Source organism: Streptomyces sp. NPDC020299, from assembly GCF_044387825.1.
GTDB lineage: Bacteria > Actinomycetota > Actinomycetes > Streptomycetales > Streptomycetaceae > Streptomyces.
The window spans coordinates 1-105,326 of sequence record NZ_JBIRWL010000025.1; the positions used below are offsets into that span (position 1 = coordinate 1).

Here is a 105,326-nt window from a genome sequence, read left to right on the forward strand (position 1 = left end):
CCGTGAGACCGCCCCCGCACGGCCGAAGTCCCGCTACACTCCCGCCACCCGGCGAAAGACCAGGTCAGACAGCGAAATCCTGCTGGAGTACTAGTAATCCAGCAGTACTTCGTGGCTTGACCTGGGGAAACGCGGAGCGGTGGGAGTGTAGCGGGCAGAGGGCTGTCACGGACGGCTTCTGCCCGCCCGCCCCTCGAACGAGTGGCCCCGACGGCGATAGTGGCAGTGACGGGCAACGGCCTGGCGTCGTCGGCGCCAGCGCGACCAGTTCAACGCGTGGGTGTGGGCACGTGGGTGTCGGGGTGTGCAAGCTGCCAGGAGTCGCCGCACTTCCGCCACGGTGAGCTCGATGACCTCAGCCTCCTCACCAGCGCAGCCCCCTTTTCGCCCTCCCGCGCGGTCATCGCGGCCAGGAAGGCGTGCGCGAGCATCGCGAGGGTGATGTGCCGGTACCAGCCGACATAGCGGCGCACCTCGTACTGGTCCAGGCCGCACTCGTTCTTCGCCGTCTGGAAGCACTCCTCGATCGCCCACCGGAACCCCGCCACCCGCACCAGCACATCCACGCCGACATCCAGCGGTGCGTAGGCGAGGTAGTAGGAGATCTCGTCCGGCCGGTTCACGCTGCGCCGTGCCAGCGCCCACCGTCGACGGATCAGCACGCCGTCCTGGTGGTCGTACTCGGCCACCGGTCGCAACTGCACGGCCGCCCAGTCGTACTCGCGCTGTCCCTTCGCTCCCGCGCCGCAGGAACGGCGCTCCCATGCCTGGTCGGGGGCCTGCTCGAACACCATGTCGATGCGTGGTCCGGCCAGCGAGAACTGGGACTTCGGAACGGCGAGGACGTAGCCGACGCCGGATGTTTCCAGCATCCGGCGGAAGCGGTTGTCCTGTCCGTAGGCGGCGTCCGCCGTCACCCAGGCGATCGGCAGCGGTGAGGACAGCGCCCTGCGGACGATCGTCGCCGCGAGGGTGTTCTTGGTGGCGAACTCCCGCTCGTCGGGGACCTTCGCCGCGCGACAGCGCTCACGGTCGTCGGTCCAGGACTTGGGCAGGTACAGCTCCCGGTCCACCAGGGCGCGGCCGGCTGCGCTGGCATAGGCGGCGAAGACGCCGATCTGGCAGTTCTCGGTGCGTCCGGCGGTGCCGGAGTACTGCCGCTGGACCCCGGCGGAGGTGGTGCCCTTCTTCAGGAATCCGGTGTCATCGACGATCAGCACCCCGTCGGGGCGGCCGAGTTGTTCGGCGATGTAGGTCTGCAGGTCATCGCGGATGCCGTCGGGGTCCCAACGTGCGCGGGAGAGCAGGTGCTGCAGGCCGTCGGGCGTTAAGTGGCCGGCGTGCTCGGCCAGTTGCCAGCTGTTCTTGCGGCCCACCGGCGCGAGCAGTCCGCGCACGTAGTCCCGCATCCGACGGCGGGGTTCGACACGGCCGAAGCGGTGGCCGATGGTGGTGAAGAGGTCATCCAGGTCGCGGTCCCAGGTCTCTGCCTGTGCGGTCATCACGATCGGGGGCTTCCCCGCACAAATGTGCCCCCGCTGTCGGGGCCACTCGTTCGAGGGGCGGGCGGGCAGAAGCCGTCCGTGACAGCCCTCTGCCCGCTAAACTCCCACCGCTCCGCGTTTCCCCAGGTCAAGCCACGAAGTACTGCTGGAGTACTAGTACGACCTCAGTACGACCTCAGACCCAGAACACAACGGCAAGCGCGACAAGCGTCCCGACCGCGATCACCCCGCCGAACACCCCGAACCCGATGGCGATCTTCACGCTCGCGGGCCTGATCTCCCGCCAGCCCAGTTCCCGGGCCACGCCCCGGATCAGGCGGTGCCCCTCGGCGGAGGAGAAGCTGTACTCCTGGCTGCCGTCCAGGCTCCAGGACTTGCTGACGTACACGCTCCGGCCGGTGGACACCGTCTTGCCCAGGCGTACTCCGCCCAGGCCGGCCTCGTACTCGACGGTGCGGACGACGTCCGTGATCGTGAAGGTCTTCTCCTGCGGGCGCAGCGCGACGCGGTAGGTGTGGATCTGGTCGAGCCGGTGCCGGGTCAACAGCTCCTGCCACTGCGGAACGTTGACGTCCACCGTCAGTTCGAGGCCCCACTCCGTCCGGCGCGGGCGGTACGGCGTCCCGGTGGCGGCGGCCTCGATGCGGTTGTGGAACTCCTCGACCGTGTCCTCGGCCGCGCCCGTACTGTCGGCTCCTGTCATGGGCACGCACGGTAGCAGTGCCCACTGTCACACCTCACCGGTAACGTCGGATCATGGCTCAACAGGCGGGGAATCCCACGAACCCCACGGCCGCCACGGCCGCCACGGCCGCCACGGCCCCGACGACCCCCACAGGCGAACGCCGGCTCGCCGTGCTCGAAGGTGTGCTGGAGAGAATCACGTACGCCAACGAGGAGAACGGCTACACGGTCGCCCGTGTGGACACCGGCCGGGGTGCTGGCGATCTCCTCACGGTGGTCGGCGCGCTGCTCGGTGCCCAGGTGGGGGAGTCCCTGCGGATGGAGGGGCGCTGGGGGTCCCATCCCCAGTACGGCAAGCAGTTCACCGTCGAGAACTACACGACCCTGCTGCCCGCCACGGTCCAGGGCATCCGCCGCTACCTCGGGTCGGGGCTGGTCAAGGGCATCGGGCCGGTCTTCGCCGATCGGATCACGCAGCACTTCGGGCTGGACACCCTGACGATCATCGAGGAGGAGCCGAAACGGCTCATCGAGGTGCCCGGGCTCGGGCCGAAACGGACCAAGAAGATCGCCGACGCCTGGGAGGAGCAGAAGGCGATCAAGGAGGTCATGCTCTTCCTCCAGACCGTCGAGGTGTCCACGTCCATCGCGGTGCGGATCTACAAGAAGTACGGAGACGCCTCGATCTCCGTCGTCAAGAACCAGCCGTACCGGCTCGCCGCCGATGTCTGGGGCATCGGCTTCCTCACCGCGGACAAGATCGCCCAGTCGGTCGGCATCCCGCACGACAGCCCGGAGCGGGTGAAGGCGGGCCTTCAGTACGCGCTGTCGCAGTCCGCTGATCAGGGGCATTGTTTCCTGCCGGAGGAGCGGCTGATCGCCGACGCGGTGAAGCTGCTCCAGGTCGACACCGGGCTCGTCATCGAGTGTCTCGCGGAGCTGGCGGAGCCTGGGGAGGAGGGGGAGGAGCCCGGGGTCGTACGGGAGAAGGTTCCGGGCCCCGGCGGCGACTCGGAGCCGGTCACGGCCGTCTACCTCGTGCCCTTCCACCGGGCCGAACTCTCCCTCGCCGGCCAGCTGTTGCGCCTGCTGCGGACGGAGGAGGACCGGATGCCCGGCTTCCGGGGCGTGGACTGGGGGAAGGCGCTGGGCTGGCTGGGAGACCGTACCGGCGTCGACCTCGCCCCCGAGCAGGAGGCCGCCGTGAAGCTGGCGCTCACCGAGAAGGTGGCCGTCCTGACCGGGGGGCCCGGCTGCGGCAAGTCGTTCACCGTTCGCTCGGTCGTGGAGCTGGCCCGCGCGAAGAAGGCGAAGGTGCTGCTCGCGGCGCCCACCGGCCGGGCCGCCAAGCGGCTGGCGGAGCTGACCGGGGCCGAGGCGTCCACGGTGCACCGGCTGCTGGAGCTCAAGCCGGGCGGTGACGCGGCCTATGACAAGGACCGTCCGCTCGACGCCGATCTGGTGGTCGTGGACGAGGCCTCCATGCTGGACCTGCTGCTCGCCAACAAGCTGGTGAAGGCGGTGCCGCCCGGTGCCCACATCCTCTTCGTCGGGGACGTGGACCAGCTGCCCAGCGTCGGGGCGGGCGAGGTGCTGCGGGATCTGCTCGCCGAAGGGAGCCCGATCCCGGCCGTGCGGCTCACCCGGGTGTTCCGCCAGGCCCAGCAGTCGGGGGTGGTGACGAACGCGCACCGGATCAACTCCGGGCAGCACCCGGTCACGGACGGCATGAAGGACTTCTTCCTGTTCGTGGAGGACGACACGGAGGAGGCGGGGCGGCTCACGGTGGATGTCGCCGCCCGGCGCATTCCGGCCAGGTTCGGCCTCGATCCGCGTCGGGACGTACAGGTCCTCGCGCCCATGCACCGCGGCCCGGCGGGCGCCGGCACCCTCAACGGTCTGCTCCAGCAGGCCATCACACCGGGCCGCCCCGACTTGCCCGAGAAGCGGTTCGGCGGCCGGGTCTTCCGTGTCGGCGACAAGGTCACCCAGATCCGCAACAATTATGAGAAGGGCAAGAACGGAGTCTTCAACGGCACCGTGGGCGTGGTCACCTCGCTCGACCCGGTCGACCAGCGCCTGATGGTGCTGACGGACGAGGACGAGGAGGTTCCGTATGAGTTCGATGAACTGGACGAGCTGGCCCATGCGTACGCGGTGACCATCCACCGCTCGCAGGGCAGTGAGTATCCGGCGGTGGTGATCCCGGTCACCACCGGTGCGTGGATGATGCTCCAGCGCAATCTGCTCTACACGGCGGTCACTCGCGCCAAGAAGCTGGTCGTCCTCGTCGGTTCGCGCAAGGCGATCGGCCAGGCAGTGCGCACGGTGTCGGCGGGGCGACGCTGCACGGCGCTGGACTTCAGGCTCCATGCACGGCACTCGGCCTCAGGCCTCATGTAGGGCACCCGGCCTCGGGCTCCGTGCAAGGTACCCGGCCTCGGACGCCATGTAGGGCACTCGGCCTCAGGCCCCGTGCAGGGCACTCGACTTCAGGTGCCAGAGGCCGGACGGACCTGACATCCCGAAAAATGATCGATCAAATGAGTCGTGAAGGTCACAGAGCACTTCCAGATGCCGGATCGAGGGGGCAGGATGAGCAGGTTGGCGGCACTGAGTGCCGTCAATGGGCCCAATGGTCGACCCCGAGTGCACTCTCCTGAGCCAAATGGGGGATGGTAGAGACAGTCAGGGCACCTCGAAGAAGAGGCACTACGTCGGTGAGGGAAGACGTGAGCGACAACTCTGTAGTACTGCGGTACGGCGACGGCGAGTACACCTACCCGGTGATCGACAGCACCGTCGGCGACAAGGGCTTCGACATCGGCAAGCTCCGCGCCCAGACCGGTCTGGTGACCCTGGACAGCGGTTATGGCAACACGGCCGCCTATAAATCCGCCGTCACCTATCTCGACGGCGAGGCGGGCATCCTGCGGTACCGCGGCTACCCGATCGAGCAGCTGGCCGAGCGCTCCACCTTCCTGGAGGTGGCCTACCTGCTGATCAACGGTGAGCTGCCGACCGTCGACGAGCTCACCACGTTCAAGGACGACATCACGCGGCACACCCTGCTGCACGAGGACGTCAAGAACTTCTACAAGGGCTTCCCGCGCGACGCCCACCCGATGGCCATGCTGTCCTCGGTCGTCTCGGCGCTGTCCACGTTCTACCAGGACAGCCACAACCCGTTCGACGAGAAGCAGCGCAATCTCTCCACCATCCGCCTGCTCGCCAAGCTCCCGACGATCGCGGCGTACGCGTACAAGAAGTCGATCGGTCACCCGTTCGTCTACCCGCGCAACGACCTGAGCTACGTCGAGAACTTCCTCCGCATGACCTTCTCGGTCCCGGCGCAGGACTACGAGCTCGACCCGGTCGTCGTCTCCGCTCTCGACAAGCTGCTGATCCTGCACGCGGACCACGAGCAGAACTGTTCGACGTCGACGGTGCGTCTGGTCGGCTCCTCGCAGGCGAACATGTTCGCGTCGATCTCCGCCGGCATCAGCGCCCTGTGGGGCCCGCTGCACGGCGGCGCCAACCAGTCCGTGCTGGAGATGCTGGAGGGCATCCAGGCGACCGGCGGCGACGTCGACTCCTTCATCCGCAAGGTGAAGAACAAGGAGGACGGCGTCCGCCTGATGGGCTTCGGCCACCGGGTCTACAAGAACTTCGACCCGCGCGCCAAGATCATCAAGGCCGCCGCGCACGATGTGCTGTCCGCCCTCGGCAAGTCCGACGAGCTGCTGGACATCGCGCTGAAGCTGGAGGAGCACGCGCTCTCCGACGACTACTTCGTCTCGCGCAGCCTCTACCCGAACGTGGACTTCTACACCGGCCTGATCTACCGGGCCATGGGCTTCCCGACCGAGATGTTCACGGTCCTGTTCGCCCTCGGCCGGCTGCCGGGCTGGATCGCCCAGTGGCAGGAAATGATCAAGGAGCCGGGCTCCCGCATCGGCCGTCCGCGCCAGATCTACACCGGCGTGGTGGAGCGGGACTTCGTTCCGGTCGAGGAGCGCTGACACCTGCCGGTACGGGGCGCCGGGTTTCCGGTGTCCCGCCGCAATGGCGTGGTGGTGGCCGGGGGCCCGGGGGTGGTCCCCCGGGTCGGCACGGTCACCGGCGTGGTGGAGCGGGACTTCGTTCCGGTCGAGGAGCGCTGAGCCTCTTCCCCGGCGTCCGGGAGCGTGCGTGCCTCTCGGACGCCTGAGGCGTACAGCAGCACAGGCGTCCGATGGTGCACGGCAGCTCGGACGCCTGATGACGCACAGCAGAAGGCGCCCTGAGTCGCCGGTCCCCCCACGGGCCGACGACCAGGGCGCCTTCCCATGTCCCGGTGCGGATTCCCCCCACGGGATCCGGCCGGGCGCTCGGAGAGGACAGCGCCTGAATCGCTGTCTGAGCACAACGGGCAAAACCCGTCGTGCTCCAGTGATGCGGTGCGATCTGCCGGGACAACGCACGCAGGGAGGGCCGCTCAAAGCTTCCCGGTGTACGTGCCCCGGCAACGCATCTCTGAGGAAGTCCCCCAAGACATCCCCAGATGCCAGTCAGCGCCCCCCAAGACGCTGGTCTGACATCGCCAACTTAGACCTTCGAACCCCTTCGATGGTTACGTTCGCATCACTGTGATCTGCGTCTCTTGCATATGTCCGAAAGATACGCAAGAGCCCCGATACGACGATCGGGACTCAAGCGTAAGGATGATGCACGAGCCTTGTGAAGAGCTTATGTGAGGTATGCGTCTGACTCTAGGGGGACTCTTACTTCGACTGCCCGAACCCAGAAGTAACTTCGCGGGGCCTCAGTGGAACGTCCGCAGCCGCAGGCTGTTGGTCACCACGAACACCGAGGAGAAGGCCATCGCGGCGCCCGCGATCATCGGGTTCAGCAGCCCCGCCGCGGCCAGCGGCAGCGCGGCCACGTTGTAGCCGAAGGCCCACACCAGGTTGCCCTTGATCGTAGCCAGGGTACGCCGGGCCAGCCGGATCGCGTCCGCCGCCACCCGAAGGTCCCCGCGCACCAGCGTCAGGTCGCCCGCCTCGATCGCCGCGTCCGTGCCCGTGCCCATGGCCAGGCCCAGGTCGGCGGCGGCGAGCGCGGCCGCGTCGTTGACCCCGTCGCCGACCATGGCGACGGTCCGCCCCTCGCCCTGCAGCCGCCGTACGACCTCCACCTTGTCCTCGGGCAGTACCTCGGCGACGACCTCCTCGATGCCCACGGCCCGCGCCACCGCCTCGGCCACCGTCCGGTTGTCGCCGGTCAGCAGCACCGGTGTCAGGCCCAGCGCGCGCAGCTCGCGCACCGCCTCGGCGCTGGTCTCCTTGACCGCGTCGGCGACGGCGAGGACACCACGTGCCACCCCGTCCCAGCCGACCACGACGGCCGTACGACCCTCCTGCTCGGCCCGGGAGCGGGCGGCGGCCAGTTCGTCCGGTACGGCGGTGAAGAGCCGTCCCACGGCCACCTCGCGGCCCGCCACCCGCCCGCGCACGCCCCGCCCGGGGACGTTCTCGAAGTGCTCGGCCGCCGGCAGCGGCCCGACCCGCTCCTCGGCGCCCTCGGCGACCGCCCGGGCGACCGGGTGCTCGGAGGCGTGCTCCAGGGCTCCGGCGAGCCGCAGCACCTCGTCCTTGTCGGCGCCCTCGGCCACGTACACCTCCTGGAGCGTCATGCGGCCGGTGGTGACGGTGCCGGTCTTGTCCAGGACGAGCGTGTCGACGCGGCGCGTGGACTCCAGTACCTCCGGGCCCTTGATGAGGATGCCGAGCTGCGCGCCGCGCCCGGTGCCGACCATCAGCGCGGTCGGGGTCGCGAGCCCGAGCGCGCAGGGGCAGGCGATGATCAGTACGGCGACGGCGGCGGTGAAGGCGGCGACGGTGTCACCGGTGACGCCCAGCCACACCGCGAAGGTGCCGAGCGCGATGAGGATGACGGCGGGTACGAAGACCGCCGAGATCCGGTCCGCCAGCCGCTGCACCTCGGCCTTGCCGTTCTGCGCGTCCTCCACCAGCCGCGCCATCCGGGCGAGCTGGGTGTCGGCGCCGACCCGGGTGGCCGTGACGACCAGCCGGCCGCCCGCGTTCACCGTCGCTCCGGTCACGGCTGATCCGGGGCCGACGTCCACCGGCACCGACTCGCCGGTCAGCATGGCGGCGTCGACCGCGGAGACGCCCTCGACCACCGTGCCGTCCGTGGCGATCTTCTCGCCGGGGCGGACCACGAACCGGTCGCCGACGGCCAGGGAGGCCACCGGGACGCACACCTCACGGCCGTTCCGGAGTACGGCCACCTCCTTGGCGCCGAGCTCCATCAGTGCCCGCAGGGCGGCCCCGGCGCGGCGCTTGGAGCGGGCCTCCAGGTAGCGGCCGAGGAGGATCAGGGCGACGACTCCGGAGGCCACCTCGAGGTAGATCGTGGACGCGCCGTCCATACGGGAGACGATGAAGCGGAACTCGTCGTGCATGCCGGGCATGCCCGCGTCGCCGAAGAACAGCGCCCACAGCGACCAGCCGTACGCGGCGAGCGTGCCGACCGAGACGAGCGTGTCCATGGTGGCGGCGCCGTGCCGGGCGTTGGTCCAGGCGGCCCGGTGGAACGGCCATCCGCCCCAGACGACTACCGGAGAGGCGAGCGTGAGCGAGAGCCACTGCCAGTTGTCGAACTGGAGTGCGGGGATCATGGCGAGCAGGACCACGGGAAGGGCGAGCGCGGTGGAGACCGCGAACCGCTGGCGCAGGGCCGCCAGTTCGGGGTCCTGCTCGGTCCCGGCGGGTGTGTCGTCCTCGGCGGGCTCCGGCGGCGGGGGCTCCTCGGCCGTGTACCCGGTCTTCACCACGGTGGCGATCAGGTCGGCGACCTGGACCCCCGGGGGGTAGGCGACCTTGGCCTTCTCGGTGGCGTAGTTCACCGTGGCGCTCACGCCGTCCATGCGGTTGAGCTTCTTCTCGACGCGGGCGGCGCAGGAGGCGCAGGTCATCCCGCCGATGAGCAGTTCGACCTCGAAGGCGCCGGCTGTCGTGTCCGACGGAGCTTCCGACGGCGCTTGTGAGGGCGTGCCTATGGCTGTCTCTGCGGTGGTGGTGCTGGTCATGTCCGGACTCCAGACGACGGACCGAGCCGCACGGAGCCAGTATCAGCTGGTCGGTACGGCCCGGTCGGAGAGTGAACGGAGATCAGGCGCGGCCCGCCAGTTCGAAGCCGGCCTCGTCGACGGCGGCGCGGACGGCCTCCTCGTCGAGCGGGGCGGTGGAGACGACGGTGACCTCGCCGGTCGACGCGACGGCCTTCACCGAGGTGACGCCGGGAATCTCTGAGATCTCCCCGGAGACGGAGCCCTCGCAGTGGCCACAGCTCATCCCGCTCACCTTGTAGACGGTGGTAACGGATCCCGGGGTGTCGGTCGGGGCGGTCATGTCATTACTCCTCGTCGTGACTGGTGGGGCCGACGAGGCCCACAGTGGGGCCTGCACTCTTGAGATTATACCCCTAGGGGGTATTTCTCCAAGAGGCTCCGCGGCGCGCCAGCGAGCGCACCCGGGCGATGCCCAGGAGGGAGACGAGTACCAGTCCGCCGACCGAGAACACCGCCAGGAGGTGGTCCTGTGCGGTTGTCGGCCGTGGGACGTACCCCTGCGCGAACAGCTGCCGGGCCGGGTACGGCCCGGCCAGCCGGGTCACCAGCCAGAGGGCGACGCCGTGGGTGGAGTCCGACAGCGTGTGCAGCAGGCCGGCGCCGAGCCAGGCGGCGAGGGCCGGTGCGCCCAGGCGGAAACGGCCGTTCGGGCGGCGGTGCGCGAGCAGGGCCCCGCCCGCGATCGCGGTCCACAGGCCGTGTCCGAGCGGTGCGAGGATCCCGTGCAGGAGCTCGGTCTCCAGCAGGGTTCGCAGATCGAGGCCGTCCGCGGACAGGGCTGTCTCGAAGGCGTGGCCGGAGCCCTCGAAGGCCGCGAAGCCGCAGCCGACGGCCGCGCCCAGGACGAGGCCGGCCCGCATGCCGTGGATCCCGGGCAGCCGGCGCAGTACGAACATCAGCGCGCCGAGCTTGGCCGCCTCGGTCAGTCCGACGCCCGCGAACATCCGCAGCGACGGGTGGAGCAGGTGGTGCCCCGGCACCGACGCGCCCAGCACGCCGAGCGCGCCGCCGGCCAGGAAGCAGCCGAGGACGGCGCTGACGCCCAGGTCGCGGCCGTGCCGCTCGTACGCCCACAGGACGAAGGCGACGGGGAGGAGGAAGCCGCCGAGCAGGATGACGGTGGGCAGGAGCGTGGTGTCCGCCGTCGCGTACGTCACGAGCCCGGCCGCCGCCCACACGGCCAGCCCGGCGCCCAGGCAGAGTCTCCACAGGCCCGCGCGGATCCGCGGGTACGGGGGAGGGGGCTGTTGCGGGCCGGGGATGCGGGCGCGGGGGGTGCCGGGCGGTGGGTGGGTCACGGCGGTCCCCCTCGGGCTCCTGCTGGGCGATTTACCCGAACCCTATGCAGGTGACCTTTATGTCGCAGTCCGGGGGCGGCCGGTGGTGTCCGCGTGGCCGGGCCGGTCGTCGACGAGGGGGTCGAGGTAGCGGACCAGTACGTGCTTCAGCTCGCGGACGTACGCGTCGCGCTCGGCGCCCTCGTGGGCGAGGACCAGCTCCAGGCCGGCCTTGTAGATGCCTAGGCAGACGTGGGCCGTGCGCGTGAGTTCGGCGGGGGAGGCGTCGGCCAGGAGGACGGCCAGCAGGCCCTCGATGCGGCCGACCAGTGTGGCGTGCAGGGCGTCGTGCTCCTCGGCGATCCGGCCCGGAATGTCGGGGCCGTGCATCAGTGCGAAGAACACCGGGTGCTCGCTGTTGAAGGCGATGAACCGGTCGACGGCGGCACCCACGGCCTCCTCCAGCGAGGTGGCCGGATCGACCGGGGCGAGCGCCTCGCCGTAGGTCGCCCGCATCTCGTGCACGAGGCGGTCGCCCAGCTCGATCGCGATCGCTTCCTTGTTCGGGAAGAACTGGTAGAGGGTGCCCGGGGAGACGCCCGCCTCGCGGGCGATGGCGTTGGTGCTGGCGGCCGTGTAGCCGGTGCTGCAGAAGACGTCGGCGGCGGCTTGCAGCAGCTGGGCGATGCGGCGCTCGCCGCGTGCCTGGCGGCGGCGCGGCTGCTCCTTCCCCTGACTGTCGGCGGTGTCGTCGGGCACCCGTTTATCCCCAGCTCTCCGAACGTGATTGACAAACACGAGTGGTCGCTCGCATTCTTGAGAAACGCGAGCGATGTCTCGTGTTTGCCAGTCTATGGCTATGGCGACCCATGCCGCCTGTCTGCGTACGGCACGGGTCATGGTGAAGGGGACACCGCACGATGACCGAAGTCAACCGCCCACCCCAGCCCGGTGGCTGGACCCGCTTCGCCACAGCCCGCCCGCGGTTGTCACTGCTCGCGGCCCTGGTGCTCACCGTGCTCGCGGTGCTCGCCGGCAGCGGTGTCGCCGACCGCCTCGGCAGCGGCGGCTGGGAGGACCCGGCCGCCGAGTCGACGTACGCGACCAAGGCGCTGGAGCGCGAGTTCCCCGACTCCCAGCCCAACCTGCTCCTCCTCGTGGACTCCGGCCGCTCCTCGGTCGACGACCCGGCGGTCGCCGCCGAGGCCCGAAGTCTCGCCACCCGCCTGGCCGGTGAGAAGGGCGTCACGGGCGTCGGCTCCTACTGGCAGGCCGAGCCCTCGGTGGCGGCCGCCCTGCGCGCCGAGGACGGCCACGAGGCGCTGATCGCCGCCCGTATCACCGGCGACGAGAAGGAGATGGGCCGGACCCTGGACCGCATAGCCCCGTCCTACCGGGGGACGCACGGCCCGGTGAAGGTGCGGGTCGGCGGGGTCGTCGCCGTGCGGCACGAGATGCAGACGATCATCCAGGAGGACCTGGCCCGCGCCGAGATGATCGCGCTGCCGGTGACGCTGGTGCTGCTGGTGATGGTCTTCGGCAGCGCCGTCGCGGCCCTGCTCCCGCTGGGCATCGGCATCGTGGCCATCCTCGGCACCAACGCGGTACTGCGCGGCCTGACGGAGTTCACCGACGTCTCCGTCTTCGCTCTGAACCTCACCACCGCGCTGGGCCTCGGCCTCGCCATCGACTACGCCCTGTTCATCGTGCGCCGCTTCCGCGAGGAACTCGCCGCCGGAGCCGAGCCGCTCACGGCCGTCGCCACCACCCTGCGCACGGCGGGGCGCACGGTGCTCTTCTCCTCCCTCACGGTCGCGGTCTCCCTGGCGGCGATGCTGCTGTTCCCGCAGTACTTCCTGCGCTCCTTCGCCTACGCCGGCATGGCCGTGGTGCTGCTCGCGGCGGCGGCCGCACTGATCCTGCTGCCGGCGGCCCTGGTACTGCTGGGCCATCGGGTGAACTCCCTGGATCTGCGGCGGGCGTTCCGGCGGGGCCGCCCGGCGAAGGCATCCGGCGAGGAGGGCACGGCCTGGGGCCGCGCGGCGACCCTGGTCATGCGCCGGGCCCCGCTCTTCGCCGTGGCGACCACCGTCGGGCTGGTCGTCCTCGGACTGCCCTTCCTGGGCGTGAAGTTCGGCACCGCCGACGACCGTCAGCTGCCTTCGAGCGCCGAGTCCCACGTCGTGCAGCAGCACATCCGGGACGGCTTCCCGGGGAGCCCCGGCGGCGGACTCGAAGTGCTCGCGGAGGGCAGGGCGAGCCAGGCGCAGTACGCCGCCTACAAGCAGAAGGTGGCGGCCCTGCCCGAAGTGGCGCGGGTCGACGGCCCGCTGGTGAAGGGGGACGCGGCCTACTTCACGGTGCTGCCCAAGGGTGAGGCCGTCGACGACGCGGCACAGCGCCTGGTGGGGGACCTGCGCGCGGTGGACGCGCCGTTCAGCACTGATGTGACCGGCACGGCGGCCGTCCTGGTCGACTCCAAGCACGCGATAGCCGAACACCTGCCGTGGGCGGCCGCGTTCATCGCGACCGTCACTCTGCTCCTGGTCTTCCTGCTCACCGGCAGTGTGCTGATACCCGTGCAGGCGGTGGTGCTCAACGCGCTCAGCCTGACCGCCATGTTCGGCGCGGTGGTCTGGGTGTTCCAGGACGGCCACCTCGCCGGCCCGCTGGGCTTCACCAGCTCCGGCTCCATCGAGACGACCCTGCCCGTCCTGATGTTCTGCGTGGCCTTCGGCCTCTCCATGGACTACGGCGTGTTCCTGCTCTCCCGCATCAAGGAGGAGTACGACCGCACCGGCGACCACAACGAGGCGGTGCGCCACGGGCTGCAGCGCACAGGTGGGCTGATCACCGCGGCGGCGGTCATCCTCGCGGTGGTGATGGTCGCGATAGGTACCTCCCGGGTGACCAACACCAAGATGCTCGGCCTCGGTATCGCGCTGGCGGTGCTGATGGACGCCATGGTCGTCCGCAGCCTGCTGGTCCCGGCGATCATGCGGCTCACCGGGCGCGCGACCTGGTGGGCGCCGGCTCCCCTGCGCCGGCTCCACGAGCGGTTCGGTCTCAGCGAGGGCGAGGCGTCCCCACCTGCCGCAGAGTCGGAGGAGGAACGGGACAAGATCGGCGCGCGGGGCTAGGGCCTGTCGTCACATTCCCGTCTGCCCCGCGACGCCTGGCACGCTCCCCCACTGCCTCAAGGGCGTGGGAGGTGCCCCCACTCGCCGCACCGGGCGAAAGCCCACGTACGTCCGGTCCGTCGACGGGGCCTTCCGCCCGGCACGGCGAGAGCACGCGCCAGACGCCGCGGGGCCGCCCTTCGGGCGACGACGGGAATGTGACGACAGGCCCTAGCGTTCGCGGTGACCTGCGGACGGAAGGCGAGGGCGAAGAGGCATGCGCGCTGTGGTGTTCGAGCGGTACGGGGAACCGGCCGAGGTGCGGGAGGTGCCGGATCCGGAGCCCGCCGAGCACGGCGTCGTGGTGCGTGTCGAGGCCACCGGCCTGTGCCGCAGCGACTGGCACGGCTGGATGGGCCACGACCCGGACATCACGCTGCCGCATGTGCCCGGTCACGAACTCGCCGGGACCGTGGAGGCGGTCGGCGACCGGGTGACCCGCTGGCGCCCCGGTGACCGGGTCACCGTGCCCTTCGTCTGCGCCTGCGGCAGCTGTCCCGCCTGCGCGGCCGGCGACCAGCAGGTGTGCGAGCGGCAGACCCAGCCCGGCTTCCACCACCGGGGCTCGTTCGCGCAGTACGTGGCGCTCGACCACGCCGATGTGAACCTGGTCGCCGTACCGGACGACCTGTCCTTCGCGACGGCGGCCGGGCTCGGCTGCCGGTTCGCGACGGCCTTCCGGGCGGTGGTGCAGCAGGGGCGCGTGGCCGCGGGGGAGTGGGTCGCGGTGCACGGCTGCGGGGGCGTGGGCCTGTCGGCGGTGATGATCGCGGCGGCGTCGGGGGCGAGGGTCGTCGCCGTCGACGTGTCACCGGCGGCACTGGAGCTGGCGCGGACGTTCGGGGCGGCTCAGTGCGTGGACGCCACGCGGACGCGGGACACGGCCGCCGCGATCCGTGAACTGACCGGCGGCGGTGCCCACCTCTCCCTGGACGCGCTCGGTTCCCCTGCCACCTGCGCGGCGTCCGTCGACTCGCTGCGCCGCCGCGGCCGGCACATCCAGGTCGGCCTGCTCCCCTCACCTGACGGCACGACCTCCGTGCCCATGGCCCGCGCCATCGCCCTGGAACTCGAACTCCTCGGCAGCCACGGCATGGCCGCCCACGCCTACCCGGGCATGCTGGAGCTGGTCCGCGCGGGAGTGCTGCGCCCCGACCTGCTGGTGACCTCGACGATCCCGCTGGACGCGGCCCCGGCCGCGCTCGCCGCGATGGACACGGCACGCGGCGCGGGAGTCACCGTCGTCGAACCATGGAGTTGACGCCTGTCGGGGTACTAGGTCTGGTCCCGGCCGCGGTTGCGGGGTCTGGAGGCGACCCAGGCGCGGACGGTGTCGGCGTACCAGTAGGGCTTGCCGCCCTCCACGCGGTCGGGCGGGGGCAGCAGTCCGTGCTTGCGGTAGGACCGTACGGTGTCCGGCTGCACCCGGATGTGCGCCGCGATCTCCTTGTACGACCAGAGTCTTCGGTCGGTCATGAGTTGCACCTCCCCGCGCGCGCCACGGTCGGCGGCCGGGGGCGGCCGTCGGTGGAGCCGGGCGCTGCACTGGTGATCATCAGCCTGTGCCCGGTGAACGACACACGGTGACTGTCAGGGAGGGGCTGTCGAAGGGATGTGACGGGGGGTCCGCGTACACGGGACATGTGTGACAGGGGGCGCATGTTTGTGACAGAGGTGACGCAAACGGCCCACAGGTCACGGGACACGGCCCACGGTAGGACGGCCTACGCCCCGCAGGACCTCAGGAACGCCCGGGTCCGCCGGGCGATCGGGAGGGGCTTGTCCGGGTCGCACGGGTACATGTCCTGCTCGACGATCGCGAACAGGTCGACGTCCAGTTTCTGGGCCGCATCGAGGACCGGGCCGAGCGCGGGTACTCCGGCCGGGGGCTCGCACATCACGCCCTGGGCGACCGCCGGGCCGAACGGGGTGCCCTTCGCCCGTACGTCCGCGAGGATCTCCGGGTCGACCTGCTTGAGGTGGAGGTAGCCGATCCGTTCGCCGTAGGTCTCGATCAGCTTGACGCTGTCGCCGCCGCAGTAGGCGTAGTGCCCGGTGTCCAGGCACAGCGAGACCAGGGAGGAGTCGGTGCCGTCGAGGAAGCGGGTGACGTTGTCCTCGCTGTCGATGTGGGTGTCGGCGTGCGGGTGGACGACGATCGACAGGCCGTAGCGTTCCCGCACCTCGTGCCCGAGCCGCTCGGTCAGCGAGGTCAGGTTGCGCCACTGCTCGGGGGTGAGCGTGTCCGGCTCCAGTACCTCGCCGGTCTTGTCGTCGCGCCAGAAGGACGGGATCACGACCAGGTGCCGGGCGCCCATCGCCTGGGCGAGCGCGGCGTTGTCCGCGACGTGCGCCCACGTCTTCTCCCACACGGCCTCGCCGTGGTGCAGGCCCGTGAAGACCGTGCCGGCCGACACCTTCAGACCGCGCCGGGCCGTCTCCTCGGCGAGCACGGCCGGGTCGGTCGGCAGATAGCCGTAGGGGCCCAGCTCGATCCACTCGTAGCCGGAGTCGGCGACCTCGTCGAGGAAGCGCTGCCAGGGCACCTGTGCGGGGTCGTCCGGAAACCAGACGCCCCAGGAGTCGGGGGCCGATCCGATGCGGATGCGGGACAGTGGGGCTTGAGGCGGCAACGACGTCATGGCCGTCAGCCTGCGGTCGGCAGAAAGCGCGTGTCAAGCTCTGGTCCGAATGTCTGGACAAAACATTGACAGGCTCCCGGGTGCGGGGCTACAAACCGGGGGGAGAGCCGTGACGAAGGGAAGCCGGATGGCGTACGACCTGATCACCATGGGGCGGATAGGGGTGGACCTCTACCCGCTTCAGACCGGTGTACCGCTCGCGCAGGTGTCGTCCTTCGGCAAGTTCCTCGGCGGGTCGGCGACGAACGTGGCGGTCGCCGCGGCCCGCCTCGGCCGGAACACCGCCGTGATCACCCGGACCGGTGACGACGCCTTCGGCACCTATCTGCACGAGGCCCTGCGCGGCTTCGGCGTGGACGACCGCTGGGTGACCCCGGTCGCCGGGCTGCCCACGCCGGTCACCTTCTGCGAGGTCTTCCCGCCGGACGACTTCCCGCTGTACTTCTACCGGCAGCCCAAGGCGCCCGACCTGGAGATCGACGCCCATGAACTGGACCTCGACGCCATCCGCGCCGCGAGCGTCTTCTGGGTCACCGGCACGGGTCTGAGCGAGGAGCCGAGCCGTACGGCGACGCTCGCGGCCCTCGCGCACCGGGCCAAGGCCGGCACGACGGTCTTCGACCTCGACTGGCGGCCCATGTTCTGGACGGACCCCGACGCGGCCCGCCCCTTCTACGCCGAGGCCCTGCGGCACACCACGGTCGCCGTCGGCAACCTCGACGAGGTGGAGGTCGCCACCGGGGTGCGCGAGCCGCACGCCGCCGCCCGCGCCCTCCTCGACGCCGGCGTGGAGCTCGCGGTGGTGAAGCAGGGACCCAAGGGCGTCCTCGCGGTCAACAGTGCGGGCGACACCGCCGAGGTCCCGCCGCTCCCGGTGAACGTCCTCAACGGACTCGGCGCCGGCGACGCCTTCGGCGGCTCCCTCTGCCACGGCCTGCTGGCCGGCTGGGACCTGGAGACGATCATGCGGCACGCCAACGCGGCCGGCGCCATCGTCGCCTCCCGCCTGGAGTGCTCCTCCGCGATGCCCACCCCGGACGAGGTGGCCGCCGCGCTCGAGGCGGGAGCGGTTCTGTGAGCACCCAGCACGTCGTGAGCGCCGGGGACGGCGCCGGGCTGCCGAAGGTGGACGTCTCCGCGCTGGTCCACACCCGCACCCACCACCCCGAGGCGATCGCCGAAGCCGCCACCCGCCGCGCCCGCCGGCCGCTGCTGAACGACCACGGCCGGCTGATGATCGTCGCCGCCGACCACCCGGCCCGCGGCGCGCTCGGCGTCGGCGACCGCAAGCTGGCCATGGCCAACCGCGTGGACCTTCTCGAACGCCTCTGCCTGGCGCTCTCCCGGCCGGGCGTGGACGGCGTCCTGGCCACCGCCGACATCCTGGACGACCTGCTGCTGCTCGGCGCCCTCGACCACAAGGTGGTCCTGGGTTCGATGAACCGCGGCGGCCTCCAGGGCGCCTCCTTCGAACTCGACGACCGTTTCACCGGCCACCGCCCCGAGGACATCCAGCGCCTGGGCTTCGACGCGGGCAAGCTGCTGCTGCGCATCGACTACGACGACCCGGGCTCGCTGACCACCCTGGAGTCCACGGCCCGCGCCATCGACGAGATGGCCGCCCGCCGGCTCCCGGTCTTCGTCGAGCCGTTCATCAGCCGCCGTAACGAGGACGGGCGGCTGCGCAACGACCTGAGCGCGGAAGCGGTCACCAAGTCGATCGCCATCGCCTCGGGACTGGGCGGCAGTTCGGCCTACACCTGGCTGAAGGTCCCGGTCACCGACAATCCCGACGACATGGCGCGGGTCATGGAGACCTCCACGCTGCCCGCCGTACTGCTCGGCGGCGACATCGGCGACTCGCCCGAGGACCAGGACGCCGCCTACGAGAAGTGGCGGGGCGCGCTCCAACTCCCCACCGTGCGCGGCCTGGTGGTCGGCCGCTCGCTGCTGTACCCGGCGGACGGCGATGTGGCCGCCGCCGTGGACACCGCCGTCGGACTGCTGTGAGGGCCGTATGACCAGCAACGACCTGCACCTCCGCCAGGGCACGACCGCGGGCGCCCAGTATGTGCTCGACGTCGACCCCAAGCGGGCCGGCTGGACGTACAGCGGCCTGCGCGTGGTCGAGCTGGCGCCGGGCGGGACGCACACCTTCACCACCGGCGACAGCGAATGGATCGTGCTTCCGCTCAGCGGCGGTTGTACGGTGCGGGTGGAGGACGAAGAGTTCCAAATCCTGGGCAGGGACAGCGTGTTCGACGGGGTCTCCGACTTCGTGTACGCGCCCCGTGACGCCCGGGTCCAGATCGCCTCCGGCGCGGGAGGCCGCTTCGCCCTGGCAGGAGCGAAGTGCGAGCGACGACTCCCCGCCCGCTACGGCCCCGCGCCGGAGGTCCCCGTCGAAGACCGCGGCAGCGGCACCAGCGCCCGCCAGGTGCGCAACTTCGCCTCCGCGGACTCGTTCGACTGCGACCGGCTGATCGCCGTCGAGGTGATCACCCCGGGCGGGAACTGGTCCTCGTACCCGCCGCACAAGCACGACGAGCACCGGCCCGGCGAGGAAGCGGAGCTGGAGGAGATCTACTACTTCGAGATCGAGGGTCCGAACGGTTTCGGCTATCAGCGCGTATTCCCCTCCCGTGAGGGCGGATCGGACGTCCTCGCGGAGGTCCGCACCGGCGACGCCGTCCTCGTCCCCGACGGATGGCACGGCCCGTCCATCGCCCAGCCCGGCCACGCCATGTACTACCTGAACGTCATGGCCGGTCCGGGCGAGACGCGGGAATGGCGGATCTGCTTCCACCCGGACCACACGGAGGGTTACCGATGACTCCGACGACCTCAACGACGAGGCTCACGGTCGCGCAGGCGCTCGTCCGCTTCCTGTCCGCGCAAGTCACGGAGCGGGACGGCGCACGGCAGCGGCTGATCGGCGCCACCTGGGGCATCTTCGGCCACGGCAATGTGGCGGGCATCGGGCAGGCGCTCATCGAGTACACGGGCGACATGCCGTACCACCAGGGCCGCAACGAGCAGTCCATGGTGCACGCGGCGGTCGGCTACGCCCGTCAGTCGAACCGCCTGTCCACGCACGCGGTGACGACCTCCATCGGCCCCGGCGCGACCAACCTGGTCACCGGCGCCGCCCTCGCCACCATCAACCACCTCCCGGTCCTGCTGCTGCCCGGCGACGTCTTCGCGACCCGCCCGGCGGACCCGGTGCTCCAGCAGCTGGAGGTGCCGTACGCGGGGGACGTGTCGGTCAACGACTGCCTGCGCCCGGTGTCCAGGTACTTCGACCGGATCACCCGGCCGGAGGCCCTGATCCCGGCCGCCCTGCAGGCGATGCGCGTGCTCACCGACCCGGTGGAGACGGGCGCGGTCACCCTCGCGCTGCCGCAGGACGTGCAGGCCGAGGCGTACGACTGGCCCGAGGAGTTCTTCGCCGAGCGGGTGTGGAACGTACGGCGGCCGGGCGCTGACCCGGCCGAACTCGCCGAGGCGGTACGGGTCGTTCGGGCCGCGAAGCGGCCGCTCGTCATCGCGGGCGGCGGAGTCCACCACAGCCGTGCCGAGGACGCCCTCGCCGAGTTCGCGGCGGCTACCCGTATACCCGTCGCCTCCACCCAGGCCGGCAAGGGCTCCCTGCGCCACGACCACCCGCAGGACGTCGGCGGCGTCGGCCACACCGGCACCGCCACCGCCGACGAACTAGCCCGCACCGCCGACCTGGTGATAGGCGTGGGCACCCGGTACACCGACTTCACCACCGCCTCCGGAACCCTCTTCGAGAACCCGGACGTCCGCTTCCTCAACCTCAACATCGCGCCCTTCGACGGTCACAAGCTCGCCGGAACCCCGCTGGTCGCGGACGCCCGCAGCGGACTCCAGGAGCTGACCGAGGCGCTGGCGATGCACGGCCACCGGATCGCCGACTCGTACGCCACCGAGTACACCGAGGACAAGGAGCGCTGGGAGCAGCGCGTCGACGCCTGCTACGAGGCCGACGAGCCGGACGTACGGCCGACGCAGCCGCAGGTCCTGGGCGCGCTGGACGCGATCGTCGACGAGACGGACGTGCTCGTCAACGCGGCCGGCTCCCTCCCCGGCGACCTGCACAAGCTGTGGCGCACCCGGTCGCGTGACCAGTACCACCTGGAGTACGGCTACTCCTGCATGGGCTACGAGATCCCGGCCGCGATCGGTGTGAAGATGGCCGCCCCGGACCGGCCGGTCTGGGCGCTGGTCGGTGACGGGACGTATCTGATGATGCCGACGGAGATCGTCACGGCGGTGCAGGAGGGGATCGCGATCAAGATCCTGCTCGTGCAGAACCACGGGTACGCGTCGATCGGCGGTCTGTCGGAGTCGGTCGGCGGCGAACGCTTCGGCACCGCCTACCGCTACGCGTCGGAGGACGGCACGTTCACCGGCGCCCCGCTGCCCGTCGACCTCGCCGCCAACGCGGCCAGCCTCGGTATGCGCGTGCTGCGCGCGAAGACCGTACGGGACCTGCGCGCGGCGCTCGCCGAGGCGCGGGCCGCCGACACTCCCACATGTGTCTACGTGGAGACCGAAACCGCAGACACAGTGTCGGGCGCGCCCCCGGCGCAGGCCTGGTGGGATGTTCCTGTGGCCGAGACCGCGACCCGATCGTCCGCGGTCAAGGCACGTGAGCTGTACGAACGGCACGTCTCTACCCGACGCCGCCATCTGTGAAGGAGTACTCGGTCATGACGAAGATCGTCAACCACTGGATCGGCGGCAAGACCGTCGAGGGCGCCTCGGGTACGTACGGGCCGGTCACGGACCCGGCGACCGGCGCGGTCACCACGAAGGTCGCGTTCGCCTCGGTGGACGAGGTGGACGCCGCGGTCGCCGCCGCGAAGGACGCGTACCTGACGTGGGGCCAGTCCTCGCTGGCCCAGCGGACCTCGATCCTGTTCAAGTTCCGGGCGCTGCTGGACGCCAACCGGGACGCCATCGCCGAGCTGATCACCGCCGAGCACGGCAAGGTGCACTCCGACGCCCTCGGCGAGGTGGCGCGCGGCCTGGAGATCGTGGACCTGGCCTGCGGCATCAACGTGCAGCTGAAGGGCGAGCTGTCGACGCAGGTCGCGAGCCGGGTGGACGTGTCCTCGATCCGGCAGCCGCTGGGTGTCGTCGCGGGCATCACGCCGTTCAACTTCCCGGCGATGGTCCCGATGTGGATGTTCCCGATCGCCATCGCGTGCGGCAACACGTTCGTGCTGAAGCCGAGCGAGAAGGACCCGTCGGCGGCGGTCAAGATCGCCGAACTGCTGGCGGAAGCCGGTCTCCCGGACGGTGTGTTCAACGTCGTGCACGGTGACAAGGTGGCGGTGGACCGCCTCCTGGAGCACCCGGACGTCAAGGCCGTCTCCTTCGTCGGCTCGACCCCGATCGCCCGCTACATCCACACCACGGCCTCCGCCAACGGCAAGCGCGTACAGGCGCTCGGCGGTGCGAAGAACCACATGCTGGTGCTGCCGGACGCCGACCTGGACGCGGCGGCCGACGCGGCGGTGAGCGCGGCCTACGGCTCCGCGGGCGAGCGCTGCATGGCGATCTCGGCGGTCGTCGCCGTCGGCGCGATCGGTGACACGCTGGTGGAGAAGATCCGCGAGCGCGCCGAGAAGATCAAGATCGGCCCGGGCAACGACCCGACGTCCGAGATGGGCCCGCTGATCACCAAGGTCCACCGCGACAAGGTGGCCTCGTACGTCGAGGGCGCGGCGGCCGAGGGCTGCGAGGTCGTGCTCGACGGCACGGGCTTCACGGTGGACGGCTTCGAGGACGGCCACTGGATCGGCATCTCGCTGCTCGACAGGGTGCCGACCACCGCGAAGGCGTACCAGGACGAGATCTTCGGCCCGGTGCTGACCGTGCTGCGCGTCGACACGTACGAGGAGGGCATCTCCCTCATCAACGCCTCGCCGTTCGGCAACGGCACCGCGATCTTCACCCGGGACGGTGGCGCGGCCCGCCGCTTCCAGCTGGAGGTCGAGGCCGGCATGGTCGGCGTGAACGTGCCGATCCCGGTCCCCGTCGGCTACCACAGCTTCGGCGGCTGGAAGGACTCGCTCTTCGGCGACCACCACATCTACGGCAACGACGGCACGCACTTCTACACCCGCGGCAAGGTCGTCACCACCCGCTGGCCGGACCCGGCCGACGCCCCGGCGGGCGTGGACCTGGGCTTCCCGCGCAACCACTGACGCCGTACGGTGCCCTGCCTCTCCGAGAGGAGGCGGGGCACCGGTGTGTTCAGCCCTGCGTGCGCCGCTGTTGCTGCCGCTTCACCACGTCGGTGAGGTCGGCGGTCTTCGAGGCGGGCGGGGCCTTCACGGTGGCCGTCTTGCCGAACTTGTCGAAGTCCAGGGTCACCGTCATGGTGCCCATCTGCTGCTTCATCCGCACCGGAAGGTCATCGGAGCCGACCCAGACGTCCATGGTGATCGACTTGACGCCGAGCGCCGAGCCCATCGGGGAGTCCTTGCCGTAGGCCTCCTTGAACTTGCCCATGTGCGCCTGGTCGACCACGGCCCGGTAGTGGGTCGCGCGCCGCCCGTCCACGGTCTGCGTACCGAGGTTGTCGGCGTCGTTCGCGTACTTCAGCCCCTTCAGGGAGGCCGAAGGGCTGCCGCCGCTTCCCGCGAGGGCCTGTGCGCCCTTCTCCCCGAAGATGGCCGAGCCGTCGATCTTGATCCAGGTCTTGCCCTTGTACGGGCCGGAGGCCAGCGGGTCGACGTTGTAGTAGTAGGAACCGCCGACGAACAGGCAGCGGATCTTGGGGGAGTGCTGAAGGGCCTGCATCTTCGCGGCCTTGGTGTCCATCTCGACGTCCATGGCGTTTCCGTCGCCCCACGAGTACGTGCCGTCCATGGCTATCGGGGTGCCGTTGCCGAGGTCCGTCGTCGTCCGTACCTCGGCGGACCCCAGGGCCTCGGTCCGGTCCGTCGCCCGGGCCAGCGCCGCCATCGCCTTGCCGGCGCTGTCGACCGTCTTGGCGGCCGTCTTCGCCCCCTCCGTGCCGCACGCGGAGGTCGCCAGCAGCGCCGCCGCCGTACACGCCACCCAGGCAGCGCTCTTCCCCAGCCTCATGTATCCCCACCCCTTGCTGTGTTCCGGCTGTGACCGGTGAACCCTAGCGGGACACACTGACAGGTCCGGATGCCGGACGTCCTGACAATTTTTCGCCGTTCCCCTGCGGTTACCGCACGCCCCAATGGGGCGGAAGGGACTGCGTCGAATTGCTGTTTACGAGATGAACGGGGTGCTCGATCTACGAATTCCGTAGGTAAACACCCATTGACGCCTCGGTTTTCGTCGGGGTTCGATGCACCGCATGACCGACACGCTCCGCCCTGTCGAGCCGACCGCCCCAGAGGCGGGCGACAGCCCCCAGAAACTCAAGCGTTCCATCGGGGTGGTCGGCGGCACCCTCCTCACACTGTCCTGCGTGACGCCCGCTTCCACGCTCTTCGTGGTCGTCCCGGACCTGTTCGGCTCGCTCGGCACCGCCACCGCGCTGACGATCGCCATCGGCTCCCTCCTCTGTATCGCCGTGGCGTTCTGCTACTCGGAGCTGGGCACCCTCATCCCCAGCGCGGGCGGCGAGTACGCCATGGTGTCGACGCTGGCCGGACGGCTGGCGGGCTGGCTGGTCTTCGTGCTGTCCCTGCTGGTCGTCATGATCGTGCCGCCGGTGATCGCCATGGGCACCGCCGACTACCTCGCCCCGATCGTCCACCTCGACCCGGCCCTGACCGGCGCCGGCGTGATGCTCCTCGCCACCCTCGCGGGCCTGCTCGACCTGCGCGCCAACGCCTGGATCACCGGCGTCTTCCTGGTCCTGGAGGTCGTCGCCGCCGGGGTCGTCGCCGTCCTGGGCTTCACGCACGCCCACCGCGGCCTCGGCAGCCTCACCTCGATGCGGGTCGCCGGCGCCGCCGGGCACACCGACACCGTGACGGCCATGCTGGTCGTCTCCGGCCTGGCGATCGCCCTCTTCGTCACCCAGGGCTTCTCGACCGCCGTCTACCTCTCCGAGGAACTGGAGCACCCGCGCCGCAACGTCGCCCGCACGGTGCTGGCCACCCTCGCCATCTCCACCGTGGTCATCCTCGTCCCGGTCGCCGCCATCACCCTGGGCGCCTCCGACATCGAGGAGCTGACCGGCGGCGACATCAGCTCCATGGTCACCGCCTGGTCCGACTCCGCCGTCGGCACCTTCGTCAGCCTCTGCGTGGCCCTCGCGATCATCAACGCGGGCATCGTCATGGTCATCCAGAACTCCCGCGTCCTGTTCGCCTCCGCCCGCGACAAGGCCTGGCCCGAGCCGGTCAACAACGTCTTCTCCAAGCTCGGCCGCTTCGGCTCCCCCTGGGTCGCCACGCTCGCCGTCGGCGTCCCCGGCGCGCTGCTCTGCTTCGTCAACCTGGACACGCTGTACGGCGTCACGGGCGTCTCCGTGACCGGCATGTACCTGCTCGTCGCCATCGCCGCCCTGCTCGCCCGCCGCGGCCACCACCAGCACACCCCCGCCTGGCGCATGCCGCTGTGGCCCGCGATGCCGGTGCTGCTGATCGCGGTCCTGACGTACATCCTCAGCCGGCAGGAGACGAGCTACCTCCTGTGGACCGGCGGCATCACCGCCGTCGCCACCCTCTACTGGGCCCTCTACCTCCGCCCGCGCCGCGAGACCCGCTGGCTGGTGTCGATCCCGGAGGACGCCCAGGCCTGACGCTCACGTGAAGTCCCACGTCACCACCGAGCACGTACCGTCGCCCTTGCCGCCCGCACTGCGATACGCGGCAAGGGCGCCGTCGTTCCCGGTGTCGACCAGGACCCACATCCCGTAGCAGCCCAGCTCCCGGCCCACCGCCGCGAGCCGGCCGACCAGCGCCCGCCCGATGCCCCGCCGCCGGTACCGCTCCGCGACCGCGAGCTCGTACAGGAACATCTCCATGCCCTTGTCGGGATGGATCGTCCCGACGCCGCTGACGAAGCCGACGGGGACGTCCTCGCCGTCCCGTACCTCGTAGGCCAGGAGCAGATGGTGTCCGGCGGCCGTCAGGAAACGCTCGGCCCACTCGGGGCGGACGGCTTGGTCGAACAGGTGTTCGGCGGCGGTGACCTCGGCGACGGAGTGTGCGCGGCGAATCTCCATGGGCCTTCGTACCACGGCTGGTGTAGGCGGTGGCAGGCTCGTACTCCCAGGGGAGGGGCGGGGGTTCAACCCGGTGGTTGCATCGGTTGCCGGCGGTGGCCCGTACCGTGGACGCATGGATCTTCGATTGCCCGGCGTGCGCGGGTTGCTGCGGGGGCCGCGGCGGATGATGGCCGCCGCGGCCGCCGTCGTCGTGCTCGCCGGTGCCGGTACGTGGACGGCCGTCGCCTCCGACGACACGCCCCCGGTCCGCCGGACCGACCGGGTGATGAGCATGGGCGACGGGGTGCGCGTCGACACCTCGTACTTCACCACCGGCGGCTCCGGCCGCCGCCCCGCCGTCCTGCTGGCGCACGGCTTCGGCGGCAGCAAGGACGACGTACGGCAGCAGGCCCAGGACCTCGCGAGAGACGGGTACGCGGTGCTGACCTGGTCGGCACGCGGCTTCGGGCACTCGACGGGGAAGATCGGCATCAACGACCCCAAGGGCGAGGTCGCCGACGTCTCCCGGCTCATCGACTGGCTGGCGAAGCAGCCGCAGGTCCGGCTCGACAAGGCGGGCGACCCGCGCGTGGGCATGGCCGGCGCCTCGTACGGCGGGGCGATCTCCCTGCTCACCGCCGGATACGACCACCGGGTGGACGCCATCGCCCCCTCGATCACCTACTGGAACCTCGCGGACGCCCTGTTCCCCGACGGTGTCTACAAGAAGCTGTGGGCCGGGATCTTCTTCAACGAGGGCGGCGGCTGCGCCCGGTTCGAGCCCGCGCTGTGCCGGATGTACGACCGGGTCGCCGAGTCGGGCAAGCCGGACGCGGCGGCGCGGAAACTGCTCGAGGAGCGCTCGCCGTCCGCCGTCGCCGACCGCATCAAGGTGCCGACGCTGCTGACCCAGGGCCAGACCGACTCCCTGTTCACGCTCGCCCAGTCCGACGCGGCCGAGAAGGCCATCCGCGCGAACGGCGCCCCGGTCGACGTCGACTGGATCGCCGGCGGGCACGACGGCGGCGACATGGAGGCCGGCCGCGTGCAGGCCCGTGTGACGGCCTGGTTCGACCACTACCTCAAGGGTGACAAGGGCGCCGACACCGGCCCGGCCTTCCGGGTCACCCGCACCGGAGGCGTCGACTCCACCGACGGCGCCGCCCGGTTGCGGGGTGCGACCGCGGACACCTACCCCGGGCTGGAGAGCGGCCGCCGGGAGATCGCGCTCGACGGCGGTGAGCAGCACGTCACCAACCCGCCGGGAGCCAGCCCGCCCGGGGTCTCCGCCCTGCCCGGACTCGGCGGCTCAGGCGGCCTCTCCCAGCTGTCCTCGCTCGGCGTCGGGGTGTCCCTCGACTTCCCCGGCCAGTTCGCCGCCTTCGACTCCCGGCCGGTGGGCGGCGACCTCCAGATCACCGGCTCGCCCACCGTGACCGTCCACGTCACCTCGACGAGCGACGACGCCGTGCTCTTCGGGAAGGTGTACGACGTCTCGCCCGACGGCACCCAGAAGGTGCTGCCCTCCCAGCTGGTCGCACCGGTCCGGGTCGAGGGCGCCAAGTCAGGCAAGGACGTCACGCTCACGCTCCCGGCGGTCGACCACGACGTGCTGAAGGGCCACCGGCTGCGCCTGGTCCTCGCCTCCACCGACCTCGGCTACGCCTCCCCGGCGGCCCCCGCCACGTACACCGTCTCCCTGAAGGGCGACCTGAGCGTGCCGACGGCCCCCGGCGTGAGCACGGCGTCGGCGCCGCTGCCCGCCTGGGTGTGGTGGCTGCCCGTGGCGGGCGCGGCGGGCGCACTGGCGCTGCTGGTCACCGGCCGCCGCCGCACAGCGGCGCCCGGCCCGGACCCCGAGCTGGCCGAAGTGCCGTTGCAGATAACCGGCCTGAGCAAGCGGTACGCGAGGTCCGCGGACCGGTACGCCGTGCGGGAGCTGTCCTTCCGCGTGGAGAAGGGCCAGGTCCTCGGCCTGCTCGGGCCGAACGGCGCGGGCAAGACGACCACCCTGCGCATGCTGATGGGCCTGATCCGGCCGGACGGCGGCGAGATCCGCGTCTTCGGGCACGCGATCCGGCCCGGCGCGCCGGTGCTGTCCCGGGTCGGCGCGTTCGTGGAGGGCGCGGGATTCCTTCCGCACCTGTCCGGGCGGGAGAACCTGGAGCTGTACTGGCGGGCCACCGGCCGCCCCGCCGAGGACGCGCACCTTCAGGAGGCCCTGGAGATCGCGGGCCTGGGCGACGCGCTCGCCCGCGCGGTGCGCACCTACTCCCAGGGCATGCGCCAGCGCCTGGCCATCGCCCAGGCCATGCTCGGCCTGCCGGACCTGCTCATCCTCGACGAACCCACCAACGGCCTCGACCCGCCCCAGATCCGCGAGATGCGCGAGGTGATGATCCGTTACGCGGCGGCCGGGCGCACGGTGATCGTCTCCAGCCATCTGCTGGCGGAGGTCGAGCAGTCCTGCACGCACCTGGTGGTGATGGACCGGGGCCGGCTCGTCCAGGCGGGACCGGTGGCCGAGATCACCGGGTCCGGCGACACCCTGCTGGTCGGCACCGCCACGCCCGTGGAGGAGCCGGTCGTGGAGAAGGTGGCCGCGCTGCCCGGTGTCGCCTCGGCCGTCCTCGCCGAGGGCGGGATCCTCGTCCGTCTCGACACCGGCGGGAGCGCACCGCGCCTGGTCGCCGAACTGGTCCGGCTCGACATCCCCGTCGAGTCCGTCGGCCCGCACCGCCGCCTGGAAGACGCCTTCCTCACCCTGATCGGAGGCACGGCATGAGCACGCTCGCCGAGCAGCCGGAGCCCGTCGCGCACACGGAGCCCGTCGAGACCGCCTCCGGCTACCGGGCCGGCCGCACCCTGCCGCTGAGGGTGGAGCTGGTCCGCCAGCTCAAGCGGCGCCGCACGCTGATCATGGGCGGGATCCTCGCCGTCCTGCCGTTCGTCCTGGTCATCGCCTTCGCCATCGGCGGCGACCCGGGGGGCCGCAACAACCAGGTCACGCTGATGGACACGGCCACCGCGTCCGGGGCCAACTTCGCCGCGGTGAACCTGTTCGTGTCGGCGGGTTTCCTGCTGGTGATCCCGGTCGCCCTGTTCTGCGGGGACACCGTGGCCTCGGAGGCGAGCTGGTCCTCGCTGCGCTATCTGCTGGCCGCGCCCGTGCCCCGGGCCCGGCTGCTGTGGTCCAAGCTCGTCGTGGGGCTCGGGCTCAGCCTGGCCGCGATGGTGCTGCTGCCGGTCGTGGCGCTGGCCGTCGGCACGGCCGCCTACGGCTGGGGCCCGCTGCGGATCCCCACCGGCGGCGCGCTCGACCCGGGCACGGCGGCGCAGCGGCTGCTGGTGGTCGTCGCGTACATCTTCGTGTCCCAACTGGTCACCGCCGGGCTCGCGTTCTGGCTGTCGACGAAGACGGACGCCCCGCTGGGCGCGGTCGGCGGCGCGGTGGGCCTCACCATCGTCGGCAACGTCCTCGACGCCGTCACCGCCCTCGGGCACTGGCGCGACTTCCTGCCCGCGCACTGGCAGTTCGCCTGGGCGGACATCGTGCAGCCGCGGCCCGAGTGGTCCGGCATGATCCAGGGCACGGCGATTTCCGTGACGTATGCCGTGGTGCTGTTCGCTCTCGCATTCCGGGGTTTCGCCCGGAAAGACGTGGTGTCGTAGGGGCCGTCCAACCGGGTGAATCCCCGCAACCAATTCCCTGCCGCCGGGTTGATGAAGCAGTGGGGCATGTGACCTGCCCGTTCCGATCGACCTGTACGGCAGATCGGTCGCATTTCCCGGCTGTGTCATGGCCGGCCTCGGACGTCGATCCCCGTCCGAGGCCGGCTTTCCCAATTCTTCAAGCAGGAAGATAACCACATTGCGACAGACCATGTGCAGGGGAGCGCTCGCGGCGGCCGCCGCCACGGGCATTCTCTCCCTGTCCTACAGCGCCGCCTTCGCTGACTCGAACGCGGCGGGAACCGCCAAGGATTCCCCCGGTGTCCTGGCCGGCAACAGCGTTCAGGCGCCAATCGACGCGCCGGTGAACGTGTGCGGCAACACCGTCAACGGGGTCGCCGCGCTCAACACCGCGTTCGGCAACGACTGCGAGAACGACTCGGCGCCGGGGCCCTCCGCGGCCGCCACGCCCGCCAAGCCCGCCACGCCGAGTGTGAGCGTGACGCCTTCGCCCAGCGACGACTGCGCCACCCCCACACCGTCGGCCAGCCCCACCCCGCCCACGCGGGTCGTGGAGAAGCCGCGTCCGACGCCCCCGCCCACGCGGACCAGCCACACGCCGCCGCCCAAGCAGGCCGTCCACGAGCCGCCCCAGCTGGCCGAGACCGGCAGCAAGACGATGCTGGCGACCTCGGCCGCCAGTGCCGCGCTGATCGCGGGCGGGGTCATGATGTACCGCCGCGGCCGGACCGCCGCCCAGCGGTAGCCGCCCCCGGCCGGGCCGCTGACGACTCGCTCTGCGTCAGCGGCCCGGAGAGGCCCGTGCACGGCTGCGGTCAGCGGCGCACCGGCGTCGGCGACCAGTCCCGGCTGCCGCTGCCTCCCGGTACGGGAATCGTCCCGCCCACCGGGGTCTTCCTGAGCCGGCGGCGCACTCCTCGGACGAGGGCCTCCGCCGTGAAGGTCGCGCCCTGCACGAAACGCATGGCCGGACCGAACCCGGAGGCGGTCACCAGACCCGCCATGAACAGGCCGGGCTGGGACGACTCGAAGTCACGTCCGACCGCGGGGGTGCGGTCGGGCAGGGTGGCCAGCGACCCGCGAAGCTCCTCGGAGAGCAGTCCGAGCCGGTCGCAGTGCGCCTTGAACCCCGTGGCGGCGATGACGTGTTCCGTCTCCAGGGTCCGCAGCCCGCCCTTGAGGTTCATCAGGTTCAGCCGCAGACCGCCCGGCACCGCGCCGGCCGAGGTGACCTCGTGGCCCGGCAGCAGCTCCACCGGCCCTTCCACCCGGTCCCGGACCCACCAGGCCCCCGCGGGCCCCAGTGCGGTGGCCGCGATGCGCTGCCGGGTCGCCTCCGGCAGCTGCCGGTAGAGGCCGGGGCGCTCGCTGTAGAACCAGTTCCGCCAGCCGGGGCCGAGGCCGCTGTGCGGGGAGCGGATGTTCTGCCACAGGGGGCGCTCCAGGGGCGGCGGCACATCGTTCCATCGCAGCCCGTCCGCCCGCGCCAGCACCCGTACGCGGGTGCCCTGTTCGGCGAGCAGCGCCGCGGTCTCCAGGGCCGCCTGGCCGCCGCCGATCACCGTGACGTCGCCGCCGCGGAAGCGGTCGAGGTCGCTGTGGTGACTGCTGTGCGTCACCAGCGCGGGGTGCAGTCCGCGCAGCGCCTGCGGCACCTCGACGAACGGCATCACGCCGACCGCCAGCGCCACCGCCCGCGCGTACAGCATCTCCCCGTCCTCGGTGACCACCGTGAAACCGCCGGGTCCTGACGCCACCCGGGTCACCATGCGCTCGTCCACCTCGGGTACCGCGTGCCGCGCGAACCACATGCCGTACGACGCGAACGCCTCGACCGGGATCGGCTCCGCGTGACGCGCCGACAGGCCGTGCTCCGCGCAGTACACGTCCAGGCGCCAGCGCCCGCCCGGATCGGAGAGGTTGGACGCCCACGGCTCCGACTTCAGGAACATGCCGCGGGGCATGTTGTCCCGCCAGGACGCCATGGGCCGCCCGAACACGCGCAGGTTCAGTCCGGCGGCCGCGGCATGGGACGCGATCGACAGGCCGTACGGGCCCGCGCCCACCACCAAAAGGTCGTACTTCATCAATTGCTCGCTTTCTCGTTGTCGGTCAGGGCGGGCGAGGCCGCCCGGGGGATCAGGAGTGGTGCGGGTGCCGCCTTCCTCGCGCCGACCCGCTCCCGCAGCCGGCGGGAGACGTGACGGCACCACAGGGCCCACATCGCCCATCCGGGGGCGCGGTCGTCCGGGGCGTACCAGGCGAGTTCGCGCCCGCCGGGCGCCGGACGGAGCGCGGCGAGCGGTGCGTAGTTCTCCACCACGAACGCCCGTCCGGCCAGCGGGGCGCCTTCGGGCAGTCGGCGGCCCGTCAGGTCCAGGTGCAGGGCGCGTACGACGTCCAGGCCCGCGCCGTCGGCGAAGAGCCGGAACTGGGCTCCGGGCCGCGGGTTGAAGTCGAGGAGGTGGTAGCGGCCCGTCGTGCCGCAGCGGCGGAAGTCGAGGTCGAGGACACCGCGGTAGCCCAGCTCGTCGGTGAGGCGCTCGGCCAGCGCCTGCACCTGCGGGTTGGGGGTCCAGCAGCCCACCGCGGTCAGGCCCGCGCCGCGCGGCCAGGACAGCTGTTTGCGGCCCGGCCCGCCCGCGCGCACGGTGCCCGAGCGGTCGGCGTAGCCGTGGAAGAACCAGTCCCGGTCCTCTCCCGGCGGCAGATAGGCCTGGAGCAGCAGCCTGCTGCCCGCCTCGTCGGTGCGCGAGTGGAGTTCGAGGGCCTGCTGCGTGGAGTGCACCAGCACGGTGCTGCGCAGGTCGCTGCCGGTGGGCAGCAGCCATGGTCGGCTCCACTTGGCCACCATCGGCAGCCCGAGCCTCCGCGCGGCGTCAGCGGCCTCCGCGGGGCTGTCCGGGACCAGGGTCACCGGGTGCGGGATGTCCGCCGAGGCGCAGACGGCGGCGAGTTCCGCCTTGTCGGCGACGCGTTCGGCGAGTTCGCCCGGCAGCGGCGGCAGGAGGTAGGAGGGGGCGAGTTTCTCCCGCATCCGTGCCGTGGCGATCGCGGTCGCGTCGTCCATCGGGATCAGGACGGCGGGACGGCCGATCCGTTCGGCGACACACCGCAGCACGGCGCTGATCTCGTCCGGGGACGCGCCGGGGGGCGGCGGGGGATGCATCCGGCGGACAAATCGCGACCGGTGGACCGGACTTCCCGCCGAGTCGGCGACGACATGCACCTCCACTCCCGCCCGGCCGAGCGAACGCACGGCCCCCAGCGTTCCGTGGTGAAAGGGATTCCGGTCGGTCCGCAGCAGTACGGCGGGGACTCGGGTGTCGAGCAGCGACACGAATTCTCTTTTCTTTGGATCGTCTTTCGGATCGGCTCACCCGTACGGGCGAGCGCGGTACTCGAAAGCCGCAATGGCGGTGGCGCCATGGGCTTTCCTGTGCCTGACTTCATATGACAGTGCGTCAATAATGCGGACAAAGGCAGAAAGCCGGACGAGAGCGAAGAAGGTGCAGGCATGGCCCCACAGCACGAGCGGGCCCGGAGCCGCCGACTGGCCGTGGGCGCGGCGGCTGTCGTCGCTTCCGCGGCGCTGGCCTCCGGTCACGCGGCGGGGGTGGAGGTGCCGCCCCCACCGCGGCCCGCGGTGACCGTCCCGGCCGTTCCTGCCGTCCCCAAGCCGCCGAAGCCGCCGAAGCCGCCCGCGGTGACCCCGCCGGCCATTCCCGACCTGGGATCGGCGTTCGGGGCCTTCCTCAGCTCCGAAGCCGATGGCGTGGCCCGTATTCCGCAGCTCAGCCACTGGCTGGGCGGTGCCGAACTCCGCGTCGGCCACACCTACCTGCCCGGCAACGACTGGAGCGAGATCGAGGGCGACCTCGACTTCCTCGACGCCTGGGCGCGCTGGCGCAACGAGAAGGCCGACCGGATGCTCGTCCTCAACGTCCCCCTCCAGGAGCGCAACGAGGCAGGTGTCTCCGACTCCGAGGTGAGGCAGTTGCTGCGGCGAGGCGCGGCAGGGGAGTTCGACCACCACTTCCGTGCCCTCGCCGAGCGGCTGGTCCGGCTGAAGGTGCCGGACACGGTTCTCGTGCTGGGCTGGGAGATGAACGGAGTCACCTACACCCATCGGTGCGGGCCGGACCCGGAGGCCTGGAAGACGTACTGGAGACGGATCGTCACCACCATGCGGTCGGTGCCGGGCCAGCGGTTCCGGTTCGACTACGCACCGAGCCGCGGCCAGGACTCCGTTCCCTGGACGCGGTGTTATCCCGGGGACGACACGGTCGACATCATCGGAATGGACTCCTACGACCAGCCGACCGGGGAATCGTTCGACGAGCAGGTGAAAGAGCCGTACGGACTGCAGGCGCAGGTGGATTTCGCCAAGGCCCACGGAAAACTCATCTCCTACCCCGAATGGGGGCTTTTCCGCAACGGCGACAACGCCGAGTACATGCGGCGCATGCTCGCGTGGATGGACGAGCACAAACCGCTCTACAACACGCTGACCGACTACTGCCCGCACGGTGTGTTCCAGTGCCGGGCCAACCCGAAGTCGGCCGACGTCTACCGGTCCTACCTCTTCGGCCGCACCGACGACGAGACCCCGGCCCCCACCCCGACTCCCGCACCGGTCCCCAAGCCGACCCCGAAGCCGACGCCCACCGCGCCGCCGGCCTCGCAGGACTGCTCGAAGCTGAACCTGGGCAGCTGGGTGGAGCAATGGCTCGGCGGCAGGCCCTGCGTCCACTGGTGGCCGCGCAGCCACTAGCGCGCCGAGTTCGCCCGGGCGCGCCGTGGTCACCGCTTGCCCCGCTTGCCCAACTTGCCCGGCACGGCGGCGGGGGTGACGGGGGTGGCGGCGGCCGGTGCGGGCACCGAGGCAGATGCGGCGGCGGTGGCGGCGGTGGCGGCGGGGACGGGGTCGTCGTCCTGGCGGGGCCGCCTCGGCCGCGCCAGCAGGGCCAGGCCGCACAGCAGCCCGCCCGCGCTCGCGCCCACCAGGCCGGTCACCGCCGTCGACGCGGAGGTCGGCTCGATCGGCTTGCCCGCCTTCGCGAACTGCACGAGCTGGACGTGGGTGCTCTTCTTGGCGGCGTTCGCCTGCCGGGCCAGCGCGCGGGAGACGGCGTTGGCCATGTCGGAGGCAAGGGCGGGGCGCGAGGAGGTGGCCGACACCGCGACCATCGGAGCGTCCGGTGAGGTCGCCGCCTGCACGTTCCGCTGCAACGTGCGCACCGGCACGCCCGTCGTCACCTGCACGTCCGCCAGCACCGTGAGCTGCGTGGCGACCCGGCCGTACGCCTGCGCGAAGCCCAGGGCGGAGCCCGGGTCGGACTTCTCGGTCGGTACGGCGACGACATAGCTGGTGGCCGTGTACGTCGGCGGGGTCAGCATGCCGTACGCGCCGCCGGCCAGGCCGCCGACGACGGTGCCCGCCGCGAGCAGGGACCACGACGGCAGCTTCCTGACACCGGCCAGGGACAGGCGGCGCCGGCGGGTGGGAGTGTCGGTCATGAGGGGCTGGCTCCCAGAGGTGAGAGGGGCGAAGGCGATGAAGGCGATGAAGACGACGAAGACGACGAAGACGACGAAGACGACGCCGAACTGGAGACCGCTGCCGCGTACACGTCCATGAGGCGGTCCGCGCTGCGGGTGATGCTGTAGCGGTGCGCGGCCTCCGGGACCGCGCGCGGACGGGGGCCCGCCGCCCGGACCTCGGCGATCGCGCGGGCGTACGCGCCGGGTCCGCCGCGTACCCGCCGGGCGCCGGCGGTGGCCCGTGGCGGCAGGTCCTCGATCGCCGGGCAGGAGGCGTAGAGCACGGGCAGGCCGGCGGCCAGCGCCTCCACGACCGCCAGGCCGAAGGCCTCGTCCGCGGACGGGGACGCGAGCAGGTCCATCGCGGCGGTGAGCGAGGGCAGATCGGGGCCCGGTGAGCCGTCCGGGACGTAGGGGCGTTCGCCGGTGAGCAGGACGCGCCCGGCCACGCCGGCCTCGTGTGCCGTGCGGCGCAGGAGGTGTTCCTCGGGACCACCGCCGACGAGCAGCAGCCAGTGGTCGTCCGGCAGCCGGCTGATCGCGCGCACGAGGACGTCGAACCGCTTGCCCTTGGCGAGCCGGCCGATCCCGCCGACGACGAACGCGTCCGCGGGCAGGCCGAGGCGCCGGCGGGTGAGCTCGCGCCGCTCCTGGTCGAAGCGGAAGCGGTCCAGGTCGATGCCGTTGGGGACGACCTCGATGCGGGGCGCGGGCACGCCCCAGCGCCTCAGGCGGTCGGCCACCGTGGGGGAGACGGCGACCGTCGCCGAGCCGAGGCGCTCGCTGGCCAGGTACAGCGCGCGTACCCCCGCGGTCAGCCTGCGGCCCTCCATCTGGGAGTCGCCCAGGGAGTGTTCGGTGGCGACGACCGCGCGGACCCCGGCGAGGCGCGCGGCGAGCCGGCCGTAGACGCAGGCCCGGTACAGGTGCGTGTGTACCAGGTCGTAGCCGCCGGCGCGGATCAGCCGGACCAGGCGCGGGAGCGCGGCCAGGTCGCGGTTGCCGCTCATGCCGAGGTGCGCGACCCGCACGCCGTCCGCGGTGAGGCCGTCGGCGACCGCGCCGGGGTTGGTGAGCGTCACGACGTCGCAGTCGACGGGCAGATGGCGCACCAGCAGGCGCAGCTGCTGCTCGGCCCCGCCGGCGCCGAGGCCGGTGATGATGTGCAGAGCCCGCATCTCAGAGGCCCTCCACCGGGCGCCGGCGCAGCCGGTGCAGACGGTGCTTGAGGTGCAGGCGCCAGGTCGTGTCGTTCTGCCCGACGTGTACGCGCGGCAGGGCGTGCGGGCCGGTCAGCGGGCCGGGGTCGATGGCGCAGGCGTAGGCGTACCCGGCCGCCCTTACGGCCTCGACGGCGCGGGCGTCGACCGTGCCGTACGGGTAGCAGAAGCCGTCGACGCGGGCGCCGGTCAGCTCCGCGATCCGCGCGCGGCTTTCGGTGACCTCGGTCTTGAGGGTGAGGTCGTCCGCCTTGGTGAGGTCGACGTGTGTCAGCCCGTGCGAGCCGATCTCCACGCCCTCGGCGGCCGCGCGCCGGATGCCGTCCGCGGTCAGCAGCGGCTTGCGCGGGCCCAGCGGGTCCCAGGCGTTGTTGCCGCCGAGCCGGCCGGGAAGGACGAAGAGGGTGGCGCCGCAGCCCCAGCGGCGCAGCAGGGGCAGGGCGTCGCTGACGAAGTCGGCGTACCCGTCGTCGAAGGTGAGCCCGACCAGCCCCCGCCCCTCCCCGCGGGCGCGGGCGGCGAGCAGCTCGGCCACGGACACGCCCCGCAGCCCGCGCCGCCGCAGCCACGCCAGCTGCCGCTCGAGCCGCCCGGGCGTGACCGTGATGCGGTACGGGTCGTCCGAGCAGTCGCCCACCGAGTGGTACATCGCCACCCAGGGGACGGGACCCGGGCGGGGGGCGGGGAGTCTGCCGGTCTCGACGGCATCGACTGCATCAGCGGCATTGACGGCATTGACGGAATCAGCGGAATCAACGGAAGAGGCCATGTGTGAGCCTTCGTGTGACGGTGCGTACGGAGTGCAGTGCGGATGCCTGGCCCAGGGCGCCCAGGGCCAGGGTGAGCGGGAGGAAGACGACGGTCACGGTGAGGCAGCCGGCCGCGAGGCCCGCCACCGGGGACTCCGGCCGGCTCGCGACGAAGGCCCCGGCGACGGTGGCGACGATCGCCGCGCGCACCGGCCTGCTCAGCTCGGCCAGTACCTGCCGGATGCGGATCGAGACCCCGTGCGGGTTGTCCTGCCGGCCCGTGCGCAGGCCGGTGAGCATCACACCGGCCGTGAAGGTGATGCCGATGGCGTTGGCGGCGGCGATCCCGCCCACGCCCCAGGTGCCGACGGTCGCGGCGCCGATCCAGGAGGTCACGGCGATGCCCGCGGCCATCGCGCCGACGGGATACCAGGTGGGCCGGCCCGCCGAGAAGTAGGAGCGGGTGAGTGCCCCCACCAGGGTCTGGCCCAGCAGGCCGAAGGCGTACACGCGCATGACGTCGGCCGTGGCCGCGGTGTCCCGCGCGGTGAACGCACCCCGCTGGAAGAGCAGTTCGATCATCTGCGGGGCGCAGGCGATCACCGCGCACATGCCCAGCAGCACCAGGGTGGAGGCCACCGCGAGATCCCGCTCCACGCGGCTGCGGGCCCGTTCGGTGTCGCCGTCCGCGAGTGCCCGCGCCACCACCGGGAAGGTGACGGTGCACACCATCAGCGACAGCGTCATCGGGATCTGGGCGACCTTCTGCGCGTAGTTCAGGTGCGAGATGGCCCCGGCGGGCAGGGTGGACCCGAGGAAGCGTTCGACGAGGACCTGCGACTGGCGGCACAGGGCGAACAGGAGTACGGAGGCGACCACGGGGAGTTGCACCGGCCGCTCCTCGACGCCGGTCCCGGATCCGCGGGGCTGCCGTTGGCGTGAGGTCAGCTGCCGCCACAGCGAGGGGAGTTGCACCGCCACCATCAGGCAGCCGCCCACCGCGACCCCGACCGCCGCGGAGCGCACGCCCCAGTCCCCGCCGAGCAGGAACATCGCGGCGACGATGCCGGCGTTGTAGACGATGTAGATCGCCGCGGGCGCGAGGAACCGGCGGTGTGCCCGCAGAGCGGCGCTGCAGTAGCCGGCGAGCCCGAAGGTCAGTACGCAGGTCGACGTGAGCCGGGTGCAGTCGGCGGCGAGCTGGGGGTCGGGCAGGCCGGGCGCCAGGGCCTGGACCAGATAGGGCGCCGCGCCGGCGATCACCGCGGCCACCGCGGCGAAGGCGAGACACAGCCGGGGCAGCGTGGAGACGACCAGGGCGCGGACCGGGTCGCCCGGCCCGCCCCGGGCGCGGCGGGACAGCGCCATGCTGAACGCCGGGATCAGCACCAGCGCCAGCCCGTCCTCGATGAGCAGCGTGGCGGCGAACTCCGGCACCGTCCACGCGACGAGGAAGGCGTCCGTGTCGCTGCCGGCGCCGAACAGCCGCGCCAGTGACTGGTCGCGCACCAGGCCCAGCAGGGAGCCGACGATGGACAGCGCCGCCGTGACGAGCGCGGCTCTGGCGAGGAACTTCCGCGAGGCCGGGGCCGAGGCCGGGTCGGTGCCGTCCCCGGTGACGGTGGCGGTACGCGCCGGGGGAAGGGTCGCGCCGTCGGCTGCGGATCCGGGGGTGTGCGTGGGCCTCACCGTCATCGTGCCAGGGCCTCCTCGACGCGCTCGCGCTTCCCGGCCCGCGGCAGGACGTCCGCCTGCTTCTGGCCGGTCAGCGCCCACCACGCGGCGAGCCCCAGGCACATGCCGGTCAGCACGGTCGAGGGGCCGCCGATGTCTCCGTACATGAAGTCGGTCAGCAGCCAGATCAGCAGTCCGCAGGCGACGAGTGCCGAGTCGCCGCCTGGTCCGCGGTCGCGGTGGCGTCTGCGCAGCCCGCGCACGAGCAGCGCCAGCCAGCCCCCGGCGAGCGTCAGCAGCCCGATCAGGCCCTGCTCGCTGAGCACCAGCAGGTACATGTTGTGCGGGGACAGCAGTGCCTGCCTGCGGTACGTCACTCCGGCGCCGGCGATCTCGGCGCCCGACGACAGCGCCAGGGTGGCGTGCCCGTCCCGGTACTCGGGAAAGCCCTTCAAGCCGACCCCGGTCAGCGGGTGCTGGCGCCACATGCCGGTGGCGGACGCCCACAGCGTGTACCGGTCGATCACGGACTGGTCGGGGGCGTCGGTGACCTGCGCGATGCTGTCGATCCGCTGCTGCAGCAGTGTCGTACCGACGCCGAACCCGCCCACCAGGACGACCCCCGCGGCGGCCACGGCCGCGGCCATCCGCAGCGCGCGCCGCAGCCCGGTCAGCACCAGCTGCACGGTGATCGTCACGGCGGTCGCGATCCAGGCGCCCCGGCTGAAGGAGACCGCGAGCGGCGGCAGCAGCGCCAGCGCGCAGCCGGCGGCGACGGCTCGCTGCCGTGCCGACGTCCGGCTCAGCGCGATCCCGGTCGCGCACACCAGGCCGAGGGCGACCGCCGACGCCATGCCCATCACGTCCTGCGCCCCGAACGTGCCGACCGCCCGGATGTCCGCGCCCTGGTAGGAGGCGCCGGTCCGGGTGACGTACTGGTGCACGCCGATGGCCCCCTGCCACAGCGCGAGCCCCACGAACGACCAGGCCAGCACCTGGAAGTCGGCGCGGTCGCGAATCAGCAGCAGCACGGCCGCGGGGACGAGCACGAAGACCTGGAGGTATCGGCCGAGGCCGGTGAGCCCGGCCGTCGGCGAGGAAGCCCCCATGGCGGCCAGCGTGAGCCCCACCACCGGCAGGCCCAGCACCATGGCCGCCGAGGGTGCCAGCGGGCGCCGCCGGTCACGCAGGAGACGGATCACGCAGTACACCACCATCAGCCCGGAGACCGCGTCGGCGGGTTCCGCGCCGCCCGGCGTCACCGGCAGGGCCAGCAGGACCATCACCGCCACCGCGGGCAGGACCGGTGCCAGTGCGACGGTCCGGCGCGGGAGCAGGGTCAGGGCATGGCTCACGTGTGTCAGCTCCCCGTCGGACGCACCAGGGCGGCCGCGGTGCGCAGCAGGATGCAGATGTCCTGCCACAGCGACCAGTTGTCGATGTAGGCGTTGTCGAAGCGGCTGCGGTCCTCGATGGAGGTGTCACCGCGCAGGCCGTGGACCTGGGCGAGGCCGGTGATGCCGACCCGCATCCGGTGCCGGGCCGCGTAGCCGGGGTAGGTCTGGCCGAACTGCGAGACGAAGTAGGGGCGTTCGGGCCGGGGGCCGACCAGGCTCATGTCGCCGCGCAGGACGTTCCACAGCTGGAGCAGCTCGTCGAGCGAGGTGCGCCGCAGCATGCGGCAGAACCAGCGCATCTCGTGCTCGTTCGCCACGCTCCACCGGGTCGCCGACTCGTGCTCGTCGACCGGGCGGTGCGTACGGAACTTCAGCAGTGTGAAGGGCTTCCCCTTCTTGCCGATGCGCTCCTGCCGGAACACCACGCCCGGCCCGTCGCTGATCCGCAGGTTCGCCGCGCACACCAGCAGCAGCGGGCTGACCAGCAGCAGCAGCGTCCCCGAGACGAGGATGTCGAGCATCCGCTTGCCCATGCCCTCGCGGCGGGCCTCGGCCATGTCCAGGCGCCGGCAGGCGAACCCGGCCAGCCGCTCCTTCGTCCCGTACGACGGGGAGTCGGGGTCGACCTCCCACACGGCACAGCCGGCCTCGGCCAACGCGGCCAGCAGCGGCCCCTGTTCGGTGCGCACGGCAGGGTGCACGGCCAGTACCGCCCGCACGCCGTTCTGGATGACGGCGCGCTTTACTTCCTCGCTGCTCGTCAGCACGGGCAGGCCCTCGGTGCCGTCGGGCTGGCCGGCGACGATCCCCACCGGCCGTACACCGCAGTGCGGGTGACGCAGCACGGCGGCGGCCACGCGCTGCGCGGTCGCCTCCGGGCCGATGAGGAGGGCGGTGTGCGGGTGGCGCAGCAGCGCGGCGCGGCGCCGCCCGTGCACCGCGCCGCGCAAGACGAAGCCGGCCGCCGCTTGGAGGGCGAGGCCGGTCAGTACGGTGCGGACGGACAGGGCGTGTTCGGGCTGGTAGGCCGCCACGAGCGCCGCGAGTGCCAGCCAGGCCACCGTGATGCGGCCCCACAGAGCGGGCAGTTCGTCCAGCAGCGCCGGCACCGGTGGCCGGGTCCCGCGGGGGCGCAGCAGCACAGACGCGACGATCAGCAGGGCCACGACCGCCGGGTGGTGGGTCTCGGTGAGCGCCAGGCTGCCAACGAGGGCGGCGATGCCGTCCGCGACGAGCAGCGGCACCGGTGAGTCCGAGCGCGCCGGTGGCCGGGGGGCGGGGAGCCGGATGCCGGGGGCGGTGCCGCGCGGCGGCATGACCGAGACGGGTGAGGACTGGTGGTCCCGTGGCTGCAGGCCGGGGGAGGGGACGGTACGTTCGGCGGTCACGAGTGGTTCGACTCCCTGTGCTCGGTGGGCGCGACGCGCTGTCTTGTCTGGTTCGCCTCGGCGCCACCGCCTGTCAGGCCCGCTCTTGCGGTGGCGGGCCAGGTGCCGAGCAGGTCGCGGTAGACGTCCGCGACCGCCTTTGCGGTGTGCCGCACGTCATGGGTGGACAACACGTGCAGGCGGGCCCGGTCGCCGAGCGACTCGCGCAGCGGCGGGTCGAGCAGCAGCTCCGTGACGGCCCCGGCCAGCACCGCTGGGTCTTGAGGGGGTACCAGGCACTGGGCGGCGAAGGAGGGCGGCAGGCTCTCGCGGGCGCCGTCGACGTCCGTCACCACCACGGGCCGGCCGCAGGCCATCGCCTCCAGCGGGGCCAGCGCCATGCCCTCCCAGCGGGAGGGCAGGACGACGAGATCGGCGGCCTGGTACCAGGGCGAGGCGTCGGCGACGGCGCCCGTGAACACCACGGATGCCGGGGCCTCCTGGCTCAGCCGGTCGCGGTCCGGTCCGTCACCGACCAGGACGAGGCGGGCGTCGGGCACCCGTCGTACGACGGTGTCCCATGCCCGCAGCAGGACGTCCTGACCCTTCTGCCGGCACAGCCGGCCCACGCAGACCGCGAGCGGCGCCGCCGGGTCGATGCCGGCGAGCGGGGCGAGGCCGGCCCGTACGGCGTGGGCCGGGGCCGGGCGGAAGCGTTCGGGATCGATGCCGTTGGGGATGACGGTCCACCGGCCGGGGATCCGGGCGCGTACCCCGGTGGCGCGTTCCGCCTCGCTCACACACACCACGCGGTCGGCCCAACGCGCGCCCCGTCGTTCCCACTTGAGCGCGAGGTTCGCGGTGATCCCGCCGACCGCCTCGAACGACCAGGCGTGCGGCTGGAAGACCGTCGGAATCCGCCCGCGTACCGCGAGCCGCCCGGCGAGCCCGGCCTTCGCGCTGTGGGCGTGCACCAGATCGGGGCGCACCTCGTCGATCAGCCGCGCCAGGTTCCGTACCTCTCGCGCGAGTGCCGGACCCGGCGACCGGGTCGCGGACCAGTGCCGTACGCTCGCGCCGAGCGCCCGCAGTTCCGCCGTGAGCGTGCTGTCGGGGCAGGCGACGACGACGTCCGCGCCGTCGCCCAGCTGTTCCCGGACCAGGTCGGTCACCACGCGCGCGACCCCGCCGTCCACCGGTTGGGTGAGGTGCATGACCCGTGGCCGGCGGCTGGTGGATGACAGATGCATATGCGCGGCTTCCTCGCTCGCTAAAGCGTCCGAAACGGGGGGCGACGGATTCACCGCTGGGCGTCGACGGCGGCGAAGAGAACGCCGGCCCAGGCCGAGTCCCGGTCGGAGACGAGCCGCAGGTTCACCCGGTCACCGGCCTGCTGCAGGCCTCTTCCGAGGTCGAACACGTCGGAGTCGTAGCCGAGGTTGTTGGCGTACGCCGGCACGCGCGCGACGCCCCAGTCGGCGATGGTGGAGTTCAGGACGTCGTCCGGCGGGTTGGCGGGGCCGGTGAGATCGATGGATCCGTCGTGGCCGGTCGACATGGTGAGCGAGTCGCCGGTGACGCCGCGGTCGCCGTTGTAGGCCACCAGGCCCGCGTAGCCGCCCGCGCCCGCTGCGAAGTCGGCGTCACGGAGCCGCAGTTCCGCGTCGTGGGACTTCAGCCGTGCGAAGCCGTCCCAGATCGTGAGGTCCCGCAAGGGCTCCGCCGGGTTCTCGTACGCCACCACCAGCGTCCAGCCGCCCCAGGCCCCGGCCTCGGACCTGCCCATCGCCACGTTGACCTGGGCCACGGTGTACAGGCCCGGCACGCTGTCGCGTACCAGCTGGGTCACGTCCGCCGAGGCCTGGAATGCTTCCGCGCCGTCGGCGGCGCGGTGTCCGACGACCGTGTCCGCGCGGAGCGGCTTGTACTCGCCGCCGGGTTCGGCGATCAGTACCTTCTCGTTGTCCTCCGGCGGCTTCTGCTCCCCCACGCGGAGGTTGCCGCCCCAGTACAGACGCGCGTACGTGACTCGGGAGCCGGCGGGCAGGCGGACCTCGGCGCGGGAGGAGTTGTAGGTGTTCGGGTCGCCGTCGACGTCGGTGTAGAACATGTCGAAGTCGCCGTTCACCCCGCCCCCGCCCGCCTGCACGTCCGAGCACACGGGTGCCGGCCGGCAGCTGATGGAGGTGTTGGCCGCGCGCACGATGCCGCCGTGCTGGTGGGCGCGGTACCGCTGGGCGAACGAGACGCTGCTCGCCTCGGGTGCGGCCTTTGCGGTTTTCGTGGCCTTCGCGGCTGTCGCGGCGGCCGGGAAGCCGCCGGGCGCCCACGTCACGGCAAGGGCGAGGACGCCCACCGTCGCACGGCGAAGCAGCGGACCCAGGGAATGGGGCATGACCGTCGTGGCCCTTTCGGAACAGGTGGCGATGGCAGCAGCGGCAGAGTGCGCGTGCCAGCCCAGAGGGGGTCGTCGGGAGATCCGCACGCTAATCGCTAACCGGACAAGTATGGTGAAACGCGACAAGTGTGTCGGAATCGTGAAACCCATCGGCCCCAAAGAATCACGCCATTGGCGCACAACCGGTCACAGCGCCACGCGTTAATCCAGAGCCGGGCACACCGCCCGGATGTTCTGCGTCAACTGCAAGGAGCACTTCTCCATGTCGCGTATCGCCAAGGGCCTGGTCCTGACCTCCGCCGCCGTCGCGGCCGTCGCCGGCGCTGCCGGTGTCGCCTCCGCCAACAGCAACGCGAGCGGTGCCGCCGCCAACTCCCCGGGCGTTCTGTCGGGCGATGTCATCGAGGCCCCGGTCCACGTCCCGGTCATCATCTGCGGCAACACCGTCAACGGTGCCGGGTTCCTGAACCCGACGCTGGGCAACTACTGCGTCAACCGCTGACGCCGGCGACCATCCCTTTGGCGGCCGCCCTCCCGGAGTTCTTCCGTGGAGGGCGGCCGGCGTCGTTCCCCCGTCCTCCCCTCCTTGTTCCCTCTAAAGACCTTGAGCGGTTGCAGGCAGTCGCGGGCGCTTCCACGGTGGGCTCAGGATCAGACGCCCATCGAAAGGAACTCCCATGCGCGCTCTGCCCGCACGGCGTATCGCGTCCAGCACCCTGTGCGCCGCCCTTCTTGTCGGGGTCACCGGGCCGGCCGCCATGGCAGCCGACTCTCCCCGCGAACGCGGCCACGCGACGTCGCCGGACGCTCCGCGCCTCCGCGCGGACGCGCTCCTCGCGCAGGTCAGGAAGCTGAACGCCTTCGGAAAGGACGTCGTCCCGGTCACCGACCTGCTGACCGCCGTGCTCAAGGCGGACCACGGCAGGCTGAGTGCCGCCGAGGCCAGAAGACTCGGCGGCCCGGCGAAGCGCGCCCTGGCCAAGGTGGTCGCCAGGGCAGAACCCAGGGCGTCCGAGCGGCGCGCCGCCGCCCCCGCCGACCTGCTGGACGACCTGGAGAAGGCCCTGGAGGACCTCCTGGAGTCGATCACCGCCGGTGACACCGACCAGGTGCTGCCGTCGCTCAGCGGTCTGCTGGGCGACCTCATCGACCTGCTCACCGGGGCGCTGATCGACGGCGCGCTGCCGACGCCTGCCGCCTCGACACCGGAGGCACTGGAGCCGGCCGACACACTCCCCGCCGACACGATCCCCGCTGTCACACTTCCCGCCGTCACGCTCCCCGCCGTCACGCTGCCGGCGCCGGTGCAGGCGCCGGCCTCCTGAGCGGCGCGCGAGCGTCGTACCGGAGCGTGAGGTCCGGCCCTTCGGCAATCTCATATGAGGACTAGCAATCTTCGGCGCCTCCGGTTTCCGCACCGGTCAGGGCTCGTTAGGCACGGCGACAGAGAGTCACCTCCGGCAACCCGCGTTGCCGAAGAAAGGAACACGATGAAGTCCCTGAAGGCTGCCGCCGTCCTTGCCGGGTCCCTGATCGCCGCCAGTGTCGCCGGGCCCGCGTTCGCCGCCGAGGACGTGGCGAACACCGGCTTCAGCGGCACCGTGAACACCAAGCTCCCCCTCGACGTGCCGCTGCACCAGTCGGAACTCGCATCCGGGAAGAGGGAAGGGCTGATCGAGTCGGTGAAGGGCGCCGCGAACGCGCTGAACGAAGCCCGGCCGCTGCACCACTCGACGAAGGACGCCACGTCCGCGCTGCACGACGCCAAGCCGCTGCACGGCGGTCTGTCGCTGTAGGTCTGAGGCCACGCCGTACGGAGGGACGGCCCCCGGTGGAGTCCGGGGGCCGTCCCTCCGTCGTGCGCGGCGAGCCGATCACTGTCCTGGCCGAGCGGCGGTGACCGCTCGGCGCGTTCGGCGGTTACGGGTACGGACCCGAACCGTACGAGGAGTGGACATGGTCGTCAGCAGTACACGGCGGGACGCGACGCGCGGGCTGCTTGCCTGCGCACTGGGCACCGCGCTGGCCCCGGTGGTCGTCGCCGAGTGGCCTTCGCGCCGGGAACCCGGGTCCGGGAGAGCGCCGTCCGGGAGAGCGCCGTCCGGGAGCGCGCCGGACGGCACCGGCTTCACGGAGACCTACCGCGGCCGCGGCATCCAGGGGACGTGGACCCCCGCCGACGGCCCGGCCGGGGACGGCCACTGGCGTGTCACCGTGGACGGCCGCCCGCTGCACCTGATGCGCCGGGCCGACGGCACCTGGCTGAGCATGGTCGACCACTACCGGCCCTACCGGACACCGCTCGAGGCCGCCCGCGCCGCGGTCGACGAACTCGGTCTCGGTGAGCGGCTGCGTGACCTGGCACCGGGACCGGTGGACGCGGGGCACTCGCACATGGGGGGCCGGCATGACGTACGTGCGTAAGGATGCCGCCACGCTCACGGCGGGTGAGAAGCGACGGTTCGTCAACGCGCTGCTGGAGGTCAAACGGCGGGGCGAGTACGACGAGTTCGTGCGGACGCACCTCGCGTACTTCCCCACCGACGGCGAGGACGGACTGCGCACCGCGCACATGGCGCCCTCCTTCCTGCCCTGGCACCGCCGGTTCCTGCTCGACCTGGAGAGCGCGCTGCGCCGCGTGGACTCCTCGGTGACCGTTCCGTACTGGGACTGGACCCGGGACCGCACGAGCACGTCCGTGCCCTGGACGGCGGACCTCCTCGGCGGCGACGGACGCGGCTCCGACCGCCGCGTGATGACGGGGCCGTTCGCCCATCGCGAGGGCCACTGGACCATCAAGGAGGGCGTGACCGAAGGGAAGTTCCTCACCCGCGACCTCGGCCGCGCCCGCGATCCGCTCGAACTGCCCACGAGGAACGACCTGGAGTGGGCGCTGCGGGACCCCGACTACGACGTCGCGCCCTGGGACTCGACGGTCACGCGGGGCTTCCGCAACAGGCTGGAGGGCTGGAACACCGGCCGGGACAGCGTCTCTTGGCGCAACCACAACCTGGTGCACCGCTGGGTCGGCGGGGCGATGCTCGGCGGCGCCTCCGTCAACGACCCCGTCTTCTGGCTGCACCACGCCTTCATCGACCTCCAGTGGTACCGCTGGCAGCGCCGACACCCCGGGGCCCGCTACCTCCCCGCGACGCCGCCGGGCCCCGGGGAGGCACAGCACGACCGGATCGTGGCACGGCACCAGAAACTGCCGCCGTGGAACGTGACGCCCGGCGAACTGGAGGACGTGGGCCGGATCTACCGGTACGCGTGAGGTGACGCGGACCCATGGGAAGAGCCCCGGCGCTGGACGGCACCGGGGCTCTCACAACAGGACGGCAAAGGCAGGTCAGTTGCCGTATCCGGTCACCGGGTGGCCGTTCTCGCAGACGTTCCCGAGGGCCGGGTTGAGAGCGCCGATGACGGTGACGGTGTTTCCGCAGACGGTGACCGGCACGTGGACCGGCACCTCGACGACATTGCCGGACGCCACGCCGGGCGAGCCGACCGCCGCACCCTCGGCCCCGGAGTTCGCCATGGCGAGGCCGGCTCCGCCGAGGGCCACGGCGCCGGTACCGAGGGCGACGGTGGCCGCCTTCATGATGCGAGACATCACGTTCTCCTTAGTGACTTGGTAGCTGCGGCAGCAGGACACGCGGCCGCACTTCCCGCTCAACGCGGCGGCGCCGGACGAGTCACGGCGTGCTTCCCCGGATCACCCTCCCGGTGCCGGGCGCGGCACGCCGTGGTGACACAACCAGCTTTTTCAAGAAACTTACGCAATTCGGCGTTTCATCCTTCAAAAGCCGCACATGTCCTTTACGTTGGTGACTGTCAGTGGCCGGTCATCACGGACCGTGTCGGACATGAGAAACGGAGAGGTAATGCGCAAGTTCCAGAAGGCCGCAGTCGTCGTGGCCATGCTCGGCAGTGTCAGCTTCCTGGGTGCCGGCGTCAGCCAGGCCCACGACGACGACGGCAAGTTCCGTCTCGACAACAAGCAGAACCAGGCCTGCTCGCAGAACGACACCACCCAGGGTCTCGTGAACGTCGACGACGTCAACGTCAACGTCGCCGCCCTGCTGGGTCTCGGCAACCAGGACAACCGCGAGGTCGAGTCGCTGACCTGCAGCCAGGCCTTCGGCATCAAGTAGATCCCCGTCAGGTGATCTAGCGCGCCTCGGGGCTCGGACCCCATGTGTTCGAGCCCCGAGTCCGTCTGCGAATGCCGCATTAGAGAAATTTACGCGATTCGGCGTTTCAACTGCCAAAGATTCCGAAGTGCCCCTTATGTTAATCACCGAACGTGGCCGGTTCATCACGAACCGTGCCGAAGCGAGAAACGGAGAGGTAATGCGCAAGTACCAGAAGGCCGCAGTCGTCGCAGCCATGCTCGGCAGTGTCAGCATGCTGGGCGCCGGCGTCAGCCAGGCCGGCGACGACGCGGCGTTCAAGCTCGACAACAAGCAGAACCAGTCGTGCGAGCAGAACACGTCGACCCAGGGGCTCATCAACATCGACGACGTCAACGTCAACCTCGCCCTTCTCGGCCTCGCCAACCAGGACAACCGCGAGACCAAGTCGCTGACCTGCAGCCAGGGCTTCGCTCTCGGCGGCAAGTGATCACTGGTCAGGTGATCTAGGCAGGCCTAGTGGCTCGGACCCGAGTGTCCGGGCCCGGGCCTGCCTGGCTCGTGTACCGGTCCGTACTCATGTACCGGTCCAGCTAAGGAAAAGGTAGATGTTCAAGTCGAAGAAGATCGCGGCGATGGCGGGGATCCTGGGGAGCTTCGCCCTGATCGGCGTCGGGGCCGCTCAGTCCTTCGGTGCCGACAACCCCAGCAAGTGTGCTGACGACGGCAACGGCCACGTCCGCTGCGTGCAGGTGAGCGAATACCACGTCACCACCGACAAGCAGGGAAACGTTCATGTCGTGAACGACTCGACGCAGACCTGCCCCTCCTCGGAGGGCGAGGTCAGCTGCGTCAGCACCGTCGCTCTCAGCGGCAAGAAGTAGTCCTGACGTCCTGCGGAGAATGGCCGGGACCCGATACCGGGTCCCGGCCATTCTCCGTTTGTACGGTCAGGTCACACGCCGGCGGCGCACAGCGACTCGACGGCGTTGCAGTACGACAGGCCGTCGACGGGGCGGTCGGTGCAGAACCGGCCGATCAGGTCCGAGGCCTCCTCCATGCGCTCCAGCGTGACCAGGTGGTCGGCCTCCTTGACGGTCGTGAACCGCGCCACGGGCATCGTCGCGGCGACCTCGCGGCCCATCTCGGGGGTGCACAGGCTGTCGTACTCGCCCGTGAACACCAGGGACGGCACGCGGGGCACGGGCAGCGGGCGGTAGCAGCCGTGCGTCATCAGCCTGGTGTTGTGCTCCACGGCCTTCTTGAGCTCGTCCGGGGTCTGGCTCATGAACTGCCGGTGCAGAAGGCGGGCCACGGCCGCGTGCTTGCGGACCCGGCCGGCACCGGGGTTCGACATGAACATCCGTACGAGCCCGTCGGCGGCCCCGGTGATGTCGCCGCGCTCGAGTGCCCGCGACAGCCGCGGTACGGCGTCGGCGTAGATACCCGGAAGGCGCATCGCCGCGCCGCAGAAGACGATGCGGCTGACGAACTCGGGATACAGCTGCGCGAAGCGGAGGCCGACGACTTCACCGAAGCAGCCGCCGAAGAGATTCACCCGCGGCACCCCGGTCTCGACCAGCATGTTCCTGAGCGCGGCGGCGAGGAAGTCGATGTCGTATCGCGCGGGCAGGAAATCCGAGTCGCCGTAACCGGGCAGGTCCACGGTGATCAGCGTGCACAGCGGTGCCAGCCATTTCTCGTGTCCCTGCCATGAGTATCTGTTCTGGGACGAGCCTCCGAGCAGCACCAACGGTTCCGTCACCGGGGCCCTCTGATGGACGATGCGGCACTCGTACGCGAAACCCTCGAAAGCGAGGCTCCGCTCCTCCACCTGCTCCGATGTGACGGCAGTGATCATGGATGGCTCCGGGAAAGAGGGAACGACGGCGGACCATCCCATAGTTACCAGAAATCTCACCAAATTGACGTAATCACCCATTTGTGGGCGATAAGGCTTTACTTGGCTATATCTCTAACTCCGCTCCATTTGGGCGAAGTGCTGATTCTTATTCGACAATATGACCGCCGATAAGCGGCCGGCTTCATCGGTGATCGCGTGCCGTTGCTCTGTGAGCGGTCGAAGAACGGGGCTTCGTGTGCGAGTGGATGGCCTGCCCGTGCCGCTCCAACTCGGCATGCGCATCCGCGACTTCGTGGGCTACGGCAGGCTCCGCTCGGCAACCTGACCCGAACGGGCGGCAAACCTGCGCCCCCTGCCTCCTCCTCAGGGAGGCGGGTGGCCGAGAACCGTCAGCCGACCCCAGGCCTGGAGCTTCGACGCGTGTTCGACGCGGCCGACCGCGAAGACCCGGCGGCGGGCGGACGGCCCCGCGGCCCGTCCTTGATCGTCGAGGGGGCTCGCGGGGCTGGCCCGGGTCGGGCAGGGTCCGGCGCGACCAGCAAAAACGCCCTCCCGGAGGAGGGCGGGACATGGGCGCCCCCGGCAGGACTCGAACCTGCGGCCAAGCGCTTAGAAGGCGCCTGCTCTATCCACTGAGCTACGGGGGCCGGGGACAAGGATAGGGCTCCCGGTTCCTTGTCCCTGTTGCTTCGCCTCCGTGGCTCGATGTGGAGGTTCAGTGAAGCGGTCCTGATAATCGCAGGCAGGTACGAATCGTGCACCGCTTTTGGCCTCCGACGCCATCGGGTGTTGTGCACTCGTTATGCCTGGACTGTGCCCGTGCCCCAGTAGTCCCTTGTGCCCGTTCTGTCCCTTCGGCGCGCAGACATGTCTATATGCTTCAGAATTCCCCCAAAATTGGGCATTCTTCGCATGTGGTGACCTTGGACGTACGGCCTCAGCTGCTCGACGCACTCTCCGCCCTGCGCGACCGTGTGGCCGCCGCGCGCTTCCCGCTGCCCCTGGCGGGGGCCCCACGCGCGCGTGCCAACCGCGACGAACTACTCGCGCAGCTCGACGACTACTTGGTGCCCCGCCTGCGGGAGCCCGAAGCACCGTTGCTGGCGGTCGTGGGAGGCTCGACCGGGGCCGGCAAGTCGACGCTGGTCAACTCCCTCGTGGGGCGACGGGTCAGCGAGGCTGGCGTGCTGCGGCCGACTACCCGGACGCCGGTGCTGGTCTGCAACCCGGAGGACCATCACTGGTTCAGCGGCATGCGGGTGCTGCCCGATCTCAACCGCGTGTGGGCGCCCCAGCGGGATGCGGGCGACGACTTCGCGATTCCCAACGACGATCCCGCGCGCCTGCTGCGGATCGAGACCGCCGAAAGCCTCCCGAGCGGGCTCGCCCTGCTCGACGCACCCGACATCGACTCCCTGGTCGCAGACAACCGTGTCCTCGCCGCCGAACTGATCTGCGCGGCCGACATCTGGGTGATGCTGACCACGGCCGCCCGGTACGCCGACGCGGTGCCCTGGCATCTGCTGCGCACCGCGAAGGAGTACGACGTCACCCTGGTGACCGTCCTCGACCGGGTGCCCCACCAGGTCGTCTCCGAGGTCTCGCGGCAGTACGGCGCGCTGCTGGCCAAGGCCGGGCTCGGCGACGTACCCCGGTTCACCGTGCCCGAGCTGCCCGAGTCGGCCTGGGGCGGGGGCCTGCTGCCGGCCACCGCCGTCGCCCCGCTGCGGGCCTGGCTCCTGCAGCAGACGCACGATCCCGGATCCCGGCAGCACGTCATGGGGCGCACGGCGTACGGCCTCCTCGACTCGCTCAAGGCGCGGCTGCCCGAACTGGCCGCCGCCGCCTCCGCCCAGTACGCGGCCGCGCTGCGGCTCACGGCCGCCGTGGACGCGGCGTACGACAGCGAGCACGCGCGCGTACGGGGACGGCTGCAGGCCGGGGCCGTGCTCGCCGGGGACGCGCTCAAGCGCTGGCGGGCCTTCCCACTCGACTGCACCCCCGGGGAACTCCTCGACGCCCTGGCGGAGAGCCTGGCCGCACTGCTGCTGTGCGCCGTCACCGCCGCCGACGAGCGCGTGGACGACTCCTGGCGGCGCGAGCCGGCCGCGGACGGCCCCGGCCTCACCGAACGGGATCCGTCCCCGGAGAGCGCCGAACACCGCATCGGGCTCGCCGTACGGCGCTGGCGGCGCGAGCTCGAGGAGTACGCCGAGGACGAGGTGCGCGAGCTCGACCGCAGCGTCGCCCCGGACCCGGAGCTCGTCGCCGCCCTGGTCGCCACCGCGCTGCTCGGCGGCCGCCGGGCGCGCTCCGCGAGCGAGGGGCTCGGCGAGCGGCTCGGCGCCCACGGCGCGCTGCGGCTGCGGGACCGTGCCGGACGGCTGCTCGCCGACTACGTGGACCGGGTCGTGCACGGCGAACGCGAACGCCGTCTCGCCCCGCTCGACGCCCTCGAGGTCCATCCCGAACCCCAGGCCGAACTCATCGCCGCGCTGTCCGTACTGCAGAAGGAGAGGTGACCGGTGACCGCCGTCACTGACCAGGACCACACCGGCCACATGGAGACCACCGGCCACATGGAGACCACAGGTCACATGGACGATCAACCCGGCCGCATCGACCACATCGGTCGCATGGGTCAGGCCGACCCCATCGAACGCAGTACGGATCGCGGCCCCGACCGCAGCACGGACCGCGCCCTCGACCGCGGGGCGGACCCCGGCGCGGACGGTGGCACCGACCGCGCCGATCACAGCGTCCCCGATCCCACCGGCGAAGCGGCCCCCCACGAGCCGCCCCCCACCCCCGTGAGCGAGGCGGACGGCCGCCCCGCCGAGGACCCGTCACCAGGTGCCTCCCGTCCGGCCCGCCCGGAGGAGACCGCCGCGCAGGACACGCAGGACGCACGGGACACGGACGGAGGTGAGGCGGCGGACAAGGGCGAGCAGGCGCGGAACGGGCAGCACGCGCGCGTGCGGGACGCCGCCGTCCCCGAACCGGCGGACGACCCCGCCGACGTCTGGGACGACGGCCTCATCGCCCGGCGCGTGACCGAGGCCACCGCCGCGGCCGCCGCCGAGCAGGTCTCCGCCTTCGACACCAGGAAGGCCGGCGCCCAGCCGGTCACCCCCCTCGCCTACGACGGCCCCCTGCGCTCACGCCTCGACGCCCTGCGCGAACTGGTCGGGCTCTCCCGCACCCGGCTCGACAGCCGGACGCTCGCCGAGGCGGGCCGGGTCCTCGACGAGGCGGCGGCCCGCCGCAAGCTCTCCGGCCAGCACACCGTCGTAGCCATCGCCGGTGCCACCGGCAGCGGCAAGTCGCAGCTGTTCAACGCCCTCGCCGGGGTCGCCCACTCGGAAACGGGTGTACGGCGGCCGACCACCGCCGCGCCCATCGCGTGCAGCTGGAGCGACGGCGCGGCCACCCTGATCGACCGGCTCGGCATCCCCGGACGGCTGCGCCGCAGGCCGATGCTCAGCGCGGAGAACGACCAGCTGCGCGGGCTGGTCCTGATCGACCTGCCCGACCACGACTCCGCGGCCGTCGAGCACCGGGAGCACGTGGACCGCATCCTGCGGCTGGTCGACGCGGTCATCTGGGTCGTCGACCCCGAGAAGTACGCCGACGCGGTGCTCCACGAGCGCTATCTGCGGCCCCTGGCGGGCCACGCGGAGGTCATGTTCGTCGTCCTCAACCAGGTCGACCGGCTCCCCGGCGAGGCCGCCCACCAGGTCCTGGACGACCTGCGGCGGCTGCTCGACGAGGACGGCGTCGCCCTGGGGGAGTACGGCGAATCGGGCGCCGTCGTACTGGCCCTGTCCGCCCTCACCGGGGACGGCATCGGCGATCTGCGTGAGGCGCTCGAGCAGTTCGTGTCCGAGCGCGGGGCGGCGGCCCGCCGTATCGCGGCCGACGTGGACGCCGCCGCCGACCGGCTGCGGCCGGTGTACGCCACCGGGCGGCGCATCGGGCTGAGCGAGGAGGCGCGGGAGGAGTTCGCTGCCCGGCTCGCGGACGCCGTGGGCGCCACCGCCGCCGGCGAGGCCGCCGAACGCGCCTGGCTGCGCAACGCCAACCGCGCCTGCGGCACGCCCTGGATGCGGTTGTGGCGGTGGTGCCAGGGCCGGCACGAACCCACCACGGGACGGCTTTCCGTGGGTCTCCCGGCGGACGAGGAGGCCACCGCCCGCCAGCGCGTCGAGCAGGCGGTCCGTACGGTGGCGGACCGGGCCTCGGCGGGGCTGCCCACACCCTGGGCGCAGGCGGTGCGGGAGGCGGCCGTACGCGGCTCCCAGGGGCTGTCCGAGACGCTGGACGAGCTGGCGGCACGGGCCGGAATGCCGGCCGGGCGCCCGCCGCGGCCGGGCTGGTGGCCGGTGGCCGTGCTGGCCCAGGCGGCGATGACCCTGCTTCAGATCGTGGGCGGCCTGTGGCTGCTGGGGCAGATCGTCGGCGTCATGACGCCCAATCTGGGCGTGCCGGTGCTGCTGATGGTGTCCGGCATCGTCGGCGGGCCGCTCGTCGAATGGGGCTGCCGGATGGCGGCACGGGGCCCGGCACGGCGCTACGGCCTCGAGGCGGAACGCCGGCTGCGGGAGGCCGCGGCGGGCTGCGGCCGGTCCCGGGTGCTCGATCCGGTGGCCGCGGAGCTGCTGCGGTACCGGGAGGTGCGGGAGCAGTACGGGCGGGTGACGAGAGCGGGGGCGAGAGTGGGGTGATCCCTGCCATCGGGAAGGTGAACCACTCGTCCGGGTGAGGGAGTTCTCCACAGCCGGCCGGTGGTCCACAGCGCTCGGCGGGCCCGTCCCGACGGCGGCAGTCTGGTCCCACGGCGATCGCGACGCACGACGTGGCGGTACGCGATCGACGGCACCGGACGCAGCCGTACGGGACGGGCCCGTACGCGTAAGGGAGGGATCCGCGATGAACGAGACGATGGTGTGCGTGGTGGGCAACGTGGCGACGAAGCTGACCTACCGCGATCTGGCCTCGGGCCCGTCGGTGCGGTTCCGGCTGGCGGCCACGCCGCGCTACTGGGACCGCGAGAAGAACGTCTGGACGGACGGCAGCACGAACTACTTCACCGTGTGGGCCAATCGTCAGCTCGCCGCCAACGTGGCGGCCTCGCTCAACCTGGGCGATCCCGTCGTCGTCCACGGCAGGCTGAAGGTGCGTGAGGAGACGCGCGACGGGCAGAAGTGGGTCTCCGCGGACATCGACGCCGCGGCGATCGGCCACGACATGGCCCGCGGCACCTCGGCCTTCCTGCGCACGCCCAGGCCCGAGCCGGCGCTCCCGCGCCGGCCGGAACCCACCTGGGAGACACCGCCCGCGGAACAGCAGCCGGAACCCGTCGCGGTGACGTGACGTCAGCCACAGCCGCGATAACGATTCCGAGTCGGATCGGTCATCCGACGATATGACCGCCGAGCGCGGCGCGCTTGATCCATAAGATGCCGGGCGTAGCTCTCAGGGCTGCTGATTCTGCTGGTGGGACCGTTCCCCCCACGTCAACGGGTCCTGCTCGAAGGGGAATTTAGTGCTTTCTGCGTTCTCAGGGCCCTCGGGGTTCGCCATGGCGTCCGTGCGTGCCGCGCGCGGCCGCGGGCCGGCCCGCGTCGCCGCCGCGACCCTGGTCACCGGGCTGGTGGCCGCCGGGCTGCTGGCCGGAGCCGGTGCGGCCGCCGCCGACGGGACGTCGCAGCACCAGGGCGGCGCGACCGCCACCATCGGCGGCCTGAAGACGTACGGCGAGGCCGTGATCCACGAGGACGGCGGCGACCAGCGGGTGTCCGCGGGCCTGTTCGAGATGTCCGTCGAGGGCGGCGGCACCCTGCAGACGTACTGCGTCGACCTGCGCAACCCCACGCAGAAGGACGCCAAGTACCAGGAGACCCCCTGGAGCGAGACCTCGCTCGGCACCAACAAGAACGCGGGCAGGATCCGTTGGATCCTGCAGAACTCCTACCCCCAGGTCAACGACCTCGCGGCACTGGCCGGCCGGGCCGGTGTCCGCGGCCTCACCGAGCAGGACGCCGCGGCGGGCACGCAGGTCGCCATCTGGCGCTGGTCCGACGGCGCCCACGTGGACGCGGTCGACCCGCAGGCCGAGAAGCTCGCGGACTACCTGGAGAAGAGCGCCCGCTCCATGGCGGAGCCCGCCGCCTCCCTCACCCTCGACCCGCCCGCGGTCTCCGGCCGGCCCGGCGGACTGCTCGGCCCGGTGACCGTGCACACCAACGCGCGCAGCGTGACGGTGACACCGCCGTCGGACGCGGCGATCACCGGCGTCCGCATAGTCGACAAGACCGGCAAGCCGGTCACGTCGGCCGCGGACGGCAGCCGCCTCTTCTTCGACGTCCCCGAGGACGCGGCTGGGGGTACCGCCCACGCGTTCAGCAGTGGGGGAGGGGCGGCCCAGCTGACGGTGCAGGCGTCGACCAGCGTCCCGGTCGGCCGTGCCTTCACCTCCGACAGCCGCAGCCAGACCCAGATCCTGGCCGGCTCCAGCGAGTCGACGGTCTCCGCCACCGCGAGCGCCGACTGGGCCGCCAAGGGCGCGATACCGGCGCTGTCGGCCACCGAGAACTGCGCCAAGGGCGCCCTGGAGATCACCGGCGCCAACACGGGCGACAAGCCGTTCACCTTCTCGCTGATGGAGACCGAGTACACCATCCCCGCGGGCGCCACCCGCACGGTGACGGTCCCCCTTCAGGAAGACCAGGCCTACGACTTCACCATCACCGGCCCGAACGGCTTCCAGCAGCGCTTCACCGGCGTCCTGGACTGCCACACCCAGGCCGCCGCGACAGGCGACACCGTCCAGACCCTCAGCGAGCCGAGCCCCGCATCGGTGGGCGGCACGACCACCGACACGAACCTGGCCGCGACGGGCGGCTCCCCGATCACCCCGCTGATCGCGGGCGTGGCGATCGGGCTGGTGGTCATCGGGGGCGGGGTGCTGGTACTGCTCCGGCGGCGGGAGTCTTAGGGTTGATTTAAAGGTTCGCCTTGAGCCGGATGGCCTCGGAGTATGTGGGGCGAGGCGACGTGAGTGATGAGCCCGGGCGGCACTCGGTTGCGACCGCGGCGGTGGAAGAGTCCGCGGCGGCACAGTCACGCGCACGCCGGGAGGCCCGCCGCAGGTTCCTCCAGGTACTGGCAGTCGTCGCGGTGGGCGGATCCCTGGGCGCCACCGCCCGCTACGAAGCGGCACTGCTCTGGCCGACGGGCAAGGCCGGGTTCCCGTGGACGACGCTGGGTGTCAATGCGGTGGGGTGCCTGGTCATCGGCATGTTCATGGTGCTGATCACGGAAGTCCTCACGGTGCACCCGTTGCTGCGCCCGTTCTTCGGCACGGGCGTGCTGGGTGGCTTCACGACCTTCTCCACGTACTGCGTCGACATCGAACGTCTGGTGCGTGCGGACCGGGCCGGCATCGCCCTGGCCTACCTGGCGGCGACCGTGGTCATCGCACTGGCCGCCGCGAAGACCGGCATGGTCGCCATCCGGCGCATCCTGGTGACGAGAGGACCGTGATCATGAGACTCCACGGACGCGCACTGCGCCTGACGATCATCGTCGACGACACCGACACCTGGCAGCACAAGCCCCTGTTCACGGAGATCGTGCACCGCGCCCATGCCTCCGGCCTCGCGGGGGCGACGGTCTTCCGGGGCGTGGAGGGTTTCGGGGCGACATCGGTCGTGCACACCACGCGACTGCTGTCCATGGCCGACGACCTGCCGACGGCCATCGTCATCGTCGATGAGGAAGACCGCATCCGGGCGTTCATGTCCCAGCTCGGAGAACTGCCCGTGAGCGGCCTCATCACCGTGCAGGAAGTGGAGGTGGTCCACTACAAGGGCCGGGAGGCCGCGGCCTCATGAGGTATCTGCTCGTCATCCTCGGTGGAGCCGTCGGTGCCCCCCTGCGGTATCTGATCGACCGGACCGTCCAGGCGCACCACGACAGTACGTTCCCCTGGGGAACGTTCGCGGCCAATGTCACCGGATCCATGATCCTGGGCACGCTGGCGGGAGCGGCCCTCGCCGGAGCCGGCTCGCAGAGCATCCAGCTCCTCCTGGGCACGGGCCTGTGCGGGGCCCTGACCACGTACTCGACGTTCTCCTACGAGACGCTCAGCCTGGCCGAGGCCGGAGCCCGTTTCCTCGCCGTGGCCAACGTGGTGGCCTCGGTCGTGGCCGGGCTCGGAGCCGTCTTCATAGGCATGACCTTCGCCCAGGCGGCCTTCGGCTGACCTAGGCATGCGCCTGAACGGGGTCCCGCTCCGCGCGCTGGACGACCTCGATCCGCTCGACGATCACGAGCCCTTCGTCGATCAGTTCGCGCAGTACCGGAACGAAGCGGCGTACCCGTTCCTCGTCGTCGACGATGATGATCGCCAGCGGCAGGTCCTGCTTCAGCGACAGGAACCGGGGCCCGTGTATCACCGACGAGGCCCCGAACCCCTCGACCCCACGCAGCACCGTCGCGCCGGCCAGCCCCGCCTCATGGGCACGGTGCACGATCTCGGCGGACAGGGGCCGGTGGTGCCAGGTGTCGCTTTCCTCGACGAAGACCGTCAGCTGCAGGGCCGTTCCCATGTCTTTCATTCCGTGACCCTCCTACTCGCGCGGGCCGACACAGAGGCCGAGATGACTTCACGAGTAGGGACTGTTGGTGGCACCGGATGCCACGGTTCGGGTACGGCGAGCCCCACCGCCGCGTGACCGCCCCCGGAGAACGACTTCGGCCACGCAACCAAGGTATCCCCGATCGGCACGGCACTCAACGACACCCGACAGCACCGGAAGCCCCCCGCCCGCCGACACCGAAGCCCCAGGTCAGAGGTGCCCGCCCCAACGCGTTTCCGCCCAGGGGTGGCCGTACGGCAAGATGGGGTGTATCTGCCCACTGCCAGATTTCAAGCTGCCGGACGGTTTCTCTTGGCTGAGTTCATTTACACCATGCGCAAGGCGCGCAAAGCGCACGGCGACAAGGTGATCCTCGATGACGTCACCCTGAACTTCCTGCCGGGGGCGAAGATCGGCGTCGTCGGTCCGAACGGTGCCGGTAAGTCGACCGTGCTGAAGATCATGGCGGGGCTGGAGCAGCCGTCCAACGGTGACGCCTTCATCTCGCCCGGTTACAGCGTCGGCATCCTGATGCAGGAACCCACGCTGACCGAGGAGAAGACCGTCCTGGAGAACGTCCAGGAGGGTGTCGCCGGGATCAAGGGCAAGCTCGACCGGTTCAACGAGATCGCCGAGCTGATGGCGACCGACTACTCGGACGCGCTGCTCGACGAGATGGGCAAGCTCCAGGAGGACCTGGACCACGCCAACGCCTGGGACCTCGACGCCCAGCTCGAGCAGGCCATGGACGCGCTGGGCTGCCCGCCCGGCGACTGGCCCGTCACCACCCTCTCCGGTGGTGAGAAGCGGCGTGTGGCGCTGTGCAAGCTGCTGCTCGAGGCGCCCGACCTGCTGCTCCTCGACGAGCCCACCAACCACCTCGACGCCGAGTCCGTGAACTGGCTGGAGCAGCACCTCGCCAAGTACGCGGGCACCGTGGTCGCCATCACTCACGACCGGTACTTCCTGGACAACGTGGCCGAGTGGATTCTCGAGCTCGACCGCGGGCGCGCCTACCCGTACGAGGGCAACTACTCCACGTACCTGGAGACCAAGGCCACCCGCCTCAAGGTCGAGGGCGCGAAGGACGCCAAGCGGCAGAAGCGGCTCAAGGAAGAGCTGGAGTGGGTGCGGTCCAACGCCAAGGGGCGGCAGGCCAAGTCCAAGGCGCGTCTGGCGCGCTACGAGGAGATGGCCGCCGAGGCCGAGAAGATGCGGAAGCTGGACTTCGAGGAGATCCAGATCCCGCCGGGCCCGCGACTGGGCAGCGTCGTGGTCGAGGTCGACAAGCTGAACAAGGCCTTCGGCGAGAAGGTGCTGATCGACAACCTGTCCTTCACGCTGCCGCGCAACGGCATCGTCGGGGTCATCGGCCCGAACGGCGCCGGCAAGACCACGCTCTTCAAGATGATCCAGGGGCTGGAGACGCCCGACTCCGGCGACATCAAGGTCGGCGAGACGGTCAAGATCTCGTACGTCGACCAGAGCCGCGAGAACATCGACCCGAAGAAGACGCTGTGGGCCGTCGTCTCCGACGAGCTCGACTACATCAACGTCGGCCAGGTCGAGATGCCGAGCCGCGCGTACGTCTCCGCCTTCGGCTTCAAGGGCCCGGACCAGCAGAAGCCGGCCGGGGTCCTCTCCGGCGGTGAGCGCAACCGGCTCAACCTCGCGCTCACCCTCAAGCAGGGCGGCAACCTGCTGCTCCTCGACGAGCCGACCAACGACCTGGACGTGGAGACGCTGTCCTCCCTCGAGAACGCGCTGCTCGACTTCCCGGGCTGCGCCGTCGTCGTCTCCCACGACCGGTGGTTCCTCGACCGTGTCGCCACGCACATCCTCGCCTACGAGGGTGAGTCGAAGTGGTTCTGGTTCGAGGGCAACTTCGAGTCGTACGAGAAGAACAAGATCGAGCGGCTCGGCCCGGACGCCGCGCGTCCGCACCGTGCCACCTACAAGAAGCTGACCCGGGGCTGATCGGTCTTGCGCCACATCTACCGCTGCCCGCTCCGCTGGTCGGACATGGACGCGTACGGGCACGTCAACAACGCGGTCTTCATCCGCTACCTGGAAGAGGCCCGTATCGATTTCCTGTTCCGCCCGGAGAAGGATTTCAAGCAGGGGTCCGTGGTGGCGCGCCATGAGATCGACTACAAGCGGCAGCTCGTCCACCGCCACCACCCGGTGGACGTCGAGCTGTGGGTCACCGAGATCAGGGCCGCGTCCTTCACCATCACCTACGAGGTGAAGGACGACGACCTGGTCTACGTACGGGCCTCGACGGTGGTCGTGCCGTTCGACTTCGAGGGCGAGCGGCCGCGCCGGATCACCGCGGAGGAGCGGGAGTTCCTCCGGGAGTACATGGACGACGAGGCGGAGGCCGTCGCCGCATGACGGTGCCGCAGATGCTCCATCTCGCCGACGAGGGGGAGGCGGCCGATCTCGCCGCCTTCCTCGGCCGGCTGCTCCACTACGACCGTGGGGCCGCCGTACGTCTCCAGGCCGCCGGGACCGCGCTCGCCGTGTTCGGGCGGCCGCCGTCCTTCGAGGTGCTGGCGATCCGTGCGGTGCGGCTCGAGAAGCCGTACGAGGACGGGCTGGACCGCACCCTGGACGTGACCGTGTCGGCGGGTGAACTCCTGGAGTCCGTCGACGAGACGGCGGCCACGGCCGTCGCGCCGGGCGCGGTGACCGGGCCGCCGTGGGCGGGGGTCCTTCCGCCGCGCGGCGGCTGGCGGGCGGAGCCGGGACTGCCGGCGCCCGACGCCCTGCGGACCATGGTCGCCGCCTCCGTCGCCGAATTCCGGTCCCGTACGCAGGAGCTGGCGCCCGAGCTGCGTACCCGCGCGGAACTCGACCGGATCGGGCGGGAGATCTGGTCCCGGGCGGTCGCGGACACCGGCCTTCCGGTGCGGGCCGTGCACGCGGCCCAGTCGCTGGGGTTCCTGCGACCCGGCGGCCAGGGCGGCCTGGGGCTCTTCTCGTCGGGCGCGTGGCTCAGGCTGCGCACGCCGTACGGGTCCGTCGCCGTGCGCACGGCCGGGCTCGGGACCCTGGGCCTCAGCGTGCGCTGAACCCGGGACCGCCTCGGTCACTCTGCCTCGGTCAGTCCGGGGTGTTGATCATCGAGGCCGCCGCGTACGTCAGGTAGTTCCACAGCTGGCGCTCGTGCTCCTCGGACAGGCCGAGCTCGTCGACGGCCGCCCGCATGTGCTTCAGCCAGGCGTCGTGCGCCGCCCGGTCCACGGTGAAGGGGACGTGGCGCATGCGCAGGCGGGGATGGCCGCGGTTGTCGCTGTACGTCGTCGGGCCGCCCCAGTACTGGATGAGGAAGAGCGTCAGCCGTTCCTCGGCCGGACCGAGGTCCTCCTCCGGGTACATCGGCCTGAGCAGCGGGTCCTCGGCGACCCCCTGGTAGAAGAGGTGGACCAGCCGGCGGAAGGTCTCCTCCCCGCCGACCTGCTCGTAGAAGGTCTTCTCCTGAAGCGTGCCGCGCCGGATCTCATTCACGTACCCCATGGTCTCAGACGCCCCGGCCGAGGACTGTGGCCCTAGGACCACTCGCCTCCGGCCGCTCCGCGCCGCACAGTGGACGCATGGGCTCGTACGCTCTCGACGACGACAGGGAACTCGCCGAACTCGCCGCCTCCGCGCGGGCCGCGCTGGTGCGGGAGATCGACGCGAGCGGCGCCTGGAACGCCGATCCGGTGTGGCGGGAGGTCTTCGCGGCGGTGCCGCGGCACCTCTTCGTGCCGTACTACTACGTCGGCACCGCCGGCGGATACGAGCGCAGATGGGGTGAGAGCCCGGATGCCGAGGCGCGGGAGCGCTGGCTGAGCGGTGCCTACGCCGACGCCCCGCTGGCCACCCGGCTGCGGGACGGGGAACTGCTCTCCTCCAGCAGCCAGCCCTCGCTGATGGCCCAGATGCTCGCCGAGCTGGGGGTCAGGGACGGCGACCGGGTGCTGGAGATCGGCGCGGGCACCGGCTACAACGCCGCCCTGCTCGCCCGCCGGCTCGGCGAGGACGATCTGGTCACCACCGTCGACCTGGAGCCGGAGATCACCGAGTCGGCCCGGCGGCACCTGGACGCCGCCGGACACCACCCGGCCGTGGTCACCGGGGACGGGGCGCGCGGAGTCCCGGAACGCGCCCCCTTCGACCGGGTCATCGCGACCTGCGCCCTGCCGTCGGTGCCGCATGCCTGGCTCGCCCAGTGCCGTTCCGGCGCGCGCGTCCTGACGCCGCTCGCCACCGGCCTGGTGGCGCTGACCGTACGGGACGCCGGGCACGCCGAGGGCCACTTCCTCGCCACACCGGCGTTCTTCGTCCCGCTGCGCGGCGAGCACCGGCCCGAGCGGGAGCCGGTGTCCCTGGAGGGGCTGCCTCCTCGGGCCCGCCAGCAGGAGCTGTTCCGCTTCCTGCTCGCGCTCACCCGCGGCAGCCTCACCCCCCAGGAGGCGTACGCGCTGTGGGTGCGCGAGGGCAGGCCCCCGCGCGAGCGGTACGGCATCACGGTCGACGGCGACCGCGAGTGGGCCTGGCTGGACGACCCGGAGGGGCCGCACACCTGGCCCCTCCCGTGATGCCCCGACCGGCGGCTAGCCGCGCCGGATGGTGATCGTCGTCCAGGCGCCCACGTGCACCCGGTCGCCGTCCTGGAGCGGCACCGGCACGAAGGGCTGGATCGGTTCCTCCCCGCCGTTGACCGTCGTGCCGTTGGTCGAGTTCTGGTCGACGACCGCCCAGCTGCCGTCGGGCTGCTGGACCAGCACCGCGTGCTGGTGCGAGACGCCCGGGTCCTCCGGCGGCACCGACAGGTCGATGTCCGGGGTGTCGCCGGTGGAGTGGCGGCGGCGGCCGATGGTGACCTGGTTGCCGGTGAGCGTGCGCTGCTGCTCGGGCGAGTACGCGGGCAGGTTCAGGCCCGTGGCCTCGGGGCCGGAGCGATGCATCATCGCCATGAAGTACTCGCGGTCCGGGCCGATGGTCGCCGTCCAGGTGACCGGGCCCTGCGGAACCGGCGGGTAGCCGTAGCCGGACGGGGCCTGCGGGGCCTGGGTGGCGCCGGGCTGCGGGTAGCCGTAGCCCCCGCCGGGGCCGCCCTGGCCGCCGGGGCCGGAGGGGTTCGCGGACGACGGCGGGGAGATCACCCAGTCGTCTTCACCGCCGCCGAAGGACGGGCCGCCCGCCGGCGGCCGGCCGGTCTCCTGCGGGAAGGCCGGCGGGGCCGGCGGACCGGCCTGCTGGAACGCGGGCGGCGGACCACCGGCCGTGGCACCGGGGCCGGGCGGCGGAACCGGCCGCGACGGGTTCCCGCCGAAGCCACCGGGACCACCGGGACCACCGGGGCCGCCAGGACCACCGAAGCCACCAGGACCACCGGGGCCGGGAGAGGTGGGCGGACCGGGACGACCGGCGGGAGGACCCGACGGCTCACGGCCGAACGGCGGGGGACCGGCCTGACCCTGACCGCCATCGAAGCCGCCCTGGCCGGGACCGCCCTGGCCGCGCTCGCCGCCGTAGCCCTGGGGACCGGGGCCCTGACCGGGACCGCCCGGTCCGCGCTCGCCGCCGTAGCCCTGAGGACCCGGGCCCTGACCGGGACCCTGACCCGGTCCACCCGGCCCACGCTGCCCCCGCTCGCCGCCGAACGGCGTAGGGCCGGACGGCTCGCTGCCGAAGGGGTTCGGCGGGAGCGGCTCGGCGGGCCGGTTCATCTGCGACGGGCGCGAGCCCTGGTACTCGAACGAGTCGCCGCCGCCGTAGGACGGGCCGGGCGGCTGGAAGCGGGGGGCGGCCGGGCCCGAGGCGGGCGGTCGCGGGGCGGCCGGGGTGTAGGAGGTGGCCGTGTTGGTCAGGAAGTTCCAGCGGCACTCCTCGCAGAACGGCGCACCGCCCTCACGGGGCGTGCGGCACTGCGGGCAGAGCTCCGGCTCGTGGTGCGGCGCGGAGGACAGATGGCGCCCGCCGGGCTGGCCACCCTGACCGGGAGGCGGCGGCGGGAACCCGTACCCACCGCCGGGGGGCGGCGGGGGAGGGGGCGGAGGTACGGCACCGGCCATGCGGTGACCGCAGACCTCGCACCAGTCGTCGGAACCCGACTGGTGTCCGTTCGGGCAGGTCGGCATGTCGGCGCGTCCCCCTCTCTCGCAGGGTCCTGCTGAGTCGATCCGGGTCGTCCCAGGGTGTTCCCGGGGTGTTCCCGATTGTTGTTTCCGGGTTGTTCTACGTCACTTCTTTACACGAACAGTCTTTGTGGACCGTGTCTCGAGAGTCATCTCGTCGGCCTCCGCGACCTTCGCCTTCAGTCGCACAGTACCTGTCGCGGCGTCGACCACGTCCACCACCTTCGCAAGCAGTTTCGCAGTATCCGCGTTCCCCGAGGCACTGGCGAGCTGAACCGCCCGCCCCAATTTGGCCGTTGCTCCATCGAAATCGCCCGCTTTGCGAAGGTCGAGCCCCTGCTTGATCGCCTGCGCCAGTTCGGCCTGCCCGGTGTAGTGGGCGACCTGCGGGTTGATCGAGGTGGAGGCGGTCATGTCGTCGGTCCACACGGCCCGTACGAGGCCCTGGGCGCCCAGGTTCCGCACCGTCCCGTCGGGCTGCGGAACGACCAGCGAGACCCTGGCGGCGAGCATCTCCTGGCCGATGCCGGCCGCGGGGACCTCGACGCATACGTGGTAGTCACGCGACTCGTCGCCCCAGGAGCCGGTGGGGTAGTCCCCGGCGCGCGGGCCCGCCTCGGTGCGGCGGTCGGTCAGCTCCTCGACCCTCGGAGCCACCTGCTTGACGAACCGGATGGTGGTGCCGACCGGCGTCCACAGCCGGAGGGCGACGTCGGCGACCTCCTTGCCCATCGCCGTCTCCATCATCCGCGTGAAGTCGGCGGCGAGACCGGCCGGGTCGGCGACGATGTCGGCGGTGCCGAGCAGCGCGGAGGCGATCCCTGTGACTTCTTTCACTTCCCAGTCGGTGCCCACGCCCCGCGCGTCACAGGTGAAGCGTCCGGCGCACTCGGCGAGGGCGGTCTTCAGATCCTCCGGCGACTCGTGCTCGTTGCGGCCGTCGGTGAGCAGGATGCCGTGCCGGATGGCGACGTCCGCCGAGGACAGCAGGCGGTCGGCGAGCCGCAGCCAGGTGCCGATGGCCGTACCGCCGCCCGCGCTGAGCCGGCGCAGCGCCTGCTTGGCCTGCTCCCGGGTGGTGGCGTCGGCCACCGCGAGCCGGCCGCCGCCCGGGTAGACCTCCTTGGCCACGTGCGTGCCGCCGATCACCGCGAAGTGCGTGCCGTCGCGCAGGGTGTCGATCGCCGCGGCCGTGGCGTCGCGGGCGTTGCGCATCTTGGTCGGCGGGTAGTCCATCGACCCCGAGCAGTCGACCATGACCGCCACGGCGGCGGACGGGCCCTGGCCGGCGGTGTAGAGGTGGGGTGCTGCCGCCGGGCTCCCGATCGTCCCGCCCCCGGTCGCGGTCACCGTGACGATCGCGTTGACCTCGCGGCCGCTCTCCGGCAGGTACTCGTTCTGGTACACGTCCACCGTGAACTGCGGCACGTTCGACTTCGAGAAATTGGCCATGATCTCTCTGAATCCCCCTCCGAACCCACGATGCCGTGGGCGATGACTTTATGCGGACCGGTCCCCTCCGGTCCGCCGGGGCTTCCCCGTGTGCGGCCCCTCAGGCCGATCCTGCCCCCTGCGGCGGGGCCGGGAACGGCAGGACGGCCACTGTTACGTTGTCGTGGCCCCCGCCGTCCAGGGCGTGGCCGACCAGTACTTGGGCGGCGTGCAGCGGACGGACGGCGGCGTCGGGGGGGATCGCCTCGGCCATCTCCCCGGCCGTCTCCGCGTAGTTCCACAGCCCGTCCGTGCACACCACCACGACGCCCGGCCGGTCCGGCTTGAAGGACGCGGTGTGCGGCTCCAGTTCGTAGGCGTCCGCGCCGAGCCAGCCGGTGATGGCGTGGGCCCGCTCGTCGGCGTACGCCTCCGCCTCGCTCATCAGGCCCGCGGCGACCATCTGCGCGGCCCAGGAGTCGTCCTCGGTGAGCCGGGCCGGGGGCGCGGTGCGGTCCAGCGGCACCCAGTAGGCGCGGCTGTCGCCGACCCAGCCGACGACCAGCAGGCCGGAGGTGACCACCGAGCCGACGATCGTGCAGGCGGGGGCGTTCTGGTGCACGGCGTGCTCGCGGGCCCCGGCGGGTTCGTCCGCGAGGGCGTTGACCGCGTGCGAGGCGGCCACGATCGCGTCGTGCATGGCCTGTTGCGGGTGGGTGCCGTGCGTCAGGGCGGCCAGCAGCGACTCGCCCGCCACCCGGGACGCGGCCATCGAGGCGTCGTCGGGGCGGGTCGCGGAGGAGACGCCGTCGCAGACGACCGCCAGGGTCACGGGCGAGCCGTCGGGCAGCGCGACGTGGCCGACGGCGAAGGCGTCCTCGTTGCGGTGGTGGCGCAGACCGCGGTCGCTGACGGCGGCGACCGGACCGGACTCCTGCTCCATGTGGTCGCGTTCGCGGGGCTGGGCGTGCCCGCAGTTCTCGCAGTAGCCGTCGCTGTCCACCCGGCCCGCCCGGCACGCCACGCACACCTTGGCCTCCTCGGCCGCGCTCGCGGCGCCGGCGGCGGCCCGCGGGTCGGGCGCCTGCAACGGGTAGTCGTCGGGCTGCGGAGGCCGGTCGAAGCGGACGCCGGAGACCGGGGACGCGGCGGCGGCCGGGGCCTGCGCGGGGACCGCCTCGGGCGCGGGTGCGCCCGGTGGCAGCGGGGAGCCGCCGGAGTCGGTGCCCGGCAGGTCCGTCGGCAGGTGCGGCGCCGCGGGGGTGCCGGAGCCCGGCTCCGGGGCCGGCACGCCGGGCCAGGCGGGCCCTTGGCCGGGGATCAGGCCGGGGACCCGGCCGGGACCGTCCGAGCCGTTCATGGTGAGCGTCGGGTGGTCCTGCGGCGGCGCGGGCACCGCCGACAGGTCGTACCCGCACACACCGCAGAAACGGTCATCCGACTCAAGCGGCTCCGCGCAGTTCGGGCACTGCGACAGCGCGGCCTGCTGGGGCATCTGCGACATCAACTACACCCACGTCCGGGGGCGGTAACGGTTGGCCCGTTCCACCAGGTCGATCCTCTCCTCACCGCCGGGCGCCAGCCTGGCCAGCGTGCGGTAGGCGCGCTCAAGGCCGAAACGGAGGCCCCGCTCGTCCAGACCGCTGCCGAGCAGCACCCGTCCGCCGGCGGCGGGCTGGGTGCCCTCGCCCCCGGAGAGTATCCAGTCGAGCGCGCTGCCGAGCACTTCCGCCGACAACTGCTCGCGGCGCGCCGGGTCGAGACCGTACGCCTGCAGTGCCTCGACCTGGGCCGCGGCGGCGGTCAGGTCCTCCAGGAACGGCGTGTCGGCGGCGGTCGCCGTGCGCTGCCTCAGCCGGGCCCGCACGGCGGCCACGCGTGCCGCCGTGTAGTGGATGGAGGACTCCGGCACCGACTCCAGCGTCCGTACGGCATCCCGCCGGTCCCCGGCCGCGAGCTGTACGCGGGCCAGGCCGAACGCGGCGCTGACATGGCTCGGGTCGGTCGACCACACCAGACGGTAGTACTCGGCGGCGTTGTCGAGCTGCCCGAGCACCTCCGCGCACAGGCCGAGCGCCAGTTTGGGGGCGCTCTCGCCGGGGAAGGCGTCGAAGATCGCGTCGAAGGAGAGCGCGGCGCCCTCGAAGTCCCCGGTCACCAGCGCGGCCACGCCCCGGTACCAGACCACCCGCCAGTCGTCGGGCCGTTCCTCCTCCAGCTGCGCCAGGTTCGTCAGCGCGGCCCCGGAGTCGCCGTGCTCCAGCCGGGCGCGGATCTGCCGCAGCCGGGTCTCCACGGTCTGCTGCGGCGCCGCCGCCAGCGCGCCGATCAGCTCACCCGGCGCGGAGGCCATCAGGCCGGCCAGGAAGCCCGCGTTCGGGTCGGCCGGGTCGACGTGCGGCACGGGCAGGGCGAGGGCGGCGGAGGGCGTGTGGACGGGCCTGACGAGGCCGGCGGCGCCGGCGGGGGAGTTCCCCGGGACGACGGGCAGGGCGGCGGGCGTGGCTCCGCCCTTCGCCTGCACCGCTCTCGTCCCCAGCAGCGACACGTCCCCGTCCAGTTCGGGGAACAACTCCGTGTCCGTGACCTTCACCTCGGGCCCGAACAGCGTCGACAGCGCGGGCCGGGGCCGTCCCGTCTGGAGGGACACCACCTCCCGCAGGACGCCCGTCAGCTGCTCGGCCATCTCCTGCGCCGAGGCGAACCGGCGGGCCGGGTCGGGGTCGGTGGCGCGGACCAGCAGCCGGTAGAAGGACTCGTACTGGCGGAAGACCTCGATGTTGTCCGGGTCGGGCAGGGAGTCCACGAAGACGTTCGTGTAGCCCTGGAAGTCGAAGGTGAGGACCGCGAGCGTACGGCCCACCGTGTACAAGTCGGACGCCACCGACGGGCCGACGTCGGCGACCTCCGGCGACTGGTAGCCCACCGTGCCGTAGATCGCCGACTCTTCGTCGTCCATGCGGCGCACCGCGCCCATGTCGATCAGCTTGAGCTGGTCCTCGGTCTGGATGGCGTTGTCGACCTTGAAGTCGCAGTACAGCAGGTTGCGGCTGTGCAGATGGCCGAGCGCCTCCAGCGCCTCGATGCCGTACGCGCACGCCTGCTCCACCGGCAGCGGGTCCCGTCTGCCGTCCGGGGCGCGGCGGGCGTTGGCGATCTCCTTCAGGGACTTGCCGCCGACGTACTCCATGACGATGTAGCCGTCGAGGGAGCCGGTGCGCTGGTCGAGGTGCTCGACGAAGTTGTAGATCCGCACGATGTTGGCGTGCTCGATCTCCGCGAGGAAGCGCCGCTCGGAGATCGCCGCCGCCATCGCGTCCTGGTCGCCGGTGTCCAGCAGGCCCTTGAGCACCACCCACCGGTCGGAGACCGCGCGGTCCACCGCCAGGTAGATCCAGCCCAGGCCGCCGTGCGCCAGGCAGCCCACGACCTCGTACTGGCCGTGCACGATGTCCCCGGCCTTCAGCTTCGGCACGAAGGAGTACGGGTGGCCGCACTTGGTGCAGAAGCCCTCCGTGCGCCCGGCGCGCTCCCCGCGGGCCCGGCCGACCGGCGCACCGCAGTCCGAGCGCGAGCAGAACCGCTTGCGCTCGGGCACCTCCGGGTTGTCCAGGACCATCGCGCGCGGGTCGGGCCGCGGCACCTGCGGCACCGTCACCAGCCCGGCGCCCAGCCTGCTGCGCCCCGACGACCCGGCGCTGGAACCGGAGCTGCGCACCGACACCGAGCGGCCCGTCGACTTGCCCGACACGGACCGCGAGAGCCGCCCCGACACCGAACGGCGAGACTTCGACGAGTGCGAGGACGTGCGCGAACTGCGGCCGGTGGAAGGCGTGCTGGAGCTGCCGGAGGAGCCCTTGCCGCCGCCGGTGATCCCGGTGGGCGGCGAGCCCACCATGCCGCTCGCGCTGACGACCGGGGCGAGACCGCAGGTGTCGCAGTACAGCTCGCCGCCGCCCACGTCCTCGTAGCCGCCCTCGCAGCCCGGCCGCTGACACGTCTGCTGTGCCTGACTCACGTCTGTTCCCCCCTACGGTCCTCGGGCCCGCCCTGCTGCGGCACGCGCGGCGCGCCGATCAGTTCGGCCGCCGCGTGCTGGTAGCGCAGCACGGCCTGTTCGGCGACCCGCAGGTCGCAGGGCGCGCTCCACAGCATGCGGCGCGCCGCGTCGTAGCGCTCGACGAGGAACGGGTCCTCGGCGAGCCCGTGCCGGGCGACCTTCGCCTTGTACGCGTCCAGCCGGCCGCGCAGTTCGGCGCGGACCGCCAGCGGTGCGGTGACCGCGGTCAGGGACTCGCGGGCGCGCAGCAGTTCGTCCTCCGCCTTCTGCTCCAGCGACTCCAGGAGCGGGGAGAGCCGGTGCCACTGGGCCTGTCTGCGGTACTCGGCGGCCGCCGCCAGCTGTTCCTGGAGCACGGTCGGCGGGCCGCTGACCACCGGCACCTCCGTCGCGGCGATCTTCGCCAGCACCTCGCCGCGCGCGGTGCGGGCCTCGGCGAGCGTGCGGTCCGCGCGGGAGAGCACGTCCCGCAGCCTCACCAGCCGCTGCTCGGCGTCCTGACGGACCGTCAGTACGGCGTCGATCTCCCGCCGTACGTCCTCCAGGGCGCGTGCCTCACGGTCGTACACGGTGGTGTCCGGCCTGCCGCCGCCCGGCGCCGAACTGCCCTCGGCCGGCACCCAGAAGGCGAGCGGGTCAAAGACCACCTGCTCCCGCAGCCGGGTCAGCGTGCGCGTGATGCGCTCCAGGTCGTCGCCCGCCGGATGCTCGCCGGGGCGCACGCCGACCGAGTGCGCCAGCTTGCGCGTGCGCTGGAGCTCCGCGGCCAGTAAATCGATCCGGGCGGGCAGCGCCGACCACACCGCGTCGGCGGCGACGACCATGTCCAGCGAGCGCGCGTACAGCTCGTTCATCCGGTCCACCAGACCGGACAGCGAGAACCGCTCGCTGAGCCGGCCCCCGGCGGACAGCAGCGTCGGCGCGTTCGCGGTCGCCGTCGCGCCGCCCGCGACCGTGACGGACTCGCCGCGCAGCAGCTCGGTGAGCTCCACCAGGTCCTCGCGGCTGGACCAGCGGCGCCGGCCGCGGATCTCCCGGGCGCCGCGCAGCGCGGCCGTGTACGCGTCGAAGTACGTCCACAGCAGCGTGATCGACGCCTCCGTGGCCGTCCAGCGCTCCTGGGTGACGCCGGTCAGTTCGGCGCCTTCGAGGAGTCTGCGGCCCGCGTGGTCCTGAAGGGCGAACAAGGAGGTCTCGATCGCCTCGTGCTCCGCGCCGAGCCGCGCCAGCGCACGGTCCACCTCGTCCCGGTCCATCACCGGCCCGGCGGGGTCCGTGACGCCCATCGATCACCTCTCGCTCTCGTCGCCTGAAGTCTGCTGGAGTTCATGCCCGAAGGTCGCCCGCGCGACGCCCCGGTCAGCTCTTGCGCAGATACTCCGGGGCGGGTGGCTTCGACGGGCCGGAGTCCGACCCCAGTGTGGCCGACAGCCACTTGTCGTACGACGCCTGCCAGCCGCTCGCGCGGTACTGCACCAGGATCTGATTGACCCGGCGTATCAGATCCTTCGCGTCCTTGTTCATCGCCACACCGTAGTAGTCGGTGGTGAAGGGGTCGCCCTTGAGCTCGACCGTCGGGTCCTGGGCTGCCTGGCTGGCGGCGAGCGCGGCGTCGGTGACGACGGCGTCGACCTCGCCGAGCTGGAGCCGTACCAGGCAGTCGAGCTGGTTGGGGACGCCGACCAGCTTGCCGGCCGTCCTGTCGTGGTCCAGCCGGGCGTAGGCGGTCGAACCGGCGGCGGCGCACACCCGTTGGTGCGCCAGTGTGGGGCCGTACCCCTTGATGGACGACGACTTGGGGGCGAGTACCTGCTGGCCGGTCTTGAAGTACGGCGCGGAGAACGCGACTTCGTCCAGGCGTTCGCAGGTGATGGTCATCGTGCGGACGACCATGTCGACGCGGCCGCTCTTGACGGCCTCGGTGCGCTGGCTGGTGGGGATGGCCTTGAACGTGACCGCCGTCGGGTCACCGAGGATGTCCTGGGCGATCCGGCGGACGAGGTCGATGTCGAAGCCCTCCAGCTCCGCGCCCTTGGTGTTGGGGTTGCGGTAGCCCCAGCGGTAGCTGTTCTGGTCGACGCCCACGACGATCTTGCGCGCGTCGCCCTTGCGGGCCTTGATCTTGTCGATCGTGGGACCGTCCGCGCCCGACGGGGACAGCGTCTGCTTCTCGGGGTCCGTGCAGTCCTGCGCCCGCACCTGCCGGCCGTTGGCGACCCCCTGCCCACCGACGCCCTGCCCACCGCCCCCGTGCGGCTGGCTCAGCGGCAACAGCAGCACGAAGCCCAGCGCCAGCGCGCACAGGACCGCCATCGCCCCCACACCGCCCCAGCCCCGCAGGGCGGCCCGCACCCGTCGTGCGTTCATGTTCGCGCCCCTTGTCACCGGTACTCCGAAAGCCTGCGGCCGATGCCGAACACGGCGCCGGCCGCGCCGAGGACCGCGAGGACCGCGGCGCCGGCCGGGAGGCCGGTCATGGCGTCGCGGCCGGCGCCCGCCGACTGCTGGAACTCGGCCTGCTCGTGGCCGAGGGCGTCCTTCAGGTTGCTGTCGACGGCGTCGAAGCACTCACCGGTCGCGCCCTTGGCGCCGATCACGAGGCGGAGGGCGTCCTCGTAGTTGCCGTGCTCGTCCTCGTCACGGGCCGACGCGTGGCGCTTCGTCCACTCGGCCATGTTGCCCTCGGCCGCCTGGACCGGCTTGCTGCCCGCCTGGTCGTCGGCGAGGCCGGCCGCTTTGGACAGGCCCGCACCGAGGGCCTTGATGTCCTTGTCGAAGTCGTAGTAGTAGGTGTCGTAGGTCGTGTCGCCGACCGTGACGGTCTCGGCGCCGCGCGCCACCAGGCTGAGGTTCTCGTTGCCGCGCGCCTTCAGGGAGGCGATGCGGGCGTCGTGCAGCACGTTCAGCGAGCGGACGCCGTGGTCGTAGGAGCCGTCGAGGCCCGCGCGGGCCACGGAGTGGCCGACGACCAGCCAGAGCAGGACCACCGTGGCGGCGGCCGTCGCCGCGACCAGGCCGTGGTTCAGGACCCGGTTGGTGCGCCGGTACTCGCGGTGCTGGGCCCAGGCGAGCCCGGCCAGGGCGAGCACCCCGAGCGCTATCGCGGCCCACGGATAGGGCGTGGCGTCCGCGTAGTCCGCGCTCAGCCGCTGGTTCTCCTTCTTGTAGAGCTCCTCGGCCGCCGGGAGCATCTCCTCCTGCATCTTCTCGTTGGCGTACCGCAGATACGCGCCGCCCACCGGATAGCCCTGCCGGTTGTACGTGCGGGCCCGCTCGATCAGGCCCTTGTACTCCGGGAGCAGCTTGTTGAGCTTGGCGACGGTCGTCTCCGAGGGGGAGCCCGGATCGGAGGCGGCGGCGGCCGTGACGAGCCCCGCCGCGGCGGTACGGATGTCCCTCTCGTACCGGTCGCGGGAGTCCGAGGTCTCCTGACCGCCCGCCAGGAACCCGCCGGACGCCGTCGTGTTGGCGTCCGCCAGGGAGCGGTAGATGTCGGCCGCGCCCGAGCTGAGCGGCTGGCTGCTGTGCAGCACGTCGTCGGCGGCGGCCGCCCGGTCGCTCTCCTGCCATGCGGTGACCGCGCCGAACGCGACGACCAGCAGGGCCAGCAGGGCACCGATGATGCGCAGCCGGCCCGGTTCCGTGGTCGCCGCGGCGCGCAGCCGGTCGACGCCCTCGGCGAACGCGGTGCGCCGGGGCGGCGCCGGGACGGGCGCCGGTGCCTGCGCCGGTACCGGTGGCGAGACCGGTGGCGGGACCGGTGGCGCCGCGCTGCTCGTCGGCGGTTGTGTCACGTTGACCTCCCCCATGGTCATCTGCCTGCCGACCAGTATCACCGCCGGGTCCGACAATGGGCAGCGGGGGGCAGCTTTGTCACCTCCCCGTGCCCATGAATACGCGCCGGGATTCTGTTCGGTTCCACGGAATCGGTTCCACGGGAGGGGTGCCCGCCGGCGCCTCAGCCTTCCCAGTGGCTGCGCGCCCGTTCCCCCGCCTCGGCCGCCGCCCCCAGCCGGTCCAGGCCCAGCAGTGCCGCCCCGAGGACCGGGCTCGCCGTCACCACCCGTGCCACCGCCTTCGGTGCCCGCGCGGCCAGCAGTTCCCCGATCCGGTCGTCGAGCTGGGCGTGCCCGGCCGTGAGGACCCCGCCGCCGAGCAGGACCGGCGTCTCCTCGTCCAGCAGGTCCAGCCGGGACAGCGCCACCGAGGCCATGGTCACCACCTCCTCGGCCAGCCGGTCCACCACGGCCCGTGCCACCGCGTCGCCGTCCGCCGCCGTCGCGAACAGCACCGGCGTCAGCTCGTGCCGCCGCAGCTGCTCGACGCGTTCCAGATGAAGGGCCTCGATGAGGGCGTACATGGAATCCAGCCCGAAGTGGGCCGGGAGCGTGCGCGAAAGCTCGGTGGGCTCGCCCCGGCCGTCCTCCGCGCGCGCGGCGAACCACAGGGCCTCCTCCGCCAGGCCCCAGCCGCCGCCCCAGTCACCGGAGATGCGGCCCAGGGCGGGGAAGCGGGCCGTGCGCCCGTCGGGGCGCATGCCGACGCAGTTGATGCCCGCGCCGCAGACCACCGCGACGCCCCGGGGCTCGGCCACCCCGGCCCGCAGGATCGCGAAGGTGTCGTTGCGGACCTCCACCGTCGCCCCCCACGCGCGCGCGTGCAGCGCGGCCGCCAACTGCTCCTCCTCCACCGGCAGATCGGCGTTGGCGAGACAGGCGGAGACATGGGTGACGGAGTTGACGCCGGCGGCCGTGTAGGCCCGGCCCACCGCCCGCGCCAGCTCGTCCACCGCCGCGGGCACGCCCACCGTCGGCGGACGGAACCCGCCGCCGCGGGCCGTGGCCAGGACGCGGCCGTCCGCCGCCAGGACCGCGACGTCGGTCTTGCTGTTGCCCGCGTCGATGGCGAGGACACTTGCGGTCAGGCCCACGCGAGGTGCTCCCGGTTGTGCGCGATCAGCTGGTCGGTGAGGGCTTCGGCGTACTCGTACTGGCCGATCAGAGGATGGGACAGCAGGGCCCGGAACACCCGGTCCCGCCCCCCGCGCAGCGCCGCCTCCAGGGCCAGCTCCTCGTACGCCGTCACGTTCGCCACCAGTCCCGCGTACAGCGGGTCGACCTCCGGCACGGGCAGCGGGACGGTACCCGTCGGCCCTACCGCGGCCTGCACCTCGATCACCGCGTCGTCGGGCAGGAACGGCAAGGTGCCCCGGTTGAGGGTGTTGACCACCTGGTACGGGCTGCCGGTGCTGCCCAGCAGGGCCGCCGCCAGGTCCACCGCCGCCTCCGAGTAGTAGGCGCCGCCGCGCCTGGCGAGCAGCTCCGGCTTCTCGTCCAGGGCCGGATCGCCGTACATCGCGAGCAACTCCTTCTCCATCGCGGCCACTTCGGCAGCCCGGGACGGCTTGGTGCGCAGCTCCCGCACCACCGCGTCGTGCGCGTAGTAGTACCGCAGGTAGTACGACGGGACCACGCCCAGACGGTCCAGGAGCGGGCGCGGCAGCCGCAGGTCGCCGGCGATGGTCTCGCCGTGTTCGGCCAGCAGCTTGGGCAGGACGTCCTCGCCCTCGGGGCCGCCGAGGCGGACGCCGGTCTCCCAGGTGAGGTGGTTGAGGCCGACGTGGTCGAGGTGGACGTCGGCGGGTGTCACGCCGAGCAGGCCGGCGAACTTCCGCTGGAAGCCGATCGCCACGTTGCACAGCCCGACCGCCCTGTGCCCGGCCTGGAGCAGGGCACGGGTGACGATGCCGACGGGGTTGGTGAAGTCGATGATCCACGCGCGCGGGTTGGTGCGGCGGACCCGCTCGGCGATGTCGAGCACCACCGGGACCGTCCGCAGCGCCTTGGCCAGGCCGCCCGCACCGGTCGTCTCCTGCCCGACGCAGCCGCACTCCAGCGGCCAGGTCTCGTCCTGCTCGCGGGCCGCCTGCCCGCCGATCCGCAGTTGCAGCAGCACCGCGTCCGCGCCCTCGACGGCCGCGTCCAGGTCGGCGGTCGTGACGATCCGGCCGGTGTGGCCCTGCTTGGCGAAGATCCGCCGGGCCAGGCCGCCCACCAGCTCCAGGCGGTCGGCGGCCGGATCGACGAGCACCAGTTCCTCGATGGGCAGGGTGTCCCTGAGGCGGGCGAAGCCGTCGATGAGTTCGGGCGTATAGGTCGAGCCTCCGCCGACCACGGTGAGTTTCATACGTGGTTAACCCTTCACTCCGGTGAGCGTGACGCCCTCGACGAACGCCTTCTGGGCGAAGAAGAACACGAGGATCACGGGGGCCATGACCAGTACGGTGGCGGCCATGGTGAGGTTCCAGTCGGTGTGGTGCGCGCCCTTGAAGGACTCCAGGCCGTAACTCAGGGTCCAGGCGCCCGGATTTTCGGAGGCGTAGATCTGGGGCCCGAAGTAGTCGTTCCAGGCGTTGAAGAACTGGAAGAGGGCGATGGCGGCGATGCCGGGCTTCGCCATCGGAAGGATGACCTTCAGCAGGGTGCGCAGTTCGCCGCAGCCGTCCACCCGCGCCGCGTCGACGTATTCGTTGGGAATGGTCGTCAGGAACTGGCGCAGCAGGAAGATCGAGAAAGCGTCGCCGAACGCCAGCGGGATGATCAGGGGCCAGAGCGTGCCGGACAGGTCCAGCTGCTTCGCCCAGAACAGGTACATCGGGATGACGACCACCTGCGGGGGCAGCATCATCATCGAGATCACCAGCATGAGCACGAGGTTGCGGCCCCGGAAGCGGAACTTGGCCAGCGCGTACGCCACCGGGACCGACGAGACGACGGTGAGGACCGTTCCCAGTACGGCGTAGATCAGCGTGTTCTTCCACCAGGTGAGGAAGCCGGGAGTGTTGAGCACGGATTTGTAGTTGGACCACTCCCAGGTGTGCGGGATCAGGTCCCGGCTGAGCGCCTGGGAGTCGCTCATCAGGGAGGTCAGGAAGACGAACACGAAGGGGAGGGTGAAGAAGAGGGCGGCGGCGACCCCGAGGGAGTGGATCGCGACCCACTCCAGGAACGCCTTCCGGCGGGCCGTGCGCTCGGCGGGCGAGGCGGGTGCCTCCACCTTCACGGGTCGGTCGAGTACTTGGGCCACGTCAGTCACCTGCCTGGATGAGACCGCCCCGGCGCCGCATCAGAAGAGCGGTGAACGCCATCGACAGGACGAAGAGGACCAGCGCCACGACACACGCCGAGCCGTAGTCGAAGCGCTGGAAGCCGAGGTTGTAGACGAGCTGGGGGAGGGTGAGCGTGGAGTGCTCGGGGTAGCCGGGCTCGAACATGGTGCCGGCGCCCTGGATCACGCCCGAGGCGACCTTTCCGGCGACCAGGGGCTGTGTGTAGCACTGCATCGCCGCGATCACGCCGGTGACGACCGCGAACATGACGATCGGCGCGATGTTGGGGAGGGTGACGAACCGGAACCGCTGCCACGCCGACGCGCCGTCCAGTTCCGCCGCCTCGTACTGCTCCTTCGGTACGTCGAGCAGCGCGGCCATGAAGATGACCATCAGGTCGCCGACTCCCCACAGGAACATCAGCGTGAGGGCCGGCTTGGACCAGTTCGGGTCGTTGAACCAGCCCGGAGCCGGGATGCCGATCTTCTCCAGGATCGAGTTGACCGGGCCCGTACCGGGGTTGAGGAGGAACGCGAAGGCCATGGTGGCCGCTACCGGCGGAGCGAGGTAGGGCAGGTAGAAGAGGGTGCGGAAGACACCCGTGCCGGTCTTGATCTTCGTGATGAGGAGACCGATCCCGAGTCCGAAGAGGACGCGGAGGCTCACCATGATCAGCACCAGCCAGAGGGTGTTGCGCAGGGCGGGCCAGAAGTAGGGGTAGTGCTCGAAGACATACGTCCAGTTCTTCGTCCCGCTCCACGTCGGCGGTTTGAAGCCGTCGTAGTGCATGAACGAGAAGTAGACCGTCGAGATCATCGGGTACGCGAAGAAGACCGCGAAGCCGATCAGCCAGGGCGAGAGGAAGGCGAGGGTCCGCAGCGTCGACCGGCGGCGCTTCGACCGCAACGTGGGTGCGCTCATCGCTACTTCGCCTGCGCGATGTCCGTGTCGATCTGCGCGGCGGCCTTCTTCAGGCCCGCCTTCAGGTCGGTGAGCTTGCCGCTCTCGTAGTCATAGCCGAGCTGCTGGATGGTGGTGAGGTAGACGCCGCCGTTGATCGAGGCGGGGGACGTCGTCGAGTCCGGGTTCGTCGCGATGTCCAGGAACGTCTTGAACCGCGGGTCGTACTTCAGCTTGGGGGACTTCAGAGCGGCCAGCGTGGAGGGCACGTTGTGCAGGTTGTTGGAGAAGTTCACCACCGCGTCGGTGTCCGTGGTGATGTACTTGACGAACTCCCAGGCCGCGTTCTGCTTCTTGCTGGTGGCGGCGATGCCGGCGATGGTGCCGGTGATGTAGCCCTTGCCGTACTGGCTCACCTGGTCGTCGGGCACGGGCAGCGGGGCGACGCCGATCTGGAACTTCGGCTTGGCGGCGAGCGCCATGCCGAGCCGCCACTCGCCGTCGAGCTGCATGGCGACCTGGCCGGTGTGGAACGGGTGCTTGGGGCCCCACTCGTCGCCGAGCGTGGAGCGGAATTTCTCCAGCTTCTGGAATCCGCCGAGTTCGTCGACGAGCTTCTTCTGGAGGGTGAAACCGGCCTGGAAGGCGGGGTCCTTGGCGAGGTTCGACTTGCCGTCCTTGTCGAAGTACGTCGGGGAGAACTGCGCGAAGTAGTGCTCGGTCGTGGTCTCCCAGCCGTGGTAGTCCGGCATGACCCCGAGCTGCTTGTAGCCGTCTCCCTGAGTGATGGTCAGTTTCTTGGCGTCGGTCTCGAATTCGGACCACGTCCTGGGCGGGTTCTTGATACCCGCCTTCTTGAACGCCGTCTTGTTGTAGTAGAGCCCGTACGCGTCTCCGAGCAGGGGTGCCGTGCAGCGGTCCCCGTCGAACTGGGTGTACTCGTTCATCGGTTTCGGGAACGTCTTCGCCGGGTCGATGTCCGACTTCTTGAAGAAGGGGTTGAGGTCGACCAGGGCGCCCGAGGAGCAGAACCTGCCCACGTTGTTGGTGGTGAAGGAGGAGATCACGTCGGGCGCCTTGTCACCGCCGGCGCGCAGCGCCTGGTTGATCTTGTCGTCGGTCATGTTGCCGACGACGTTCACATGGATGTTGGGGTGCGCCTTCTCGAACCCCGCGACCAGCGAGTTGACGGCCTTCACCTCGTTCGGCGCGCTCCAGGCGTGCCAGAAGGTGATGGTGGTGTCCTTCGAGGCGTCGTCGGAGGCGGTCGAGCCGGACTGGCCGGTGCATGCGGTGGTGAGCAGCGCCAGCGAGGCAGTAAGGGCGAAAGCCGCTTTTCGGGCAGCTGTGGGTATGGCTTCGGGCATGACGGGGTCTCCCAGGAGGGCGGTGAGGTGAGGGAAGGGCCGTGCGGGAAGAGAGGGGGTCGTGCGGGAAGGCTCAGCGCGAGGTGTCGAAGACCTCGTCGCGGGTGGTCGCCAGCGCGCTCTCCAGCGCGCCGCGCAGGACGGGATGTTCACGGACGTCGCCCACGACCAGGTGCGGGCGGGGTGCCGCCAGCTCCTCCAGTTCGGCCTGGACGAGCGCGCGGAGCACCTCGCCGCCGGCGGTGAGGGAAGCGCCGCTGAGGACGACGAGTTCGGGGTCGAGGACGGAGACGAGGGAGGCGAGACCGGTGGCGAGCCGGGTCGCGTAGGTCTGGAGCAGCTGCCGGTGCGGGCCGCCCGCGTGATCGGCGGCGTCGGCCACCAGCTCGGCGGCGACCTCGGCGTACGGGCCCGTCGGCAGGTCGCCGATGCCGAGCTCACGGGCCAGCCTCGGGATGGCCTGCGAACCCGCCAGTTCCTGGTAACCGCCGCTGTTGGCCTTGGTCACCTGGCGGACCAGGGGGGTGCCAGGGACCGGCAGGAAGCCGACCTCGCCGGCGCCGCCGGTCCAGCCGCGGTGCAGCCGCCCGCCGAGGACCAGGGCGGCGCCGAGGCCCTCCTGGTTCCACAGCAGGACGAAGTCCGCGTGGCCCCGGGCCGCGCCGAGCCGCTGCTCCGCTATCGCGACGAGGTTGACGTCGTTCTCGTACTCGACCGGCATCGGCAGCGCGTGGGCGAGTTCGTCGAGCAGCGCCGGGGAGTGCCAGCCGGGCAGGTGGGAGGCGTAGCGGAGCCGGCCGGTGCCCGGGTCGAAGGCGCCCGGAGTGCCGATGACCAGCCGGTGGACGTCGTCCCGGGCCAGTCCCGCGGCCTTCACCGCGCCGTCGAGGGCGTCGGTGACCTGCCGGACGACGGGCTGCTCCGGGCGCCTGCCGGGGGTGAGCAGTTCGTACTCGCCCACCGTGCGGCCGGTGATGTCGGCGACGGCGGCACGGATCCGGCCCGGGGTGACGTCGAGTCCGGCGGCGTGCGCGGCGGCGGGGTTGACCGCGTAGAGCTGCGCGTTGGGTCCCGGGCGGCCCTCGCTGGTGCCGGTGGCCAGGACCAGGCCCGCCGCCTCCAGCCGGGCCAGGAGCTGGGAGGCGGTCGGCTTGGAAAGGCCGGTGAGCTTGCCGATCCGCGTGCGGGACAGCGGCCCGTGCTCCAGGAGGAGGTCCAGGGCGGCGCGGTCGTTCATGGCGCGCAGGACGCGCGGGGTGCCCGGCGTACCGGCGGTTCCTGCCATGGGTGCGACACCTGCCTTTCCAACTGCCCAGCTTCCCAGTGACCTGGGGATCACGTCCACCCGGTGATCACCGATCGATCACTGTTAGGAAAGTTTCCTATTCGGGTGGGAGGAAGGTATGCCCAGGACGAAGCGGGCGTCAATAGACACCGCCCCCGAGGCAACGGAGTCGTTACCTCGGGGGCGGGTGGCCTTCGGCCGGTTCAGCCGGTGAGGAACGGGGCCGTGTCGAGGGTGGGGTAGGGGCCCGGGAGGGGGAGCGGGTCGCCGAGGTCCACCTTGGTGTCGGTGTCGTAGTAGGCCTCGGTGGGGTCGTCGCCGGGGAGTACGGGGTCCGTGTAGCAGTGGGCCGTCCTGGAGTGGCGGTCGATGAGGACGTACACCGGGATGCCGGCGGCGGCGTAGCTGCGGAACTTGGGGCCGGTGTCGGTCTCGTGGTCGGTGGAGGTGACCTCGCCGACGAGGGCGATCATGTCGATGGGGTACCAGCCCTGGTGCCGGGCGTAGTGCGCCTCGTCGGCCGCGGTCGGGCGGTGGTGCAGTACGTGGACGTCCGGGATGGGCAACGCGGTGGTGGACCCGGCCCCGTCGGTGCATCGGAAGCCGTTTCCTCTCCCGGCGTGGGTGACACCCGCCAGGTGGAGTTGGAAGAGCAGCGACATGACGGTGTCGTTGTGTCGGTCGCCGGGAGGTGCCGAAGGTACGTAAGCCCGGCCTTCGATGTACTCCGGGCTCACGGGCATCGGCGAGGCCGCCTCGTACGCGGCCAGGAGGGACACGGGCTCCAGGCGGGACATGGGGTCGGGGGCGGTGACGGCGTCCATGGGGAGCACTGTGGGCCCATGGACCTGCTCCGGCCGGTTTCTCCTCCCGCCGTTCACTCGAACGAGTGTGCTGAGCCGTTCCGCTACTTCCCCGGAGGCGTCGACCGCTGGACGGCGATCGGTGTCGCCGCCGCCACCTGCGGGGAGTCCGCGTTGGAGTACACGGACGGTGCGGCCACCGCCGCCGTCGGGTCGGGGATCTCGGCCTCCTCCGGGACGGCCGTCGCGCCGCCCACGATGCGGATGCTGGCGGCGTCGAAGGCGCGCTTGACGCGCCAGCGCAGCTCGCGTTCGACCGACAGGGACTTGCCGGGCATGGTCTTGGCGGAGACCCGCACCACCATGGAGTCGAGCAGGACGCTGTCCAGGCCGAGCACCTCGATCGGGCTCCACAGGAGCTCGTTCCAGGGCTCTTCCTTGCTCATCTTCTCGGCGACCTCGTCGAGGGTGGCCTTCACCCGGTCCAGGTCCTCGTTCGCCTTGACCGTGACGTCCACGCCCGCCGTCGCCCAGCCCTGGGAGAGGTTGCCGATGCGCTTGACCTCGCCGTTGCGGACGTACCAGATCTCCCCGTTGTCGCCGCGCAGCTTGGTCACGCGCAGCCCGACCTCGATCACCTCGCCGGAGGCGACGCCCGCGTCGATCACGTCGCCGACGCCGTACTGGTCCTCCAGGATCATGAACACGCCGGAGAGGAAGTCGGTGACCAGGTTGCGGGCGCCGAAACCGATCGCCACACCGGCCACACCGGCGGACGCCAGCAGCGGGGCCAGATTGATCCTGAACGTGGACAGGATCATCAGCGCGGCCGTGCCGAGGATCAGGAAACTCGCCACCGACCGCAGCACCGAGCCGATCGCCGCCGCCCGCTGCCGGCGCCGCTCGACGTTCACCAGCAGCCCGCCCAGCGCGGAGCCGTCCACCGCCTGCACGGACCGGGTCATCCGGTCGATGAGCTTGGTGATCGCCCGCCGCACCACCGCTCTGAGCGCGATCGCCACGACCAGGACCAGCAGGATCTGCAGACCCATGGCGAGCCAGGTCGACCAGTTCTGTTCGACCCAGCTGGCGGCGTTCGTCGCGCTCTCCTGGGCGTCCTGGAGCGACGGCACGGTGGCCGTCGTCCCCGAGGGGGAGGGTGACGGCGACGGCGACGCACCGGCGGCCAGTAGGACGGCGGGCAAGGACACGGCAGGTACCTCCAGGCGCAAACACCCGTCCGGTGCGACGTCAATGTCGCTCAGGTCACGGAAAGGTCACCGGACGGGCAGAACCACCACACTAACGGGGCATTGTGTGTGCCAACGCCGGATCCGTGAAGGAGAGACCGTGCTCACCTGCGCTTGAACAGGCCATGATCCGGGGGATGAATGCGGTGTGGTCGAAAACACTCCCAGCCCGTTACCAGGAGATGGTGGCGCTTCCACCAGCCCTGAGGGGAGACTGACTACAGATCGTCCCGGCGCGAGCCACGCGCCGCCGACGCCCAAGGAGGCACCCGTGCCGCACGTCCTGGTCCTCAACGCGTCGTACGAGCCGCTCGGCGTCGTACCGCTCCGCCGCGCGCTCATCCTCGTACTGGAGAACAAGGCCGTCTCCCTCGAGGAATCCGGCGCCTACATGCACAGCGCGACCGTCACAGTCTCCGCACCCAGCGTGGTCCGGCTCAAGCGATTCGTACGGGTTCCCTACCGGGGGCCCGTTCCTCTGACCAGGCGAGCGCTCTTCGCCCGAGACGGAGGCCGGTGCATGTACTGCGGTGGCGTCGCAACCAGCGTCGACCACGTCATCCCGCGCAGCCGCGGGGGCAAGCACGTCTGGGACAACGTGGTGGCGTCCTGCCGCCGCTGCAACCACGTGAAGGCCGACCGGCATCTCGTCGAGATCGGCTGGCGGCTGCGCCACAAACCCGCCCCGCCCACCGGACTGGCCTGGCGCATCATCGGGACCGGCCATAGGGACCCGCGCTGGCTGCCGTACTTGCAGCCGTACGGCGCGGACGACGCCTTGGCCCGGATCGACGGCATTTCCGCCTGACGCTCCGGGCCTTCGCACACCCCGGGGCGCGTACGGCGTGCGGCCCCGGGGGTTCCCCGTGCCCCCGGGCCGGGTGGTGAGGTGGCCGCTGTCGGCGGGTGATACGTATCCCTCTCCGGCCGGGACCAGCGGCCGCCGTCTCCAGGCGCGGTGCCCGGCCGGGCACGGTCCGCGGCACTTCTGTGGCGACCCGCGCCTTCGGGCGTCCCGAAGCGCGTGGCGGGCGGGTCTGGGTGTCTCCGTGCCCCCGGGCCGGGCGGTGAGGTGGCCGCTGTCGGCGGGCGATACGCGTCCCCCTTGCAGGCCGGGGCCGGCGGCCGCCGTCTTCAGGACCGTGCCCGGCCGGGCACGGTCCGCGGCGCTTCTGTGGCGACCTGCGCCTTCGCGCGTCCCGAAGCGCGCGTGGTGCGGCCCCGGGGGTCCCCTGTGCCCCCGGGGCCACGCACTTACCCGGCGGTCACGCGTAGCGCAGTTCCGCCGGGTGTACCGAGCGGCGCAGCAGGGGCAGTGAGGTGGCCGCCGCCAGCAGGCAGCACGCGTACACCACGACCGGGACCAGCAGGCCCGCCCACGGCACGGGCGGTGCGATGTGGCCGGGGGCGGTCGAGGCGTACCCGATGCCGATCGCCATGCCACCCGCTCCCGCCAGCGCGACCGCGGGGGCCAGCGGCAGCGCCGTCTCCAGGAGCAGCGCCCGGCCGAGCACGTTCCGCGGCACCCCGGCGGCGACCTGCGCGGCCAGGCCGCGGCGGCGGTTCGCCAGGGACTCGGCGGTGCCGACGGCGAGCCCGGACAGGGTGATCGCGAGGGCGACGACGATCGCGGCGGCGGTCAGGTCGATGCCCGTCGTGTAGAAGGACATGCCCGTGCCCAGATGGCCCCGGCGGTCCAGGTCGTGCAGATCGGCGAGGAGTGCCTGGCGGACGCCGACGAAGCCCGTGCCGACGACCGTGACCAGCAGCACCGCCGCGTGCGTACGGGCCGCCGCCCACGGGTCGTCGCGCAGTCGTTCCGCCGAGATCAGCGTCGCCGCCGAGCGGGCCCGGGCCGCGAGCAGCCGGCCGATCAGCCCGGCCGTGCCGCCGGCGAGCCACACCGTGCCCGCGCCGACCACCAGGACCAGGCCGAACACCGTCAGCGGCAGCTTCCCGCGGTCGGTGCTGGACGTGTTCACGACGGCCCAGAGCGCCAGCAGCAGGACGACCACCACCCCGCCCGTGAACACCAGCCCCGGCCCCCGCCCGCTGCTCGGCCGCACCCGGCGCACCCACCCGAGCGGCGAGGCCACCACCCGGCGCAGCGCCAGCGCACTCGTCGCCGCGCCCAGCACCGGCACACCGAGGGCGACCAGCACGAGGCCCGCCCAGGCCAGGACGGTCGGCTCGGTCCACTGGCCCAGCAGGACCGGGATCGCGACGGCGGTGGCCGGCAGCGAGCCGAGCAGACAGGCGAGCCCGGTCTCCAGCGCGGCGATCCGGCGCACCTGGGCCGGGGTGGCGCCCGCCAGCCGCAGCCCGGCCAGCCGCCGGTCGCGGTGCACGGCGCCGATCCGGGCGCACTGCCCGAGGAAGCCCAGCACCGGCACCAGCAGGAGCAGCAGGCAGACGATCACCCCGGAGCGCTCGCCGGGGTGGTTCAGCAGCCCGCCGCCGACGGACACGTGGCGATACCCCCGGACCGAGGCCAGCGTGACGGCGGTCAGGGAGAACCCCGTGGCCAGTGCCGCGCCCACCGCGGTGAGCGCGACCCGCCACCACTCGCGCCGGTCGGAACCCCGGGTCAGCTGCCAGGCGAGACGGAGGTCGGCGGCGATCACGCGGCCACCCCCAGCGGCACCAGGGTCCCGTCGTCCATCCGCACCTCGCGGTCGGCGTACGCCGCGACCTGCGCGTCGTGCGTGATCAGCAGCACCGCCGTGCCGGACTCGCGGGCCGTGTGCACCAGCGCCGTCATCACCTGCTCGCTCGCCAGCGAGTCCAGCGCCCCCGTCGGCTCGTCCGCGAAGACCACCCTCGGGCCGGTCACCAGCGCCCGGGCCAGGGCGATCCGCTGCGCCTGGCCACCGCTCAGCTCGCCCGGCCGCAGCTCCTCCTGCCCGCGCACCCCGAACCGCTCCAGCCACTCGCCCGCCCGTTCCCGCGCCTCGGCGCGCGCGGTTCCGGCCAGCATCAGCGGCAGCGCCACGTTGTCGACGGCGGTCAGCTCCGGGATCAGCTGCCCGAACTGGAAGACCACGCCGAAGTCGGAGCGGCGCAGCTCGCTCAGCCGCCCTTCCGGCAGTCGGTCGAGCCGCTGCCCGTCGTACGCCACCGAGCCCTCGTCCGGGCGGGCGATGCCCGCGAGGCAGTGCAGCAGCGTGGACTTGCCGCTGCCGCTGGCCCCGGTGACGGCGAGGATCTCGCCGGCGCGCAGTTCGACCGAGGCACCGCGCAGCGCCCGCGTCCTGCCGTGCGCCTTGACGAGGTCCCGGCCCGCGAGAAGCGGCGCCGGGGCGTCCCCCTTGCTGTTCATGCTGCGTCGACCTCCGCGGTCAGAGTGGTCAGCCGGGCCGCCGTGGTGTTCATCCAGCGGAGGTCGGCGTCGAGGTGGTTGAGGGCGTAGTCCGCCGAGAGCACGGTCGCCAGATCGGAGTCCACGGCGGTCTTGAGGACCGTCAGCTCCCGCATCCGCTCCATGTGGGCGGCACGCTGGGCGCCGAGGTAGGCGGCCGGTTCGCCGCCCGCGAGGATGGACACGACGACCTTGGCGAAGATCTCGTTCGTCACGAACGGAGCCGGCGGGGCGATCTCGGCCGCCCACCGGGTCAGTTCGTGCGAACCGGCGTCCGTCGAGCGGTACAGGGTCCGCTCCGGCCCGCCGTCCGCGTCCGTGCCGTCGATCTCCGCCAGGCCGTCACGGACCAGGCGCTGCAACGTGGTGTAGACCTGCCCGTAGGCCAGTGGCCGGGCCTGCGGGAACCGTTCGTCGTGGCGTCGCTTGAGGTCGTAGCCATGGCTCGGCCCCGTCGCGAGCAGCCCCAGAAGGATGTGCCGGGTGCTCATGCGGATCAGTATGCACTAGATACATGTACTGAGTGAATAGTGGTGGACGGGGCGCGAGGACAGGTCGACCGGGATGTCGTATGCCTCACGTTGTTCCCGGTCATACGTCTGCCATCGCGTCCACTGGGTAGGCCTGCGATATCCCGCCCGCCGTACCGACGCACCAAGGAGGCCCCCGTGGCCGCACTGACCCAGCCCCTGCTCCCGGCCCCGTCCAAACCCGTGGCGGAGCCGTCCGCCGACACCCAGGAGTTGTACGCCTGCGCCTTCAGCGCGGAGAGCAGCTGCGTCGAGGCGCCGCTGACCAGCGAACCGCCGCTGCCCGAGGCCGAGCCCCTGACCAGTGAACCGCCGTTCTACGACGCCGCCCCGCTGACCAGCGAGTCCGACCCGACCCCGGACTCCTACGGCCCGGGGCTGTAGATGGCCGGACCCCTCGACGAGGAGTTGTCCCGGCTCGCGGAGCTGCATGGCGTCGCCACCTCCTACAGCCCGTCCCCGGACCGTACGGTCGCGGCCTCCGCCGATGCCGTCGTCGCCGTCCTGGCCGCCCTCGGTGTCGACGCCTCCACGCCCGAGGCCGCCCGCGACGCCCTCGCCGACCGGGAGCGGGAGCTGCGCGAGCGCCTGCTGCCGCCGACCCTGGTCCACTGGACCGACGCCGGAGCCGGTCCCGCCGCCCTCGCCGCCCTGCCCGCGGGCGCCCGGCTGAGCGTGGAGACCGAGCAGGGCGAGACCCGGGCCGCCGCCGAGGGACTCCCGCCGGGCGTCCACCGCGTCACCGCCGCCGCCCCCGACGGGCGCACGGCCGAGGCCCACCTGATCGTCGCCCCGCCCCGGCTGCCCACACCCACCGGACGCTCCTACGGACTCCTCGTCCAGCTCTACTCCCTGCTGTCCTCCCGCTCCTGGGGCATGGGCGACCTCGGTGACCTCGCCGAGCTGGCCGCCTGGGCCGGACGCACAGCCGGCGCCGGATTCGTGCAGGTCAACCCGCTGCACGCGGCCGTACCCGGCGCCCCCACCGACCCCTCGCCCTACCGGCCCTCCTCCCGCCGCTTCCCCGACCCGGTGCACCTGAGGGTCGAGGACGTCCCGGAGTACGCCTACGCCGACGATCGTGAGCGCCTCCAGGCTGTCCTGGAGCGGGCCGCCCGGCTGCGCGCCGGGGTGCTCGACAAGGGCGCGCTGATCGACCGGGACGCGGTGTGGGAGTTGAAGCGGGAGGCGCTGGAGACGGTGCGCGAGGTCCCGCTCGGGCCGGGCCGGCAGGCCGCCTACGCCGCGTTCCGCGCCGGACAGGGCCGGGCCCTGGAGGACCACGCCACCTGGTACGCCCTCGCCGAGGCGCACGGCTCGGACTGGCAGACCTGGCCCGCCGGGCTGCGCGACCCCCGCTCGCCCGAGACCGCCCGCGCCCGCGCCGACCTCGCCGACCGCGTCGGCTTCCACTCCTGGCTCGCCTGGCTCACCGACGAGCAGCTCACCGCCGCCCAGCGGGCCGCCCGCGAGGCGGGCATGCCGGTGGGCATCGTCCACGACCTCGCCGTCGGCGTGCACCCCGGCGGCGCCGACGCCTGGGCGCAGCAGGACCACTTCGCCGCCGGCATGTCCGTCGGCGCCCCGCCCGACGCCTTCAACGCCCGCGGCCAGGACTGGGGCCTGCCGCCCTGGCGCCCCGACCGTCTCGCCGCCTCCGGCCACGCCCCCTACCGCCGGCTGCTGCGCGCCCTGTTCCGCTACGCGGGCGCCCTGCGCATCGACCACGTCATGGGTCTGTTCCGGCTGTGGTGGGTGCCGCAGGGCGGGCCTCCGACGCAGGGCACGTACGTCAGGTACGACGCCGAGGCCATGCTCGCCCTGCTGGCGCTGGAGGCCTCCCGGGCGGGGGCCGTGGTCATCGGCGAGGACCTGGGCACGGTGGAGCCCGGGGTGCGCGAGACGCTCCAGCGGCGCGGGGTGCTCGGCACGTCGGTGCTGTGGTTCGAACGGGACTGGGAGGGCGACGGCCGGCCGCTGCCGCCGGAGAGCTGGCGCGCCGACTGCCTGGCCACCGCCACCACCCACGACCTGCCGCCCACCGCCGCCCGCCTCACCGGCGAGCACGTCGAACTCCGCGACTCCCTCGGCCTGCTCACCCGCCCCCTGGCCGAGGAGCGCGCGGAGGCGGCGGCCGACGCCCGGGAGTGGCTGGCCGTGCTGGGCCGGCTCGGTCTGATCGGGACGGCGGTACTCGCGGAGGAGGCGGAGGAGGCCGAGATCCAGGCCGTCCACCGTTTCCTGCTGCGTACCCCGGCCCGCATGATCGGCGTCTGGCTCCCGGACGGCATCGGCGACCGCCGCCCGCAGAACCTCCCCGGTACCTGGGACCAGTATCCGAACTGGCGCCTGCCGATCGCCGACGCGGCGGGACGCCCGGTGACGCTGGAGGAGCTGACGGGGTCACCGAGGGTGCGGGCGCTGCTCGCCGTGCTGAAGGAGGGCTGAGCCTCGGGGTTATCCGTGGGGTTCACAGTCGTGGGGTTCACGGCCGTGGGGTCCACGGCCGTGGGGTCCACGGCCGTGGGGCTCATAGGCCACCCCGGACGCGCGGCACATTACGGCGTTCGATACTTTGGCAACGTGGACAAGAAGAACGCCCTGCGCGCCGGCGCCCTGGCCGCCGGTACGACGCTGATGATGCTGCTCATGTCGTCCCCCGCGCTCGCGGTGACCCGCGACGACGGTGACGACCCCGGCACGCCGCTGGGTGTGGGCGCGACGCTGGGCCTCTACGTCGCGCTGCCGCTCGTGATCTTCGCGGTCATCGCCGGTCTGGTCATGGTGCTGGACAAGTCCGACAAGACGAAGCGCGTCAACACCAAGGCCAAGGCCAAGGCCTGACCTTCGCGACTCCCGTCGAGGGCGCCGGTGATGCCGGCGCCCTCGACGTGTTTCCCGGCGCCCGGGATCAGACGGGATCGGGCGCCGTCAGATAGCGCTGCACGGTCGGCGCGAGCCACGCCACGATCTCCTCGAGGGTCAGGGCCATGGCCGGCTCGACGCGCAGCACATGGCGGGTGAGCGCGAGCCCCAGCAGCTGTGAGGCGCACAGGGCGGCCCGTACCGGGGCCTGGTCGGGGTCGGGGCAGGCCTGCCGGGCCACGGGCAGCAGCTGGTCCCGGAAGATGCCCCGCATGCGCTCGGCCCCGGCCTGGTTGGTGACGCCGACCCGCAGTACGGCGGTCAGCTCCTCGTTGTCCTCCCACAGCCCGAGGAAATGGGTCACGAGCGCCCGCCCGATCTCCTCGCGCGGCAGTGCGTCCAGGTCGGGCAGCCGCAGGTCGATCGCCACGGCCGCCGCGAACAGGCCCTCCTTGTTGCCGTAGTACCGCATCACCATCGACGGGTCGATGTGCGCGTCCCCGGCGATGGCGCGGATGGTGGCCCGCTCGTACCCGTCGGTGGCGAAGCGCTCCCGGGCGGCGGCGAGGATCGCGTTGCGGGTGGCTTCGGAGCGGCGGGGGCCGGTGCTGGCGTTCATGCCGAGAGAGTAAGTCAACAACTGTGGGCCAACAAGTGTTGACTCCGCTGCCGAGGCGGTCCTAGGCTTGCCAACAAGCGTTGACCAACAGACGTTGGCCGACAGACGTTGACAGGCAAGCGTCGGCACCCAGGAGGCCCTCATGAACGGCACGACTGGCACCACCCGCACCGCCCCCCGCGTCGTCGTCGTGGGCTCCGGTCCCACCGGCCTCCTGCTCGCCGGCGACCTCGCCGCCGCCGGGGTCCCCGTCACCCTCGTCGAGAAGCGCCCGCACCGGATCAGCAACCTCTCCCGCGCCTTCGTCCTGCACGCCCGCGCCCTGGAGCAGCTCGACGCCCGCGGTCTCGCCGACGACCTGGAGGCGGTCGGCCGCCCCCTCGACCGGCTCCGCCTCTTCGGCCGCCTCACCGTCGACCTCGGCGCCCTCCCGTCCCGCTTCAACCACCTGCTCGTCCTCCCGCAGTACGAGGTCGAGAAGGTGCTGGAGCGACGCGCGGTGGAGGCGGGCGTCGACTTCCGGTACGAGACCGAGCTGACCGGCCTGACCCAGGACGCGGACGGCGTCACGGCCGAGGTCCGCGGCCCGGACGGCGGCGCCGGGACGCTGCGCGCCGCCTATGTCGTCGGCGCCGACGGGATGCGCAGCGCCGTGCGGGACGCGATCGGGCTGCCGTTCCCCGGCAAGTCGGTGATCCGCTCCGTCGTCCTCGCCGACGTGCTGCTCGCCGAGAAGCCGGAGAGCCTGCTCACCGTCAACGCCGTCGGGGACGCCTTCGCCTTCATCGCCCCCTTCGGCGACGGCTACTACCGTGTGATCGGCTGGCACCGCGGCCGCGACGTCCCGGACGGCGAGCCCCTGGAGCTGGCGGAGGTCAAGGAGATCACCCGGCTCGCCCTCGGCCACGACTTCGGGATGCACGACGCCCGCTGGATGTCCCGCTTCCACAGCGACGAACGCCAGGCGCCCGCCTACCGGGTGGGCCGGGTCTTCCTGGCCGGCGACGCCGCCCATGTGCACACCCCGGCCGGCGGACAGGGCATGAACACCGGCCTCCAGGACGCGGCCAACCTCGGCTGGAAGCTCGCCCAGGTCGTACGCGGCCACGCCCCCGAGGCACTGCTCGACACCTACCAGGCCGAGCGCCACCCCGTCGGCAGGTCGGTGCTGCGCAGCAGCGGCGGCATCGTCCGCCTCGCCATGGCCAAGCGCCCCTGGGAGCTGGCGCTGCGGGCCGCCCTCACCGCGTTCCTCGACGCGGTCGGCCCGGCCCGCCGCAAGGTCGCCGCCCAGGTCACCGGCATCGGCTACGACTACGGCGCGCCGAAGGGCACCCACCGCCTCACCGGCACCCGCGTCCCGGACGTCCGCCTGTCCGGCGGGGGCCGCCTGTACGAGGCGCTGCGCGGCGGCCGGTTCGTACTGATCACTCCGGAGGCGTACGAGGACGGGCCCGGGCGCGCGGACCGGCTGGCCGTGGCGCGCTGGGCGAGCGACCGCCGTACGGCCCTGCTGGTGCGGCCCGACGGATACGTGGCCTGGGCCGCCGACGCGGCCGGACCGGCGGAGGTCGAGGCGGCCCTCGCCGCCCACATGGGGTGAGCTACGACCCCGGGCGCACGGTCCCCGCGAGCAACTCCCGCAACAGACCGGCCAGTTGGCCGGCCTGTTCGCCGTCCAGGGCGGAGAGGGCGGCCGTCTGCTCCGCCAGACCCGCGCCGACCGCCTCGTCGATCAGCCGCAGCCCCTTGTCGGTGAGCGTCACCTGGAGTCCGCGCCGGTCGTGCGGGTCGGGGGAGCGGCGCAGCAGCCCGGCCCGCTCCAGCTTGTCGAGCCGGCCGGTCATCCCGCCGGTGGTGAGCATGAGCGTGGCCGAGAGCTGGCGCGGGGAGAGGGTGTGGGGCTCGCCGGAGCGGCGCAGGGTGGCCAGGACGTCGAACTCGCCGCGCGAGATGCCGTAGGGCTCGTACGCCTTCTCCATGCGGTCGCCCATCGCGCGGGAGAGGCGGAAGATCCGGCCGAAGACCTCCATCGCGGCGGTGTCGAGGTCGGGCCGCGCGGCGGCCCACTGGTCGATGATCGCGTCGACGGCGTCCCTCTGCTCTGCGCTCATGCGGGGAGTATCCGCCGCTGCTGGGATCGCTCGCAAGAAACTTGCTTGACGCTAAGTCACTTAGCGCTAAGCTACTTAGTGTCGAGTTAGTTTCCGCTTCCCGTCCGAAGGCTGCCTCCCATGGCCACGAGCCGCCCGGCGCTCACCGCCCTCACCGCCCTCGCCCCCGTCTCCTGGGGCACGACCTACGCCGTCACCACCGAGTTCCTGCCGGCCGACCGCCCCCTGTTCACCGGCCTGATGCGCGCCCTGCCCGCCGGGCTGCTCCTGCTCTGTCTCGCCCGGGTGCTGCCGCGCGGCGCCTGGTGGTGGAAGGCCGCCGTCCTCGGCGCGCTGAACATCGGCGCCTTCTTCCCGCTGCTGTTCCTGTCCGCCTACCGGCTGCCCGGCGGCATGGCGGCCGTCGTCGGCTCGGTGGGCCCGCTGTTCGTCGTGGGCCTCTCGGCGCTGCTGCTGGGCCGGCGGCCCACCGCCCGCACCCTGCTCACCGGGGTCGCGGCGGCCCTCGGTGAAACAGCCTGGTCGTACTCAAGGCGGCCGGCGCGCTCGACCCCGTGGGCGTGCTGGCCGCCCTCGCCTCCAGCGCCTCCATGTCCACCGGGACCGTCCTGACCAAGCGCTGGGGCCGCCCGGACGGCGTGGGCCCGCTGGCGCTCACCGGCTGGCAGCTCACCGCGGGCGGTCTGCTGATCGCCCCGGTCGCCCTCCTCGTCGAGGGCCCACCGCCCGCCCTCGACGGCCGTGCGCTCGGCGGCTACCTCTACCTCGCCCTGGCCAACACGGCGGTCGCGTACTGGCTGTGGTTCCGCGGCATCGGCCGCCTCACCGCCACCCAGGTCACCTTCCTCGGCCCGCTCTCCCCGCTGACCGCGGCCGTCGTCGGCTGGGCGGCCCTCGGCCAGGCGCTGACGCCGGTGCAGCTGGCGGGGATGGCGCTGGCCTTCGGGGCGACGATGGCGGGGCAGCTGGGGCCTGTCGCGCCGGTCACCCGCCTGGTGGCGCGAAGGGGCGCCCGGCGTACTGCCGGGCGCCCCGTGGGTGCGGGTACCCCCTAGGGCCTGCCCGGCGGATCATGTCGCAGACGCGGGGCTTGGCACGCCCTCCCCCACTCTCGGCTTCGCTCGAGCGGGCGGTGCCCCCACCGGCGTTGTCGTCGGTTGCCGACTCCCCCACGCTCGGCTTCGCTCGCGCGGGGGGACCCCCACCGCGTCGACGCCCTCCTCCGCCTTGCAGCTGGACGCACCAAGCCCCGCTCACCAGCGCTGATGAGGCACCGCCCGTTTCCTGCGACCTGATCCGCCGGACAGGCCCTAGCCGGCCGCGGCCGCGTCCGCCGCCTGCGCCTTCAGCGCGCGCTCGATGCCCGCGCGGGACTCCGAGACCAGCCGGCGCAGGGCCGCGCCCGGCTCGGCGGAGGACAGCCAGGCGTCCGTCCTGGAGAGGGTGTCCTGCGTGATCTGGACCGACGGGTAGAGGCCGATCACGATCTGCTGGGCGATCTCGTGCGAACGGGACTCCCAGACGTCCTTCAGAACCTCGAAGTACTTGTCCGTGTACGCCGCCAGCAGCTCCCGCTGGTCGGTCTGCACGAAGCCGCCGATGACGGCCTCCTGCACGGCGTTCGGCAGCTTGTCCGACTCGATGACCGACGCCCAGGCCTCCGCCTTGGCCTCCACCGTCGGCCGGGCCGCCCGAGCGGTCGCCGCGTGCCGCTCACCGGCGGCCGTCCTGTCCCGCTCGTACTCGGCCGCGATCTCCGCCTCGTCGAACCGGCCGACCGCCGCGAGCCGCTCCACGAACGCCCACCGCAGCTCGGTGTCGACGGCCAGGCCCTCGACCGTCTGGCCGCCGTCCAGCAGCGCCTCCAGCAGATCCAGCTGCTCCGGCGTACGGGCCGTCGCCGCGAACGCCCGCGCCCACGCCAGCTGGTGGTCGCTGCCCGGCTCCGCCGCCCGCAGATGGGCCAGCGTGGCGTCCGTCCAGCGGGTGAGCAGCGCCTCACGGGCGGCGGGGTCGGCGTACACCTCGATCGCCAGCTTCACCTGCCGGTGCAGCGACTGCACGACACCGATGTCCGACTCCTTGGCGATGCCGGACAGCACGAGGGAGAGGTAGTCCCGGGTGGCCAGTTCGGCGTCCCGGGTCATGTCCCAGGCCGACGCCCAGCACAGGGCGCGCGGCAGGGACTCCTGGAAGTCGCCGAGGTGTTCGGTGACGACCCTCAGCGACTCCTCGTCCAGCCGGACCTTGGCGTACGACAGGTCGTCGTCGTTGAGCAGGATCACCGCCGGACGGGGCTTGCCGACCAGCTGCGGTACGGCCGTCAGCTCGCCGTCCACGTCCAGCTCCACGCGCTCACCACGCACCAGCTTGCCGCTCGCGGCGTCGAGGTCGTACAGACCCACGGCGATGCGGTGCGGCCGCAGGGTGCCACGCGGCGGAGCCGCATCATCGGATACAGCGCCCTTGGCGCCGACGGGCAGCGCCGGGGCCTCCTGGCGGATCGCGAAGGAGGTGACGACCCCGTCGGCGTCCGTCTCGATCTGCGGCCGCAGCACGTTGATGCCGGCCGTCTCCAGCCACTTCTTCGACCAGGTCTTCAGATCCCGGCCGGAGGTCTCCTCCAGGGCGCCGAGCAGGTCGGACAGGCGGGTGTTGCCGAACGCGTGCTGCTTGAAGTACGCCTGCACGCCCCGGAAGAACTCGTCCTCACCGACGTACGCCACCAGCTGCTTCAGCACGGAGGCGCCCTTGGCGTAGGTGATGCCGTCGAAGTTGACCAGCACGTCGTCCAGGTCGCGGATGTCCGCCATGATCGGGTGGGTGGACGGCAGCTGGTCCTGGCGGTACGCCCAGGTCTTCATCGAGTTGGCGAACGTGGTCCACGAGTGCGGCCACTTCGAGCCCGGCGCGGCGGCCTGGCAGGCGATGGAGGTGTAGGTGGCGAACGACTCGTTCAGCCACAGGTCGTTCCACCACTCCATGGTGACCAGGTCGCCGAACCACATGTGGGCCAGTTCGTGCAGGATGGTCTCCGCGCGCACCTCGTACGCCGCGTCCGTCACCTTCGACCGGAAGACGTACTGGTCGCGGATGGTCACCGCACCCGCGTTCTCCATCGCGCCCGCGTTGAACTCCGGCACGAACAGCTGGTCGTACTTCTCGAACGGGTACGCGTAGTCGAACTTCTCCTGGAACCAGTCGAAGCCCTGCCGGGTCACCTCGAAGATCGCGTCCGAGTCGAGGAACTCGGCGAGCGAGGGCCGGCAGTAGATGCCGAGCGGCACGGACTGCCCGTCCTTCTCGTACACGCTGTGCACCGAGTGGTACGGCCCGACGATCAGCGCGGTGATGTACGTCGAGATGCGCGGCGTCGGCTCGAAGACCCAGACGTCGTCCTTGGGCTCGGGCGTCGGCGAGTTGGACACGACGGTCCAGCCCGTCGGCGCCTTCACGGTGAACTGGAAGGTCGCCTTCAGATCGGGCTGTTCGAAGGAGGCGAAGACCCGGCGGGCGTCCGGCACCTCGAACTGGGTGTAGAGGTAGGCCTGGTCGTCGACCGGGTCGACGAAGCGGTGCAGGCCCTCACCGGTGTTGGTGTACGCGCAGTCGGCGACCACGCGGAGGATGTTGCGGCCGTCCAGCAGCCCGGGAAGGGCGATCCGCGAGTCCTTGAACAACTCGGCGGGGTCGAGGGGATCGCCGTTGAGCGTCACCTCGTGCACGGCCGGGGCCACCAGGTCGATGAACGACTCGGCGCCGTTCTCCGCCACGTCGAAGCGCACCGTGGTCACGGACCTGTAGGTACCGCCCTCCTGCGCGCCGGAGAGGTCGAGATCGATCTCGTACGAGTCAACGGTCAGCAGCTTCGCCCGCTGCTGCGCCTCTTCGCGAGTCAGGTTTGTGCCAGGCACGCGGTCATCTCCTCGTTATGTGTCGGTTGCGCCATCCTTCCACGTGACCCGCGCCGAACGCGATGTCCGGATCCCGCCGGTGGGTGGCGCGGAATCACGCCAGCCTGGGCCCATGACCACGTACACGGCACGACCCATCGACGCGCGGGCCCTGAAGGAGCTCCGCGAAGCTGACGACGCCGGACGGCGAACGGTTCCCGTGACCGACGAGGAGGGCGGCTCCCCGCTGCGCTGCTGCCTGCGCCCCAGCACCCCCGGCGAGCGGCTCGCGCTCGTCTCCTACGCGCCCCTGCGCCGCTGGGCCACGGAGCACCGCGCCGACCCGGGCGCCTACGACGAACAGGGCCCGGTCTTCATCCACGCGGACGAGTGCCCGGGCCCGGACGGCGACGGCCACCCCTTCGCCAACGCCCACCGCACGGTCCGCCGCTACTCCGCCGACGGCCACATCCTGGGCGGCCGCCTCGTCGAGGACCCCGCGGGCCCCGAGGGCTTCGACGCGGCCTTCGCGGAGGCCTTCGCCGACCCCGCGGTGGCCCTCGTCCACGTACGGGCGGTGGAGTACGGGTGCTTCCTGTACGAGGTGCGCCGGCCCTGACAGCGCCGAGGGGGCGGTCACCCTGACGGCGGTGAGGCCGCAGGTGACCGCCCCCTGTGCGGGCGTACTGCTCGGGTGACAGGTCCTACTCGGGTGCCACGGCCTTCTTGGCCGAGGACAGCTCCGCCGCCACCAGCTCCGCGATCTGCACGGCGTTCAGGGCCGCGCCCTTGCGGAGGTTGTCGTTGGAGACGAACAGGGCCAGGCCGTTGTCGACCGTCTCGTCGCCGCGGATGCGGCCGACGTACGACGCGTCCTTGCCGGCCGCCTGGAGCGGCGTCGGGATGTCCGTGAGGGCGACACCCGGGGCACCGGCCAGCAGCTCGGTCGCGCGCTCGACGCTGATCGGGCGGGCGAAGCGGGCGTTGACCTGGAGGGAGTGGCCGGAGAAGACCGGGACGCGCACACAGGTGCCGGAGACCTTCAGCTCGGGGATCTCCAGGATCTTGCGGGACTCGTTGCGGAGCTTCTGCTCCTCGTCGGTCTCGTTCAGGCCGTCATCGACGATCGCGCCGGCCAGCGGCAGCACGTTGAACGCGATGGGCCGCTTGTAGACCTGCGGCTCGGGGAAGTCGAGCGCCTCACCGTCGTGGGTGAGCTTGTCGGCGTCGGCGGCCACCTTCTGCGCCTGCCCGTGCAGCTCCGCCACGCCCGCGAGGCCCGAGCCGGACACCGCCTGGTAGGTGGCGACGACCAGCGCCTCCAGGCCGGCCTCCTCGTGCAGCGGCTTCAGCACCGGCATGGCGGCCATCGTGGTGCAGTTCGGGTTGGCGATGATCCCCTTGGGCCGGTTCACGGCCGCGTGCGGGTTCACCTCGGACACCACCAGCGGCACCTCGGGGTCCTTGCGCCACGCCGAGGAGTTGTCGATCACCACGGCACCCTGGGCGGCGACCTTCTCGGCCAGCGCCCTGGAGGTCGCCCCGCCCGCGGAGAACAGCACGATGTCGAGCCCGGTGTAGTCGGCGGTCGCCGCGTCCTCCACCGTCACCCCGTCCAGCACCGTGCCGGCCGAGCGGGCCGAGGCGAACAGCCGCAGCTCGGTGACGGGGAAGTCACGCTCCACGAGGATCCTGCGCATGACCGTGCCCACCTGACCGGTGGCTCCGACGATTCCGACCCTCACTGCGACTCCTTCTCCGTGGCTGGCGGGTGCCCCCTGCGTGGCCGGGGCCTTTCCATCATGCGGCCGCCCCCGGCCCGCGTGTCCAATCTTTTGGCGCGCGTGCCCGAGGCGTGGGACGCGATCACCCTGCGGCCGGTTGCGGTCCTGCCGTCCGTACCGCGCTGAGCTGGAGAAAATTCCCCGACGGGCCCTCCCCGCCGCAAGCTGTGCTGCCCCGCCCCTGCCCGTCACCGCCCCGCTCACACGGCGGTGTGACGTATGCCTCTGCCCGCACCGCGAACGGGAGGCCGAAGGAGGCCGAAAAAGGTGCCGCCGCGCGCCGAACGTTTCCCGCCCCTCCAGCGTCGTAGGGGAAACGCGGCGAGGGGAGGAGCGGCTGTGCTGCGCAGAAAGGCCCGCCGCGGCCACGGGGCGGACCACGCAGGGGGCGACCCGCTGGACGCGGCACAGGAACGCCGGGTGCGGGCGGTGCTCGCGCTGGGCGGGGTACCGCAGGCGGACCTGCCGGACGGGGTGCAGCAGGTCCGCCTGCGGCTGCTGGAGCGGGCCGCGGGAGGGCAGGAGGCGCCGCGCGACGTGTCCGCGTGGGCGGCGGTCGTCGCCTCCAACCTCGCGATGGACTGGCACCGAGCCAAGCGCCGCCAGGAACGGATCGGCGAGCGCCTGGCCGCGCTCCGGCAGGCCGACCACCCCTCCGGCGAGGACACCAGCCTGCTCTCCCTCGCCGTCGCCCGGGGCCTGGACGACCTGCCCGACGCCCAGCGCCAGATCCTCGTCCTGCGCTTCTACGCCGACCTGCCGGTGCGCGGGATCGCCGAGGAACTCGGCATCCCCGAGGGCACGGTCAAGAGCAGGCTGCACACGGCGGTACGCGCCCTGCGCGCCCGCCTGCACGAGGACGAGGTGGTGTGACGTGACCGCCCAACACGACGGCTACGACGGTTCCGGCGGCTACGACGGCTACGACTGCTCTGGTGGTTCCGGTGGCTCCGGCGGTGGCGACGAACTGGACGCGTTGCTGGCCGTGCTCGCCGACGAGCCGCTGCCCGACGAGGCCCGCGCCGACGCCGCCTTCATGGCCGAACACCGGGCGGCGGCGGCCGATGTGGCCCTGCTGCGGGAGCAGTTGGGGATCATCGGCGACACGCTGGCCGGTCCCGCGCCCAGCCCCCGCCCGGCACCGGCCCCGGCCCCGCCCAAAGAGCGCTGGTACCGCCACCCCGGCGTGCGGACCCTCTCCTTCGGCGCGCTCGTCACCGCATGTGCCGCCTCCGCCGTGCTCGGCCTGGGCTGGCTCGTCGCGTCGAACGGCGGCGACAGCGCGGACGCGGGCGGCGGCTCCGCGAGCGACAAGTCGGCGGCGAGCGGGAGCAGCGCCCGGGGACCCGCCCGCCTCGCCTGCTCCCGCCTCCTCGTCGAGGGCGACATCACGAAGGTCCAGCCGGTCCGCGGCACCGCCGAGGACCGCGTCACCCTCCGCGTGACCCGCTCCTACGTCCCCGTGAAAGGCAAGAAGAAGGAGGTGACCTTCCAGGTGGAGCGGGTGGTCGCCCCCGGCTCACGGCCCGGGCAGCACGTCCTCGCGGGAATCCAGAGGGACGCCACGAACCCGAACCTGTGGATCACCGACACCGCCGGGATCGCCAGGGAACGCGCCGCCATCACCAAGGAGCTGCCCGCGTCCGGCGACGTCGCCTGCGAATGACGCGAATGACGCGAATGACGGACGGGCGGCTCAGCTCTCCTTGGAGCGGGCGTAGTGGCGGGACGCCTTCGCCCGGTTGCCGCACGCGGCCATCGAGCACCAGCGGCGGGTGCCGTTGCGCGAGGTGTCGAAGAAGTGCAGGACGCACGTCTCGTGCGCGCAGGTCCGGATCCGGTCCGGCGCGGCGGTCAGCAGTTCCAGGTAGTTCCGGGCGGCGAGCCAGGCGGGCGCCCACGAGACGTCCTTGAACTCGGCCCGCTCGGCCGGCCCCTCCACGCCGAGCCCGGCCCGGATACGTCCGTGCTCGAGCACGGCGTCGACGAGCGGCGCCCCCTCCTCCGGCGACCCGTCCACGACCGCCTTCAGGGCGTCCCGGGCCTGGAGCAGGTGCCGCAGCGTGCGCGCGTCGGGCTCGTACTCCAGCCCGTTGCCCGCCAGCCACACCGCCAGCCCGTCGGTGTCGGCGAGCAGGTCCTGCGTGACGCCCTCCCGGTTCCACCGCGTGTTGAGCAGGTCGAGCGCGAGCGGCTCACCGGTGAGGGGGCGGGGGTCGCGGGCGGGGGCGGGCATCGGCACTCCTTCTTCGCTAACCACTCAAGAGTACGTGACCGGTTGACGCATACGATTCTAACTGCTTAACCTCTTTATAGAGGTTATATCTATTGAGGGGACCAGCCATGACCTTGCGCACCGGCCACACCGGCCTGAACGTCACCGACCTCGACCGCTCGCTCGCCTTCTACCGGGACGTCCTCGGCTTCACGCCGCTCGCCGAGGGCAAGGAGGACGACCGGCGGTACGCGTTCCTCGGCGACGGCGGCGACAGTCCCGTCCTCACCCTCTGGCAGCAGGCCGAGGGGCCGTACGACCGCGCCCGGGCCGGCCTGCACCACCTCGCGTTCACCGCCGACTCCTTCGCCCGGGTCGAGCAGTACCAGCAGGCGCTGAGCGCCCACGGCGTCGACTTCGCCTACGAGGGCGTGGTCGCCCACCGTGAGGGCGCGGCCTCGGGCGGCATCTTCTTCCACGACCCTGACGGCACCCGCCTGGAGATCTCCGTACCGCACGGCCTCGAAGGCGCCCCCGCCCCGCACACCTCCGCACCGACCTGCGGTTTCTTCTAGCCATGGCCGTCTACCACCACGGCTCCCGGGCCGTGCAGGACCGCGTCGGCGTCCGAGAGCTCGCCGACCACGTGGGCCGCGCCATGGGCACCGGCATCAAACCGGTCGCCGCCGCCTTCCTGGAGCTCCAGCCGCTGCTGATCCTGGGCGCGGCGGACCCGGACACCGGCAGGGTCTGGGCCACGCCCCTGTCGGGCACCCCCGGCTTCGTACGGGCGACGGGCCCGCACCGGATGTCCGTCGCGGGAGGCCCACCCCCCGCCGACCCCCTCGCGACGGCCCTCACCACACCAGGCACCCCCGTCGGCACCATCGCCCTGGACCCCCGCACCCGCCGACGCATGCGCCTCAACGGCCGCCTCCACCCCACGGAACGGGGTTTCGCGGTCGAGGCGGACCAGGTGTTCGCCAACTGCCCCAAGTACCTCCAGAAGAGGCAGACCTACGAGACCGTGCCCGACCGCGTCCCGGGACCACCCCGCCGGACCACCGAACTCTCGCCTGCCCAGGCCCGGTTCATCGAGACGGCCGACACCTTCTTCCTCGCCACCGTCCACCCCCACGGCGCCGACACCAGCCACCGCGGCGGCAACCCCGGCTTCGTCCAGGTCACCTCACCCCGCGAACTCACCTGGCGGGACTACCCGGGCAACTCCATGTTCCTCACCCTCGGCAACCTCCTCACCGACCCCCGGGCCGGCCTGCTCCTGATGGACTGGACGACGGGCACCACCCTCCAGCTCACCGGCGAGGCCCGCACCGAGTACGGCACGGACGGCGAACGCCGGGTCCGCTTCACCCTCACCGAGGCCGTGGAGACCGAGTTCGCGCTGCCGCTGCGCTGGTCACCGCCGGAATACTCACCGGCCAACCCGGACCCGGCAGGCTAACGTCGGCCCATGCGCCAAAAGTTGAGGGTGGCGGCCTACGCCGTGTGCGTCCGCGACGGACAGATCCTGCTCGCCCGTTCACCGGCCCCCGACGGCACACCCGAATGGGTCCTGCCCGGCGGCGGCATGGAGCACGGCGAGGACCCGTACGACACCGTCCGCCGTGAACTGACCGAGGAGACCGGCTACCGGATCGAGGTGACCGGCCTCCTCGGCGTGGACTCCTCCCGCCACGTCCTTGGCCGCCGGAGCCTGCGCCCCCCGACCGACCACCACGGCGTACGGATCATCTACGAGGGCCGCGTCACCGGCGGCGAACTCCGCAACGAGGTCAACGGCTCCACCGACCTGGCCGCCTGGCAGGACCTGGACGCGGTACCCGGCCTCACCCGGATCCGCCTGGTCGACGTCGCCCTGCGCCTGTGGCGCGAACGCCCCGCGGCGGGCCGCGTCCCGGACGGGGCGGAGGAAGCCGGGTAACGGCCCCGGGGTCTGCCCCCTACCCCGCCAGATGAACGCGGAGTGACCGCCCCCCGGCCACCCGCGGGCGGCTCCATGACCGCGCCCGGTCACCGTGATCCACGTACGGTGATCGGCGTTGCCCGTTGCCGTCTCGTTCACGCGCAGGTCATCCCCGGTGCCAACGATCCAGAGCGAGCGGGATGTTCGCGACAGCGACCACCCGCGACCACTGCCGACGCAGTTCGCACTCGGGGAGATCGCGCCATGTCGCGCATACGCTCTGTCGCCAGCACCGCGCTGGGGGTCAACCGCCGTACCGTCCTGGCCACCGCCGGGGCGGTGACGCTGTCCGCGGGCATGGGATACGCCCTGCGCCCGACCGACAGCCAGGCCGCCACCACCACGACGACCGATACGTCCGAACAGGCGCCGGTCGCCAACTCCCTCCCCCAGTCTCGACTACGCTCGACCGGGGGGACCCCCATCGCGCCTGCCCCGCCCCTCGCCCCCTACACCAAGGGAACGACCGTCGCGAGCGTCGCCGCCCCCCGCAACAGCTCCGGCTACCGCCGCCTCGGCGACGGCGCCGGCTGGAAGCGCGTCGTGAGAAGCGAACTCGCCACACCCAAGTCCGGGCGCGCCGACCGCCGTACGGCCCTCGCGGCGTTCGTGCAGTTCACCGACCTGCACCTGATGGACGTCCAGCACCCGCTGCGCCTGGAGTACCTGCGCGCCACCGACGTGCACGCCTGGCGCCCGCACGAGGCGCTGACCGTGCAGGGCGCCATCTCGCTCGTCGAGCGGGTCAACGCGCTGCGCGGCGCCCCCGTCACCGGTTCCCCGCTGCACTTCGTCATGACCACCGGCGACAACACCGACAACAACGCCCACTCCGAACTGGAGTGGTTCATGAAGGTGATGTCCGGCGGCCGGATCACCCCCAACTCCGGTGACCCCAGGCACTACGAGGGCGCCCAGAACAGCGGTATGAAGCTGTACTGGCAGCCCGACGCCACCCTCCGCGACAACGACAAGACGCTCGGCTTCCCGCACCTGGGGGGCTATCTGGCCGCCGCGATCCGCGAGGCCCGCAGCCCCGGTCTCAACCTGCCCTGGTACTCCACCGTCGGCAACCACGACTCCCTGCCGCTGGGCTGCTACGGCTCGCACGGCGACTCCTACCTCGCCGAGGCGGCCATCGGCGGCAAGAAGCTGCTGAGCGTGTCCGCCGCCGAGGCCAAGAAGCTCCAGGACGCCATCAAGAACGCCAAGGACCCCAGGGGCGTGCAGTACCGGGACTTCCTCAAGGCCCACGCCCGGTCCATGCGTTCGGTCACCCCGGACGAGAAGCGCGCCCCCTACACCCCGGCCGACTACCTCAAGGCCCACCTGGACCCGGCCCACCAGGGCCTCGGCCCGGTCGGCCACGGTTACTCCTCGGCCAATGTGGACGCGGGCACGCAGTACTACGCCTTCCGCATCTCCGACGACGTGATCGGCATCAGCCTCGACACCACCGACGCGGGCGGTCACTACGAGGGTTCCATCGGCACCAAGCAGCTGAACTGGCTGGACAAGACCCTCACCGACAACAAGGACTCGTACGCCGTCGTCTTCAGCCACCACACCAGCAAGACGATGACGAACACCCGCCCCGACCCGGCCCATCCGTCGGAGCGGCGCCACAACGGCGGCGAGGTCGTGTCCGTCCTGGCCCGCCACGCCAACGTCCTCGCCTGGGTGAACGGCCACATCCACAAGAACGTCGTCACCCCGCACAAGGCCTCCGGCAACCGCTCCTTCTGGGAGATCTCCACCGCCTCCCACGTCGACTACCCCCAGCTCGCCCGAGTCATCGAGCTGGTCGACAACAAGGACGGCACCCTCTCCCTCTTCACCACCCTCATCGAGTCCGCCGCCCCCCACCGCACGGACTTCACCGACCTCTCCCAGACCGGCCTCGCCGCCCTCTACCGCGAGCTCTCCTACAACGCCCCCGGCGCCAACAAGGCACTCGCGGGCGACCCGGCCGACCGGAACACGGAGCTGGTCCTCAAGAAGGGCTGAAAACCGCCCAACCGGCATATCCCGAGTCAACCCCCGCGTGCGGCGTAGTGTCCCTCCCGGCGACCGAGCTCGACGGCACAGATGGGGGAAGACATGCGTGCACGCAAGGCACTGGTCGCGGCGGCGGCCGCCCTGGCCCTGTCGGCGACCCTGGCGGGACCGGCCCTGGCGGCCACTCCCACCGGGGAAGCCACCGGCCACCCGGCCACCGGGAAGGCCGTAGAGGCGGCGGTCGAGGCCGGCGTCCCCGGAGTGACCCTCACGGCGAAGGACGCCCACGGCACCTGGTCCACCACGGCCGGAGTCGGCAACCTCCGCACGGGTGCCCCGCGTTCGGCGGACGACCGCTACCGCGTCGGCAGCATCACCAAGACGTTCGTCTCCACCGTCCTGCTCCAACTGGAGGCGGAGGGCCGCCTGTCCCTGGACGACAAGGTGGAGAAATGGCTGCCGGGCGTGGTGCACGGCAACGGCCACGACGGCCGCGCGATCACCGTCCGCCAACTCCTCAACCACACCAGCGGCATCTTCAACTACACGGCCGACGAAGACTTCGGCCGCACCTACTTCCTCAAGGACGGCTTCTTCAAGCACCGCTACGACACCCTCACCCCGCGGCAGCTGGTGGCCATCGCCATGCGCCACAAGCCGGACTTCGCGCCGGGCACCTCCTGGAACTACTCCAACACCAACTACGTTCTGGCCGGCATGGTCATCAAGAGCGTCACGGGCCACTCGTACGCCCAGGAGATCACCCACCGCATCATCGACCCGCTGCGGCTGACAGGCACTTCGGTTCCCGGCACGCGGGTCACCGTCCCGCACCCGAGCAGCCACGCCTACGGCAAGCTGGCGCAGACGGCGACGGGCCCCACCTACGACGTGACCCGCCTCAACCCCTCCATCGCCTCCTCCGCGGGCGAGATCATCTCCGACTCCGCCGACCTCACCCGCTTCTACCGCGCCCTCCTGCGCGGCGACCTCCTCCCGCCGAGGCAGCTGAAGGAGATGAAGACGACGGTGAAGATCGCCCAAGCCCCCAACATCCGCTACGGCCTCGGCCTCATGGACACCACCCTCTCCTGCGGCGTCCACGTCTGGGGCCACGACGGCGGCATCCACGGCTCCTCGTCCTGGGCATCCACGACAGCGGACGGCCGCCACGCGCTGGCCTTCAACTTCAACGCCGACTGGACGGGCGACAGCGACGCGGTGGTCGACGCGGAGTACTGCGGCACGTGAGCCGGCTCTAGGGCCTGTCTGACAATTCCCGTCGTCCGCCCGAAGGGCGGGCCCCGCGGCGTCTGGTGCGTGCGATCGCAAGGCGCCGGAGCGCCCTCGTGG

General features: G+C 71.8%; 93 protein-coding genes, 1 tRNA gene and 1 pseudogene. 47 read left to right on the plus strand and 48 right to left on the minus strand.

Going from position 1 to position 105,326, the window contains the following annotated elements; all coding sequences use genetic code 11:
* Positions 1-269: 269 nt before the first annotated feature.
* Positions 270-1,502, minus strand: a complete 1,233-nt coding sequence (locus ACH45E_RS40210) for an IS701 family transposase (protein ID WP_361453052.1) — start codon at positions 1,500-1,502, stop codon at positions 270-272.
* A gap of 178 nt (positions 1,503-1,680) precedes the next feature.
* Entirely contained in the window at positions 1,681-2,208 is a 528-nt protein-coding gene (locus ACH45E_RS40215) for a hypothetical protein (RefSeq protein ID WP_361453055.1), read from the minus strand.
* Between the two features lie 53 nt (positions 2,209-2,261).
* On the opposite strand from ACH45E_RS40215, the gene ACH45E_RS40220 reads away from it, so the two are divergent.
* Both ACH45E_RS40220 and ACH45E_RS40225 read left to right on the plus strand, forming a co-directional pair.
* On the plus strand, positions 2,262-4,592 hold the full coding sequence (locus ACH45E_RS40220; RefSeq protein ID WP_361453058.1) for an ATP-dependent RecD-like DNA helicase: 2,331 nt from the start codon (positions 2,262-2,264) through the stop codon (positions 4,590-4,592).
* A gap of 329 nt (positions 4,593-4,921) precedes the next feature.
* Positions 4,922-6,211, plus strand: a complete 1,290-nt coding sequence (locus ACH45E_RS40225) for a citrate synthase (protein WP_361453061.1) — start codon at positions 4,922-4,924, stop codon at positions 6,209-6,211.
* Between the two features lie 782 nt (positions 6,212-6,993).
* Here the strand turns inward: ACH45E_RS40225 and ACH45E_RS40230 are convergent.
* The 4 genes from ACH45E_RS40230 to ACH45E_RS40245 all read right to left on the minus strand — a co-directional run bounded on the left by ACH45E_RS40230 (position 6,994) and on the right by ACH45E_RS40245 (position 11,360).
* Positions 6,994-9,282: a heavy metal translocating P-type ATPase gene (locus ACH45E_RS40230; RefSeq protein WP_361453064.1), complete on the minus strand. Its 2,289-nt coding sequence runs from the start codon at positions 9,280-9,282 to the stop codon at positions 6,994-6,996.
* An 82-nt stretch (positions 9,283-9,364) separates the two neighbouring features.
* Positions 9,365-9,604: a heavy-metal-associated domain-containing protein gene (locus tag ACH45E_RS40235; protein WP_361453067.1), complete on the minus strand. Its 240-nt coding sequence runs from the start codon at positions 9,602-9,604 to the stop codon at positions 9,365-9,367.
* Between the two features lie 73 nt (positions 9,605-9,677).
* Positions 9,678-10,622 carry a PrsW family glutamic-type intramembrane protease gene (locus ACH45E_RS40240; RefSeq protein WP_361453070.1) on the minus strand — a complete coding sequence of 315 codons (945 nt, stop codon included), beginning with the start codon at positions 10,620-10,622 and terminating at the stop codon, positions 9,678-9,680.
* Between the two features lie 57 nt (positions 10,623-10,679).
* The gene (locus ACH45E_RS40245; RefSeq protein WP_361453073.1) at positions 10,680-11,360 is read right to left on the minus strand and encodes a TetR family transcriptional regulator; all 681 of its coding nucleotides are present in this window, start codon (positions 11,358-11,360) and stop codon (positions 10,680-10,682) included.
* A 161-nt stretch (positions 11,361-11,521) separates the two neighbouring features.
* Between ACH45E_RS40245 and ACH45E_RS40250 the strand changes: the two genes are divergently transcribed.
* Positions 11,522-13,741 (plus strand): MMPL family transporter, encoded by a 2,220-nt coding sequence (locus ACH45E_RS40250; protein ID WP_361453076.1) that lies wholly within the window; start codon positions 11,522-11,524, stop codon positions 13,739-13,741.
* A gap of 256 nt (positions 13,742-13,997) precedes the next feature.
* On the plus strand, positions 13,998-15,041 hold the full coding sequence (locus ACH45E_RS40255) for a zinc-dependent alcohol dehydrogenase family protein (RefSeq protein ID WP_361453079.1): 1,044 nt from the start codon (positions 13,998-14,000) through the stop codon (positions 15,039-15,041).
* 14 nt (positions 15,042-15,055) lie between these two features.
* On the opposite strand, the gene ACH45E_RS40260 is transcribed toward ACH45E_RS40255, so the two are convergent.
* The gene (locus ACH45E_RS40260) at positions 15,056-15,256 is read right to left on the minus strand and encodes a MerR family DNA-binding transcriptional regulator (RefSeq protein WP_361453082.1); all 201 of its coding nucleotides are present in this window, start codon (positions 15,254-15,256) and stop codon (positions 15,056-15,058) included.
* 248 nt (positions 15,257-15,504) lie between these two features.
* Positions 15,505-16,422, minus strand: coding sequence for a sugar phosphate isomerase/epimerase (locus ACH45E_RS40265; protein ID WP_361453085.1), 918 nt, complete (start codon positions 16,420-16,422; stop codon positions 15,505-15,507).
* A 127-nt stretch (positions 16,423-16,549) separates the two neighbouring features.
* On the opposite strand from ACH45E_RS40265, the gene iolC reads away from it, so the two are divergent.
* The 5 genes from iolC to mmsA are packed head-to-tail and all read left to right on the plus strand — an operon-like array spanning position 16,550 to position 22,661.
* On the plus strand, positions 16,550-17,500 hold the full coding sequence (gene iolC / locus ACH45E_RS40270; protein WP_361453398.1) for a 5-dehydro-2-deoxygluconokinase: 951 nt from the start codon (positions 16,550-16,552) through the stop codon (positions 17,498-17,500).
* A 38-nt stretch (positions 17,501-17,538) separates the two neighbouring features.
* On the plus strand, positions 17,539-18,432 hold the full coding sequence (locus tag ACH45E_RS40275; protein ID WP_399042561.1) for a deoxyribose-phosphate aldolase: 894 nt from the start codon (positions 17,539-17,541) through the stop codon (positions 18,430-18,432).
* A 7-nt stretch (positions 18,433-18,439) separates the two neighbouring features.
* Positions 18,440-19,255 carry a 5-deoxy-glucuronate isomerase gene (iolB, locus tag ACH45E_RS40280; RefSeq protein WP_361453088.1) on the plus strand — a complete coding sequence of 272 codons (816 nt, stop codon included), beginning with the start codon at positions 18,440-18,442 and terminating at the stop codon, positions 19,253-19,255.
* Positions 19,252-21,144 (plus strand): 3D-(3,5/4)-trihydroxycyclohexane-1,2-dione acylhydrolase (decyclizing), encoded by a 1,893-nt coding sequence (iolD, locus tag ACH45E_RS40285; RefSeq protein WP_361453091.1) that lies wholly within the window; start codon positions 19,252-19,254, stop codon positions 21,142-21,144. The genes iolB and iolD overlap by 4 nt, the downstream gene beginning before the upstream one ends.
* A gap of 14 nt (positions 21,145-21,158) precedes the next feature.
* Positions 21,159-22,661 (plus strand): CoA-acylating methylmalonate-semialdehyde dehydrogenase, encoded by a 1,503-nt coding sequence (gene mmsA / locus ACH45E_RS40290; protein WP_361453094.1) that lies wholly within the window; start codon positions 21,159-21,161, stop codon positions 22,659-22,661.
* A gap of 49 nt (positions 22,662-22,710) precedes the next feature.
* On the opposite strand, the gene ACH45E_RS40295 is transcribed toward mmsA, so the two are convergent.
* Entirely contained in the window at positions 22,711-23,547 is an 837-nt protein-coding gene (locus tag ACH45E_RS40295; protein ID WP_361453096.1) for a hypothetical protein, read from the minus strand.
* A 244-nt stretch (positions 23,548-23,791) separates the two neighbouring features.
* Here ACH45E_RS40295 and ACH45E_RS40300 point away from each other — a divergent pair, with 244 nt between their 5' ends.
* The gene (locus ACH45E_RS40300; protein WP_361453099.1) at positions 23,792-25,189 is read left to right on the plus strand and encodes an APC family permease; all 1,398 of its coding nucleotides are present in this window, start codon (positions 23,792-23,794) and stop codon (positions 25,187-25,189) included.
* Positions 25,190-25,192: 3 nt separating this feature from the next.
* On the opposite strand, the gene ACH45E_RS40305 is transcribed toward ACH45E_RS40300, so the two are convergent.
* Positions 25,193-25,615 carry a GNAT family N-acetyltransferase gene (locus ACH45E_RS40305; RefSeq protein WP_361453102.1) on the minus strand — a complete coding sequence of 141 codons (423 nt, stop codon included), beginning with the start codon at positions 25,613-25,615 and terminating at the stop codon, positions 25,193-25,195.
* 115 nt (positions 25,616-25,730) lie between these two features.
* Here ACH45E_RS40305 and ACH45E_RS40310 point away from each other — a divergent pair, with 115 nt between their 5' ends.
* The 3 genes from ACH45E_RS40310 to ACH45E_RS40320 all read left to right on the plus strand — a co-directional run bounded on the left by ACH45E_RS40310 (position 25,731) and on the right by ACH45E_RS40320 (position 30,035).
* Positions 25,731-28,382, plus strand: a complete 2,652-nt coding sequence (locus ACH45E_RS40310) for a CocE/NonD family hydrolase (protein WP_361453105.1) — start codon at positions 25,731-25,733, stop codon at positions 28,380-28,382.
* Positions 28,379-29,269, plus strand: a complete 891-nt coding sequence (locus ACH45E_RS40315; protein WP_361453108.1) for an ABC transporter permease — start codon at positions 28,379-28,381, stop codon at positions 29,267-29,269. The genes ACH45E_RS40310 and ACH45E_RS40315 overlap by 4 nt, the downstream gene beginning before the upstream one ends.
* Before the next feature lie 211 nt (positions 29,270-29,480).
* On the plus strand, positions 29,481-30,035 hold the full coding sequence (locus ACH45E_RS40320) for a chaplin (protein WP_361453111.1): 555 nt from the start codon (positions 29,481-29,483) through the stop codon (positions 30,033-30,035).
* 70 nt (positions 30,036-30,105) lie between these two features.
* Here the strand turns inward: ACH45E_RS40320 and ACH45E_RS40325 are convergent, their stop codons facing one another.
* A complete protein-coding gene (locus ACH45E_RS40325) occupies positions 30,106-31,377 on the minus strand; it encodes an NAD(P)-binding domain-containing protein (RefSeq protein ID WP_361453114.1) in 1,272 nt (423 codons plus the stop codon).
* Positions 31,377-32,630: an ATP-grasp domain-containing protein gene (locus tag ACH45E_RS40330; protein WP_361453117.1), complete on the minus strand. Its 1,254-nt coding sequence runs from the start codon at positions 32,628-32,630 to the stop codon at positions 31,377-31,379. Before ACH45E_RS40330 ends, ACH45E_RS40325 begins: the two co-directional genes overlap by 1 nt.
* A 177-nt stretch (positions 32,631-32,807) precedes the next feature.
* Between ACH45E_RS40330 and ACH45E_RS40335 the strand changes: the two genes are divergently transcribed.
* Positions 32,808-34,064: a glycosyl hydrolase gene (locus tag ACH45E_RS40335; protein WP_361453120.1), complete on the plus strand. Its 1,257-nt coding sequence runs from the start codon at positions 32,808-32,810 to the stop codon at positions 34,062-34,064.
* Positions 34,065-34,093: 29 nt separating this feature from the next.
* Here the strand turns inward: ACH45E_RS40335 and ACH45E_RS40340 are convergent, their stop codons facing one another.
* The 8 genes from ACH45E_RS40340 to ACH45E_RS40375 all read right to left on the minus strand — a co-directional run bounded on the left by ACH45E_RS40340 (position 34,094) and on the right by ACH45E_RS40375 (position 43,636).
* The gene (locus ACH45E_RS40340) at positions 34,094-34,810 is read right to left on the minus strand and encodes a lipopolysaccharide biosynthesis protein (protein ID WP_361453123.1); all 717 of its coding nucleotides are present in this window, start codon (positions 34,808-34,810) and stop codon (positions 34,094-34,096) included.
* The gene (locus ACH45E_RS40345) at positions 34,807-36,012 is read right to left on the minus strand and encodes a glycosyltransferase (protein ID WP_361453126.1); all 1,206 of its coding nucleotides are present in this window, start codon (positions 36,010-36,012) and stop codon (positions 34,807-34,809) included. Before ACH45E_RS40345 ends, ACH45E_RS40340 begins: the two co-directional genes overlap by 4 nt.
* A gap of 1 nt (position 36,013) precedes the next feature.
* Positions 36,014-36,703, minus strand: a complete 690-nt coding sequence (locus tag ACH45E_RS40350) for a polysaccharide deacetylase family protein (protein ID WP_361453404.1) — start codon at positions 36,701-36,703, stop codon at positions 36,014-36,016.
* Between the two features lie 103 nt (positions 36,704-36,806).
* Positions 36,807-38,498, minus strand: coding sequence for a lipid II flippase MurJ (locus ACH45E_RS40355; protein WP_361453129.1), 1,692 nt, complete (start codon positions 38,496-38,498; stop codon positions 36,807-36,809).
* On the minus strand, positions 38,495-39,832 hold the full coding sequence (locus ACH45E_RS40360) for an O-antigen ligase family protein (RefSeq protein WP_361453132.1): 1,338 nt from the start codon (positions 39,830-39,832) through the stop codon (positions 38,495-38,497). The genes ACH45E_RS40355 and ACH45E_RS40360 overlap by 4 nt, the downstream gene beginning before the upstream one ends.
* Before the next feature lie 5 nt (positions 39,833-39,837).
* The gene (locus ACH45E_RS40365; RefSeq protein ID WP_361453135.1) at positions 39,838-41,262 is read right to left on the minus strand and encodes an exopolysaccharide biosynthesis polyprenyl glycosylphosphotransferase; all 1,425 of its coding nucleotides are present in this window, start codon (positions 41,260-41,262) and stop codon (positions 39,838-39,840) included.
* Positions 41,259-42,491 carry a glycosyltransferase family 4 protein gene (locus ACH45E_RS40370; protein ID WP_361453138.1) on the minus strand — a complete coding sequence of 411 codons (1,233 nt, stop codon included), beginning with the start codon at positions 42,489-42,491 and terminating at the stop codon, positions 41,259-41,261. The genes ACH45E_RS40365 and ACH45E_RS40370 overlap by 4 nt, the downstream gene beginning before the upstream one ends.
* 50 nt (positions 42,492-42,541) lie before the next feature.
* The gene (locus ACH45E_RS40375) at positions 42,542-43,636 is read right to left on the minus strand and encodes a DUF3344 domain-containing protein (protein WP_361453141.1); all 1,095 of its coding nucleotides are present in this window, start codon (positions 43,634-43,636) and stop codon (positions 42,542-42,544) included.
* Between the two features lie 265 nt (positions 43,637-43,901).
* Here ACH45E_RS40375 and ACH45E_RS40380 point away from each other — a divergent pair, with 265 nt between their 5' ends.
* The 5 genes from ACH45E_RS40380 (at position 43,902) to ACH45E_RS40400 (ending at position 46,913) form a co-directional block, all read left to right on the plus strand.
* Positions 43,902-44,141: a chaplin gene (locus ACH45E_RS40380; protein ID WP_361453143.1), complete on the plus strand. Its 240-nt coding sequence runs from the start codon at positions 43,902-43,904 to the stop codon at positions 44,139-44,141.
* Positions 44,142-44,316: 175 nt separating this feature from the next.
* A complete protein-coding gene (locus ACH45E_RS40385; protein ID WP_361453146.1) occupies positions 44,317-44,964 on the plus strand; it encodes a hypothetical protein in 648 nt (215 codons plus the stop codon).
* A 165-nt stretch (positions 44,965-45,129) separates the two neighbouring features.
* Positions 45,130-45,435, plus strand: a complete 306-nt coding sequence (locus tag ACH45E_RS40390; protein WP_361453149.1) for a hypothetical protein — start codon at positions 45,130-45,132, stop codon at positions 45,433-45,435.
* A gap of 160 nt (positions 45,436-45,595) precedes the next feature.
* Positions 45,596-46,063 (plus strand): tyrosinase family oxidase copper chaperone, encoded by a 468-nt coding sequence (locus tag ACH45E_RS40395; RefSeq protein WP_361453152.1) that lies wholly within the window; start codon positions 45,596-45,598, stop codon positions 46,061-46,063.
* Positions 46,047-46,913 carry a tyrosinase family protein gene (locus ACH45E_RS40400; protein WP_361453155.1) on the plus strand — a complete coding sequence of 289 codons (867 nt, stop codon included), beginning with the start codon at positions 46,047-46,049 and terminating at the stop codon, positions 46,911-46,913. The genes ACH45E_RS40395 and ACH45E_RS40400 overlap by 17 nt, the downstream gene beginning before the upstream one ends.
* A gap of 75 nt (positions 46,914-46,988) precedes the next feature.
* On the opposite strand, the gene ACH45E_RS40405 is transcribed toward ACH45E_RS40400, so the two are convergent.
* Positions 46,989-47,252, minus strand: coding sequence for a chaplin (locus ACH45E_RS40405; RefSeq protein WP_361453158.1), 264 nt, complete (start codon positions 47,250-47,252; stop codon positions 46,989-46,991).
* 271 nt (positions 47,253-47,523) lie between these two features.
* Between ACH45E_RS40405 and ACH45E_RS40410 the strand changes: the two genes are divergently transcribed.
* From ACH45E_RS40410 to ACH45E_RS40420, 3 genes are all read left to right on the plus strand, one after another.
* On the plus strand, positions 47,524-47,793 hold the full coding sequence (locus tag ACH45E_RS40410; RefSeq protein ID WP_361453161.1) for a hypothetical protein: 270 nt from the start codon (positions 47,524-47,526) through the stop codon (positions 47,791-47,793).
* Positions 47,794-47,992: 199 nt separating this feature from the next.
* Positions 47,993-48,262 carry a hypothetical protein gene (locus tag ACH45E_RS40415; protein ID WP_361453164.1) on the plus strand — a complete coding sequence of 90 codons (270 nt, stop codon included), beginning with the start codon at positions 47,993-47,995 and terminating at the stop codon, positions 48,260-48,262.
* A gap of 118 nt (positions 48,263-48,380) precedes the next feature.
* Positions 48,381-48,656, plus strand: a complete 276-nt coding sequence (locus ACH45E_RS40420; RefSeq protein ID WP_361453167.1) for a hypothetical protein — start codon at positions 48,381-48,383, stop codon at positions 48,654-48,656.
* Between the two features lie 71 nt (positions 48,657-48,727).
* Here the strand turns inward: ACH45E_RS40420 and ACH45E_RS40425 are convergent, their stop codons facing one another.
* Positions 48,728-49,633: an alpha/beta hydrolase gene (locus tag ACH45E_RS40425; protein WP_361453170.1), complete on the minus strand. Its 906-nt coding sequence runs from the start codon at positions 49,631-49,633 to the stop codon at positions 48,728-48,730.
* A 577-nt stretch (positions 49,634-50,210) separates the two neighbouring features.
* Positions 50,211-50,283: transfer RNA gene (locus tag ACH45E_RS40430), tRNA-Arg, on the minus strand.
* A gap of 267 nt (positions 50,284-50,550) precedes the next feature.
* Here ACH45E_RS40430 and ACH45E_RS40435 point away from each other — a divergent pair.
* The 7 genes from ACH45E_RS40435 (at position 50,551) to crcB (ACH45E_RS40465) (ending at position 57,902) form a co-directional block, all read left to right on the plus strand.
* The gene (locus ACH45E_RS40435; protein ID WP_361453172.1) at positions 50,551-52,158 is read left to right on the plus strand and encodes a dynamin family protein; all 1,608 of its coding nucleotides are present in this window, start codon (positions 50,551-50,553) and stop codon (positions 52,156-52,158) included.
* A 3-nt stretch (positions 52,159-52,161) separates the two neighbouring features.
* Entirely contained in the window at positions 52,162-54,360 is a 2,199-nt protein-coding gene (locus ACH45E_RS40440) for a GTPase (RefSeq protein WP_361453175.1), read from the plus strand.
* A 205-nt stretch (positions 54,361-54,565) separates the two neighbouring features.
* Positions 54,566-55,009, plus strand: coding sequence for a single-stranded DNA-binding protein (locus tag ACH45E_RS40445; protein WP_361453178.1), 444 nt, complete (start codon positions 54,566-54,568; stop codon positions 55,007-55,009).
* 208 nt (positions 55,010-55,217) lie between these two features.
* The gene (locus tag ACH45E_RS40450; RefSeq protein WP_361453181.1) at positions 55,218-56,633 is read left to right on the plus strand and encodes a Cys-Gln thioester bond-forming surface protein; all 1,416 of its coding nucleotides are present in this window, start codon (positions 55,218-55,220) and stop codon (positions 56,631-56,633) included.
* A 59-nt stretch (positions 56,634-56,692) separates the two neighbouring features.
* Positions 56,693-57,181: a fluoride efflux transporter CrcB gene (crcB, locus tag ACH45E_RS40455; protein WP_361453184.1), complete on the plus strand. Its 489-nt coding sequence runs from the start codon at positions 56,693-56,695 to the stop codon at positions 57,179-57,181.
* A complete protein-coding gene (locus tag ACH45E_RS40460; RefSeq protein ID WP_361453407.1) occupies positions 57,181-57,531 on the plus strand; it encodes a DUF190 domain-containing protein in 351 nt (116 codons plus the stop codon). Before crcB (ACH45E_RS40455) ends, ACH45E_RS40460 begins: the two co-directional genes overlap by 1 nt.
* Complete coding sequence (crcB, locus tag ACH45E_RS40465) at positions 57,528-57,902, plus strand: fluoride efflux transporter CrcB (RefSeq protein WP_361453187.1); 375 nt, start codon at positions 57,528-57,530, stop codon at positions 57,900-57,902. The genes ACH45E_RS40460 and crcB (ACH45E_RS40465) overlap by 4 nt, the downstream gene beginning before the upstream one ends.
* 1 nt (position 57,903) lies before the next feature.
* Here crcB (ACH45E_RS40465) and ACH45E_RS40470 read toward each other — a convergent pair whose 3' ends face one another.
* Positions 57,904-58,257 (minus strand): DUF190 domain-containing protein, encoded by a 354-nt coding sequence (locus ACH45E_RS40470; protein ID WP_361453190.1) that lies wholly within the window; start codon positions 58,255-58,257, stop codon positions 57,904-57,906.
* A gap of 333 nt (positions 58,258-58,590) precedes the next feature.
* On the opposite strand from ACH45E_RS40470, the gene ettA reads away from it, so the two are divergent.
* The 3 genes from ettA to ACH45E_RS40485 are packed head-to-tail and all read left to right on the plus strand — an operon-like array spanning position 58,591 to position 61,352.
* The gene (ettA, locus tag ACH45E_RS40475; RefSeq protein WP_361453193.1) at positions 58,591-60,255 is read left to right on the plus strand and encodes an energy-dependent translational throttle protein EttA; all 1,665 of its coding nucleotides are present in this window, start codon (positions 58,591-58,593) and stop codon (positions 60,253-60,255) included.
* Positions 60,256-60,261: 6 nt separating this feature from the next.
* The gene (locus ACH45E_RS40480) at positions 60,262-60,672 is read left to right on the plus strand and encodes a thioesterase family protein (protein WP_361453196.1); all 411 of its coding nucleotides are present in this window, start codon (positions 60,262-60,264) and stop codon (positions 60,670-60,672) included.
* Entirely contained in the window at positions 60,669-61,352 is a 684-nt protein-coding gene (locus ACH45E_RS40485) for a hypothetical protein (RefSeq protein WP_361453199.1), read from the plus strand. The genes ACH45E_RS40480 and ACH45E_RS40485 overlap by 4 nt, the downstream gene beginning before the upstream one ends.
* Positions 61,353-61,383: 31 nt before the next feature.
* Here ACH45E_RS40485 and ACH45E_RS40490 read toward each other — a convergent pair whose 3' ends face one another.
* Positions 61,384-61,797, minus strand: a complete 414-nt coding sequence (locus tag ACH45E_RS40490) for a globin (protein ID WP_361453202.1) — start codon at positions 61,795-61,797, stop codon at positions 61,384-61,386.
* Positions 61,798-61,874: 77 nt separating this feature from the next.
* On the opposite strand from ACH45E_RS40490, the gene ACH45E_RS40495 reads away from it, so the two are divergent.
* Positions 61,875-62,864 carry a methyltransferase domain-containing protein gene (locus tag ACH45E_RS40495; RefSeq protein ID WP_361453205.1) on the plus strand — a complete coding sequence of 330 codons (990 nt, stop codon included), beginning with the start codon at positions 61,875-61,877 and terminating at the stop codon, positions 62,862-62,864.
* A 15-nt stretch (positions 62,865-62,879) separates the two neighbouring features.
* Here ACH45E_RS40495 and ACH45E_RS40500 read toward each other — a convergent pair whose 3' ends face one another.
* The 15 genes from ACH45E_RS40500 to ACH45E_RS40570 form a co-directional block, all read right to left on the minus strand.
* A complete protein-coding gene (locus ACH45E_RS40500; RefSeq protein WP_361453208.1) occupies positions 62,880-64,409 on the minus strand; it encodes an FHA domain-containing protein in 1,530 nt (509 codons plus the stop codon).
* A 102-nt stretch (positions 64,410-64,511) separates the two neighbouring features.
* On the minus strand, positions 64,512-65,858 hold the full coding sequence (locus ACH45E_RS40505; protein WP_361453211.1) for a VWA domain-containing protein: 1,347 nt from the start codon (positions 65,856-65,858) through the stop codon (positions 64,512-64,514).
* A 100-nt stretch (positions 65,859-65,958) separates the two neighbouring features.
* Positions 65,959-67,341: a PP2C family serine/threonine-protein phosphatase gene (locus tag ACH45E_RS40510; RefSeq protein WP_361453214.1), complete on the minus strand. Its 1,383-nt coding sequence runs from the start codon at positions 67,339-67,341 to the stop codon at positions 65,959-65,961.
* A gap of 3 nt (positions 67,342-67,344) precedes the next feature.
* Complete coding sequence (locus tag ACH45E_RS40515; protein ID WP_361453217.1) at positions 67,345-69,855, minus strand: tetratricopeptide repeat protein; 2,511 nt, start codon at positions 69,853-69,855, stop codon at positions 67,345-67,347.
* Positions 69,852-71,183, minus strand: a complete 1,332-nt coding sequence (locus ACH45E_RS40520; RefSeq protein ID WP_361453220.1) for a hypothetical protein — start codon at positions 71,181-71,183, stop codon at positions 69,852-69,854. Before ACH45E_RS40520 ends, ACH45E_RS40515 begins: the two co-directional genes overlap by 4 nt.
* Positions 71,184-71,256: 73 nt before the next feature.
* On the minus strand, positions 71,257-72,264 hold the full coding sequence (locus tag ACH45E_RS40525; RefSeq protein WP_361453223.1) for a glutamate ABC transporter substrate-binding protein: 1,008 nt from the start codon (positions 72,262-72,264) through the stop codon (positions 71,257-71,259).
* Positions 72,265-72,278: 14 nt separating this feature from the next.
* Positions 72,279-73,706, minus strand: a complete 1,428-nt coding sequence (locus ACH45E_RS40530; RefSeq protein ID WP_399042552.1) for a hypothetical protein — start codon at positions 73,704-73,706, stop codon at positions 72,279-72,281.
* 149 nt (positions 73,707-73,855) lie between these two features.
* On the minus strand, positions 73,856-74,827 hold the full coding sequence (locus tag ACH45E_RS40535) for a BadF/BadG/BcrA/BcrD ATPase family protein (RefSeq protein ID WP_361453229.1): 972 nt from the start codon (positions 74,825-74,827) through the stop codon (positions 73,856-73,858).
* Positions 74,818-76,083: a 6-phospho-beta-glucosidase gene (locus ACH45E_RS40540; protein ID WP_361453232.1), complete on the minus strand. Its 1,266-nt coding sequence runs from the start codon at positions 76,081-76,083 to the stop codon at positions 74,818-74,820. Before ACH45E_RS40540 ends, ACH45E_RS40535 begins: the two co-directional genes overlap by 10 nt.
* A gap of 6 nt (positions 76,084-76,089) precedes the next feature.
* On the minus strand, positions 76,090-76,983 hold the full coding sequence (locus ACH45E_RS40545) for a carbohydrate ABC transporter permease (RefSeq protein ID WP_361453235.1): 894 nt from the start codon (positions 76,981-76,983) through the stop codon (positions 76,090-76,092).
* A gap of 1 nt (position 76,984) precedes the next feature.
* On the minus strand, positions 76,985-77,926 hold the full coding sequence (locus ACH45E_RS40550; protein WP_361453238.1) for a sugar ABC transporter permease: 942 nt from the start codon (positions 77,924-77,926) through the stop codon (positions 76,985-76,987).
* A gap of 2 nt (positions 77,927-77,928) precedes the next feature.
* A complete protein-coding gene (locus ACH45E_RS40555) occupies positions 77,929-79,272 on the minus strand; it encodes an ABC transporter substrate-binding protein (protein WP_361453241.1) in 1,344 nt (447 codons plus the stop codon).
* A gap of 73 nt (positions 79,273-79,345) precedes the next feature.
* A complete protein-coding gene (locus ACH45E_RS40560) occupies positions 79,346-80,557 on the minus strand; it encodes an ROK family transcriptional regulator (protein ID WP_361453244.1) in 1,212 nt (403 codons plus the stop codon).
* Between the two features lie 203 nt (positions 80,558-80,760).
* A complete protein-coding gene (locus tag ACH45E_RS40565; RefSeq protein WP_361453247.1) occupies positions 80,761-81,381 on the minus strand; it encodes a Uma2 family endonuclease in 621 nt (206 codons plus the stop codon).
* 83 nt (positions 81,382-81,464) lie between these two features.
* Complete coding sequence (locus ACH45E_RS40570; RefSeq protein WP_361453250.1) at positions 81,465-82,571, minus strand: mechanosensitive ion channel family protein; 1,107 nt, start codon at positions 82,569-82,571, stop codon at positions 81,465-81,467.
* Between the two features lie 310 nt (positions 82,572-82,881).
* On the opposite strand from ACH45E_RS40570, the gene ACH45E_RS40575 reads away from it, so the two are divergent.
* Positions 82,882-83,418, plus strand: coding sequence for an HNH endonuclease (locus ACH45E_RS40575; protein ID WP_361453253.1), 537 nt, complete (start codon positions 82,882-82,884; stop codon positions 83,416-83,418).
* Positions 83,419-83,875: 457 nt separating this feature from the next.
* Here the strand turns inward: ACH45E_RS40575 and ACH45E_RS40580 are convergent, their stop codons facing one another.
* From ACH45E_RS40580 to ACH45E_RS40590, 3 genes are read right to left on the minus strand one after another with little or no spacing between them, the layout of a single operon-like run.
* Positions 83,876-85,231, minus strand: coding sequence for an FtsX-like permease family protein (locus ACH45E_RS40580; RefSeq protein WP_361453410.1), 1,356 nt, complete (start codon positions 85,229-85,231; stop codon positions 83,876-83,878).
* A complete protein-coding gene (locus tag ACH45E_RS40585) occupies positions 85,231-85,929 on the minus strand; it encodes an ABC transporter ATP-binding protein (protein WP_361453256.1) in 699 nt (232 codons plus the stop codon). Before ACH45E_RS40585 ends, ACH45E_RS40580 begins: the two co-directional genes overlap by 1 nt.
* A complete protein-coding gene (locus ACH45E_RS40590; protein WP_361453259.1) occupies positions 85,926-86,459 on the minus strand; it encodes a PadR family transcriptional regulator in 534 nt (177 codons plus the stop codon). The genes ACH45E_RS40585 and ACH45E_RS40590 overlap by 4 nt, the downstream gene beginning before the upstream one ends.
* Positions 86,460-86,636: 177 nt before the next feature.
* Between ACH45E_RS40590 and ACH45E_RS40595 the strand changes: the two genes are divergently transcribed.
* The 3 genes from ACH45E_RS40595 (at position 86,637) to ACH45E_RS40605 (ending at position 89,342) form a co-directional block, all read left to right on the plus strand.
* Entirely contained in the window at positions 86,637-86,882 is a 246-nt protein-coding gene (locus ACH45E_RS40595) for a hypothetical protein (protein ID WP_361453262.1), read from the plus strand.
* A complete protein-coding gene (gene malQ, locus ACH45E_RS40600) occupies positions 86,883-88,946 on the plus strand; it encodes a 4-alpha-glucanotransferase (protein WP_361453265.1) in 2,064 nt (687 codons plus the stop codon). It begins immediately after the preceding gene.
* Positions 88,947-89,081: 135 nt separating this feature from the next.
* Complete coding sequence (locus ACH45E_RS40605) at positions 89,082-89,342, plus strand: hypothetical protein (protein WP_361453268.1); 261 nt, start codon at positions 89,082-89,084, stop codon at positions 89,340-89,342.
* Between the two features lie 67 nt (positions 89,343-89,409).
* Here ACH45E_RS40605 and ACH45E_RS40610 read toward each other — a convergent pair whose 3' ends face one another.
* Positions 89,410-89,982 carry a TetR family transcriptional regulator gene (locus ACH45E_RS40610; RefSeq protein ID WP_361453271.1) on the minus strand — a complete coding sequence of 191 codons (573 nt, stop codon included), beginning with the start codon at positions 89,980-89,982 and terminating at the stop codon, positions 89,410-89,412.
* Positions 89,983-90,124: 142 nt separating this feature from the next.
* Between ACH45E_RS40610 and ACH45E_RS40615 the strand changes: the two genes are divergently transcribed.
* Positions 90,125-91,585, plus strand: a complete 1,461-nt coding sequence (locus ACH45E_RS40615; protein WP_361453274.1) for an FAD-dependent monooxygenase — start codon at positions 90,125-90,127, stop codon at positions 91,583-91,585.
* 1 nt (position 91,586) lies between these two features.
* Here the strand turns inward: ACH45E_RS40615 and ACH45E_RS40620 are convergent, their stop codons facing one another.
* Positions 91,587-92,096, minus strand: a complete 510-nt coding sequence (locus tag ACH45E_RS40620) for a MarR family transcriptional regulator (protein ID WP_361453277.1) — start codon at positions 92,094-92,096, stop codon at positions 91,587-91,589.
* 120 nt (positions 92,097-92,216) lie between these two features.
* Between ACH45E_RS40620 and ACH45E_RS40625 the strand changes: the two are divergent.
* Positions 92,217-93,151 (plus strand): annotated as a pseudogene (locus tag ACH45E_RS40625) (EamA family transporter).
* Between the two features lie 255 nt (positions 93,152-93,406).
* On the opposite strand, the gene pepN reads toward ACH45E_RS40625, so the two are convergent.
* Positions 93,407-96,010: an aminopeptidase N gene (pepN, locus tag ACH45E_RS40630; RefSeq protein WP_361453280.1), complete on the minus strand. Its 2,604-nt coding sequence runs from the start codon at positions 96,008-96,010 to the stop codon at positions 93,407-93,409.
* Positions 96,011-96,122: 112 nt separating this feature from the next.
* Here pepN and ACH45E_RS40635 point away from each other — a divergent pair, with 112 nt between their 5' ends.
* The gene (locus tag ACH45E_RS40635; protein ID WP_361453282.1) at positions 96,123-96,608 is read left to right on the plus strand and encodes a DUF1203 domain-containing protein; all 486 of its coding nucleotides are present in this window, start codon (positions 96,123-96,125) and stop codon (positions 96,606-96,608) included.
* A gap of 85 nt (positions 96,609-96,693) precedes the next feature.
* On the opposite strand, the gene ACH45E_RS40640 is transcribed toward ACH45E_RS40635, so the two are convergent.
* The gene (locus ACH45E_RS40640; RefSeq protein WP_361453285.1) at positions 96,694-97,734 is read right to left on the minus strand and encodes an aspartate-semialdehyde dehydrogenase; all 1,041 of its coding nucleotides are present in this window, start codon (positions 97,732-97,734) and stop codon (positions 96,694-96,696) included.
* Positions 97,735-98,112: 378 nt separating this feature from the next.
* Here ACH45E_RS40640 and ACH45E_RS40645 point away from each other — a divergent pair, with 378 nt between their 5' ends.
* The gene (locus ACH45E_RS40645; protein ID WP_361453288.1) at positions 98,113-98,646 is read left to right on the plus strand and encodes a sigma-70 family RNA polymerase sigma factor; all 534 of its coding nucleotides are present in this window, start codon (positions 98,113-98,115) and stop codon (positions 98,644-98,646) included.
* 1 nt (position 98,647) lies between these two features.
* Positions 98,648-99,439, plus strand: a complete 792-nt coding sequence (locus tag ACH45E_RS40650; protein ID WP_361453291.1) for a hypothetical protein — start codon at positions 98,648-98,650, stop codon at positions 99,437-99,439.
* Positions 99,440-99,469: 30 nt separating this feature from the next.
* Here the strand turns inward: ACH45E_RS40650 and ACH45E_RS40655 are convergent, their stop codons facing one another.
* Positions 99,470-100,009: a CGNR zinc finger domain-containing protein gene (locus ACH45E_RS40655; RefSeq protein ID WP_361453294.1), complete on the minus strand. Its 540-nt coding sequence runs from the start codon at positions 100,007-100,009 to the stop codon at positions 99,470-99,472.
* Between the two features lie 107 nt (positions 100,010-100,116).
* On the opposite strand from ACH45E_RS40655, the gene ACH45E_RS40660 reads away from it, so the two are divergent.
* From ACH45E_RS40660 to ACH45E_RS40680, 5 genes are all read left to right on the plus strand, one after another.
* A complete protein-coding gene (locus tag ACH45E_RS40660) occupies positions 100,117-100,563 on the plus strand; it encodes a VOC family protein (protein ID WP_361453297.1) in 447 nt (148 codons plus the stop codon).
* A 2-nt stretch (positions 100,564-100,565) separates the two neighbouring features.
* On the plus strand, positions 100,566-101,453 hold the full coding sequence (locus ACH45E_RS40665; protein ID WP_361453300.1) for a pyridoxamine 5'-phosphate oxidase family protein: 888 nt from the start codon (positions 100,566-100,568) through the stop codon (positions 101,451-101,453).
* Between the two features lie 9 nt (positions 101,454-101,462).
* Positions 101,463-101,933 (plus strand): NUDIX hydrolase, encoded by a 471-nt coding sequence (locus ACH45E_RS40670; protein ID WP_361453303.1) that lies wholly within the window; start codon positions 101,463-101,465, stop codon positions 101,931-101,933.
* Between the two features lie 246 nt (positions 101,934-102,179).
* Positions 102,180-103,982: a TIGR03767 family metallophosphoesterase gene (locus tag ACH45E_RS40675; RefSeq protein WP_361453306.1), complete on the plus strand. Its 1,803-nt coding sequence runs from the start codon at positions 102,180-102,182 to the stop codon at positions 103,980-103,982.
* Between the two features lie 93 nt (positions 103,983-104,075).
* A complete protein-coding gene (locus tag ACH45E_RS40680; RefSeq protein WP_361453308.1) occupies positions 104,076-105,224 on the plus strand; it encodes a serine hydrolase domain-containing protein in 1,149 nt (382 codons plus the stop codon).
* Positions 105,225-105,326 lie beyond the last annotated feature (102 nt).

Coding starts and splice junctions, on each gene's coding strand:
- ACH45E_RS40210 (WP_361453052.1), bottom strand. CDS start 1,502: ATGACCGCACAGGCAGAGACCTGGGACCGCGACCTGGATGACCTCTTC.
- ACH45E_RS40215 (WP_361453055.1), bottom strand. CDS start 2,208: ATGACAGGAGCCGACAGTACGGGCGCGGCCGAGGACACGGTCGAGGAG.
- ACH45E_RS40220 (WP_361453058.1), top strand. CDS start 2,262: ATGGCTCAACAGGCGGGGAATCCCACGAACCCCACGGCCGCCACGGCC.
- ACH45E_RS40230 (WP_361453064.1), bottom strand. CDS start 9,282: ATGACCAGCACCACCACCGCAGAGACAGCCATAGGCACGCCCTCACAA.
- ACH45E_RS40235 (WP_361453067.1), bottom strand. CDS start 9,604: ATGACCGCCCCGACCGACACCCCGGGATCCGTTACCACCGTCTACAAG.
- ACH45E_RS40250 (WP_361453076.1), top strand. CDS start 11,522: ATGACCGAAGTCAACCGCCCACCCCAGCCCGGTGGCTGGACCCGCTTC.
- ACH45E_RS40255 (WP_361453079.1), top strand. CDS start 13,998: ATGCGCGCTGTGGTGTTCGAGCGGTACGGGGAACCGGCCGAGGTGCGG.
- ACH45E_RS40260 (WP_361453082.1), bottom strand. CDS start 15,256: ATGACCGACCGAAGACTCTGGTCGTACAAGGAGATCGCGGCGCACATC.
- ACH45E_RS40265 (WP_361453085.1), bottom strand. CDS start 16,422: ATGACGTCGTTGCCGCCTCAAGCCCCACTGTCCCGCATCCGCATCGGA.
- iolC (WP_361453398.1), top strand. CDS start 16,550: ATGGCGTACGACCTGATCACCATGGGGCGGATAGGGGTGGACCTCTAC.
- iolB (WP_361453088.1), top strand. CDS start 18,440: ATGACCAGCAACGACCTGCACCTCCGCCAGGGCACGACCGCGGGCGCC.
- iolD (WP_361453091.1), top strand. CDS start 19,252: ATGACTCCGACGACCTCAACGACGAGGCTCACGGTCGCGCAGGCGCTC.
- mmsA (WP_361453094.1), top strand. CDS start 21,159: ATGACGAAGATCGTCAACCACTGGATCGGCGGCAAGACCGTCGAGGGC.
- ACH45E_RS40295 (WP_361453096.1), bottom strand. CDS start 23,547: ATGAGGCTGGGGAAGAGCGCTGCCTGGGTGGCGTGTACGGCGGCGGCG.
- ACH45E_RS40300 (WP_361453099.1), top strand. CDS start 23,792: ATGACCGACACGCTCCGCCCTGTCGAGCCGACCGCCCCAGAGGCGGGC.
- ACH45E_RS40305 (WP_361453102.1), bottom strand. CDS start 25,615: ATGGAGATTCGCCGCGCACACTCCGTCGCCGAGGTCACCGCCGCCGAA.
- ACH45E_RS40310 (WP_361453105.1), top strand. CDS start 25,731: ATGGATCTTCGATTGCCCGGCGTGCGCGGGTTGCTGCGGGGGCCGCGG.
- ACH45E_RS40315 (WP_361453108.1), top strand. CDS start 28,379: ATGAGCACGCTCGCCGAGCAGCCGGAGCCCGTCGCGCACACGGAGCCC.
- ACH45E_RS40320 (WP_361453111.1), top strand. CDS start 29,481: ATGTGCAGGGGAGCGCTCGCGGCGGCCGCCGCCACGGGCATTCTCTCC.
- ACH45E_RS40325 (WP_361453114.1), bottom strand. CDS start 31,377: ATGAAGTACGACCTTTTGGTGGTGGGCGCGGGCCCGTACGGCCTGTCG.
- ACH45E_RS40335 (WP_361453120.1), top strand. CDS start 32,808: ATGGCCCCACAGCACGAGCGGGCCCGGAGCCGCCGACTGGCCGTGGGC.
- ACH45E_RS40340 (WP_361453123.1), bottom strand. CDS start 34,810: ATGACCGACACTCCCACCCGCCGGCGCCGCCTGTCCCTGGCCGGTGTC.
- ACH45E_RS40345 (WP_361453126.1), bottom strand. CDS start 36,012: ATGCGGGCTCTGCACATCATCACCGGCCTCGGCGCCGGCGGGGCCGAG.
- ACH45E_RS40350 (WP_361453404.1), bottom strand. CDS start 36,703: ATGTACCACTCGGTGGGCGACTGCTCGGACGACCCGTACCGCATCACG.
- ACH45E_RS40355 (WP_361453129.1), bottom strand. CDS start 38,498: ATGACGGTGAGGCCCACGCACACCCCCGGATCCGCAGCCGACGGCGCG.
- ACH45E_RS40370 (WP_361453138.1), bottom strand. CDS start 42,491: ATGCATCTGTCATCCACCAGCCGCCGGCCACGGGTCATGCACCTCACC.
- ACH45E_RS40375 (WP_361453141.1), bottom strand. CDS start 43,636: ATGCCCCATTCCCTGGGTCCGCTGCTTCGCCGTGCGACGGTGGGCGTC.
- ACH45E_RS40380 (WP_361453143.1), top strand. CDS start 43,902: ATGTCGCGTATCGCCAAGGGCCTGGTCCTGACCTCCGCCGCCGTCGCG.
- ACH45E_RS40385 (WP_361453146.1), top strand. CDS start 44,317: ATGCGCGCTCTGCCCGCACGGCGTATCGCGTCCAGCACCCTGTGCGCC.
- ACH45E_RS40390 (WP_361453149.1), top strand. CDS start 45,130: ATGAAGTCCCTGAAGGCTGCCGCCGTCCTTGCCGGGTCCCTGATCGCC.
- ACH45E_RS40395 (WP_361453152.1), top strand. CDS start 45,596: ATGGTCGTCAGCAGTACACGGCGGGACGCGACGCGCGGGCTGCTTGCC.
- ACH45E_RS40400 (WP_361453155.1), top strand. CDS start 46,047: ATGACGTACGTGCGTAAGGATGCCGCCACGCTCACGGCGGGTGAGAAG.
- ACH45E_RS40405 (WP_361453158.1), bottom strand. CDS start 47,252: ATGTCTCGCATCATGAAGGCGGCCACCGTCGCCCTCGGTACCGGCGCC.
- ACH45E_RS40410 (WP_361453161.1), top strand. CDS start 47,524: ATGCGCAAGTTCCAGAAGGCCGCAGTCGTCGTGGCCATGCTCGGCAGT.
- ACH45E_RS40415 (WP_361453164.1), top strand. CDS start 47,993: ATGCGCAAGTACCAGAAGGCCGCAGTCGTCGCAGCCATGCTCGGCAGT.
- ACH45E_RS40420 (WP_361453167.1), top strand. CDS start 48,381: ATGTTCAAGTCGAAGAAGATCGCGGCGATGGCGGGGATCCTGGGGAGC.
- ACH45E_RS40425 (WP_361453170.1), bottom strand. CDS start 49,633: ATGATCACTGCCGTCACATCGGAGCAGGTGGAGGAGCGGAGCCTCGCT.
- ACH45E_RS40445 (WP_361453178.1), top strand. CDS start 54,566: ATGAACGAGACGATGGTGTGCGTGGTGGGCAACGTGGCGACGAAGCTG.
- ACH45E_RS40450 (WP_361453181.1), top strand. CDS start 55,218: ATGGCGTCCGTGCGTGCCGCGCGCGGCCGCGGGCCGGCCCGCGTCGCC.
- crcB (WP_361453187.1), top strand. CDS start 57,528: ATGAGGTATCTGCTCGTCATCCTCGGTGGAGCCGTCGGTGCCCCCCTG.
- ACH45E_RS40470 (WP_361453190.1), bottom strand. CDS start 58,257: ATGAAAGACATGGGAACGGCCCTGCAGCTGACGGTCTTCGTCGAGGAA.
- ACH45E_RS40485 (WP_361453199.1), top strand. CDS start 60,669: ATGACGGTGCCGCAGATGCTCCATCTCGCCGACGAGGGGGAGGCGGCC.
- ACH45E_RS40490 (WP_361453202.1), bottom strand. CDS start 61,797: ATGGGGTACGTGAATGAGATCCGGCGCGGCACGCTTCAGGAGAAGACC.
- ACH45E_RS40495 (WP_361453205.1), top strand. CDS start 61,875: ATGGGCTCGTACGCTCTCGACGACGACAGGGAACTCGCCGAACTCGCC.
- ACH45E_RS40500 (WP_361453208.1), bottom strand. CDS start 64,409: ATGCCGACCTGCCCGAACGGACACCAGTCGGGTTCCGACGACTGGTGC.
- ACH45E_RS40505 (WP_361453211.1), bottom strand. CDS start 65,858: ATGGCCAATTTCTCGAAGTCGAACGTGCCGCAGTTCACGGTGGACGTG.
- ACH45E_RS40510 (WP_361453214.1), bottom strand. CDS start 67,341: ATGTCGCAGATGCCCCAGCAGGCCGCGCTGTCGCAGTGCCCGAACTGC.
- ACH45E_RS40520 (WP_361453220.1), bottom strand. CDS start 71,183: ATGGGCGTCACGGACCCCGCCGGGCCGGTGATGGACCGGGACGAGGTG.
- ACH45E_RS40525 (WP_361453223.1), bottom strand. CDS start 72,264: ATGAACGCACGACGGGTGCGGGCCGCCCTGCGGGGCTGGGGCGGTGTG.
- ACH45E_RS40530 (WP_399042552.1), bottom strand. CDS start 73,706: ATGGGGGAGGTCAACGTGACACAACCGCCGACGAGCAGCGCGGCGCCA.
- ACH45E_RS40540 (WP_361453232.1), bottom strand. CDS start 76,083: ATGAAACTCACCGTGGTCGGCGGAGGCTCGACCTATACGCCCGAACTC.
- ACH45E_RS40550 (WP_361453238.1), bottom strand. CDS start 77,926: ATGAGCGCACCCACGTTGCGGTCGAAGCGCCGCCGGTCGACGCTGCGG.
- ACH45E_RS40555 (WP_361453241.1), bottom strand. CDS start 79,272: ATGCCCGAAGCCATACCCACAGCTGCCCGAAAAGCGGCTTTCGCCCTT.
- ACH45E_RS40560 (WP_361453244.1), bottom strand. CDS start 80,557: ATGGCAGGAACCGCCGGTACGCCGGGCACCCCGCGCGTCCTGCGCGCC.
- ACH45E_RS40565 (WP_361453247.1), bottom strand. CDS start 81,381: ATGGACGCCGTCACCGCCCCCGACCCCATGTCCCGCCTGGAGCCCGTG.
- ACH45E_RS40585 (WP_361453256.1), bottom strand. CDS start 85,929: ATGAACAGCAAGGGGGACGCCCCGGCGCCGCTTCTCGCGGGCCGGGAC.
- ACH45E_RS40590 (WP_361453259.1), bottom strand. CDS start 86,459: ATGAGCACCCGGCACATCCTTCTGGGGCTGCTCGCGACGGGGCCGAGC.
- malQ (WP_361453265.1), top strand. CDS start 86,883: ATGGCCGGACCCCTCGACGAGGAGTTGTCCCGGCTCGCGGAGCTGCAT.
- ACH45E_RS40610 (WP_361453271.1), bottom strand. CDS start 89,982: ATGAACGCCAGCACCGGCCCCCGCCGCTCCGAAGCCACCCGCAACGCG.
- ACH45E_RS40615 (WP_361453274.1), top strand. CDS start 90,125: ATGAACGGCACGACTGGCACCACCCGCACCGCCCCCCGCGTCGTCGTC.
- ACH45E_RS40620 (WP_361453277.1), bottom strand. CDS start 92,096: ATGAGCGCAGAGCAGAGGGACGCCGTCGACGCGATCATCGACCAGTGG.
- ACH45E_RS40635 (WP_361453282.1), top strand. CDS start 96,123: ATGACCACGTACACGGCACGACCCATCGACGCGCGGGCCCTGAAGGAG.
- ACH45E_RS40655 (WP_361453294.1), bottom strand. CDS start 100,009: ATGCCCGCCCCCGCCCGCGACCCCCGCCCCCTCACCGGTGAGCCGCTC.
- ACH45E_RS40660 (WP_361453297.1), top strand. CDS start 100,117: ATGACCTTGCGCACCGGCCACACCGGCCTGAACGTCACCGACCTCGAC.
- ACH45E_RS40665 (WP_361453300.1), top strand. CDS start 100,566: ATGGCCGTCTACCACCACGGCTCCCGGGCCGTGCAGGACCGCGTCGGC.
- ACH45E_RS40670 (WP_361453303.1), top strand. CDS start 101,463: ATGCGCCAAAAGTTGAGGGTGGCGGCCTACGCCGTGTGCGTCCGCGAC.
- ACH45E_RS40675 (WP_361453306.1), top strand. CDS start 102,180: ATGTCGCGCATACGCTCTGTCGCCAGCACCGCGCTGGGGGTCAACCGC.
- ACH45E_RS40680 (WP_361453308.1), top strand. CDS start 104,076: ATGCGTGCACGCAAGGCACTGGTCGCGGCGGCGGCCGCCCTGGCCCTG.